Annotated in this window: 108 protein-coding genes and 2 tRNA genes (1 of these 110 cut by a window edge); 48 read left to right on the top strand and 62 right to left on the bottom strand. The window is 66.1% G+C overall.

The window, feature by feature from the left end:
- Positions 1 to 462: 462 nt before the first annotated feature.
- The 3 genes from KYX69_RS07580 (at position 463) to KYX69_RS07590 (ending at position 2,286) form a co-directional block, all read left to right on the top strand.
- On the top strand, positions 463 to 636 hold the full coding sequence (locus KYX69_RS07580) for a hypothetical protein (protein WP_300495691.1): 174 nt from the start codon (positions 463 to 465) through the stop codon (positions 634 to 636).
- Positions 637 to 727: 91 nt separating this feature from the next.
- Positions 728 to 1,561: a diacylglycerol kinase family protein gene (locus KYX69_RS07585; protein ID WP_300495692.1), complete on the top strand. Its 834-nt coding sequence runs from the start codon at positions 728 to 730 to the stop codon at positions 1,559 to 1,561.
- Positions 1,558 to 2,286, top strand: coding sequence for a metallophosphoesterase (locus KYX69_RS07590; RefSeq protein WP_300495694.1), 729 nt, complete (start codon positions 1,558 to 1,560; stop codon positions 2,284 to 2,286). The genes KYX69_RS07585 and KYX69_RS07590 overlap by 4 nt, the downstream gene beginning before the upstream one ends.
- A gap of 55 nt (positions 2,287 to 2,341) precedes the next feature.
- Here the strand turns inward: KYX69_RS07590 and KYX69_RS07595 are convergent, their stop codons facing one another.
- The 8 genes from KYX69_RS07595 to KYX69_RS07630 all read right to left on the bottom strand — a co-directional run bounded on the left by KYX69_RS07595 (position 2,342) and on the right by KYX69_RS07630 (position 10,355).
- Positions 2,342 to 5,869 (bottom strand): autotransporter domain-containing protein, encoded by a 3,528-nt coding sequence (locus KYX69_RS07595; protein ID WP_300495696.1) that lies wholly within the window; start codon positions 5,867 to 5,869, stop codon positions 2,342 to 2,344.
- Between the two features lie 208 nt (positions 5,870 to 6,077).
- The gene (gene rpsI / locus KYX69_RS07600) at positions 6,078 to 6,599 is read right to left on the bottom strand and encodes a 30S ribosomal protein S9 (protein WP_300495698.1); all 522 of its coding nucleotides are present in this window, start codon (positions 6,597 to 6,599) and stop codon (positions 6,078 to 6,080) included.
- The gene (gene rplM / locus KYX69_RS07605; RefSeq protein WP_294014576.1) at positions 6,599 to 7,078 is read right to left on the bottom strand and encodes a 50S ribosomal protein L13; all 480 of its coding nucleotides are present in this window, start codon (positions 7,076 to 7,078) and stop codon (positions 6,599 to 6,601) included. Before rplM ends, rpsI begins: the two co-directional genes overlap by 1 nt.
- A 140-nt stretch (positions 7,079 to 7,218) precedes the next feature.
- Entirely contained in the window at positions 7,219 to 8,160 is a 942-nt protein-coding gene (locus KYX69_RS07610; protein WP_300495702.1) for a hypothetical protein, read from the bottom strand.
- A 10-nt stretch (positions 8,161 to 8,170) separates the two neighbouring features.
- Entirely contained in the window at positions 8,171 to 8,710 is a 540-nt protein-coding gene (locus KYX69_RS07615; RefSeq protein ID WP_300495704.1) for a hypothetical protein, read from the bottom strand.
- A gap of 18 nt (positions 8,711 to 8,728) precedes the next feature.
- Positions 8,729 to 9,007 (bottom strand): hypothetical protein, encoded by a 279-nt coding sequence (locus tag KYX69_RS07620; RefSeq protein ID WP_300495707.1) that lies wholly within the window; start codon positions 9,005 to 9,007, stop codon positions 8,729 to 8,731.
- Positions 9,004 to 9,318 carry a divalent-cation tolerance protein CutA gene (cutA, locus tag KYX69_RS07625; protein WP_300495710.1) on the bottom strand — a complete coding sequence of 105 codons (315 nt, stop codon included), beginning with the start codon at positions 9,316 to 9,318 and terminating at the stop codon, positions 9,004 to 9,006. Before cutA ends, KYX69_RS07620 begins: the two co-directional genes overlap by 4 nt.
- Positions 9,315 to 10,355 carry a COX15/CtaA family protein gene (locus tag KYX69_RS07630; RefSeq protein ID WP_300495712.1) on the bottom strand — a complete coding sequence of 347 codons (1,041 nt, stop codon included), beginning with the start codon at positions 10,353 to 10,355 and terminating at the stop codon, positions 9,315 to 9,317. Before KYX69_RS07630 ends, cutA begins: the two co-directional genes overlap by 4 nt.
- Positions 10,356 to 10,446: 91 nt before the next feature.
- Here KYX69_RS07630 and KYX69_RS07635 point away from each other — a divergent pair, with 91 nt between their 5' ends.
- The 9 genes from KYX69_RS07635 (at position 10,447) to KYX69_RS07675 (ending at position 22,236) form a co-directional block, all read left to right on the top strand.
- Positions 10,447 to 10,830, top strand: a complete 384-nt coding sequence (locus KYX69_RS07635) for a MerC domain-containing protein (protein WP_300495714.1) — start codon at positions 10,447 to 10,449, stop codon at positions 10,828 to 10,830.
- A 43-nt stretch (positions 10,831 to 10,873) separates the two neighbouring features.
- On the top strand, positions 10,874 to 11,347 hold the full coding sequence (locus KYX69_RS07640; protein ID WP_300495715.1) for a Fur family transcriptional regulator: 474 nt from the start codon (positions 10,874 to 10,876) through the stop codon (positions 11,345 to 11,347).
- Between the two features lie 10 nt (positions 11,348 to 11,357).
- Complete coding sequence (gene pnuC, locus KYX69_RS07645; RefSeq protein ID WP_300495716.1) at positions 11,358 to 11,921, top strand: nicotinamide riboside transporter PnuC; 564 nt, start codon at positions 11,358 to 11,360, stop codon at positions 11,919 to 11,921.
- Positions 11,891 to 12,901 carry an AAA family ATPase gene (locus tag KYX69_RS07650; protein ID WP_300495718.1) on the top strand — a complete coding sequence of 337 codons (1,011 nt, stop codon included), beginning with the start codon at positions 11,891 to 11,893 and terminating at the stop codon, positions 12,899 to 12,901. Before pnuC ends, KYX69_RS07650 begins: the two co-directional genes overlap by 31 nt.
- A gap of 111 nt (positions 12,902 to 13,012) precedes the next feature.
- A complete protein-coding gene (gene dxs, locus KYX69_RS07655) occupies positions 13,013 to 14,932 on the top strand; it encodes a 1-deoxy-D-xylulose-5-phosphate synthase (RefSeq protein WP_300495720.1) in 1,920 nt (639 codons plus the stop codon).
- Between the two features lie 303 nt (positions 14,933 to 15,235).
- A complete protein-coding gene (locus tag KYX69_RS07660; protein WP_300495722.1) occupies positions 15,236 to 17,731 on the top strand; it encodes a TonB-dependent receptor in 2,496 nt (831 codons plus the stop codon).
- Between the two features lie 73 nt (positions 17,732 to 17,804).
- Positions 17,805 to 19,601: a methyl-accepting chemotaxis protein gene (locus KYX69_RS07665; RefSeq protein ID WP_300495724.1), complete on the top strand. Its 1,797-nt coding sequence runs from the start codon at positions 17,805 to 17,807 to the stop codon at positions 19,599 to 19,601.
- Positions 19,602 to 19,668: 67 nt separating this feature from the next.
- Positions 19,669 to 20,709 (top strand): DUF2332 family protein, encoded by a 1,041-nt coding sequence (locus KYX69_RS07670; protein ID WP_300495725.1) that lies wholly within the window; start codon positions 19,669 to 19,671, stop codon positions 20,707 to 20,709.
- An 81-nt stretch (positions 20,710 to 20,790) separates the two neighbouring features.
- Positions 20,791 to 22,236: a sugar porter family MFS transporter gene (locus KYX69_RS07675; RefSeq protein WP_300495728.1), complete on the top strand. Its 1,446-nt coding sequence runs from the start codon at positions 20,791 to 20,793 to the stop codon at positions 22,234 to 22,236.
- A gap of 174 nt (positions 22,237 to 22,410) precedes the next feature.
- Here the strand turns inward: KYX69_RS07675 and KYX69_RS07680 are convergent, their stop codons facing one another.
- Positions 22,411 to 23,916, bottom strand: a complete 1,506-nt coding sequence (locus tag KYX69_RS07680; RefSeq protein ID WP_300495729.1) for a tryptophan halogenase family protein — start codon at positions 23,914 to 23,916, stop codon at positions 22,411 to 22,413.
- A gap of 183 nt (positions 23,917 to 24,099) precedes the next feature.
- On the opposite strand from KYX69_RS07680, the gene KYX69_RS07685 reads away from it, so the two are divergent.
- Positions 24,100 to 27,441: a TonB-dependent receptor gene (locus KYX69_RS07685; RefSeq protein WP_300495732.1), complete on the top strand. Its 3,342-nt coding sequence runs from the start codon at positions 24,100 to 24,102 to the stop codon at positions 27,439 to 27,441.
- Positions 27,442 to 27,588: 147 nt separating this feature from the next.
- Here KYX69_RS07685 and KYX69_RS07690 read toward each other — a convergent pair whose 3' ends face one another.
- The 3 genes from KYX69_RS07690 to KYX69_RS07700 are packed head-to-tail and all read right to left on the bottom strand — an operon-like array spanning position 27,589 to position 33,568.
- Positions 27,589 to 28,734 (bottom strand): endo-1,4-beta-xylanase, encoded by a 1,146-nt coding sequence (locus tag KYX69_RS07690; protein WP_300495735.1) that lies wholly within the window; start codon positions 28,732 to 28,734, stop codon positions 27,589 to 27,591.
- Positions 28,735 to 28,787: 53 nt separating this feature from the next.
- The gene (locus tag KYX69_RS07695; RefSeq protein WP_300495738.1) at positions 28,788 to 31,169 is read right to left on the bottom strand and encodes a glycoside hydrolase family 3 N-terminal domain-containing protein; all 2,382 of its coding nucleotides are present in this window, start codon (positions 31,167 to 31,169) and stop codon (positions 28,788 to 28,790) included.
- A complete protein-coding gene (locus tag KYX69_RS07700) occupies positions 31,166 to 33,568 on the bottom strand; it encodes a glycoside hydrolase family 3 N-terminal domain-containing protein (protein ID WP_300495740.1) in 2,403 nt (800 codons plus the stop codon). Before KYX69_RS07700 ends, KYX69_RS07695 begins: the two co-directional genes overlap by 4 nt.
- A gap of 174 nt (positions 33,569 to 33,742) precedes the next feature.
- Here KYX69_RS07700 and KYX69_RS07705 point away from each other — a divergent pair, with 174 nt between their 5' ends.
- The 3 genes from KYX69_RS07705 (at position 33,743) to KYX69_RS07715 (ending at position 38,643) form a co-directional block, all read left to right on the top strand.
- Entirely contained in the window at positions 33,743 to 35,701 is a 1,959-nt protein-coding gene (locus KYX69_RS07705) for an alpha-glucuronidase (protein ID WP_300496029.1), read from the top strand.
- A gap of 61 nt (positions 35,702 to 35,762) precedes the next feature.
- A complete protein-coding gene (locus tag KYX69_RS07710; RefSeq protein ID WP_300495742.1) occupies positions 35,763 to 36,872 on the top strand; it encodes a LacI family DNA-binding transcriptional regulator in 1,110 nt (369 codons plus the stop codon).
- Positions 36,865 to 38,643: an IlvD/Edd family dehydratase gene (locus KYX69_RS07715; protein ID WP_300495743.1), complete on the top strand. Its 1,779-nt coding sequence runs from the start codon at positions 36,865 to 36,867 to the stop codon at positions 38,641 to 38,643. Before KYX69_RS07710 ends, KYX69_RS07715 begins: the two co-directional genes overlap by 8 nt.
- 140 nt (positions 38,644 to 38,783) lie before the next feature.
- Here the strand turns inward: KYX69_RS07715 and KYX69_RS07720 are convergent, their stop codons facing one another.
- Genes KYX69_RS07720 through KYX69_RS07740 form a run of 5 tightly spaced genes read right to left on the bottom strand, consistent with a single transcriptional unit; the run spans position 38,784 to position 44,924 of the window.
- Complete coding sequence (locus KYX69_RS07720) at positions 38,784 to 40,667, bottom strand: sialate O-acetylesterase (RefSeq protein WP_300495745.1); 1,884 nt, start codon at positions 40,665 to 40,667, stop codon at positions 38,784 to 38,786.
- Positions 40,664 to 41,542 (bottom strand): SMP-30/gluconolactonase/LRE family protein, encoded by an 879-nt coding sequence (locus KYX69_RS07725; protein WP_300495747.1) that lies wholly within the window; start codon positions 41,540 to 41,542, stop codon positions 40,664 to 40,666. The genes KYX69_RS07720 and KYX69_RS07725 overlap by 4 nt, the downstream gene beginning before the upstream one ends.
- Positions 41,533 to 42,291 carry an SDR family NAD(P)-dependent oxidoreductase gene (locus KYX69_RS07730; protein ID WP_300495748.1) on the bottom strand — a complete coding sequence of 253 codons (759 nt, stop codon included), beginning with the start codon at positions 42,289 to 42,291 and terminating at the stop codon, positions 41,533 to 41,535. Before KYX69_RS07730 ends, KYX69_RS07725 begins: the two co-directional genes overlap by 10 nt.
- A gap of 33 nt (positions 42,292 to 42,324) precedes the next feature.
- On the bottom strand, positions 42,325 to 43,758 hold the full coding sequence (locus KYX69_RS07735; protein WP_300495750.1) for an aldehyde dehydrogenase family protein: 1,434 nt from the start codon (positions 43,756 to 43,758) through the stop codon (positions 42,325 to 42,327).
- A gap of 26 nt (positions 43,759 to 43,784) precedes the next feature.
- On the bottom strand, positions 43,785 to 44,924 hold the full coding sequence (locus tag KYX69_RS07740; protein WP_300495752.1) for a fumarylacetoacetate hydrolase family protein: 1,140 nt from the start codon (positions 44,922 to 44,924) through the stop codon (positions 43,785 to 43,787).
- 135 nt (positions 44,925 to 45,059) lie between these two features.
- On the opposite strand from KYX69_RS07740, the gene KYX69_RS07745 reads away from it, so the two are divergent.
- From KYX69_RS07745 to KYX69_RS07760, 4 genes are read left to right on the top strand one after another with little or no spacing between them, the layout of a single operon-like run.
- The gene (locus KYX69_RS07745; protein ID WP_300495755.1) at positions 45,060 to 46,694 is read left to right on the top strand and encodes a glycoside hydrolase family 43 protein; all 1,635 of its coding nucleotides are present in this window, start codon (positions 45,060 to 45,062) and stop codon (positions 46,692 to 46,694) included.
- Complete coding sequence (locus KYX69_RS07750) at positions 46,691 to 48,196, top strand: tryptophan halogenase family protein (protein ID WP_300495758.1); 1,506 nt, start codon at positions 46,691 to 46,693, stop codon at positions 48,194 to 48,196. The genes KYX69_RS07745 and KYX69_RS07750 overlap by 4 nt, the downstream gene beginning before the upstream one ends.
- The gene (locus KYX69_RS07755) at positions 48,193 to 49,293 is read left to right on the top strand and encodes a tryptophan 7-halogenase (protein WP_300495759.1); all 1,101 of its coding nucleotides are present in this window, start codon (positions 48,193 to 48,195) and stop codon (positions 49,291 to 49,293) included. Before KYX69_RS07750 ends, KYX69_RS07755 begins: the two co-directional genes overlap by 4 nt.
- Entirely contained in the window at positions 49,290 to 51,749 is a 2,460-nt protein-coding gene (locus KYX69_RS07760; protein ID WP_300495763.1) for a glycoside hydrolase family 3 protein, read from the top strand. Before KYX69_RS07755 ends, KYX69_RS07760 begins: the two co-directional genes overlap by 4 nt.
- A gap of 1 nt (position 51,750) precedes the next feature.
- On the opposite strand, the gene KYX69_RS07765 is transcribed toward KYX69_RS07760, so the two are convergent.
- The 6 genes from KYX69_RS07765 to KYX69_RS07790 form a co-directional block, all read right to left on the bottom strand.
- The gene (locus tag KYX69_RS07765) at positions 51,751 to 53,238 is read right to left on the bottom strand and encodes a tryptophan halogenase family protein (protein ID WP_300495766.1); all 1,488 of its coding nucleotides are present in this window, start codon (positions 53,236 to 53,238) and stop codon (positions 51,751 to 51,753) included.
- Entirely contained in the window at positions 53,235 to 54,065 is an 831-nt protein-coding gene (locus tag KYX69_RS07770) for an aldose 1-epimerase (protein WP_300495768.1), read from the bottom strand. The genes KYX69_RS07765 and KYX69_RS07770 overlap by 4 nt, the downstream gene beginning before the upstream one ends.
- Complete coding sequence (locus tag KYX69_RS07775; protein ID WP_300495770.1) at positions 54,062 to 55,189, bottom strand: hypothetical protein; 1,128 nt, start codon at positions 55,187 to 55,189, stop codon at positions 54,062 to 54,064. Before KYX69_RS07775 ends, KYX69_RS07770 begins: the two co-directional genes overlap by 4 nt.
- A complete protein-coding gene (locus KYX69_RS07780) occupies positions 55,186 to 56,175 on the bottom strand; it encodes a glycoside hydrolase family 5 protein (protein ID WP_300495772.1) in 990 nt (329 codons plus the stop codon). Before KYX69_RS07780 ends, KYX69_RS07775 begins: the two co-directional genes overlap by 4 nt.
- A 108-nt stretch (positions 56,176 to 56,283) precedes the next feature.
- Positions 56,284 to 57,447, bottom strand: a complete 1,164-nt coding sequence (locus tag KYX69_RS07785; protein WP_300495775.1) for an alpha-hydroxy-acid oxidizing protein — start codon at positions 57,445 to 57,447, stop codon at positions 56,284 to 56,286.
- Positions 57,448 to 57,486: 39 nt separating this feature from the next.
- A tRNA-Arg gene (locus tag KYX69_RS07790) sits at positions 57,487 to 57,563 on the bottom strand.
- 78 nt (positions 57,564 to 57,641) lie between these two features.
- Between KYX69_RS07790 and KYX69_RS07795 the strand changes: the two genes are divergently transcribed.
- Genes KYX69_RS07795 through KYX69_RS07805 form a run of 3 tightly spaced genes read left to right on the top strand, consistent with a single transcriptional unit; the run spans position 57,642 to position 59,175 of the window.
- On the top strand, positions 57,642 to 58,364 hold the full coding sequence (locus tag KYX69_RS07795) for a queuosine precursor transporter (protein WP_300495778.1): 723 nt from the start codon (positions 57,642 to 57,644) through the stop codon (positions 58,362 to 58,364).
- A gap of 4 nt (positions 58,365 to 58,368) precedes the next feature.
- The gene (locus tag KYX69_RS07800; protein WP_300495781.1) at positions 58,369 to 58,734 is read left to right on the top strand and encodes a hypothetical protein; all 366 of its coding nucleotides are present in this window, start codon (positions 58,369 to 58,371) and stop codon (positions 58,732 to 58,734) included.
- A gap of 36 nt (positions 58,735 to 58,770) precedes the next feature.
- Entirely contained in the window at positions 58,771 to 59,175 is a 405-nt protein-coding gene (locus KYX69_RS07805) for a hypothetical protein (protein WP_300495783.1), read from the top strand.
- A 57-nt stretch (positions 59,176 to 59,232) separates the two neighbouring features.
- Here KYX69_RS07805 and KYX69_RS07810 read toward each other — a convergent pair whose 3' ends face one another.
- The 3 genes from KYX69_RS07810 to purS are packed head-to-tail and all read right to left on the bottom strand — an operon-like array spanning position 59,233 to position 60,831.
- Positions 59,233 to 59,994 (bottom strand): Crp/Fnr family transcriptional regulator, encoded by a 762-nt coding sequence (locus tag KYX69_RS07810; RefSeq protein WP_300495785.1) that lies wholly within the window; start codon positions 59,992 to 59,994, stop codon positions 59,233 to 59,235.
- Entirely contained in the window at positions 59,939 to 60,604 is a 666-nt protein-coding gene (gene purQ / locus KYX69_RS07815) for a phosphoribosylformylglycinamidine synthase subunit PurQ (RefSeq protein ID WP_300495788.1), read from the bottom strand. The genes KYX69_RS07810 and purQ overlap by 56 nt, the downstream gene beginning before the upstream one ends.
- Complete coding sequence (gene purS, locus KYX69_RS07820) at positions 60,601 to 60,831, bottom strand: phosphoribosylformylglycinamidine synthase subunit PurS (RefSeq protein ID WP_066662225.1); 231 nt, start codon at positions 60,829 to 60,831, stop codon at positions 60,601 to 60,603. Before purS ends, purQ begins: the two co-directional genes overlap by 4 nt.
- Before the next feature lie 145 nt (positions 60,832 to 60,976).
- Between purS and KYX69_RS07825 the strand changes: the two genes are divergently transcribed.
- The gene (locus KYX69_RS07825; protein ID WP_300495791.1) at positions 60,977 to 61,126 is read left to right on the top strand and encodes a hypothetical protein; all 150 of its coding nucleotides are present in this window, start codon (positions 60,977 to 60,979) and stop codon (positions 61,124 to 61,126) included.
- Between the two features lie 138 nt (positions 61,127 to 61,264).
- On the opposite strand, the gene purC is transcribed toward KYX69_RS07825, so the two are convergent.
- The 3 genes from purC to KYX69_RS07840 all read right to left on the bottom strand — a co-directional run bounded on the left by purC (position 61,265) and on the right by KYX69_RS07840 (position 64,004).
- On the bottom strand, positions 61,265 to 62,047 hold the full coding sequence (gene purC / locus KYX69_RS07830; protein WP_257843451.1) for a phosphoribosylaminoimidazolesuccinocarboxamide synthase: 783 nt from the start codon (positions 62,045 to 62,047) through the stop codon (positions 61,265 to 61,267).
- A 96-nt stretch (positions 62,048 to 62,143) separates the two neighbouring features.
- Positions 62,144 to 63,025 carry a DUF4349 domain-containing protein gene (locus tag KYX69_RS07835; RefSeq protein WP_300495794.1) on the bottom strand — a complete coding sequence of 294 codons (882 nt, stop codon included), beginning with the start codon at positions 63,023 to 63,025 and terminating at the stop codon, positions 62,144 to 62,146.
- 106 nt (positions 63,026 to 63,131) lie between these two features.
- Positions 63,132 to 64,004 (bottom strand): hypothetical protein, encoded by an 873-nt coding sequence (locus tag KYX69_RS07840; RefSeq protein ID WP_300495796.1) that lies wholly within the window; start codon positions 64,002 to 64,004, stop codon positions 63,132 to 63,134.
- 150 nt (positions 64,005 to 64,154) lie between these two features.
- On the opposite strand from KYX69_RS07840, the gene parC reads away from it, so the two are divergent.
- Together parC and KYX69_RS07850 are read left to right on the top strand one after the other, a co-directional pair.
- Entirely contained in the window at positions 64,155 to 66,401 is a 2,247-nt protein-coding gene (gene parC / locus KYX69_RS07845; RefSeq protein ID WP_300495797.1) for a DNA topoisomerase IV subunit A, read from the top strand.
- A 136-nt stretch (positions 66,402 to 66,537) separates the two neighbouring features.
- The gene (locus KYX69_RS07850) at positions 66,538 to 68,202 is read left to right on the top strand and encodes an EAL domain-containing protein (RefSeq protein WP_300495799.1); all 1,665 of its coding nucleotides are present in this window, start codon (positions 66,538 to 66,540) and stop codon (positions 68,200 to 68,202) included.
- Here the strand turns inward: KYX69_RS07850 and KYX69_RS07855 are convergent.
- The 3 genes from KYX69_RS07855 to KYX69_RS07865 are packed head-to-tail and all read right to left on the bottom strand — an operon-like array spanning position 68,172 to position 70,527.
- Positions 68,172 to 69,329 (bottom strand): CCA tRNA nucleotidyltransferase, encoded by a 1,158-nt coding sequence (locus tag KYX69_RS07855; protein ID WP_300496032.1) that lies wholly within the window; start codon positions 69,327 to 69,329, stop codon positions 68,172 to 68,174. The two genes, KYX69_RS07850 and KYX69_RS07855, sit on opposite strands and share 31 nt — an antisense overlap.
- 35 nt (positions 69,330 to 69,364) lie before the next feature.
- Positions 69,365 to 69,967, bottom strand: a complete 603-nt coding sequence (locus tag KYX69_RS07860; RefSeq protein ID WP_300495801.1) for a CoA pyrophosphatase — start codon at positions 69,965 to 69,967, stop codon at positions 69,365 to 69,367.
- The gene (locus KYX69_RS07865; RefSeq protein ID WP_300495804.1) at positions 69,964 to 70,527 is read right to left on the bottom strand and encodes a DUF1285 domain-containing protein; all 564 of its coding nucleotides are present in this window, start codon (positions 70,525 to 70,527) and stop codon (positions 69,964 to 69,966) included. The genes KYX69_RS07860 and KYX69_RS07865 overlap by 4 nt, the downstream gene beginning before the upstream one ends.
- Positions 70,528 to 70,717: 190 nt before the next feature.
- Between KYX69_RS07865 and KYX69_RS07870 the strand changes: the two genes are divergently transcribed.
- A complete protein-coding gene (locus KYX69_RS07870; protein ID WP_300495806.1) occupies positions 70,718 to 71,278 on the top strand; it encodes a T6SS immunity protein Tdi1 domain-containing protein in 561 nt (186 codons plus the stop codon).
- A gap of 250 nt (positions 71,279 to 71,528) precedes the next feature.
- On the opposite strand, the gene KYX69_RS07875 is transcribed toward KYX69_RS07870, so the two are convergent.
- Entirely contained in the window at positions 71,529 to 72,011 is a 483-nt protein-coding gene (locus tag KYX69_RS07875) for a GNAT family N-acetyltransferase (protein WP_300496035.1), read from the bottom strand.
- Between the two features lie 94 nt (positions 72,012 to 72,105).
- Between KYX69_RS07875 and KYX69_RS07880 the strand changes: the two genes are divergently transcribed.
- The gene (locus tag KYX69_RS07880) at positions 72,106 to 72,738 is read left to right on the top strand and encodes a glutathione S-transferase N-terminal domain-containing protein (RefSeq protein WP_300495808.1); all 633 of its coding nucleotides are present in this window, start codon (positions 72,106 to 72,108) and stop codon (positions 72,736 to 72,738) included.
- A 67-nt stretch (positions 72,739 to 72,805) separates the two neighbouring features.
- Positions 72,806 to 73,177, top strand: coding sequence for a dihydroneopterin aldolase (locus KYX69_RS07885; RefSeq protein ID WP_066659688.1), 372 nt, complete (start codon positions 72,806 to 72,808; stop codon positions 73,175 to 73,177).
- A gap of 165 nt (positions 73,178 to 73,342) precedes the next feature.
- Here KYX69_RS07885 and KYX69_RS07890 read toward each other — a convergent pair whose 3' ends face one another.
- Positions 73,343 to 74,182 (bottom strand): hypothetical protein, encoded by an 840-nt coding sequence (locus KYX69_RS07890; protein WP_300495811.1) that lies wholly within the window; start codon positions 74,180 to 74,182, stop codon positions 73,343 to 73,345.
- 226 nt (positions 74,183 to 74,408) lie between these two features.
- Here KYX69_RS07890 and KYX69_RS07895 point away from each other — a divergent pair, with 226 nt between their 5' ends.
- The 5 genes from KYX69_RS07895 (at position 74,409) to KYX69_RS07915 (ending at position 77,491) form a co-directional block, all read left to right on the top strand.
- A complete protein-coding gene (locus KYX69_RS07895) occupies positions 74,409 to 75,089 on the top strand; it encodes an energy transducer TonB (RefSeq protein WP_300495813.1) in 681 nt (226 codons plus the stop codon).
- A gap of 74 nt (positions 75,090 to 75,163) precedes the next feature.
- Entirely contained in the window at positions 75,164 to 75,928 is a 765-nt protein-coding gene (locus tag KYX69_RS07900; RefSeq protein ID WP_300495815.1) for a MotA/TolQ/ExbB proton channel family protein, read from the top strand.
- 103 nt (positions 75,929 to 76,031) lie between these two features.
- The gene (locus KYX69_RS07905; RefSeq protein WP_300495817.1) at positions 76,032 to 76,505 is read left to right on the top strand and encodes a biopolymer transporter ExbD; all 474 of its coding nucleotides are present in this window, start codon (positions 76,032 to 76,034) and stop codon (positions 76,503 to 76,505) included.
- A gap of 24 nt (positions 76,506 to 76,529) precedes the next feature.
- A complete protein-coding gene (locus KYX69_RS07910) occupies positions 76,530 to 76,958 on the top strand; it encodes a biopolymer transporter ExbD (protein ID WP_300495818.1) in 429 nt (142 codons plus the stop codon).
- A 170-nt stretch (positions 76,959 to 77,128) separates the two neighbouring features.
- Positions 77,129 to 77,491, top strand: coding sequence for a tetratricopeptide repeat protein (locus KYX69_RS07915; RefSeq protein WP_300495820.1), 363 nt, complete (start codon positions 77,129 to 77,131; stop codon positions 77,489 to 77,491).
- A 187-nt stretch (positions 77,492 to 77,678) separates the two neighbouring features.
- Here KYX69_RS07915 and dcd read toward each other — a convergent pair whose 3' ends face one another.
- Positions 77,679 to 78,233: a dCTP deaminase gene (gene dcd / locus KYX69_RS07920; protein ID WP_260480770.1), complete on the bottom strand. Its 555-nt coding sequence runs from the start codon at positions 78,231 to 78,233 to the stop codon at positions 77,679 to 77,681.
- A 122-nt stretch (positions 78,234 to 78,355) separates the two neighbouring features.
- Between dcd and KYX69_RS07925 the strand changes: the two genes are divergently transcribed.
- Positions 78,356 to 78,808 carry a hypothetical protein gene (locus KYX69_RS07925; RefSeq protein WP_300495824.1) on the top strand — a complete coding sequence of 151 codons (453 nt, stop codon included), beginning with the start codon at positions 78,356 to 78,358 and terminating at the stop codon, positions 78,806 to 78,808.
- On the opposite strand, the gene KYX69_RS07930 is transcribed toward KYX69_RS07925, so the two are convergent.
- Genes KYX69_RS07930 through KYX69_RS07940 form a run of 3 tightly spaced genes read right to left on the bottom strand, consistent with a single transcriptional unit; the run spans position 78,805 to position 80,404 of the window.
- Positions 78,805 to 79,254 carry a cytidine deaminase gene (locus tag KYX69_RS07930; RefSeq protein WP_300495826.1) on the bottom strand — a complete coding sequence of 150 codons (450 nt, stop codon included), beginning with the start codon at positions 79,252 to 79,254 and terminating at the stop codon, positions 78,805 to 78,807. The genes KYX69_RS07925 and KYX69_RS07930 overlap by 4 nt on opposite strands.
- Positions 79,251 to 79,925: a GH25 family lysozyme gene (locus tag KYX69_RS07935; protein WP_300495828.1), complete on the bottom strand. Its 675-nt coding sequence runs from the start codon at positions 79,923 to 79,925 to the stop codon at positions 79,251 to 79,253. The genes KYX69_RS07930 and KYX69_RS07935 overlap by 4 nt, the downstream gene beginning before the upstream one ends.
- Entirely contained in the window at positions 79,922 to 80,404 is a 483-nt protein-coding gene (locus tag KYX69_RS07940) for a UPF0262 family protein (RefSeq protein ID WP_300495830.1), read from the bottom strand. Before KYX69_RS07940 ends, KYX69_RS07935 begins: the two co-directional genes overlap by 4 nt.
- Positions 80,405 to 80,497: 93 nt before the next feature.
- On the opposite strand from KYX69_RS07940, the gene KYX69_RS07945 reads away from it, so the two are divergent.
- Positions 80,498 to 82,012, top strand: coding sequence for a replicative DNA helicase (locus KYX69_RS07945; protein ID WP_300495832.1), 1,515 nt, complete (start codon positions 80,498 to 80,500; stop codon positions 82,010 to 82,012).
- 18 nt (positions 82,013 to 82,030) lie between these two features.
- On the opposite strand, the gene KYX69_RS07950 is transcribed toward KYX69_RS07945, so the two are convergent.
- On the bottom strand, positions 82,031 to 82,882 hold the full coding sequence (locus tag KYX69_RS07950) for a hypothetical protein (RefSeq protein ID WP_300495834.1): 852 nt from the start codon (positions 82,880 to 82,882) through the stop codon (positions 82,031 to 82,033).
- A gap of 109 nt (positions 82,883 to 82,991) precedes the next feature.
- Here KYX69_RS07950 and KYX69_RS07955 point away from each other — a divergent pair, with 109 nt between their 5' ends.
- Positions 82,992 to 83,663 carry a hypothetical protein gene (locus KYX69_RS07955; protein ID WP_300495835.1) on the top strand — a complete coding sequence of 224 codons (672 nt, stop codon included), beginning with the start codon at positions 82,992 to 82,994 and terminating at the stop codon, positions 83,661 to 83,663.
- A 4-nt stretch (positions 83,664 to 83,667) separates the two neighbouring features.
- Here KYX69_RS07955 and KYX69_RS07960 read toward each other — a convergent pair whose 3' ends face one another.
- From KYX69_RS07960 to KYX69_RS07995, 8 genes are all read right to left on the bottom strand, one after another.
- Positions 83,668 to 84,438: a phosphoadenylyl-sulfate reductase gene (locus KYX69_RS07960; protein WP_300495837.1), complete on the bottom strand. Its 771-nt coding sequence runs from the start codon at positions 84,436 to 84,438 to the stop codon at positions 83,668 to 83,670.
- Complete coding sequence (locus KYX69_RS07965; protein ID WP_300495839.1) at positions 84,431 to 84,856, bottom strand: DUF934 domain-containing protein; 426 nt, start codon at positions 84,854 to 84,856, stop codon at positions 84,431 to 84,433. Before KYX69_RS07965 ends, KYX69_RS07960 begins: the two co-directional genes overlap by 8 nt.
- A 99-nt stretch (positions 84,857 to 84,955) precedes the next feature.
- Positions 84,956 to 86,587, bottom strand: a complete 1,632-nt coding sequence (locus KYX69_RS07970) for a nitrite/sulfite reductase (RefSeq protein ID WP_300495841.1) — start codon at positions 86,585 to 86,587, stop codon at positions 84,956 to 84,958.
- Between the two features lie 93 nt (positions 86,588 to 86,680).
- Entirely contained in the window at positions 86,681 to 86,977 is a 297-nt protein-coding gene (locus KYX69_RS07975; protein WP_300495843.1) for a DUF2849 domain-containing protein, read from the bottom strand.
- A complete protein-coding gene (gene cobA / locus KYX69_RS07980; protein WP_300496038.1) occupies positions 86,974 to 87,759 on the bottom strand; it encodes a uroporphyrinogen-III C-methyltransferase in 786 nt (261 codons plus the stop codon). Before cobA ends, KYX69_RS07975 begins: the two co-directional genes overlap by 4 nt.
- Positions 87,760 to 87,825: 66 nt before the next feature.
- Positions 87,826 to 87,999 carry a hypothetical protein gene (locus KYX69_RS07985; protein WP_300495845.1) on the bottom strand — a complete coding sequence of 58 codons (174 nt, stop codon included), beginning with the start codon at positions 87,997 to 87,999 and terminating at the stop codon, positions 87,826 to 87,828.
- A gap of 90 nt (positions 88,000 to 88,089) precedes the next feature.
- Positions 88,090 to 89,505 carry a succinylglutamate-semialdehyde dehydrogenase gene (astD, locus tag KYX69_RS07990; RefSeq protein ID WP_300495846.1) on the bottom strand — a complete coding sequence of 472 codons (1,416 nt, stop codon included), beginning with the start codon at positions 89,503 to 89,505 and terminating at the stop codon, positions 88,090 to 88,092.
- Between the two features lie 70 nt (positions 89,506 to 89,575).
- Positions 89,576 to 90,985, bottom strand: a complete 1,410-nt coding sequence (locus KYX69_RS07995; RefSeq protein WP_300495847.1) for a protein adenylyltransferase SelO family protein — start codon at positions 90,983 to 90,985, stop codon at positions 89,576 to 89,578.
- Between the two features lie 36 nt (positions 90,986 to 91,021).
- On the opposite strand from KYX69_RS07995, the gene KYX69_RS08000 reads away from it, so the two are divergent.
- Together KYX69_RS08000 and KYX69_RS08005 are read left to right on the top strand one after the other, a co-directional pair.
- A complete protein-coding gene (locus KYX69_RS08000; RefSeq protein ID WP_300496041.1) occupies positions 91,022 to 91,879 on the top strand; it encodes an alpha/beta hydrolase in 858 nt (285 codons plus the stop codon).
- 115 nt (positions 91,880 to 91,994) lie between these two features.
- On the top strand, positions 91,995 to 92,360 hold the full coding sequence (locus KYX69_RS08005; protein ID WP_300495849.1) for an endonuclease domain-containing protein: 366 nt from the start codon (positions 91,995 to 91,997) through the stop codon (positions 92,358 to 92,360).
- 82 nt (positions 92,361 to 92,442) lie between these two features.
- On the opposite strand, the gene KYX69_RS08010 is transcribed toward KYX69_RS08005, so the two are convergent.
- Positions 92,443 to 92,643, bottom strand: coding sequence for a hypothetical protein (locus tag KYX69_RS08010; protein WP_300495850.1), 201 nt, complete (start codon positions 92,641 to 92,643; stop codon positions 92,443 to 92,445).
- A gap of 476 nt (positions 92,644 to 93,119) precedes the next feature.
- Here KYX69_RS08010 and KYX69_RS08015 point away from each other — a divergent pair, with 476 nt between their 5' ends.
- The 4 genes from KYX69_RS08015 to KYX69_RS08030 all read left to right on the top strand — a co-directional run bounded on the left by KYX69_RS08015 (position 93,120) and on the right by KYX69_RS08030 (position 96,838).
- On the top strand, positions 93,120 to 94,250 hold the full coding sequence (locus tag KYX69_RS08015; protein WP_300495851.1) for a glycosyltransferase family 4 protein: 1,131 nt from the start codon (positions 93,120 to 93,122) through the stop codon (positions 94,248 to 94,250).
- A gap of 62 nt (positions 94,251 to 94,312) precedes the next feature.
- Positions 94,313 to 95,716 (top strand): nitronate monooxygenase, encoded by a 1,404-nt coding sequence (locus tag KYX69_RS08020; RefSeq protein WP_300495852.1) that lies wholly within the window; start codon positions 94,313 to 94,315, stop codon positions 95,714 to 95,716.
- A gap of 3 nt (positions 95,717 to 95,719) precedes the next feature.
- A complete protein-coding gene (locus KYX69_RS08025; protein ID WP_300495854.1) occupies positions 95,720 to 96,082 on the top strand; it encodes a hypothetical protein in 363 nt (120 codons plus the stop codon).
- A gap of 60 nt (positions 96,083 to 96,142) precedes the next feature.
- Positions 96,143 to 96,838, top strand: a complete 696-nt coding sequence (locus KYX69_RS08030) for a glutamine amidotransferase (RefSeq protein ID WP_300496043.1) — start codon at positions 96,143 to 96,145, stop codon at positions 96,836 to 96,838.
- Here KYX69_RS08030 and KYX69_RS08035 read toward each other — a convergent pair.
- The 3 genes from KYX69_RS08035 to KYX69_RS08045 are packed head-to-tail and all read right to left on the bottom strand — an operon-like array spanning position 96,835 to position 99,252.
- Positions 96,835 to 98,241, bottom strand: a complete 1,407-nt coding sequence (locus KYX69_RS08035) for a coniferyl aldehyde dehydrogenase (RefSeq protein ID WP_300495856.1) — start codon at positions 98,239 to 98,241, stop codon at positions 96,835 to 96,837. The two genes, KYX69_RS08030 and KYX69_RS08035, sit on opposite strands and share 4 nt — an antisense overlap.
- Before the next feature lie 2 nt (positions 98,242 to 98,243).
- Positions 98,244 to 98,987, bottom strand: a complete 744-nt coding sequence (locus tag KYX69_RS08040; RefSeq protein WP_300495858.1) for an A24 family peptidase — start codon at positions 98,985 to 98,987, stop codon at positions 98,244 to 98,246.
- Positions 98,980 to 99,252: a hypothetical protein gene (locus tag KYX69_RS08045; RefSeq protein ID WP_300495859.1), complete on the bottom strand. Its 273-nt coding sequence runs from the start codon at positions 99,250 to 99,252 to the stop codon at positions 98,980 to 98,982. Before KYX69_RS08045 ends, KYX69_RS08040 begins: the two co-directional genes overlap by 8 nt.
- Positions 99,253 to 99,306: 54 nt before the next feature.
- Between KYX69_RS08045 and KYX69_RS08050 the strand changes: the two genes are divergently transcribed.
- The gene (locus tag KYX69_RS08050) at positions 99,307 to 100,494 is read left to right on the top strand and encodes an acetyl-CoA C-acyltransferase (RefSeq protein WP_300495860.1); all 1,188 of its coding nucleotides are present in this window, start codon (positions 99,307 to 99,309) and stop codon (positions 100,492 to 100,494) included.
- Positions 100,495 to 100,520: 26 nt separating this feature from the next.
- Here the strand turns inward: KYX69_RS08050 and KYX69_RS08055 are convergent, their stop codons facing one another.
- Positions 100,521 to 102,473 (bottom strand): EAL domain-containing protein, encoded by a 1,953-nt coding sequence (locus tag KYX69_RS08055; protein WP_300495861.1) that lies wholly within the window; start codon positions 102,471 to 102,473, stop codon positions 100,521 to 100,523.
- 253 nt (positions 102,474 to 102,726) lie between these two features.
- Positions 102,727 to 102,800: transfer RNA gene (locus KYX69_RS08060), tRNA-Gln, on the bottom strand.
- A 191-nt stretch (positions 102,801 to 102,991) separates the two neighbouring features.
- Between KYX69_RS08060 and KYX69_RS08065 the strand changes: the two genes are divergently transcribed.
- Both KYX69_RS08065 and KYX69_RS08070 read left to right on the top strand, forming a co-directional pair.
- Complete coding sequence (locus KYX69_RS08065; RefSeq protein WP_300495863.1) at positions 102,992 to 104,029, top strand: Ppx/GppA phosphatase family protein; 1,038 nt, start codon at positions 102,992 to 102,994, stop codon at positions 104,027 to 104,029.
- The gene (locus KYX69_RS08070; protein WP_300495866.1) at positions 104,026 to 104,712 is read left to right on the top strand and encodes an RlmE family RNA methyltransferase; all 687 of its coding nucleotides are present in this window, start codon (positions 104,026 to 104,028) and stop codon (positions 104,710 to 104,712) included. The genes KYX69_RS08065 and KYX69_RS08070 overlap by 4 nt, the downstream gene beginning before the upstream one ends.
- Here KYX69_RS08070 and KYX69_RS08075 read toward each other — a convergent pair.
- On the bottom strand, positions 104,709 to 105,197 hold the full coding sequence (locus KYX69_RS08075) for an SH3 domain-containing protein (RefSeq protein ID WP_300495868.1): 489 nt from the start codon (positions 105,195 to 105,197) through the stop codon (positions 104,709 to 104,711). The two genes, KYX69_RS08070 and KYX69_RS08075, sit on opposite strands and share 4 nt — an antisense overlap.
- A gap of 98 nt (positions 105,198 to 105,295) precedes the next feature.
- Here KYX69_RS08075 and KYX69_RS08080 point away from each other — a divergent pair, with 98 nt between their 5' ends.
- Both KYX69_RS08080 and KYX69_RS08085 read left to right on the top strand, forming a co-directional pair.
- Positions 105,296 to 106,291, top strand: coding sequence for a D-glycerate dehydrogenase (locus KYX69_RS08080; RefSeq protein ID WP_300495871.1), 996 nt, complete (start codon positions 105,296 to 105,298; stop codon positions 106,289 to 106,291).
- The gene (locus tag KYX69_RS08085; RefSeq protein WP_300495874.1) at positions 106,291 to 106,710 is read left to right on the top strand and encodes a VOC family protein; all 420 of its coding nucleotides are present in this window, start codon (positions 106,291 to 106,293) and stop codon (positions 106,708 to 106,710) included. Before KYX69_RS08080 ends, KYX69_RS08085 begins: the two co-directional genes overlap by 1 nt.
- A gap of 73 nt (positions 106,711 to 106,783) precedes the next feature.
- Here the strand turns inward: KYX69_RS08085 and KYX69_RS08090 are convergent, their stop codons facing one another.
- The 8 genes in view from KYX69_RS08090 to sufB are tightly spaced (at most 51 nt apart) and all read right to left on the bottom strand, a layout consistent with a single transcriptional unit that may run on beyond the window.
- On the bottom strand, positions 106,784 to 106,984 hold the full coding sequence (locus KYX69_RS08090) for a hypothetical protein (protein WP_300496050.1): 201 nt from the start codon (positions 106,982 to 106,984) through the stop codon (positions 106,784 to 106,786).
- The gene (locus KYX69_RS08095) at positions 106,941 to 107,297 is read right to left on the bottom strand and encodes an iron-sulfur cluster assembly accessory protein (RefSeq protein ID WP_300495877.1); all 357 of its coding nucleotides are present in this window, start codon (positions 107,295 to 107,297) and stop codon (positions 106,941 to 106,943) included. Before KYX69_RS08095 ends, KYX69_RS08090 begins: the two co-directional genes overlap by 44 nt.
- Positions 107,297 to 107,761 carry an SUF system Fe-S cluster assembly protein gene (locus KYX69_RS08100; protein ID WP_300495879.1) on the bottom strand — a complete coding sequence of 155 codons (465 nt, stop codon included), beginning with the start codon at positions 107,759 to 107,761 and terminating at the stop codon, positions 107,297 to 107,299. The genes KYX69_RS08095 and KYX69_RS08100 overlap by 1 nt, the downstream gene beginning before the upstream one ends.
- Positions 107,758 to 109,011: an aminotransferase class V-fold PLP-dependent enzyme gene (locus tag KYX69_RS08105; RefSeq protein ID WP_300495882.1), complete on the bottom strand. Its 1,254-nt coding sequence runs from the start codon at positions 109,009 to 109,011 to the stop codon at positions 107,758 to 107,760. Before KYX69_RS08105 ends, KYX69_RS08100 begins: the two co-directional genes overlap by 4 nt.
- Entirely contained in the window at positions 109,008 to 110,153 is a 1,146-nt protein-coding gene (locus tag KYX69_RS08110) for a SufD family Fe-S cluster assembly protein (RefSeq protein ID WP_300495885.1), read from the bottom strand. Before KYX69_RS08110 ends, KYX69_RS08105 begins: the two co-directional genes overlap by 4 nt.
- A complete protein-coding gene (gene sufC, locus KYX69_RS08115) occupies positions 110,150 to 110,893 on the bottom strand; it encodes a Fe-S cluster assembly ATPase SufC (protein WP_300495886.1) in 744 nt (247 codons plus the stop codon). The genes KYX69_RS08110 and sufC overlap by 4 nt, the downstream gene beginning before the upstream one ends.
- A gap of 51 nt (positions 110,894 to 110,944) precedes the next feature.
- The gene (locus tag KYX69_RS08120) at positions 110,945 to 111,433 is read right to left on the bottom strand and encodes a hypothetical protein (protein ID WP_300495888.1); all 489 of its coding nucleotides are present in this window, start codon (positions 111,431 to 111,433) and stop codon (positions 110,945 to 110,947) included.
- On the bottom strand, positions 111,430 to 112,408 hold the 3' portion of the coding sequence (sufB, locus tag KYX69_RS08125) for a Fe-S cluster assembly protein SufB (RefSeq protein WP_300495890.1). Its footprint extends 485 nt past the window's final position; the window shows 979 of its 1,464 coding nt (coding positions 486-1,464); its start codon lies off the right edge, out of view — the gene reads right to left on this strand; it ends in the stop codon at positions 111,430 to 111,432. The genes KYX69_RS08120 and sufB overlap by 4 nt, the downstream gene beginning before the upstream one ends.

Consider the following 112,408-nt stretch of genomic DNA (forward strand, 5'->3'; position numbering starts at 1 on the left):
GCCTTGGCGGGCGATTTTACATTGGAGGATCTGGGCTTCATCTTCGTTCCTTCGTCACTACGACGAAGCCCAGATCCTCCTTAAATCACAACCTCAAATCTGTGCCATTGGTGCTGACGGCGGACACGTTGCTGATGCGGACGTGCGGCGAGAGTCTCCGGTGTAACTCCGGTGAAAGTGATGTCTTTTCGTCGTTTGATTCCGATCTGTTCCGCCTTGTGGAGTTATGCAAACGGCGGCTTTTCGCCGTTTTCACCTATATCGCCTGTGTTGACATCGCAGGGGTCGCAAGTTCAATCCTTGCCACGCCCACCATGATCAGGCCCGCCAGCGTACCGCGCTGGCGGGCCTTTTCTCGTTTGGGCGCAGCGATTTGCCACGGCCGATGCGACGAGCGGAGGAGCGTTTTGCGAGCTTCGATGGTTGAGCTTTCACGGGTGGGAACACACCAGGAGAGCAGCCATGAACGAGCGTGACCAGAACCAGACCCCGGGCGGCCAGCAGAACCAGCAGGGCAACCAGAATGTCGATCGCCAGCAGAATCAGCAGCCGCGCGAGCAGCAGGATCCGCAGGGCGGTCGCGGCCCGGACGAACTGACCGATCAGGACGAAGGCGATGCCGATCAGCAGCGCTGACGGACATCTGCCACGACAGGAAGGGGCCGCTGATGCGGCCCCTTTTTTGTCTCTGCTGCGAAACAATTCCCATGTCATGCGTTGGCCCGGCATGAAAAATCTGTGGTTCATCACCAACCCGCAATCCGGTTCGGCGACGCAGGAGAAATGCGCGGCGCTGGAGGCGGTGTTCGAAGAGCGCGGCCTTTCGCTTGCGGGGCGCACCGGCTTTCCGGCGGATGCGATCCCGGACCCTGCGACGCTCGATGCCGCCGGGGTGGATACCGTTGTCTTGTTTGCTGGGGACGGGACGATCAACGCCGCGCTCTGCGCACTGGCGGACTGGTCCGGCGCGTTTCTGATCCTGCCCGGCGGCACGATGAACATGCTTGCCAAGATACTGCACGGGGATGCCGATCCGGCCGCTATCGTCCATTCGGCACATGGCTCGGCGCGCCGTGTCGCGCTGCCATTCGCCGCCGCCGGGCCGCACCGTGCCTTTGTCGGGCTGATCATCGGGCCGGCCGCACATTGGGGCCGTGCGCGCGAAGCGGCGCGGACGGGCCGGGTTGCACGGCTGGCAGGCGCGCTACGTAACGCCTGGCGGCGCACCTTCGGCCGTGGCATTCGCCTGCGCGGCATTGCCGAACTGGACCGGCGCTATCAGGCGATCTTCGTCGCTCCGACCAAAAGCGCGCTGCAGGTCAACGCCATTGACGCGCGCGATTGGGGTGCGATTGCGGAGCTGGGCTGGACGTGGTTGACCGGCGATTGGGTTGCCGCCCGCGCCGTGACCCAGCGCAATGCGGAGCAGATCGAGCCCTATAGCAGCCGCCCGGTGCTGGCCCTGTTCGATGGCGAGCCGGTGACGCTGGCACCGGGAACGGTGGTGCGCGCGGGCATGACCGAGCCGCGCTTTCTCGCCACAGTGCAGGGGGCGGCATGACCCGGCTGTTCCATGTCAGCGACATTCATTTTGGCGCCGAGGACCGCGCCGCGCTCGACTGGTTCGCCAATCGTGTGGCCGCCGAACAGCCGGATGCGGTGATCGTCACCGGCGACCTGACGATGCGCGCGCGGCGGGAAGAATTTGCGGCGGCGCAGGCGTGGCTGGAGGCGCTGCAGCGGCCGATCACGGTCGAGGTCGGCAATCACGACCTCCCTTACTTCAACCCCTGGGCGCGCTTCGTGACTCCCTATCGCCGCTTCAAGGCGCTGGAGCGGATGATCGAGCGCCCGCTGGCGCTGCGCGGGGTTTCGATCGTGCCGCTCAAGACGACCGCGCGTGCGCAACTGCGGCTCAACTGGTCGAAGGGCTATGTCAGCAGCCGGGCGATCGCGCGGACGCTGGCGCATCTGGCCGAAACGCCGGACGACCATGTCGTGCTGGTCGCCTGTCACCATCCGCTGGTCGAGGCGGGGACGCGCAGTACGTCGCATACGCGCGGCGGGCGCGCGGCGTTGGAAGCCTTGGCGCAGGCCGGCGCGCATGGCGTGCTGACTGGCCATGTCCATGATCCCTTCGACATCACCCACGGTACCGCCGCCGGACCGGTGCGGCTGATCGGCGCGGGCACACTATCCGAGCGCGTGCGCGATACGCGACCCTCGTTCAACGAACTCCATGTCGAGGGGGGCAGGCTCGCCACCCAGGTGCGCGAAATGCGCTGACCAAAGAAAAGGCCGCCCCCGAGGGGACGGCCTTTCCATGTGCGATTGCGATAGATCAGAAGCGGAAGGTGACCGATCCGCGATAGGTCTGTGCCGACAGGTCCGAACGCAGGAAGGTCGAGTCGGCCGAGACCGACAGGTCGACCGCGCCGGTGCGGAAGGTCAGACCGCCCGACACTTCGCCCCAATCCTTGTCCTGACCATTGAGCGCGAAGGCGACGTTCGCACCGGTGCCGCCGACCAGATTGGCACCGACCGTGGCCGGGCGATCGCCGAACTCATGGACATAGGTCGCGGTGACGAACGGACGCAGACCGTCCGACTTACCGGCCACCGTCAGGCCGGCGCGACCCTGATAGCTTTCATAGTCGTTGCGATCGATGTCGAGCGCCATCGGTCCGCCCGATTCCTGCGCGCTGCCGAAATCGATCCAGGTGGTGCGCCCGGCGATCCGCGGCGCGATCTCGATCGCGTCGTTGCCGAGGTCGAAGCCAAGGCCGATTTCGGTCCCGACGATCATCGCGCTGTCGCTGGCGCGCAGCGTGTAGTTGGTGCCGAGGAAGCCCGCCGTCCGCTGGGTCTTGACGCCGATGGCACCGGCCGTGACCTGACCGTCGAGCGTGACGCTGCCAAAGCTCTTCTTGGCATAGAGCGTCCCCTGGACCGCCTCGCCCTTCGCGCTCTGGCCGGCGAACGATGCGGTGCCGTCGGTGTCGGTATAGGTGAAGGCGAAGCCGATCAGGCTGGTGTCGCCGAGCGAGGCTTCGAGGCCCGCACCGACATACCAGCCATTGTAGCTGTCACGCCCGCCCATGCCGGACATCGCCGCGCCATCGCCGTTCAGATAACCGCCCGAGATGAAGCCGCTCATCGTTTCGGGCAGCGCGCCCTCCTGAACCACCGGCGTGGCAGCGTCGCTGCGCACCGGGGCTGCGCCCATGGCGGGCATCAGGTTGAGCGCGGCGACCTGCACCGGACGGCCATAATGCGCCAGCGAACCGCCAAGATTGGCGGGATCGAGGCCATTGAGGCGGTTGCGGATGAAGGTCGAGTTGGCGTCGGTGGTGGCGATGCCGAGCGTCTGCGCGGTCGTTTCCGACGCCGGTGCCCAGCTGCCGAGCGTGCTGATGATCGTCGCCGCGTTCTGCAGATCGAGCGGACCGTAAAGGCCGTCGAACTTGGCCTGCTGGCTGCGGTTCTGATCGAGCAGGCGCGCCCAGGTCGAACCGATGACGTTCGATGCCGGAACGACGCTGCTGTACGTGCCCGCAGCGATGTTCAGCACGACCGAATTGGTCGAATAGGTCAGCGTCGGGCGCAGGATCGCGCTGATCGCCGCCGGCGTGTTGAACGTGCCGACGACCCCGCCTGCAGCGGTCAGGATGGTGTAGCTGTTGCCGGCGCGGAGCGTTGCGGCCGAGTAGCTGATCTGGAGATTGCCGCCGAGATTGGCCTGATTGGTCGCGCCGTTGACGACGATGCGGTCGGAAACGCCGGTCGCGCCGAGATCGACGAGGTACCCCGAACCCGACGAGAAGACGAGCCCGCCGTTGAAGGTCAGCGTGCCGGTCGTGCCGATCGTGCCCGGGGCAAAGCTGCCCAGCACGCTGGTCGTGAAGGGCGCATTGACCGTGCCCGACCCGGTGAGCAGGCCCGACAGCAGCAGATAGTCGCCGGACGATGCCAGCGTGCCGTTGTTGAGGATCGTGCCGGTGTTCTGGCGGATCTCCATCAGGCTGGTAAGCGATGCGCCGCTGGCGATGGTCAGCTGCGAGGTCGCACCCATGATGCTGAAGCGATCGACGGTGACAGTCGAATTGAGCGTGATCACGCCGGTGTTGCGCAGCGTCACGTCATAATAGCGACCGATCGCGCCGGTGGCGCGGACGCCATCGACATTGTTCGGCACAAAGCCGGTTGCACCGGGCAGGCCGTTGGCCAGCGTCGGGGCCGGTGCAACGGTGTCGGAATAGCCGGGAATCGCCTGTGGCGTGCCGGGATCCGCCGCCGCGCCGGGCGTGCCGCCGACATTGGCGACTTCCGGCGTGCTGCTCTCAGTGGCGCTTGGCGATGCGTTCGGGACGTTGTTGCGGAAGGTGCCGGTGGCGAGATCGTAGCACTCATTGGTCGTCGGGTTGTTCGACGTGCTCGGCGACTGGAAGCACAGCTCGCCAAACTCCGGACCATTGCCCGAATTCCCGCCGCCCAGATTGGTTGGCAGCCCGTTGATCAACTGGCCCCCGGCAATCACGCGATAGGCCGGATCGAGTTCGGTCACCCAGGCCGCGCCGTCTTCCCAGTTACGGTTGCCCGCCACTGCGGTGACGTAGCGATAGGGATTGTTGGCGATGATCCAGTCCCAGTACAGGAACAGCGGCTGATAGAAGCTCTGCGTCCCGTAGCTGCCGCCGGGCTGACCGCCGAAAAAGGTCGAACCGCCCGACAGCACGCCGATCACGACCGGGGTCGAGAAGGCGCGGTCGAGGATCAGCGGGCCACCCGAATCGCCGGGACCGGTCAGACCTTCACGCGTCAGTGCGTTGTCGCGGAAACCGTTAAAGTCGCGCGGATTGGCGGTCGCCGTCCCGCGTGCGGGGTCGTCGAAATCGAGGAAATAGAGCTGCTGCGGCCGCGACGGCGATCCAGCCGTGCCGAACAGGAATTCGTTGCGGGTGTTCAGCGACACCAGTGCGCCGAGCATGTTCTCCGCGGCACGGCGACGGAAATTGCCGCCGCTCGCTGCGCCGGTCGTGCCGGTGCCGAAGCTGCCATAACCGCCGATATTGACGTGATAGCCGGTGCCGTTGGCCGGATCGATCGAACCAGGGGTCGGGAGCGGCGAGAACAGCAGCGCCCAGGTCGGGACGCCGGCGGCCGGCGTGTCGAGCACGGCGGTCGCGACATCCGCTTCAAGGAAGCAGGACGTGGCAGTGGTGCACGACGATGCCGCCAGCGATGCCGGATTATAGAAGACCTGATTGATATTGTAGAAATGCTGCGCGGTGTTGCTCTGGAAGCGACCGGCACCGCCCGTTCCACCGAGCAGCCAGCGCACGAGCTCATCGGTCTGGCCCGCAGCATTGGCGCGCGTGTTGGTTTCAAAGCCGACGCCGATCCCCACGCCACCCGAGTTCGCGCCATAGGCTGTCGCCGCGCGGGTGTTCACGCAGTGCGCGGCGAAAATGACCGTGCGCGGATTGATCAGCGTGCCAGTGCAAGTCCCGATGAACCCGCCGCCCGCATCGGTAATCATCTGACCGATGCCGGTGATGTTGACCGGATCATAGGCCTGCACCGGGGTGTAGCCGTTGTTGATGGTGATATCCGGGGTCTCGACAACATCGTCGGGCGAGACAAAGCCGTTGCCGGTCGGGGTGACCACGACCTCAATCGGATCGGTGTGCGGCGTTTCGATCGAGCCGGTCGGTGCGCCGGTATGCGGCGTCAGCGTGCTGGCGGTCAGGTCGAGCAACCCGCGCGTGACCGGTTCGTCATTCGCCAGCGCCGGCGTCGCGATCGTGCACAGGCTGAAACCCGCAGCCGACAACAGCAGCGAGGCGCGCGTAATGCGTGCAAAGTTCATGATATCCCCCAATAAATCGCGTGCTGCGGTATCGCGCACGGTGATGGGGACAGAGGCTATTGCAGTTTTGTGGCGCGTCAAGGCCCGTGCGTCGGCAGCGGCGCGTTGCGGGATCTACGATGCGCCGGAGCAACACTTGTCCGAAACGAAAAAGGGCGGCCCGTGCGGACCGCCCTTTCGCATTCCAAAGATCGTGCCCGAAGGTCGATCAGCGCTTCGAGAACTGGAAGCTGCGGCGGGCCTTCGCCTTGCCGTACTTCTTGCGCTCGACGGCGCGCGGGTCGCGGGTCAGGAACCCGGCGGCCTTGACCGGGGCGCGGAGCACCGGCTCATACTTGGTCAGCGCCTGAGCGATGCCGTGCTTGACCGCGCCGGCCTGGCCCGACAGGCCGCCGCCCTTGACGGTGCAGACGACGTCATACTGGCCATCACGCTCGGCAACGCCGAACGGCTGGTTGATGACGAGACGCAGCGTCGGACGTGCGAAATAGATTTCCTGATCGCGGCCGTTGATCGTGATCTTGCCCGAACCCGGCTTCAGCCACACGCGAGCAACGGCGTCCTTACGACGGCCGGTTGCATAAGCGCGGCCGAGCTTGTCGATTTCCTGCTGACGCAGCGGCATGGTCGAGACCGCGGGGGTCGCGACACCCGCTTCGGCGGCTTCGGAAACAGGTGCGCCGTCGGCGATCGCACCCAGATCGGAAAGGGACTGGCGATTGTCGGACATTATGCGCCCACCTTGTTCTTGCGGCTCATGCCGGCGATGTCGAGGACCTGCGGGTTCTGCGCTTCGTGCGGATGCTCGGCGCCCTTGTAGATGCGCAGGTTGCGCATCTGCTGACGGCCCAGCGGGCCGCGCGGGATCATGCGCTCGACCGCCTTTTCCAGAACGCGCTCGGGGAAACGCCCCTCGAGCACCTTCTGCGCGGTGATTTCCTTGATGCCGCCGGCATAGCCGGTGTGCTTGTAGTACACCTTGTCCGCCAGCTTCTTGCCGGTGAAACGGACCTTGTCCGCGTTGATCACGATGACATTGTCACCGCAATCGACGTGCGGGGTGAAGCTCGTCTTGTGCTTGCCGCGCAGGACGTTGGCGATGACGACTGCAGCGCGACCGACGACCAGATTCTCGGCATCGACGATATGCCACTTCTTTTCCACCTCGGCCGGCTTTACCGACTTGGTGGTCTTCATGAGCGCCTTCATGGGGCCAGACCTCTTGGGTTTAAATGAATGACGCCGCCTAAGCCGGAATGGCGCAGGACGGCGCGAACGGCGGCCAATTGACGAAATGGGAGTCGAAAGTCAAGCAAATGGCGGGATTGCTGACGGGTATCTGGATACCGTCAGCGCTTGAGCCATTCGACGATGGTGCGGTCGCGCGGCTTGCCGTCGACCGAAACCACCACTTCGACCCGCTGCGGCAGACCGGTCGCGAGGTCGAGCATGACGTCGGTCGCCTGCACCGCGCGCATCTGTTCGGCCTGCGCCAGCGTTTGGGCGAAGCGCGCCTTGGCGGCGGCATCGCCATTGGCACCCATCGCGCCCAGCTTTTCGAGCGTGCTCCGCATCGCGGCCCCATCGAATTCGGAGCGGAGCGTGATGCGGGCGCGTCCCGGCTCCAGCGCGGTCAGCGTGATCGTCGAATAGCGCTCGATACTGGTGCCGAGCAGGGCGACCGGAACCGTCTCGCTGCCGCTGACCGGCTGACCCAGCGTCAGCGCGTAGCCGCCCCAGCCAAAGATCGGGGCGATGTTCTTGAGGATGATGTCGGCACCGCTTTGCGCGTCGAGCCGGGCGAACATCGCGCGCGTCGATCCCAGCAGAGCGTCGATCTGCTTCTTGTCCGCGCCGCTCGCCGCGACGACCAGCGGCCGGCTTGCATCGATCGACTTCAGCATGGCCGACTGATGGGTCGGCCAGTCGCGCGTGCGCACGACCGTGCTGTCGGCATCGAGGTCGAAGGCGACCGGTGTCCCGGTAAAAGGCTGGATCATCGGGAGCAGTAGCGGGTGGCGCATCGCCGCCGGGATCGACGACGCGTCCATCCGCCAATGAGCGACAAAGGCGTCGCCGGCCCGTTCGAACCGCACTTCCTCAACCCAGCTATGCGTTTCGCCGCGCTTGGTCACGGTCAATCGGAATCGCTGGACCGAGCTCAAGGGCGGGGCGAAGCGCGTTTCGGTAGATTGCGCGGGGGCGGCCTGCGCGCGTCCCGGCGCGACTGGCTGCGTCGCCGCCGCAGCGGTCATGCCGGCCGCAGCCAGGATCAATAGCCCCCAACGCATCGTCAGTCCCTTATCGTTCGGTGCCGCCCGCCGGCTGCAGGTGTGTCGCCGTAAGTCTTTCGGATTGCAAGGCTCCGTCGGGCGTCAGCGTTTCGACCCGCTCGCGGCTCTCGACCACCAAGCCCGTTTGCGGGTCGATCCGGCGGAGCGTTTCCAGCGTGATCCTCGCGCTGGCGGTGCCTTCGGGTGTGGTGACGGCAATCGGCCCGGTGGCGCTGACCGAGACCTCGATTCCGTCCGGACGGGATCGCACCGCGCGCAAGCCATCGAGCTCAGTCTGGCCATAGATCGAGCCGGCGGGCACGCGGACGGCGCGGGGCGGGGCGGGCGTTGCCGCTTCGGCGACCAATTCGGGCGCGATCAGCGGAGTAACGAGCGAGGCGATCATCCGGCGCTGCGCAGCTTCGGGCTGCGCCGCAAGCGTGGCGACGATCGCGCGGACCCGCGCGGCGTGCGCCTGTGTCGCCGGATCGGTGCCGACGGGTGCCATCGCGCCCATGCCCTGGACGATTGCACGCCAGATTGCGGGCAGGTCATCGACGCCGGTCACCGCGCCGGCGCGATCGAGCTACAACACCACCGTGCGCCCGGCCAGCCCGGCAAAACCGGCGCGCAGCAGACCCGCCGGATCGCTGTCGGCCTCCCCGGGAGTCGCTGCATCCAGCGTGATTGTCACGCGATAGCCGTCCGGTGCGGCGCTGAACCGGACCGTGCGGCGCGCAACGAAGCGGCGCGTCGTCGGCCCCGCGCTACGCACGGTTTCTGTGGTCATTGTCAGCGATCGGTCGAGCGGTGGCGCAAACGCCGGTGCCGCCTGTGCCGCCATCAGCAGGATCGCCCCGATCACCGGGTCTCGGCCCGCACCCAGTCGATCACCGCGTCGCCCGCTGCGACCGGCCAGATTTCGATCACCGGCAGGTCATAGCTGTGCTGGGCCGCGATGGCATCGGCGAGCTCGCGCGCGAGTTCCGGCGTGGTTTTGAACAACGCACGATGCTCTTCGCCGTGCTCGATCGCGCCCTGCCAGCGATAGATTGAGGTGCAGGGGCCGAGCAGATTGACGCATGCTGCGAGCTGCGCCGCGACCATCGCTTCCCCGATCCGCTCGGCCTCCGCCGCATCGGCAAAGGTCGCATGGACCAGCGCGATGTCGCTCATCCGCGATAGGCCCGCACACGCCGCCCGGTGACATGGATGCCCCAGGCGGTGGCAATCACCAGCAACGCGCCGACAAACTGGTGCAGTACGCCCAGCGTGATGTCGACGCCGGTCATCACCGTGGCGATCCCGAGCAGGATCTGCACGCCGAACGCGCTATGGATCGCGACCGATGCCGAACGGCTTCCGGCGGCACGGGTCCGGCGGGCGAGCAGCACCAGCGCCACCACCGCGACCCACGCCCACCAGCGGTGGATCCAGTGGATCATCGCCGGATCATTGACCGCCGCGTCGAGGACCGACCGCACCCCGAGCACCTCGGACGGAAAGAATTTGCCGTTCATCAGCGGCCATTCATTGGTGACCAGCCCCGCATTCAGCCCGGCGGTGAACGCGCCATAGAGCAGCTGAATGAACAGGATCACCGCCACGCCCAAGCCAAAGCCGTTGAGCTTTGCCGGACGGTAGCCGGGGTCGCGCGCCAGCTGACGCAGGTCGAGGATCGTCCAGGTCAGCGCGGCGAGGATGAACAGCGCGAGCAGCAGATGCGCGGCAAGGCGAAAATGGCTGACATCGGTCCGCTCGGCGAGGCCTGAGCTGACCATCCACCAGCCGATCACGCCCTGCAATCCGCCCAGTGCCAGCAGGCCGACCAGTCGCCAACCATAGCCCTGGGGAATCGCGCGCTTCCAGGCGAACCACAGCAGCGGTGCGGCAAACGCAAAGCCGATCACGCGCGCCAGCAGCCGATGAATATATTCCCAGAAATAGATGAACTTGAACGCCGCCAGGCTCATCCCCTGATTGATCTGCTGATATTCGGGAATCTGCTTATATTTCTCGAATTCCGACAGCCATGCTGCCTCGCTGAGCGGCGGCAGGATGCCCGAAACGACCTTCCATTCGGTGATCGACAGGCCCGATTCGGTCAGGCGCGTGATCCCGCCGACGACGACGATCAGGACGATGAGCAGGGCGACGACCGTCAGCCAATTGGCGATGGCGCGCGGGCGGATGGGATGGCGGAACTCGGACACGGCCGCAATCTATGCGCCGTTGACCATAAATGCCAGTCTCTGGCGCGGATGTGATGTTGTAACTTTTCCGATCCCGCTTTATATCGCGCCCATGCATCCGACACTCGCCCCCCGATTCTGGGAACAGATCGACCTGCGCTTCGATCGCGTCGCGATCGGGCTGTCGAGCCTGTGTCTGGCGCATTGCCTGGCGACGACGGTGCTGCTCGCGCTCGCCTCGGCGGCGGGGTCGATGATGCATCCGCTGGTCCATGAAGTCGGGCTGGTGCTCGCGATCCTGTTCGGGATCGTCGCGCTCGGGCGCGGCATTCTCAAGCATGGCTATATGATGCCGGCGGCGGTCGGGGCGTTCGGCCTTGGCATCATGGCCGGCGCGCTGACGCTCGAGCATGGTGGGCCGGAAATCGTGTGGACGGTGATCGGCGTGTCGATCCTCGCGCTCGGCCACGACCTCAATCGCCGCGCGACCTACTGATCCGGCGCTTGCCCGCTGCCCGGCGCGGGCCTACATTCACGTCATGCACGCGCACACGCCAGAAAACCATCGGCACCATGAGCATCACGGGTCCGACCTGACCGCCGCCGCACAGGCAACGCTGGAAAAGGCGGGCGAGCAATGGACGACGATGCGTGCATCAATCTTCGAGGTGCTGGCCGGGTTCGACAAGCCTGCGTCCGCCTATGACATTGCCGAAGCGGTGTCGAAGCGCGAAGGGCGGCGGGTCGCGGCGAACAGCGTCTATCGCATCCTCGACCTGTTCGTGTCGTCGAACCTGGCGCGGCGGGTCGAAAGCGCCAATGCCTATGTGGCCAATGCGCATCCCGACTGCCTGCATGACTGCATCTTCCTGGTGTGCGATTCGTGCGGGAACACCACGCATCTCGACGATGATTCGATCACCCGCACCGTCCGTTCGGCGGCCAAGGGCGCCGGCTTCTCGCCCGTGCGCCCGGTGATCGAGGTGCGCGGCAAGTGCGCCGACTGCGACTGAAGCCACCACGTTGAACCCGGTCGAGCTCGCCGCGGCGGCGCTGGGGCTGATCAATGTCGCGCTGGTGGCGCGGCGCAGCCTGTGGAACTACCCGTTCGGCATCGCGATGGTTGCGCTCTACTTCTTCGTGTTCGCCGATGCGAAGCTGTACAGCGATGCGCTGCTGCAAATCTTTTTCCTCGTCATCCAGCTCTATGGCTGGTGGAACTGGAGGCGCAGCGACCGGGTCGATGACGGGGTTGCCGTGCGCCGGCTGGACTATCCCGCGCGCGTAGTGTGGATCGTGGGCACGGCGCTCGCGTGCATCGTCTGGGGCGCGGCGATGGCGCGCTATACCGATGCCGCCGTACCCTATGCCGATGCCGCAGTGGCGGGGATGAGTGTCGCCGCGCAGATCCTGCAGTCGCAGCGCCGCGTCGAAAGCTGGCTGTTGTGGATCGCGGTCGATATCCTCGCGGTCGGCCTGTTCTGGAGCCGGGGGCTCTATCCAACGGCGATCCTGTACGCGATCTTCCTTGGCATGGCGGTGTGGGGCCTGTTCGCGTGGCGCGCAAAGCTCGGGGCGGCGCGGTGAAGCGCGGTTTCCTGCTCGGCAAGTTCATGCCGCCGCATGCCGGGCATCTGACGCTGGCGCGCGCGGCGCGGGCGATGGTCGACCGGCTGACGGTGTTGGTCTGCTGGCTGCCCGACGATCCGATCCCGGGCGAAATGCGGCTGGCCTGGATGCGCGAGCTGCTGCCCGATTGCGACGTGGTCGGTCATGGCGCGCCGGTGCCGCAGGCGCCCGAAGACAGCCCCGATTTCTGGCCGATCTGGCGCGGCATCGTTCGGGACGCGCACCCGGAGCCGATCGATCTGCTCTTTGCGGGAGAGGATTATGGCAAGCGCCTCGCCGAAGAGGTTGGCGGGCTGTTCGTGCCGCTCGGCGGGCGGATCATGGCGGCCGATTCCGACGGCATTGGCGGCCTGTCGGGCAGCGCGGTGCGCGCCGATCCCTGGGCGCATGCGGCCTTTCTCCCCGGCCCGGTGCGCGCGCACTACACCCGCACGATCGTGCTGCACGGGGTCGAAAGCACCGGCAAGTCCGTACTGGCCGAGCGGCTGGCGCGCCATTTCGGCACCGTCTGGGTGCCGGAATATGGCCGCGCCCAGGCCGAGGTGCATGGCGTCGAGATGGACGCCGCCGACCTGACCCTGATCGGCGACGCACAGACGGCGATGATCGCCGCGTGGAAGCGCTGGGCGACGCGCTATCTGTTTGTCGATACCGATGCGCTGATGACGGCGGCGTGGGCGCGGATGATGCTGGGCGACGCACCCGCTGGTTTGATGCAGCACCCGCGCGCCGATCTTTACCTGCTACTCGAACCCGATGTCGCGTGGATCGACGACGGCACGCGCATCTATGGCACCGATGCGAGTCGGGGGCGGTTCGCACGCCTGTGCCGCGATGTGCTCGACGAGGCCGGAGTGCGCTGGATCGCAATTCGTGGCGACTGGGACGCACGCTTCGATGCGGCGGTGGCTGCGGTCGAGGCGCTTGGCCGCGATTGACGCTGCGTCACCGCCATTTTTCACCCATCGCTCAGCTTTTGCTCATGACTGTTCATGGCCAGCGGTGTCAGGCGTTGGACAGGTTCAACGCGCTGGAGTAAATGCGGTCGAATGTCTGAACTTCCCACGACGCCGTTGCTCGATACGGTCGACACGCCCCACGACCTGCGCAAGCTTGCGCCGTCGCAGCTCCGCCAGCTTGCGGATGAATTGCGCGCGGAAACGATCAGCGCAGTCGGCACCACCGGCGGCCATCTCGGCTCGGGGCTTGGCGTAGTCGAACTGACCGTCGCGATTCACTACGTATTCAACACACCCGACGACCGGCTGGTGTGGGACGTCGGGCACCAATGCTACCCGCACAAGATCCTGACCGGGCGTCGCGACCGCATCCGCACGCTCCGCATGGGCGGGGGCCTGTCGGGCTTCACCAAGCGCGCCGAGAGCGAATATGACCCGTTCGGCGCGGCGCACAGCTCGACCTCGATCTCGGCCGCGCTTGGCTTTGCAATTGCGAACAAGCTGGCCGGCACCCCCGGCAAGGGCATCGCAGTGATCGGCGACGGCGCGATGAGCGCCGGCATGGCCTATGAGGCGATGAACAATGCCGAACAGGCGGGCAATCGCCTGATCGTCATTCTCAACGACAATGACATGTCGATCGCGCCACCGGTGGGCGGGCTGTCGGCCTATCTCGCCCGCGTCGTCTCCAGCTCCGAGTATCTCGGGCTGCGCAACCTCGCCAAGAAGATCACCGGAAGGATTTCGCGCCGCCTGACCAGCGCTGCGTCGAAGGCCGAGGAATATGCGCGCGGTATGGCGACCGGGGGTACGTTGTTCGAGGAACTGGGCTTTTACTATGTCGGTCCGATCGACGGCCATAATCTCGACCATCTGATCCCGGTGCTGGAGAATATCCGCGACGCCAAGGAGGGCCCGGTGCTGCTCCATGTCGTCACGCAAAAGGGCAAGGGCTATGCCCCGGCCGAAGCGGCGGCGGACAAATATCACGGCGTGCAGAAGTTCGACGTGATCACGGGCGCGCAGGCGAAGGCACCGCCCGGACCGCCGGCCTATCAGAATGTGTTCGGCGAAACGCTCGCCAAGCTCGCCGATACCGATCCGCGCATCTGTGCGATCACCGCGGCGATGCCCGGCGGCACCGGCGTCGACAAATTCGCCAAGGCGCACCCGGAGCGCAGCTTCGATGTCGGCATTGCGGAGCAGCACGCGGTGACCTTCGCCGCCGGCCTTGCGGCTCAGGGCATGCGCCCATTCTGCGCGATCTACTCGACCTTCCTGCAGCGCGCTTATGATCAGGTCGTCCATGACGTGGCGATTCAGAATCTGCCGGTGCGGTTCGCGATCGACCGCGCGGGGCTGGTCGGTGCCGATGGCTGCACCCATGCCGGAAGCTTCGACGTCACCTATCTCGCCTCGCTGCCCAATTTCGTGGTGATGGCCGCCGCCGATGAGGCGGAGCTGGCGCATATGACCAAGACTGCGGCGGAATATGATGCCGGGCCGATTGCGGTGCGCTACCCGCGCGGCAATGGCGTCGGCGTCGCGATGCCCGCCGAGCCGCAGGTGCTGGAAATCGGCAAGGGCCGCATCGTGCGCGAGGGCAAGACGATCGCGATCCTGTCGCTCGGCACCCGCCTCGCCGAAGCGCTGAAGGCCGCCGACATGCTGGAGGCCAAGGGGCTTTCGGCCACCGTCGCCGACCTGCGCTTTGCCAAGCCGCTCGACGAGGCGCTGATCCGTCGCTTGCTCACCACGCACGAAGTTGCGGTGACGATCGAGGAGAATGCCGTCGGCGGGCTTGGCGCGCACGTGCTGACCATGGCGAGCGACGAAGGGCTGATCGATGCGGGGCTGAAGCTGCGCACGATGCGCTTGCCCGATCGCTTCCAGGATCAAGACAAGCCCGAACTGCAATATGACGAGGCGGGGCTGAACGCGCCGCATATCGTCGAAACGGTGCTGAAGGCGCTGCGCTGGAACGAGGCCGAGGTCGGCGCCATCGCCTGACGTCCCGCGCGGGATCGCACCTTTGGCAGTTGCAAGGGGGCGGCGAAGCTGGTGCTTCGCCGCCCCCTTTTTTGCCCAATCCGTGAGCGTATCGTGCGCGGGTTCCCGCGGTGCCCTTTACCATGATCGACGGCGTTCGCCCGCGGGTTGCGTCTGAAAGATTCTTGTTCGGCGAAAACCGAAGCCCCGCCCCCTTCCTATCATAAGCCCGACGCCGTGACCGTATTTCTGCGGACTGGCGGGAACATGGGAACCGCCAGGGCAGAAGGCTCAGGCACCGAAATCAAGGGTGGGCACGCACGAATGACCAAGTATTTTCTCCTTCTGGCCGCCGCGCCGCTGGCACTGATCGCGCCGGCGCAGGCACGCGATGCCGATCCGGTCGAGCCGGCGGCACAGCAGGGCGCCGAGCCGAAACAGGAAGTCTTCTCGACCGGCGTCGCCAAGGGGCGCGACCGTCTGGATCAGGCGACCTCGACCAGCGCGCTGCGCGGCGAGGAAATCGAAAAGCTCGACGCGACCTCGGTCGCGCAGGTCGTGCGCAACATTCCCGGCATCCGGGTCGAGGCGTCGGCGGGCGTTGCCAACAACAGCTACACGATCCGCGGCCTCCCGCTTGCGTCGATCGGCTCGAAATATCTGCAGTTTCAGGAAGACGGTCTGCCGATTCTCGAATTCGGCGATTTCTCGTTTCTCGGCGCGGACATGTTCCTGCGTGTCGATGCCAACCTGAAGGCAGTCGAAGCGATCCGTGGCGGGTCGTCCTCGACCTTTGCGTCGAACGCGCCCGGCGGCGTCATCAACTTCATCACCAAGACCGGTGAAGAAGAGGGCGGCGCGATCTCGGCGACGACCGGTATCGGCGAAGAGCTTTATCGCATCGATTTCGACTATGGCGGCCGCCTCAGCGACACGCTGCGCTATCAGGTCGGCGGCTTCTACCGTGAGGGCGAAGGTGCCCGCGCGACCGGCTATTCGGGCCATCGCGGCGGCCAGTTCAAGGCCAACATCACCAAGGAACTGCCCAACGGCTATATCCGCCTGCACGGCAAGTATCTGGATGACCGCACCCCGGCCTATTATTTCGCGCCGCTGCGCGTGAGCGGGACCAACGACAAGCCGGTCTATGAGAATATCGCCAATTTCGACATCCGCCATGACACGATGCTGTCGGCCAACATCCCGACGCAGGTGACGCGCGACGGCACCAACCAGGTGCGCAGCTTCGACATGCGCGACGGCGTCAATCCGGTGGTCAAGGCGGTCGGCCTTGAATCGCAGATCGATGTCGCGGGCTGGACGATCACGGAGCGCTTCCGCTTCGCCGACATCTCGGGCCAGATGCTGCAGAACTTCCCGCTGACGATCGCACCGGCCGCTGGCCTGGCCCCGTCGCTGGGTGGTCCCGGCGCGACGCTCAGCTATGCCACCGGCCCCAATGCCGGCCAGGCGATCAACCCGCTGACCGTCAACGGCAATGGCCTGCTCGCGGCGTCGCTGCTGATGAACATCCAGGTCAACAGCCTCGACAACATGACCAACGACATCCGCGCCAGCCGCGTATGGGATGTCGCGGGCGGCAAGCTGACCTTCACCGCCGGCTTCTACAAGTCGCGTCAGTCGGTCAACACCGACTGGCTGTTCACCTCGGTGATCAGCGATGTGCATGGTGAGGGCGCAGCGTCGCTCGTCAACATCCGCACCGCAGGCGGGATTCCGCAGACCGACAATGGCGTGTTCGCCTATAGCGCCGCGCTCGTCACCACCGGCTATCGCCGCAAGTTCGATGTCGAGTTCGATACCAACGCGCCCTATGGTTCGGTCAACTTCCACATCGGCAAGGTCGCGATCGGCGGCAGCATCCGCTTCAACAGCGGCAAGGCGCAGGGGTCGATCTATGGCGGCGAGCTGGGCGGCGGGCGCACCCCGATCGTTCCGTTCGACGTCAATGGCGATGGCACCGTCACCCCGGCCGAAACACGTGCGGGTTTCCTCCCGCTGACCGCGCCGGCCCCGGTCGATTTCGAGTATGACTATGTCAGCTACACGGCGGGCGTGAACTATCGCGTGGCCGAGGAAATGGCCGTGTTCGCGCGCTACAGCCGTGGTGGCCGCGGTGCGGCAACGGGCCCGCTGTTCACCCCCGCCTATGACCCGATCAGCGGTGGGTTGTTCGATCAGGCTGATGGCTATGACCTGGTCAAGCAGGCCGAAGGTGGCGTGAAGTTCCGCAAGTCGAACCTGACCCTCAACCTCACCGGGTTCTGGGCCAGCACCGACGAGCGCAACATGCAGATCAACACCAGCGCTGCCGGTGTCACCCAGGTCGAGCGGATCTATCGCACTTATGAAGCCTATGGGCTCGAGTTCGAGGGTGGCTATCAATATGGCCCGTTCAGCATCACGGCTGGCGCGACCTGGACCAAGGCGGAAATCGCCAAGGACCAGTTCAACCCGGCGGCGGTCGGCAACACGCCGCGTCACCAGCCGGATCTGATCTATCAGACCACCGCGCAATATGAGGACAAGCGCTTCACCGTCGGTGCCAATATCGTCGGCACGACCGGCAGCTTCGCGCAGGACACCAACCAGCTGCGCCTGCCGGGCTACACGCTGGTCAACGGCTTTGCGCAGGTACGGTTGACCGAAAATGTCCAGCTGAGCGTGACCGCGAACAACCTGTTCGACACGCTGGCGCTGACCGACGTCAACCAGGCAGCGATCCCGGCGACTGGCATTGTCACCGCGCGCGCGCTCAACGGGCGCACGGTGGCAGGATCGGTCCGCTTCTCCTTCTGATCCAACAGCTGCCGGGGCGTGCGCGTCCCGGCAGCAACCCATTCTACAGTTTCATCGATCCGGAAGCACATTCATGCTGAAGTCCCTGAAGATCCCGCGCAAACTGGGCCTGTCGTTCCTGATCATCTGCGCGTCCGCTGCGGTGATGATGGCGGTGTTCTTCTCGAACATCTCGATGATCCGCTCGGTCACCGACGCCAACACGGCGGCGCAGAGCCGCTATGCCAAGGCGCTGGCGCTCGAAACCGCATTGCTGCGGCAGAACAGCCAGATGCGCGGCTATCTGGTCACCGGCGACAAGACCTACCTCAAATCCTATGAGGAAGGGCGCGTCGATTATGACAAGGCGTCGGCGGAACTTGAGGCGGAGCTGACCGATCCCAAGCTGATCGAAGCGGTGCAGGTCTCGCGCAAGGAAACGCTCGACTGGCGCGCCAAATGGGGCGACCGGCTGATCAAGCGCGTCGATGGCGGTGATCTGGCGGGCGCGCAAGCCGAAGTGCAGGCGGCGGGCAAGGCGGTGCTGGTCAGCGCCGCCGTACTGCCGTTGCGCGATGTGCGCGACGCCGAACTGGCGACGATCGAACAGGGCACGGCGACGCAGGAAGCGGCGATGGATACCGCGACGACGGTGTTGATCGTCGGCGGCATCGCGTTGATCGCCCTCGCCATCGGTCTCGCCTGGCTGCTTAGCCGCGCCATTGCCACGCCGATCTCGGCGCTCACCGGGACGATGAGCACGCTCGCCTCGGGTCGCAACGATGTCGATGTCGATGGCGCCGATCGTCGCGACGAACTCGGCGACATGGCGCGCGCCGTGCTCGTCTTCCGCGACGCCGCCATCGCCAAGCAGGCGACCGACGCGGCGGCGGCCAAGGCCGAAGCCGAGCAGAAGATGGTGGTCGAGATCGTCTCGTCCCAGCTGTCCGAACTCGCCGGCGGCAATCTCACCGCCCAGATCGACGCCGACTTCCCCGCCGATTATGCTGCGGTGAAGTCCAATTTCAATGCCGCGGTGACCAGCCTGCGCGGCTTGATCGCATCGGTGATGGAGGCGACCGCATCGATCCATTCCGGGTCGGGCCGGATCGCCGAAGCATCGGAAGATCTCGCCCGCCGGACCGAGGCCAATGCCGCGAGCCTCGAGGAAACTTCCGCCGCGATCGTCCAGATGGACCAGCGGCTCAAGACCACCGCCGCCGCCGCCGGTCAGACGGTCGAGCGCGCCAACGGGGCGATCGGAACCGTCGCCAATGGTCGCGCGGTCGCCGAAGGTGCGGTGGCAGCGATGGGCCGCGTCGCCGACAGCGCCAAGGGCATCGACAGCGTGATCGAGGGGCTGGACAAGATTGCGTTCCAGACCCGCGTCCTTGCGATGAACGCTGCGGTCGAAGCCGGGCGTGCCGGCGAAGCGGGACGCGGCTTTGCCGTCGTCGCCGACCTCGTCTCCGCGCTTGCCATGCGTGCCGAGGAAGAAGCGGGCCGCGCGCGCGATCAGCTAACCGCAACCCAGACCGACATCGTCGCTGCAGTCGAGATGGTGCAGAAGGTGGACAGCGCGCTGGTCGAGATTTCGACCGATGTCAGCGAGGTGCATTCGCTGCTCGACAGAATCGCGCAGGACAACCACGCCCAGTCGTTCGCGATTACCGAGGTCAGCTCGGCGATCGGGACGATGGACCAGACCACCCGCCAGACCAGCACGATGGTCGAGCAAAGCTCTGCCGCCGCGCGCGACCTGGTGAACGAAGTGACGCATCTTGCCGAACAGGCGGGGCAGTTCACAGTCGAAGGCGGACGCAGCCCGGTCCATATGATGCAGCACCGGGTCGCCCGGTCGATGTCGGCGGATATGTGGACGGCGGCGTGATCGAACAGGGCGAGCGCCCGGTGCCAGTGCAGCGTAACGCCGCGTCCGCGCGGGCGGGGGACTTCGCATGAACATGATGACGCGCGTCGGCTCCCAGGGGGAGCTGCGCCGCCAGTCACGGGTCATCCGTGCCCTTGGCTCCGAATTTGTGGCGGCCGTGCTGGAAGCCGGCGATCGCCAGCTCCACCGCGCGCCGCAGACTGCAGCCTTGATCGAAGGCTGGCCCGACGATCCGTCGGCGGCGGCGCTGGCGATGCGCTTCAATGCGGCGTTGCACGCGCTGGCGCGACGCGGCGACGTCGCGGATCTGAGCGCGCTCTATCAGCGCGAACATGATGATTTCGACCGCGCGATCGGTGCTGCGCTCACCACGCACGACCGGTTCATCGTCGGGTGGATGCATGCGCCGACCCAGACCAACGAAGTGGCGCGCGCCGCCGGCTTCGCTGCGGCGCTGATGGCGCTGCGTGTGCGCACCGACATGCCGGTCGAGCTGCTCGAAATCGGGTCGAGCTGCGGCCTCAATCTCAATCTGGCGCGCTATCGATACGTGCTGGGCGATGTCGTTGCGGGCGATCCCGACTCCTCGGTGCGGATCGCGCCGGAATGGCGCGGGATGAACCCGGTGGCGGCGCCGATCGAGGTCGTGCAGGCGCGTGGGGTCGATCTCAACCCGCTTTGTGCCGATGACCGGCGCGCGCGTGAGCGGCTCTTGTCGTTCGTGTGGGCAGACCAGCCGCGGCGTATCGAGCGGCTCAACGCCGCGCTGCGACTGGCGCGCGCGCATCCGCCAGCGCTGACGCGTGCCGACGCGACCCGGTGGCTGCCCGACCAGCTCGCCGAGCCGCAGGCCGACGGCGTGTGCCGCGTCGTGTTTCATTCGATGGTGCTGCAATATCTGGCGCCCACGGCGCGTGCGTCGGTGATCGACGCGATCCATGCTGCGGGCGCCCGCGCGACCGAAGCGCGACCGCTGGCCTGGCTCAGCCTTGAATGGACACCCGGACGTGAACGCGTCGAACTGGCGCTGACCTGCTGGCCCGATGGTGTGCGCCGGGTACTCGCCACCTGCCATCCCTATGGCGAATGGTTCGACTGGCACGGTTGAACCGCCCGCCGATTCCGCGCAGCATCTCCGCACTTGCGCACCATGCGGTTTCCCGCTTAGGTAGCGCTAACATGAGCGCGGATGGACCGTGCCAGGGGAGAGGAGAATCGGGTGACCCAGACATCGGGGGGGCAAGCCAATACCGGCCTGGTCTTTGCCATCGTTGCCGTGGCGACGATCGGCGGTTTGCTGTTCGGCTATGACAGCGGTGCCGTGAACGGCACGCAGGACGGACTGAAATCCGCATTCACGCTCAACGACACAACGTTGGGCTTCACCGTCGGCTCGCTGCTGATCGGCTGCTTCATTGGTGCCTTCTTTGCCGGCACGCTGGCGGACAAGATGGGCCGCCGCAACGTGATGCGCCTGGCCGCGATCCTCTTCTTGGTCGGCGCGCTGGTGCAGGGTTTCGCGCATGACCAGACGATCTTCGTGATCGCCCGGATCGTCGGCGGCATGGCGGTCGGTGCAGCATCGGTACTGTCGCCCGCTTATATTTCCGAAGTCGCCCCCGCCAATATTCGCGGGCGGATGACGACGGTGCAGCAGGTGATGATCATCACCGGCCTCACCGCCGCATTTGTGGTGAACTATTATCTCGCCCAAGCGGCCGGTTCTTCGCTCGCGCTGTTCTGGGCGGGTATCGAGGCGTGGCGCTGGATGTACCTGATGCAGGCGCTGCCCGCTGCGGTGTTCCTGATCGCGCTGTTCTTCATCCCCGAAAGCCCGCGCTACCTTGTCGCCAAGGGCCGCGATACCGAGGCGCTGACCGTGCTGACCAACCTGTTCGGCTCGGAAGCCGGGACCGCCAAGCTGGGCGAGATCAAGGCGAGCTTCTCGACCGATCACAATCCGCGCCTCAGCGACATTCTGTCGAAGGGCAAGGGCGGCTTCCTCGGCATCCGCAGCATCGTGTGGGTCGGCATCATGCTGGCGGTGTTCCAGCAACTGGTCGGCATCAATGTGATCTTCTACTACGGCGCGACGCTGTGGCAGCTGGCTGGCTTCACCGAGCAGGATTCGCTGATGATCAACATCGTCTCGGGCGGTGTCTCGATCGCGGCGTGTTTCATCACCATCGCGGTGATCGACAAGATCGGGCGCAAGCCGCTGCTGCTGATCGGCTCGGCCGGCATGGCGGTGACGCTGTTCGTGATGGTCTATGCGTTCAGCCAGGGTTCGCTCGACGCCAACGGCAAGCTGGCGCTGTCGTCGCAGCTGGGGATGATCGCGGTGGTCGCCGCCAATCTCTATGTGATCTTCTTCAACGTCAGCTGGGGCCCGGTGATGTGGGTGATGCTGGGCGAGATGTTCCCGAACCAGATCCGCGGATCGGCGCTGGCAGTGGCGGGCTTCTTCCAGTGGTTCGCCAACTATCTGATCGCCCAGACCTTCCCGGCGATGGCGACGTGGAGCCTGGCGGGTGCCTATACCTTCTACGCGGTCTGCGCGGTGATCAGCTTCTTCCTGGTCCAGCGCTTCGTCAAGGAGACCAAGGGCCGCGAGCTTGAGGACATGGAAGGCTGATCGGGCCGACTATCAAAAGGGGGCAGGGGTGGGAGGCAACTCCCGCCCCTTCTTTTTTGCTGAGTTAAGCGGCACCGGCCCGCTCCCACACCCGGCCACCCAAGCAGAGTATCCTAGATGGGCGGCCGGGTGGGGGAGCGGGCCGGTGCCGTGCTCAGCGAAGCTGAGCCAAGCCTATGCCGCCGCGCAATTCTGCCGGATATACTCGGCATGGTCGGGCATATAATCGACCGACTTGGCGACCGCGCCGGCGATATGCGCCAGCCGGTCGCGCGTCTCGGCGAGCGACAGCAGTTCCGCGACCGGATCGTGGCGGCCCCAGCGCAGCCCCTGACCGACCATCACCGCGAACCAGCTGGTGTCGTTGAACAGCTCCTCATGCTCGCGGAAGCACCGGCCCGAGCTTTCGAACACGCGGATCTTCTCCGCCAGCCGCTCGGGGAGCGGCATCGTCCGGCAATAATCCCAAAAGGGTGAATCGGTGCGGTCGGTGACGCAATAATGCAGGATCAGGAAGTCGCGGATCAGCTCGCTCTCCTCGATCATCAGCCGGTTGTAGCGCGCGCGTTCCGCCTCCGCGAAGGTTGTGTCCGGGAAGTTGGACAGCAGGCGCGCGATGCCGGTCTGGATCATCCAGATGCTGGTCGATTCGAGCGGCTCCATGAACCCGGCCGACAGGCCGATCGATACGCAATTGCCTTCCCAGAAACGCGCACGATGGCCGGTGGTAAAGCGGATGAAGCGCGGATCGGCCAGCGCCTCCCCATCGAGATTGGCGAGCAATGTCGCCGCTGCCTCATCGTCGCTCATATAGTCGCTGCAATAGACCATGCCGTTGCCAGTGCGGTGCTGCAGCGGGATGCGCCATTGCCACCCGGCGCTGCGCGCAGTGGAGCGGGTGAAGGGAGTGAGGCCGCCCGGTGCCGAGGCGCACGGCACCGCGACCGCGCGGTTGCACGGCAGCTGTGCCGACCAGTCGATATAGGGGACGCCGAGGGTCTTGCCGATCAGCAGCCCGCCAAAGCCCGAGCAGTCGATGAACAGCTCGCCCGCGACGCGCTCACCGGACTCGAGCGCAACCGCGGCGATGTGACCGCTCTCGCCGTCGCGTTCGACATCGACGATCCGGCCCTCGATCCGCTTCACCCCCATCTTCTCGGCCAGCTCGCGCAGATACAGCGCATAGAGCCCGGCGTCGAAATGATAGGCATAGGCGATGCCCGACAGCGGCGAATTGCCGGCATCGATCGGTGGCATGAAGCGATTGGCGCGCGCGGCGCTCGCCATCAGCGAAAACGCATCCACATTGGCGAACTGCGGCTCCTGCGCCAGACGCTGCCAATAGGCGTGGAACGACACACCCTCCATGTCGATCCCATATTTGCCGAACGGGTGAAAATAGCGGCGCCCCAACCCGCCCCAGTCGACGAACTCGATGCCCAACTTGAAGCTGCCCTTGGTCCGGCGGACAAAGTCGTTCTCGTCAATGCCGAGCAGGCGGTTGAACGTGCCGATCTGGGGGATAGTGGCTTCGCCGACCCCGACCGTGCCGATCGCGTCCGACTCCGCCAATGTGATGGTCGCATAATCAGGTCCCAGGATGCGGGCCATCGCCGCCGCCGTCATCCACCCGGCAGTGCCGCCGCCCACGATCACGATCGACCGGATCCGTTCCGCCACGCATTTCCTCCCCAAAATCGCTGTGCAGCATCGCTGCAACATGCGCGTCATTTTCTTTCTGGTAGCGCACAACATGTCTTGCCGAAAGCTGCGCATTGGCTTAAGCAAAAGAAATGTTAGCGCTACCTTGTTGGCGCAACAGGGCAGAAGGGCCGCCAAGGCTCTCGAACGAGGAGGGGATGGATGTCGAATTGGCGGAAGCGTGCGCGCACCGAAGGTCGCGCTGCATGGGGTCTAGGAGTTTCCACCGCCGCGCTGATGACAGCGTTGGCCATGCCGACCGCAGCATGGGCGCAAGAAACGCCGGCTGCCGAGGAAGCCACTGATCCGGATACCGTGGTCGTCACGGGGTTCCGTGAATCGCTGCAAAGCGCACAGCAGCGCAAGCGCACGTCGGACACGATCGTCGACTCGGTGACCGCCGAGGATATCGGCGCGCTGCCCGATCGCTCAGTCACCGAAACGCTGCAGCGCATCCCCGGCATTTCGATCAACCGCTTCGCGGCGGGCGTCGATCCGGATCACTTCTCGGTCGAAGGGTCGGGCGTGGTTGTGCGCGGCCTCACCTATGTCCGCTCCGAATTCAACGGGCGTGAGGCATTCACCGCCAATAACGGCCGTGCGCTGAGCTTCGCCGATGTGCCGTCCGAACTGCTCGGCGGCGTAGACGTGTTCAAGAGCCCGTCGGCCGACCGCATCGAGGGCGGCATCGCCGGCGTCGTCAACCTGCGCACGCGCCTGCCGTTCGACAAGAAGGGCTTCGTGCTCGCCGGCTCGCTCGAGCTGAATTACTCGGACTTCATCGAAAAGGCCTCGCCGACTGCCGCATTGGTGGTCAGCAACACCTGGGACACCGGGATCGGTGAGATCGGCCTGCTCGGCAGTGTCTCTTATTCGCAGCTGTTCTCGCGCGCGGATCGCTTCCAGGTGTCGAGCTTCCGCGTCCGCCCGATCTATTCGGACGGCACGCGCACCGATGTGGTGCCGTTCGGCACCGCGACGCAGCGCGGCAGTGGTCTGTTCCCGCGCGGCGCGGTGATCGGCAACCAGGAATTCGACCGCCGTCGTCTCGGTTTTGCTGCAGCCGCCCAGTGGCGCAGCAATGACCGTCGCGCCGAAGCCACCTTCCAGTTCCTGCGCTCCGACGCGCGTCAGGCCTGGACCGAGCACACGATGGAGATCGCGACCGACAACGTCGCGTCGAACGGCGACTCGCGTGCCCGCGACGGCACGTCGATCGTGTTCGACTCCTCGGGTCTGTTTGAGAGCGGCGTCATCACCGGCCCGACCGGCTGGCGCGCCGATCAGAATACGGCAGGCGACATCCGCACCCCGGCGCTGGGCCTGCAGTCGAACAATATCCGCCGCGATCATGACGAACGCGCTGTGACCGACGATTACGGGTTCAACTTCCGCTATCAGGCGACCGACAATCTCAGCCTGAGCTTCGACTACCAGCATGTCGATTCGTTCGTCGACGTGATGGACAACGGCCTGTGGCTATCCTCCTATCAGGACGCCGCAATCCAGTTGAACGGCAGCGACTTCCCGACGGTCGAATTCCGCCCGCCGCAGAACTGCCCGACTTTGCCATGCACCGGCGCGCCGGGCAGCTCGGCCAACTACCCGTCTTATTATACGGGCACGCACCAGAGCTTCTCGGACCCGTATAACAGCTTCTACCGCTCGGCGATGGACCATATCGAGGCGAGCACCGGCAACTCGGACTCCTTCCGCCTCGATGCCGAATTGTCGTTCCCGGACGACGGCTTCTTCAAGTCGGTACGTGTCGGCGGCCGTTATGCCGACCGCGATCAGGTCGCGCGCTTCTCGACCTATAACTGGGGTCGCCTGAGCGAGCAGTGGGGCAATGGCGGTCCGATCTGGCTCGACGATCCGGTCGACAATGTCACCGGCGGGACCGGCGGCGCGCCGCTGCAGGGCTATGAAGCCTTCTGCTTCCAGGACTTCTTCCGCAATTCGGTGGGCAGTCCGCTGGGTGGCCAGTGCCGACTGTTCTCGAACATCAACAGCGCGACCTACTACCAGGCCTATATCGACTACGCCAACCGCATCAACCGCGAGTGGGAACCCACCGTGGCGGGCGCCGGCGGGCGTCAGATCAATGGCGGCTGGCGCTCGCTGGCGGACCGTCCCAATGCGATTGCGGGGACGCCGTTCACGCCAGGCGAAGTGAACCCGCAGCAGGAGATCAACAAGGCTGCCTATGTCATGCTGCGCTTCGGCAACGAGTTCGGCAATGGCATGAAGCTGAGCGGCAATGTCGGCGTGCGCTACACGACGACCAACCGCAAGTCGGAAGGGTTCATCGAATTCCCGTTCGCGACCAACCTGCCGACCACGGACACCTGCCGGGATTCCATCAACAACGCGCTGACCGGCGCGGGCGGATCGGTGAACACGCTGTGCGCGCTGACGCCGACCCAGCTGACGCAGATCGGCGCGTATCTGAACGGCGCGATCGTCGCGAACAACTTCGACGTCGATTATGATTACTGGCTGCCCAGCCTCAATCTGAAGCTGGAAGTCGGTGGTGGGTTGCAGTTCCGTGCCGCCTATTCGAAGGGGGTGTCGCCGCCTTCGCTGGGTCTGGTGCGCAACTATTTCCCGGTTGGTGTCACGGCGGTTCCGCGCGTCGATGCCAATGGCAACCAGATCCCGGTGGTCGTCACGCCGACCGCACCCGGCACGGGCGCCTTCGGATCGGACGGCAATATCGCGCCGGGTCAGGTGCTGATCCAGGGTTCGTTCAACGCCGGCAACCCCGAACTGCTGCCGACCGAGGGCGACAATTTCGACGTCACCGCGGAATGGTATTTCTCGCGGGTGGGTCAGCTGACCGCGTCGCTGTTCTACAAGGAACTGCGTAACGTCCTGACCAACGACACGGTGCGCCGCAGCTTCACGAACAACGGCCAGACGTTCGAAGCGGTCGTAACGACGCCGGTCAATTCGACGGCGGTCGGCAAGATCAAGGGCTTCGAAATCGCCTATCAGCAGGTGTTCGACTTTCTGCCTGGGCCGCTCAAGGGGCTCGGCCTGCAAGCCAACTATACCTATGTCGACAGCGAGGGCGTGCCGCAGAGCACATTGTCGGAGACCGACCCGGACGTGGCCGCTGGCCGTCAGCCGACGATCACCGGCGACAATTTCCCGCTTCAGGGGCTGTCGAAGCACACGTTCAACATCACGCCCTTCATCGATATCGGGCCGGTGTCGGCGCGTGCATCCTATAGCTGGCGTTCGCAGTATCTGCTGACGCTGCGCGACGTGATCACGCCGTTCGACCCGATCTTCCAGGAAGCCTATGGTCAGCTCGACGCGTCGATCACCATCTCGATCAGCGACCGGCTGAAGCTCGGCATTCAGGGGGTGAACCTCACCAACTCGGTGACCAAGACCAGTGCGGCGGTGGCGGACCAGAATGGCGATGTCCGCATCATCCCGCGCGGCTGGTATATGAACGACCGCCGCGTCACCGGCATGATCCGCTTCAACTTCTAACGCTTTAAACTTCCCAACCTCCCCGCCGTCGCCCCTCCCCGGGCGGCGGCATTTTTTTGCCTGCGGCCAGCGCGGGGAAGGTCGCACAAAAAAATGCTGCGCAGCATGGGGCTGCGCAGCATTTGGTTATCCGTCGACGGATAGTGCTTAGGCGATCGCCTTGGCCTCCCCGAACAAGCGCGCCAGTTCGGTCCGCATCGGTTTCGCTCGAAAGCTGCTGTCATACGGGCAGCAACGCTGCGGCAGCCCGTCCTTGCGCGGCGCGAACCCCTGCAGCCAGCTATATTTGTCGACCATGCCCCAGGCGAGCACGTCGCGCAGCTGGGGGTAGGACAGCATCAGCTCCATATAGGCGCGCAGATAGGCAACGACGCCCGCGTCACGCTGCGCCGGGTCGCCGGGCAGGGCGTTATCCTTGACGTCGAGCTCGGTGATGACGAGGCGATAGCCCATCCCCACGGCTTCATCGATGAACTTGCGCCATTCGCGTTCCTGATACGGGCCAAGCCCGGTGGCGGGGTCGAGCTTGAACATTTCGATATGGCTCTGGATGCCCAGCGCATCGACCGGCACGTTGCGCTTGCGGAACCCCTCCAGAAGCTTGAGCACGCCGGCGCGATGCTTTTCGTTGCCCGGCTCCCAGCTCATATAGTCGTTATAGACCAGCTCCGCGTTCGGCATTTCCGCGCGCGCAGTGTGGAAGGCGAGGTCCAGAACCGGTTCGACACCCCCCATCGCTTTGGAAAGCGAGGTTTCGACCAGCCCCGACGTCTCGGGATCGACCGCCTCATTGACCACGTCCCAGCTGCGGATCGTGTCTTTGTACCGCCGCATTACGGTCTGGATATGATCGGTCAGGATCTTCTCAGCCGCCGCCTTGGGCGCCGACCCGAAGTCGTGATTGTTGAGCCAGTTCGGAAACCATTTCGGCCGCGCCCACAGCAAGGTGTGCCCGCGCACGTCGAGCCCCTTGCCGCGCGCCCAGGCGACCATCCCGTCGAACCGCTCGAAGCGATATTCGGTGGGTGAGGGGCGCAGCGCCTGCCACTTCATCTCATTTTCGGCGACGATCACGCCGCATTCGCGCTCGATGATGGCCGCATAGTCAGGGTTGTTGAACGACCCCGCATCCGCGCCCGGCGGCGCCCAGGCAACGGCACTACCGAACCGCCGCCCCTTGCGTCGCGCGATCGCATCGATGCCCGGCGGCGGAATAGTCGCCCCGGCCGAGGTGGCGGCGACGAGCGGAAGCGCGGCAATGCCAGCGAGCGTCTGGCGGCGGGTCGGGTTCATCGGGACTCCTTGGATTTACCAGTCATGCATCGTGCCGTCCGTGCCGGCATGGCTCAGACAATGGTCAGCAGCGCGGATTTGAGCGCGGCGGAGCTGTTGCCCACGCGAATATCGACCTCGCCCGCTTCGACGATCTCGCGCATATTCGCGTCCCAGATCGCGAAGGTCTCGGCGGGCAGGTCGAAGCGGACGGTGCGCGTTTCGCCAGGCTGGAGCGTCACACGCTCAAAGCCCTTGAGCTGGAGCACCGGCTGGGTCACCGATGCGGTGCGGCGGCTGATGTAAAGCTGCACCACCTCGTCGCCCGCGCGCATGCCGGTGTTGCGGACCTCGACCGATACGCTGACCTGGCCGTCGCGCTGCATCGTCGCAGCCGACAGCTTCGGCGCGCTGATCGCAAAGCTGGTGTAGCTCAGCCCATGGCCGAACGGAAACAAGGGCGCCTTGTCCGCGAACAGGTATCCGCGCCGCGCCGACGGCTTGTGGTTGTAGAAGAACGGGATCTGCCCTGCATCGCGGATCACCGTGACCGGCAGCTTCGCGCCCGGATTGATCCGGCCGAACAGCGCTTCGGCCATCGCGGTGCCGCCTTCCTGGCCCGGATACCAGCATTCGAGTACGGCGTTGGCCTTGCCGATCACGGCGGGCCAGCTCGGCGGACGGCCATTGATCGCGGTGATCACCAGCGGCTTGCCGAGCGCGGCCATCGCCGCGACCAGCTCATTCTGCTCACCGACGATATCGACGCTGGTCCGGTCGCCCAGGTGGTTCTTGGCAAAGCCCTCACGGCTGGTCTGTTCAGTGTCGCCGATCGCGAGCACGATCGCATCGGCGCCCTTCGCGACCGCGACAGCCTGCGCGATCAGGTCGCGGTTCTTGGCCGGTTCGGCTAGCAGCACCTCGTTCGCCGAGCGGTCCTCGCTCTGGGTGATGAACACGCCCTGCGCGGTCAGCAGCTCGACCTTGTCGCCGACCAGTGCGCGCAGCCCTTCGATCAGGCTGACGGTTTGCTTGGGGACGCTCGAATAACCGCCCAACCGCGCGATGGCGTGGTTGGGGCCGATCACCGCGAGCTTGCGGACCTTGCCCTCCGCGAACGGCAAAGTGCCATCATTGGTGAGCAAACACAGCGACTTGCGCGCCGCCTCCAGCGCCAGCGCGCGGGCTTCGGCGTTGCCGGTGATGCGCTCGGCCAGCGCGGCGTCGCCATAGGGGTTTTCGAACAGCCCCGCGCGGAATTTGAGCGTCAACATGCGCGCGACCGCGCGGTCGATCGCGCTCACCTCGACCTTGCCAGCGCGCACCTGATCGACCAGCGTGCGGAACGCCATGCCATCGGGCAGTTCGCTGTCCACCCCCGCAGCGAGCGCGAGCCGGGCGGTTTCGGCCAGATCGGCGGCGACGTGATGGATGCTCTCCAGCTCGTTGACCGCGCCATAATCGCTCGCGATCAGTCCGTCGAAGCCCCATTCGCCGCGCAGCACATCGCCGATCAGCCAGGTGTTTGCATGGCTCGGCACGCCGTCGATCTCGTTATAGCTCGGCATCACCGCGCCGATCGACGTGCGCTTCACGATCTCGCGGAACGGCGGAAAGAAATACTCGCGCAACTCACGTTCGGACAATTGCGCCGGGCCGACATTGACGCCGCTTTCGGGCTGGCCATGGCCGGTCATGTGCTTGAGCGTCGCATAGACCTTGCCATCGGCGAGCCGGTCGAACTTGCCCGGCCCCTGCAGTCCCTCGACCGCCGCGACGCCCAGTTCCGCCACGAGATAGGGGCATTCGCCGAACGTTTCCTCGATCCGCCCCCAGCGCGGGTCGCGCACGATGTCGACCACGGGCGAGAGGACATAGGGGACGCCGCGCGCCCGCGTTTCGCGCGCGATGACCGACTGGACGCGTCGCATCAGATCGCGGTCGAACGCTCCGGCAAGGCCGATCGCCTGCGGGAACATCGTCGCGTCGGTGGCCATATAGCCGTGCAGCGATTCCTCATGGAATAGCACCGGGATGCCGAGCCGCGTGTCGTTGAGCGCCCAGCGCTGCATCGCGTTGATGAAGTCGACCGTCTCGCGCGGGGTGCGCCAGCGCGCGGCGGTGCCGCCGGCCGCGCCGGTAATCCCCGGCACGCCGCGCTTGTCCGACGGGCGGGTGACATGGCCGACGCCATTGGGATAAGCCGCAGACGCCTTCTTCGCATTGAAGTCGAGGCCGTCCATGACCTCTTCCTTGCGCGCCCAGATGGCGATCATCTGGCCGACCTTTTCCTCCAGCGTCATCCGGCCGAGCAAGTCGGCGACGCGGGCAGGAATCGGCGCGCGCGCATCCTTGTAGAGCGGCGCGGCCAGCGCGTGCGCGGCGGGGGCCAGCGCGACTGCACCGGCTGCGACGGACGCACCGGCAAGCAGACGCAGCGCGGCGCGGCGCTTCACGGCGTCACCGCCAGCGTCACCGACTGAAGCGTGGCGGAATCGGCCCCGGTCATGATCTCGAACTCACCGGGTTCGATCACCCGCTTCATGTCGATATTCCACATCTGGAACGCGTCCGGGCCGAGCGTCAGCTTCACCGTCCGCGTCTCGCCGGGCTTGAGCGTCACGCGGCGGAAGGCCTTCAATTCCTTGATCGGGCGCGTCACCGATGCGACCTTGTCGCGGACATAGACCTGCACCACCTCATCGCCTTCGCGCGCGCCGGTATTGGTGACATCGACCAGCACATCGACGCTGCTCCCCGCCTTGACCGAGGTCGCCGACAGGCGTGGCGTGGACAGAGTGAAGTGCGTGTAGCTGAGGCCGTAGCCGAACGGATACAGCGGCTTGGTGGTGTCGAACAGGTAACCGCGCTGCGCGCTCGGCTTGACGTTATAGACCATCGGCAGCTGGCCGACATGGCGCGCGACCGTCACCGGCAGCTTGCCGCCCGGATTGACCCGCCCGAACAGCGTGTCGGCGATCGCATGCCCCTGCTGTTCGCCGCCATACCAGGTTTCGAGGATCGCGTCGGCCTGCTCGGCGATCTTGGGGTAGGAGGGTGGGCGGCCGTTGACGAGGACGACGACCAGCTTCTTGCCCAGCTTCTTCATCGCGTCGAACAGTTCCTGCTGCTCGCCGACCAGATCGAGGCTGGCGCGATCGCCGAGATGCGCGTCGGCCCAGGCTTCGCGGCTGGTCTGCTCAGTGTCGCCGATGAACAGCAGAATCGTGTCCGCCGCGCGCGCGGTCTCGACCGCCTGAGCGATGCGCTTGCGGTTCTCGGCCGGGTCGGACAGCTTGACCTCATCCGCCCACCAATCGTCATTCTCGGTGATCTTGACGCCCTCGGCGTGCACGATCTTCGCCTTGTCGCCGACCAGCGCGCGAATGCCCTGCAGCGGAGTGACCGTCTCGGGCGGGATGCCATAATAACCGCCGAGCCGCGCGACATCGGCGTTCGGCCCGATCACCGCGATCGTCTGCGGCGCGTCGAGCGACAGCGGCAGCGCGGCGCCTTCATTTTTGAGCAGCACGAACGACTTCGCCGCCGCCTTGCGCGCGAGGGCGACCGATTCAGGGCTGTGGTTGATCTTGGTGTCGGCCAGCTTCGCGTAGGGATTTTCGAACAGCCCGGCGCGGAACTTGATGCTCAGCATCCGTGACGTGGCGGTGTCGATCGCGCTCTGGCTAACCTCGCCCTTGCGCACCGCGTCGATCAGGGTCGAATAGGCGGTGGCGTTGGGCAATTCGCTATCGACGCCCGCCGCGAGCGCGCGCTTGGCGGCATCGGCGTTGGACACGGCGATCCGGTGAATGCCGACCATCTGCTCGATCGCATAATAGTCGCTCACCACCGCGCCGGGGAATTTCCATTCACCGCGCAGCACGTCGCCCAGCAGCCATTTATTGGCATGGCTCGGCACGCCGTCGATCTCGTTATAGCTCGCCATCACCGCCTCGACCCCGGTGCGGGTGACGACCGCCTCGAACGGCGGGAAGAACACCTCGCGCAGCGTGCGTTCGGCAATCGGCGCGGGGCCGATATTGGTGCCGCTTTCGGGCTGGCCGTGGCCGGTCATATGCTTGAGCGTCGCGAACACCTTGCCCGGGCCGAGCACGCGGGCGCGGTTGGTGCCCTGCAACCCCTCGACCGCCGCGACGCCCATTTCGGAGACCAGATGCGGGTCCTCGCCGAACGTCTCCTCGATCCGCCCCCAGCGTGGGTCGCGCGCGACATCGACCACGGGGGACAGGACGAGATGGACCCCGCGCGCGCGTACTTCGCGGGCAATCGCGGCGTTGATGTCGCGGATCAGGTCCGGGTCCCAGGTGGAAGCCAGGCCGATCGACTGCGGGTAGCTGGTCGCGTCCTGTGCGGCGAGGCCGTGCAGTGCCTCTTCATGGAACAGCACCGGGATGCCGAGGCGCGTGCCCTCGACCGCCCATTTCTGGATCGCATTCACGTAAGCGATGCTGTCAGCAATGCTGCGCGGTGGCGTGACGCGCGGCGACACCGGACCCTTGCGGTCCGACGGGCGGGCGAGCTGGCCGATGCCGTGCGGATGCTTGGCTTTCGCCTTTGCCGGATCGAACCAGTCCTGCGCGTCCTGAATCTCGACCTTGGTGTCCCAGATCGAGGTGATCTGGGCAACTTTTTCCTCCAGCGTCATCCGTGCGAGCAGGTCCGCAACGCGCGTCTCCAGCGGCAGTTTGGCGTTGCGATAGGGGGCGTCGGCCGGGGGGCGCTGTGCCGTGGCTTGCGCGGGACTGGGAGCCGGGGTGGCAGGCGTGCCAGCTATCACAGCGGGCGTTGCCGATACGCTCGCCAGCAACAGGGCGACCCAAGCCTTTCGCATCTTCACTCTCCTGAATCGAACCGCAAAACGGTCTTTATTGTTAGCGCTACCATGGTATGAGGGGATCGAGCTTGTCAAGCAGCGACCGGCCAGGAATCGGATCGGCGCATGGCGAAGGGGATGAGGATGGTGACCGTGCGGCTCTGTGCCCTGTTGCTGCTCGTGACGGTGCTGATGACCGGCGGCGCGGCGCGTGCGGAGGACGGATATCGCTTGTGGCTGCGCCATGCGCCCGTCGCCGATGCTGCGCAGCATCGCCCCGCCACCGTCACCCTGATCGGCAGCGATTCGCCGACTGCCCGACTGGCGCGCGACGAGTTGCAGCGCGGCCTTGCCGAGCTGCGCTTCGTATCTGCGATCACCCTCCGCAAGGTGACGACTCCGGGCGAGCGCGCAGGCGCGTTCCGCATCAGCGGTGCCGAGATCACCGCCGCGAGCGATAGCGGGCTGCTCTACGGCGCCTTCGCCCTGCTGCGGGAGCTGGGGCAGGGCAAGGCGATCGGCGCGATCCACCTCGATGAAGCGCCCGCCTACACGTTGCGCATGCTCAACCATTGGGACAATCCCGACGGGCATGTCGAGCGCGGCTATGCCGGGCGGTCGATCTTCGACTGGTGGCATCTGCCCGGCCATGTCGATGCGCGAATGACCGATTATGCGCGCGCCAATGCCTCGGTCGGGATCAACGGCGTCGTCGTCAATAACGTCAACGCCCGCGCGATGATGCTGGAGCCGCGCTACATCGCCAAGATCAAGGCGCTGGCCGACACCTTCCGGCCCTGGGGCATTCGCGTCTATGTCTCGGCCCGCTTCTCCGCGCCGCGCGACATTGGCGGGCTCAAGACCGCCGACCCGCTCGATCCGGCAGTACGCGCCTGGTGGAAGGCGAAGGCGGACGAGATTTACGCCGCGATCCCCGATTTCGGCGGCTTCCTGGTCAAGGCCAATTCCGAAGGCCAGCCGGGGCCGCAGGATTATGGCCGCAGCCATGCCGATGGCGCGAACATGCTTGCCGAGGCGATCGGCGGCCGCGGCACCGTGATCTGGCGCGCCTTCGTCTATGCCGCCGAGAACAAGGAGGATCGCGCCAAGCAGGCGTTCACCGAGTTCCAGCCGCTCGACGGCAAGTTTGCGTCGAATGTGGTCGTGCAGGTCAAGAACGGACCGATCGACTTCCAGCCGCGCGAGCCGTTCCACCCGCTGTTCGGCGCGATGCCGAAGACGCGGCTGAGCCTCGAGCTGCAGATCACCAAGGAATATCTCGGCTTCGCCTCACACCTCGCCTTCCTCGCCCCCTTGTTCGAGGAGGCGCTCGACGCCGATACCGGGCGCAGCGGCAGCGTTTCGCGGACGGTCAGCGTCATCGCCGGGGTCGCGAATACCGGGAGCGACCGCAACTGGACGGGATCGCATTTCGATCAGGCCAACTGGTACGCCTTTGGGCGGTTAGCGTGGAACCCAAAGCTGGCGAGCGACCAGATCGCCCGCGAATGGGCCGCGCAGACCTTCAGTCGCGATCCCGCGTTCCTGAACGCCGTCGTGCCGATGATGCTGGGCAGCCGCGATGCGGTGGTCGACTATATGACCCCGCTCGGCCTCGCCCATGTCATGGGCACCGGCCATCATTACGGCCCCGCGCCGTGGGTGTCCGATCTGGCCCGGCCGGAATGGAACCCGGTCTATTACCACCGTGCTGACCGTGACGGCATCGGCTTCGACCGCACCCCGACCGGCAGCAACGCGCTCGCCCAATATGCACCGGACGTGGCGAAGCGCTTGCTGGCAGACGAGGAATTGCTGCTGTGGTTCCGCCGTGTGTCGTGGGATCATCGACTGAAGAACGGGAATACCCTGTGGGAGGAACTGCCGCGCCGCTATGACCGGGGCGTGGCCGCTGTCGAGCGGATGCGCGCGACCTGGGCAACGCTCGCGCCGCATGTCGATGCGCAGCGTCATCGCGCTGTCGCTGACTTCCTCAACATCCAACGCGACGAGGCACAATGGTGGCGCGACGCCAGCCTTGCTTATTGGTCGACCGTTTCCGGTCGTGCGCTCCCGACCGGTCATAGCGCGCCCCGGTATCCGCTGAGTTGGTATCAGGCGCAGAACTTCCCTGAGGCGCCCGGCGAATGATTGCGCTCCCAAATCAGGTGACGCTGCGCTTGCTGCGACGGGCAAACGGGGCGTATGTGCCATGATCATGGCCTCATCCGCACCTGCCAAGCCCCGTTCGTCCCGCCGCCGTGGTGGCGCTCCCACCATCGCCGATGTCGCGGCGGAGGCGCACTGCTCGCCGATGACGGTCAGCCGCGTGATCAATGGCGAGGGCAATGTGCGCGAGAATACGCGCGAACAGGTGCTGGCGGCGATTGCCAAGCTTAACTTCGCGCCCAACCGCGCGGCGCGCAGCCTGGCGGGTGGCGAGCAATTGCGGATCGCGCTGATGTTCGACAACCCGTCGGCATCCTATCTTAGCGAGTTTCTGATGGGCGCCCTGGAAGAGGCGAGCCGCGCCGACATCCACCTCGTCGTCCAGAATTGCGAGAATGTTGCCGAGGCCAAGTCGCTGGTCCACCACCTGATCGATGGCGGGATCAAGGGCTTCATCCTCCCCCCGCCCTTGTGCGACGACCAGAGCGTGCTCGACCTGATCACCGACGCCGGGGCCGTCGCCATCGCGGTCGGTCCCGGCAAGGCGAGCGGGTCGCACGCTGCGGTGCTGATCGACGATTTCCAGGCCGCGTACGACATGACGCGGCACATCATCGATCTTGGCCATACGCGCATCGGGTTCATCATCGGCAACCCCGAACAGGTATCCAGCGGCCGCCGCCTCAACGGTTACAAGGCTGCGCTCGAAGCCGCGGGCATCCCGGTGCGCGAAGAGCTGATCGCGCAGGGCCGCTTCACCTATCGCTCGGGGATGCAGGCGTCGGAGCGGCTGATCTCGGTCGATCCGCGTCCGACCGCGATCTTCGCGTCGAACGACGATATGGCCGCCGCGACCGTCGCGGTCGCGCATCGGCTGCACCTTGATGTGCCCAACGACATCACCGTGTGCGGCTTCGACGATACCGCGATGGCGAGCACGATCTGGCCCGAGCTGACCACGATCCGCCAGCCGATCCGCGGCATGACCGCCTGGGCGGTGTCGGCGGCGGTGCGCTTCCTCAAGGCCAAGCGCAATGGCGAGCCGCTGGAGGTCGAGCAGAAAACCTTGCCCTACACGCTGGTGCGCCGCGATTCGGATTCCGCTCCGACGCTGGCCCGCCGCGCCTCTCCCAAACGGAGCCCCGATGCCTGATGATACACCCGTGCGGCTGCGGTCGCGCGACTGGTTCGACAATCCCGAACGCTGGGACATGACCGCGCTCTATCTGGAGCGGTTCATGAACTATGGCGTCACGCCCGAAGAGCTTCAGTCGGGCAAGCCGATCATCGGCATCGCCCAGTCGGGCAGCGACCTTTCCCCCTGCAACCGCATCCATCTCGACCTCGCCAAGCGCGTGCGCGACGGCATTCGCGATGCGGGCGGCATCCCGATTGAGTTCCCGGTTCATCCGATCTTCGAAAATTGCCGTCGCCCGACCGCCGCGCTCGACCGCAACCTTGCCTATCTCGGCTTGGTCGAACTGCTCAACGGCTACCCAATCGACGGCGTGGTGCTGACCACCGGCTGCGACAAGACCACGCCGAGTCAGGTGATGGCGGCGACCACGGTCGATATCCCGGCGATCGTCCTGTCGGGCGGGCCGATGCTCGATGGCTGGCATGAGGGCGAGCTGGTCGGTTCCGGCACCGTGATCTGGCGCAGCCGCCGTGCGCTGGCCGCGGGCGAGATCGATGAGGCTGAGTTCCTGCGCCGCGCAACCAGCAGCGCGCCGTCGGCCGGGCATTGCAATTCGATGGGCACGGCATCGACGATGAACGCGGTCGCCGAAGCACTCGGCCTGTCGCTCACCGGCTGCGCGGCGATCCCGGCACCCTATCGCGAGCGCGGACAGATCGCCTATCGCACCGGCCAGCGGATCGTGGAGATGGTGCGCGAAGACCTGCGCCCGTCGAGGATCCTGACGCGCGAAGCGTTCCTCAACGCCATTGCCACCGTCACCGTGTGCGGCGGATCGTCCAATGCCCAGCCGCACATCGTCGCGATGGCGCGCCATGCCGGCCTCGAGCTAGAGCCGGAGGTCTGGTACGATCACGGCTACCATTTGCCGCTGCTGGTCAACATGCAGCCGGCGGGGAAGTATCTGGGCGAGCGGTTCCATCGTGCGGGCGGCGTCCCTGCGGCGATGTGGGAATTGCTTCAGGCGGGGAAGCTGCACGGCGACTGCCTGACCGTCACTGGCCGGACGATCGCGGAGAATCTCGCCGGTACCGAAAGCAACGACCGTGAGGTGATCCGGCCGTTCGCCGATCCGCTTCAGGACAACGCCGGGTTCCTCGTGCTGAGCGGCAATCTGTTCGATTTCGCGATCATGAAAACCTCGGTGATCTCGTCCGAGTTTCGCAAACGCTATCTGTCGCGCCCCGGCGCGGAAAATGTGTTTGAGGCGCGCGCGATCGTGTTCGATGGCTCGGACGATTATCACCACCGCATCAACGACCCCGATCTGAACATCGACGCCGATTGCATCCTGGTGATGCGCTCAGCGGGCGTGCTTGGCTGGCCGGGGTCGGCGGAAGTGGTCAACATGCAGCCGCCCGATGCGCTGATCCGCGCCGGCGTGAACTGGCTGCCAACGCTTGGCGACGGGCGTCAGTCGGGCACGTCGGACAGCCCGTCGATCCTCAACGCCTCGCCCGAAAGCGCGGCGGGCGGCGGGCTGGCGTGGCTGCGCACCGGCGATACGATCCGCATCGACCTCAACACCCGCCGATGCGACATGCTGGTCGAGGCGGAGGAGATCGAGCGGCGCAAGGGCGATGGGCTGCCAGAGGTTCCGGCGAGCAATACGCCGTGGGAACAGCTCGCGCGTGAAAAGACCGGACAGCTCGGCGAGGGCGCGGTGCTGGAATTCGCGCTGGAGTACCGTCAGACGTCAAAGACGCTGCCGCGGCATAATCATTGAGTCCGTTCAATTCCTCCCCGGAACGGGGAGGGGGACCATGCGTAGCATGGTGGAGGGGGCCCGAGGCAAGGGAGTCCGGTGCCTCGGGCCCCCTCCGTCGCCTTCGGCGCCACCTCCCCGTCCCGGGGAGGATTGATTGATCACTCCACCACCAGCTCGAACGAGGTCGGCGTCATGTTTGCCGCGTCGTACAGGTTCACCACCGGCGTATCGGCCCAGGCATAGCGCACCCGCGTGACCGGCTGGCCATCGCCCAGAACCCGGACGCTGCCGCCCTCGACCCGCGCCGCGGCAAAGCGGCAGCTCTGGGCGCAAAGCTCGAACCCGACCGGCGCGCCGCTCCAGCTCGTCAGCGCCCCCTCGACCCCGCTGAACGAAACGACCACATCGCTACCGTCACGCCGCGCCGACACCGCCTGCGGCCCCGGCTTGCCCAGCGCGGCACGCGCAAGACGCTTGCCCAGCTCATTCTTGTCGCCCGGATGGATGTCGGTGCGCGATCCCAGGTCGATCGCGGAGACCAGCGCCGTTCCCGGCGTCGCCGCCACCGCGCGGCGCTGCTCATCGCGCAGCATCGCCCAGCCGCTCTCGCCCGGCGTTGCCCCAGGCGCGCCGTAACCTGCGAGGCCGACCACCAGCACCGGCAGCGCCGGATCGCCCGACTGGCGGCGATAGCCGTCGATCAGGCCACGCAATCGCACGTCATAGCCGGTCTGGCCGGAGTCGCTCTCGCCCTGATACCAGGCGACCCCGCGCAGCCCGATCCCGCCCAATGGCGCGACCATCGCATTGCCGATCAGGCCGAGCCCGGCGATATTGTCCCATGGCGGACGCGGCGGCGCGCCCTTGGCCGCCGAGATCCAGTAGCGCCACTGGTCGCCCAGCGGAATGTTCGACCCATCGGACAGGGTGAGCTTCAGCCGCTCCGCCGGTCCCATGAAGCCGCCGGTGCCATAGCTGTTCCACACCGCAACGACGACCTCGTTCGCTCCGGCCTTCCAATAGCTTCCCGGCACCTTGTAATCGCGCGCGTTCGACCAGCCGAAGCTGTTGCCGACCGGCTTGCCATTGACGAACGCCTGATCGCCATCGTCGATGATGCCCAGCGAAACGGTCGCGCCGCCGCGCGCCTGCCCCGCCGTCAGCGTCACGGTGCGGCGGAACCACACCCAGCCGGTAAAGCCGCGCAGCGCTGGCTCGTTCAAGCTGTCCCATGACCCGACACCATTAATCGGTGACCACGTCACTGCATCGGGCGTGCGCCACGGTTCGACCTTGTCCTGCGTCCGCCACCAATCGATCCAGCGCGGGGCGAATTGCGTGTTCGCGGCGAGCGGGTCGCGATCATACACCGTCAGCAATGCCACTTCGTCCGCGCCATAGATCGCGCGGGTCGCGGCGGGATCAAGCCAGACACGGACCGCGGTGCCGCCCCAAGTCGCGTCGATCAGCCCGATCGCCACCCCCGGCTCGGCCTTGCGCAGCTCCCGCGCCATATACCAGCAGGCGGCGGAGAATTCGGGTGCAGTCTCGCGCGTCGATGCCTGCCAGCTGGCCGGCTCGGCGAACTTGCGTAGCGGCCGTGTCGAGGTTGCCTTGGGCACGGTCAGCAGCCGCAGCATCGGATCGGTGGCGCTGTTCATCTGATTGTCGAAATCGAGTGCGCGGCGAACCGGAAATTCCATGTTGGACTGGCCCGAACACAGCCAGACATCGCCGATCATCACCCCCTTTGCCTCAACGGCAGCGTCCAGCGTCGCGGCACGGAGCAGATAGGGGCCGCCCGCCTTCATCGCCGGAAACGTCGCGCGCCACTGGCCGTCCCTATTGGCCTTGGCCTGCGCGATCGTGTCGCCGAGCGTGACGGTCAGCGACATGCCGGGTGCAGCTTCGCCCTCGACGATAATCGGCTTGTCGCGTTGGAGCACGCCATGGTCGCCGATGGCAGGGGCGAAGCTGAGCTGCGCCGTTGCGGGGAGGGGGGCGAGCGCGGTCGCGCTGAGCAGGACCGCCGCGATCCTCATGCAATATGCGCCCGGGCAAGGGCGTGGCCTGGAACGCGCGCCTCAAAGGCGAACAGGTCGCCGGCATGCGGCTGGGCCGCGCGTTCGGCCTCGCTCAGTCCCTTGGCGGCGGTCGTCGCATAGAGCGTCGTCAGCCCTGCGCCGCCGAACGCCAGCTTGGTGACATTGGCGACGGGCAGGCGGACGAACTCGATCTCGCGCCCGGTTGGATCGAAGCGGCGTGCACCATGGCCGGCGAAGAAGCCCACCCAGACATTGCCTTCCGCATCGGTGATCGACCCGTCGGGATAGCCTTGATCGCCGGTGAAGGTCAGAAAGGGCTGAACCGCGCCGAGCGATCCGTCGTCATGCAGCGGCGCGACCCAGATGCGCCGCCCGATCGTGTCGGTGAAATAGATGCGGTCCCCGGCCGGGGACACCGCCGGGCCGTTGGTGATGCTCACCGGCCCCGGCCCAACCCGGTCGAGCTGCCCGGCATCGAGCCGGTAGAAATGGCCGGTTTCAGCACTCTCGGCATTGTCCATCGACCCGAACCACACGCGGCCCTGCGCGTCGGTGCAGGCGTCGTTGAGACGGTTGCCGGGCAAATCCGGCTCGACCACGCGCCAGAAGGTGAAGGCGCGCGTGTCGGGGTCGAACCAGTGCAGCCCGCTCTGCAACCCGCACAGCAATCGGCCATTGTCGGCGGGCAGCGCCCAGCCGATCTCGCCCGGCGCATCGGCGCTGGTCAGTGCACCGGTTGTGGGGTCGAAGCGGTGCAGCGTCTTCCCCTTGATATCGACGAACCACAGGCAGCCGCGCTGCGTATCCCAGACCGGACCTTCGCCCAGCGTCGCGCCAAGGCGCGCGGCGACCCGCACTTCGCTTACCGCCATCCAGCGTCCACCCAATAATTGTGCGCCGTGCACATGCGTGCGTCGTCGGAGGCGAGGAAGGTCGCCATCGCAGCAATGTCCGACGGCTGGATTCGCCCTTTCAGCGCTTGCGCCGCGACGATCTCAGCCTCACCCTCGGGCGTGTACCATTTCTCTTGCCGCGGCGTCTGGACGTTGCCGGGCACGATGGTGCAGGCGCGGATGCCGAACGGCCCCAATTCGCGGGCAAGGCTGCGGGTCAGCCCCTCGATCGCGGCCTTGGCGGTCTGGTAGAGCGTCAGGTCGGGCAGGCCGAGATGCCAGCTGATCGATCCGAAGTTGATGATGACGCCGTGCCCAGCCTCCTTCATCCCCGGCACCACCGCCTGCGCGGCGAAGAACAGATGGCGCAGATTGACCGCCATCCGATCGTCCCAATAGGCCGGCGTCACCTCCTCGATCCCGTGGCGGTCGTCGCTCGCGGCATTGTTAAGCAGGATGTCGACCGCGCCCCGCTCCGCCAGGATCGCCGTTAGGCACGACTGCAGCGCGGCAACATCGGTCAGGTCGCAATGGGCGAACTGCGGTGCATGGATTGCGCCCGGTGTCAGCCGCGCGCTCAACGCTTCGCCGGCCGCCGTCTGGACATCGACGAACGTCACGCGCGCGCCCTGCGCCACGAACGCTTCGACCAGCCCTTCGCCGATCCCCGACGCGCCGCCGGTGATCAGCACATGTTTGTCACGCAGGCTGGGATAGGTGGCGCGCATCGTGGCCGCTCCGCTGGACTTCTGCAGCAACCCTCAATCCCCCGAATAGACCGTTTTGACGGTCGTATAGAATTCAACCGCGGCAAAGCCCTGCTCCCGCGCGCCGTAACTGGACTTGCGCGTGCCGCCGAACGGCACATGATAATCGACGCCCGCAGTGGGCAGATTGACCATCACCATGCCGGCGCGGATGCGCTTGCGGAAATCGCGCGCATATTTGTGGCTGGTGGTGACGATGCCCGACGACAGGCCGAACTCGCCCTGATTGGCGATCTCCAGCGCGTGCTCATAGTCCTTGGCGCGGACGGTCGAGACGACGGGACCGAACACTTCCTCGCGGTTGATCGTCATGTCGGGATCGGTGTCGGCGATCAGCGTCGGCGCCATGAAATAGCCGGGCGTCTCGAGCTTCAACGGGTCCGGCCCGCCGCTGGCGACGCGGCCGCCTTCCTCGATCGCTTTGCGGACGTAGCGCAGATTCTGTTCGAACTGGCTCTCGCTCGACGCCGGGCCGACCTGCGTGTCGGCGGCAAGTGCGGGGCCGACCTTCAGCGCCTTGGCGCGCTCGGCCAGCGCGGCGACGAAGCGGTCGTGGATCGCGTCCTCGACAATCACCCGGCTCGATGCGGTGCAGCGCTGCCCGGTCTGGAAGAAACCGCCGTCGAGCGCGATTGCCACGGCCTTGTCGAGGTCGGCATCGGCCAGCACGACCAGCGGGTTCTTGCCGCCCATCTCGAGCTGGACCCGCGCTTGCCGCGTCATCGCGGCCATGCCGACCTTGGCGCCGACGCCCTGCGATCCGGTGAAGCTGACCGCGTCGACATAAGGATGATCGACGATCGCCTGCCCGACGCCGCCCTGGCCCAGCACCATGTTGAACACGCCGGGAGGCGCACCGCATTCCTGGATGATGTCGGCGAGCGCGCTGGCGACCGCCGGGGTGACATTCGCCGGCTTGATCACGACCGTGTTGCCAAAAGCGAGCGCGGGTGCCGCCTTCCATGCCGGAATCGCGATCGGGAAGTTCCACGGCGTGATCAGCCCGACCACGCCCACCGCCTCGCGATAGGTCGCAACATCAAGCCCCGGCCGGGTCGATTCGAGCGTCAGCCCGTGGCGGCGCAGCGCTTCACCGCCGAAGTAACGAAAGATACGCGCGGCGCGCATCACCTCGCCCATGCCCTCGGCGCGGGTCTTGCCCTCTTCGCGCGCGAGCAGTTCGCCGAGTTCGGCGGCGCGCGCCATGATCGTCGCGCCGACCTTGTCCAGCAGATCGGCGCGCACTTCCGGCGAGGCCGCAGCCCAGCCCGGCTGCGCGGCGCGGGCGGCCTGCACCGCTTGGTCGACCACCGCAGCATCGCCTGCAGCAAAGGTCGCGACCACCTCATCGGTGTTCGACGGGTTCCGGCTTTCCAGCGGAGTGTCGACCGCGACGCGCTCGCCGTTGATGAGGTGGGTCAGCTTCATGATGTGCATATCCTGCAAGTCAGAGTTCAGATCCGGTCGGCGAGTCCGCGGCGGGCAAGGTCGCGCACGAACGCACCGATGCCCACCTCCCACTTCGGGGCATCCTTCGACGTCGTCACCCTATTCGCGAGCTTGCCCAAGCGGGTGGACGAAATCGTCACGCGGTCGCCAACCTTGTGGGTGAAACCGCTACCGGGCACATCGCGATCTTGGGTCGGCGCAAACAGGGTGCCGAGGAGCAGCACGAAACCGTCCGGATAATGATGCTCGCTCATCGCCTGTGCCGCGATGTCGAGCGGGTCGCGGCTGATCTCGCTCATCCGGCTCGCGCCCTCCAGGCGAAAGCCGTCGGTGCCTTCGATCGTGAGCGCGACATCGGCGCTGCGCACATCGTCGATGGTAAAGCCGTTGTCGAACAGGCGGATGAACGGACCGAGCGCGCAGGACGCAGTATTGTCCTTGGCCTTCCCCAGCAGCAGTGCCGAGCGTCCTTCGAAGTCGCGCAGGTTGACGTCGTTGCCCAGCATCGCGCCCACCGCCTCGCCGCGGCGCGACATGGCCAGCACGATTTCGGGCTCGGGATTGTTCCAGCTCGAATCCGATCGCACGCCGATCGGCGCGTCATGGCCGACCGCCGACAGCACCGGCGACTTGGTGAAGATCTCCGCATCCGGGCCGATCGCGACCTCCAGATATTGCGACCACATGCCGTCCTCGATCAGCGCGGCCTTGAGCGCGGCCGCCTCGGTCGATCCGGGGATCACCGAACGAATACCACCGCCGATGCGCTCCTCCAGCCGCCCGCGAATCGCCGCCGCCTGGCTCGCATCGCCGCGCGCGCTTTCCTCGATCACGCGCTCGATCGCCGAAACCGCAAAGGTGACGCCCGCCGCCTTGATGCACTGCAGGTCGATCGGCGCGAGCAGCGCGGCGCCATCGGGCAGGCGCGGATCGGTCGCGTCGAGATCGGCAATCCGCCGCCCGAATTCGGGCGTGGTCAGGCCCCGGTCGATCGCTCCGGCGACGGTTGCGGCATGCGGCGTGAGGTCGAACAGCGCGTCATCGGCGATCAGCACCGGCACCGGACCATCTCCCAGATCGACCCGACCGAGAAAGCGACCGCTCCGCCAATCACTCGGCAATATGTCTGCAAGCGCGATGGCCATTATCTCTCACCCCTCCGCCATCATTGTTCTTGATAGCGCTAACATCATGCTCCTATGAAGGTGTCAAGCATCGCGCGGAAAAAACGTCGGTGCGGGCTCGGGAAAGCCGTGCGAAGAACTGAGGAGAGGAGCGGAATGAGGGGTTTTGCCGCCTTGCTGGCCATGTTGCTTGCTGCGCCTGCTGTTGCGCAGCAGAGCACGGCGCGATTCGATTTCGTCAGCTACACGGCGGAATCAGCGGCCCCGTCGCTACCCGCTGGCCATTATGCCAATCCGGTTTTGCCCGGCTTTCGTCCCGATCCGTCGATCGTGAAGGTGGGGCAGGATTTCTACCTCGTCACCTCGACCTTTGCCTGGTTCCCCGGCATCCCGGTCTATCATAGCCGCGACCTGGTGAACTGGCGTCAGATCGGCAATGCGATCGACCGGCCCGAGATGCTCGACTTCAGCGGTCTTGCGCTCGACCGCGGTGTCTTCGCGCCTACGATCGAATATCATGACGGCACCTACTACCTCCTCAACACCTGCGTCGGCTGCCGCGACAATTTTCTGCTCACCGCGAAGGATCCGGCGGGGCCGTGGAGCGGGCCGCACTGGCTGGAATTCGGCGGGATCGACCCGTCGATCTACTTCGAGGATGGCCGCGCCTGGATCGTCAACAATGACGCCCCGCCGGGGCCGCCCGAATATGACGGCCACCGCGCGCTGTGGATGCAGGAAATCGACCTCGCGACGTTCAAGATGAAGGGGCCGCGCCACCTGCTCGTCGACAAGGGCGTCGACCCCGCGACCAAGCCGATCTGGGCGGAAGGGCCGCATATCTACAAGGTCGATGGCTGGTATTATCTCTCGGCGGCGGAGGGCGGCACGGCGGATCAGCACGCGCAGACCATCTATCGCTCGCGCAACCTGACCGGCCCGTACACGCCAGGTGCGGTCAACCCGATCCTGACGCAGCGCGACCTGCCCGAAGATCGCCCGAACCCGGTGCAGGCCACCGGCCACGCCGATTTCGTCAAGCTCGACGATGGCAGCTGGTGGGCGGTGTTCCTCGCCACTCGCCCGTTTCGGGGGCAGGAGACGTTGCTCGGGCGTGAGACGTTTCTGCTGCCGGTGACATGGAAGAGTGGCTGGCCATCGATCCTGCCGCCGCGCACTCCGCTGCCCGCCAGCGTCGCGCGCCCGAACCTGCCCGCATCGCCCGGCGAAGCGCGCGACTGGCGCGAGGAGTTCGACGCGCCGAAGCTTGGCATTGACTGGATGATGCTGCGCACGCCCAAGGGTTCGCCATGGTGGCGGATCGCCGATGGTGCGCTGACGCTCGACGCGCGCCCGGTCGCGGCGGGCGCGCTCGCCCAGCCAAGCTATATCGGCAAGCGCATGCGCCATCCCCAGGCAAGCTGGACCACGCGCGTGTCTTTCGATCCCAAAAGCGCGTCGGACCGCGCCGGGCTGCTCGCGGTCGCCAACGAGCATCATCTGATGTTCGCGGGGCTCGAGGGCGACAATCTCGTGGTGCGGCGCCGCATCTCGAAGGATGAGCCAGAGAACGGCGTGGTGATCGCATCGGTCCCGCGCGGTGGTGCCACTCAGGTCGAGCTCAAGCTGAGCTTCGACAAGGGCGTGGCGCAGGCGCAATGGCGCCCGGTCGGCGACACCGCATGGCGCAGCATCGCGCGCGATGTCGACGTCTCGCGCCTCGCCACCATCCATGCCGGGCTGTTCATGGGCCTGGTGGTCGGGCCACACGCAGCTTCGGGAACGCCATGACCGATCCGGTGCGCGTCGTCATCGTCGGGGGTGGAACCGCGGGGTGGATGACCGCATCCGCCCTCGCGCGCTTCCTGCCCGGCGTGGCGGACGTGCGCCTGATCGAATCCGAGGAAATCGGGATCGTCGGGGTGGGGGAGGCGACCCTCCCGCACCTGCGCGCCTTTCTCCAGCGGCTCGGCATTCCCGAAGCCGAGATGATGCGCGCGACCAACGCGACCTATAAACTCGGCATCGATTTCCGCGATTTCGGTCGGATTGGCGATCGCTACATCCACCCGTTCGGTGCCTATGGCGTCGATCTCGCCGGGGTCGGGTTCCACCATTATTGGCTGCGCGCCAGCGCCGAGGGGAGCGCGCGTCCGATCGAGGACTATTCGCTCCCGATCGTCGCGGCGCGCGCCAATCGCTTTGCGCTGCCCCCGGCCGATGGCGACTTCCTGTCGACCAGCTATGGCTGGGCCTATCAGTTCGACGCCACCCGGCTTGCCCCGATGCTGCGCGGCTATTCCGAAGCGCGCGGCGTCACACGGACCGAGGGGCGCGTCACCGGCGTCGAGCGCGACGGTGAGAACGGGAACGTCACCGAACTTGTGCTGGAGAGCGGCGAGCGCGTTGCGGGCGACCTGTTCATCGACTGCTCGGGCTTTCGCGCCTTGCTGATCGGCGGGACGATGGATGCGGCGTGGGAGGACTGGTCGCACTGGCTGCCCTGCGACCGCGCTGCGGCACTGCCCGCGACCTCGCCCGCCGGGCCGATCGAGCCCTATACCCGCGCGACCGCGATGACGGCCGGCTGGCGCTGGCGCATCCCGCTCCAGCACCGCATCGGCAATGGCTATGTCTTTTCGAGCAGTTTCCTGTCGGAAGATGAAGCGTGCGAAGCGATCCTTGGCGCGGTCGAGGGGAATCCGCTCGCCGACCCGCGCATCCTGCGCTTTCGCGCCGGACGGCGGCGCGAAAGCTGGGTCGGCAATGTCGTCAGCATCGGGCTCGCCAGCGGCTTTCTCGAACCGCTCGAATCGACCAGCATCCACCTCGCGCAAATGGCGGTGATGCGGCTGATCGAGCTGTTTCCGGAGCGCCAGATCGACCCCGCCGACCGCGCCGCGTTCAACGCGACGGTCGATTATGAATATGACCGCGTCCGCGACTTCCTGATCCTGCATTATCATGCGACGACGCGCGACGATTCGGACTTCTGGAACCATGTCCGCACGATGGCGCTGCCCGACAGCCTGGCCGGCAAGCTGGAGTTGTGGCGCGAGGTCGGGCGAATCGAGAAATATGGCGAGGGCCTGTTTCTCGAACCCAGCTGGGTCGCGGTCTATCTGGGGCAGGGGATGGTGCCGCGGCGCTATGATCCGCGCGCCGACAATCCCTCACCCGCCGCGCTGACCCGTGCGCTCGACGACATTGCGCGCACGATCCGCGAACGGGTCGATGCGATGCCCGACCACGAAGCGGCACTGCGTGCCCAAGGCGCATGGGGGGCGGCATGAGCGGCCCGGCCAGCGTTGCGGTGCTGGGCAGCGGCGTGGTTGCGCTGTCCGCCGCCATCGCCTTTCGCCGCGCGCTTCCTGTGGCGCGGATCACTTTAGTCGAGCGACCGGCCGATCCCAGATCGCTGCTCGACCGCATCGGTGCGGCGACGCTGGCAATCGACGCCTTCCACCGCGCGATCGGGCTGGACCAGCAGCTGTTCATCCGCCGCACCGGGGCGGTTGCGATCCATCGTGTCACGCTGAACGGCGAACTGCTCGGCGCGCCCGGCGCGATCCCGCATGTCGAGGGTGTCGCGCTGCATCAACTCTGGCTGCGGCATCTGGCCGAGCGACCCGAGACCGCGCCCGGCTGGGCTGCGCTTACCGCGCCCGGGGCAGAGCCGTTCGGCGTGCGCTTCGACATGCCTGCCTACATCGCGCTGCTCGCCGAAATGGCGGCGGCGCTCGGCATCGTGCGGGGCGAAGCGGATGCTGCCGACCTGCTGCTCGACTGCACAGTGCCGGGCGCTGGCTGGCTCGACGCACCGCTGCCGAGCATCGTTGCAGAGTCGGTCGCGCCCGGCGCCACCGAAGGCGAGACGCTGAGCATTGCCGACGGCGCAGTGGAGTGGCAGGCACCGCCCTGGGGCTGGCGGCTTGTCCGCGGAGCCGGATTGCCGCCCGGGCGCCATCCGATGCCCCGCTCCGGGCGCAGCATTGCGCTCGGCGAAGCGGCGCTCGTCGCGGAAAGCTTCGACGGCCATGCGCTCTCCGCGGTCCATGCCGATATCCTGCGCGCGATCGAATTCATGCCGCATGCCGACCCCAGCGCGCGCGAGGCGGCGGAGTATAACCGCCGCACCGCCATCGCCCATCAGCGCCTGCTCGACTGGTCGAGCGAACGCTGGGGCGTTTCGGCGACCGAAGATCTCGCTGCCCTGCGCGCCGGATTTGCCGCGCGTGGGCGCATTCCCTATCGCGACGGCGATCCCGTTACTCCGGGCCAATGGGTCGGCTGGTGGTTCGCGAACGGGGTTCGCCCCGAGCGCGTCGACCCCACCGCCCGCGCTGTGCCCGAAGACCAACTGATCCGCATCATGGAGAGGAATAGATGAAGCGTTTGATGCTCCTGGCGCTCGGCGCCGCGCTGGCCGCACCGCTGGCCGCGCAGGAAAGCCCGGTGAACCCCGAGATCTGGCCGAGCCCAACCTGGCCGCAGCAGACGGACAACGCTGTCGAAGCGAAGATCAAGGCGCTGATCGCCAAGATGAGCGTCGAGGAAAAGGTCGGCCAGATCGTCCAGGCGGACATCGCCAGCGTCACCCCCGCGGACGTGCGCAACTATCATCTCGGCTCCGTTCTCAATGGCGGCAGCAGCGGTCCATACGGCGACGATTTCGCCGCAGCGCCCAAATGGCTGCAACTCGCCGATGAATTCTATGAGGCCTCGGTCGACAAGAGCGGCGGGCGGGTCGGCGTGCCGATCATCTGGGGCACGGACGCCGTCCATGGCCACAGCAACATTATCGGCGCGACGCTGTTCCCGCACAATATTGGCCTTGGTGCGATGCGCGACCCGGACCTGATCGAAAAGATTGCGCAGGCGACCGCGCTGGAGATCCGCGCGACGGGTCAGGAATGGACCTTCGCCCCGACCGTCACCGTCCCGCGCGATTTCCGCTGGGGCCGCGCCTATGAGGGTTATTCGTCCGACCCCAAGCTCGTCGCTTCCTATGTCGAGCGGATGGTGCGCGGGCTGCAGGGGCCGGGTGCCGGAACGAACCTGCTCTCCGGCCCCTATGTCATCGCCTCGACCAAGCATTTCCTCGCCGATGGCGGCACGCATGAGGGGCGCGATCAGGGCGATGCGCGGATCAGCGAGACCGAACTGCGCGACATTCACGGCGCCCCCTATGTCCCCGCGATCGAACAGGGCGTGGCGACGGTGATGGTCAGCTTCTCGAGCTGGAACGGCACCAAGATGACCGGGCACAAGGGGCTGCTGACCGATGTGCTCAAGGAGCGGATGAACTTCGGCGGCTTCCTCGTTTCCGACTGGAACGCGCACGGCCAGGTCGAGGGCTGCACCAATGCCTCCTGCCCGAAGGCGGTCAATGCCGGGCTCGACATGTATATGGCCCCCGACAGCTGGAAGCCGCTGTGGCATTCGCTGGTCGCGCAGGTGAAGTCGGGTGAAGTGCCGATGGCGCGGCTTGACGATGCGGTCGCGCGCATCCTGCGGGTCAAGATGCGGCTCGGCCTGTTCGAGGCGGGCAAGCCCTCGACGCGCAAATATTCGGGCGACTGGTCGCTGCTCGGCCATGCCGATCACCGTGCGGTGGCGCGCGACGCGGTGCGCAAGTCTTTGGTGCTGCTCAAGAACAATAGCTCGCTGCTGCCGGTGAAGGCGGGCGCGCATGTGCTGGTCGCGGGCGATGCCGCCGATGATATCGGCCGCCAGTCGGGCGGCTGGACGCTGACCTGGCAGGGCACGGGCGTGAAGAACGACCAGTTTCCCGGAGCGACCTCGATCTGGAAGGGGCTGCAGGACGCGGTGACATCGACCGGCGGCAGTGCCGAGCTGGTCGCGGACGGCAAGTTTGCCAAGAAGCCCGACGTCGCGATCGTGGTGTTCGGCGAGACGCCCTATGCCGAGTTTCAGGGCGACCTCAAGACGCTTCAGCTGCGCCCGGAATTGCGCAAGCCCTATGAGACGATGAAGGCGCTCAAGGCGCAGGGGATTCCCGTGGTCGCGGTGATGGTCACCGGCCGTCCGCTGTTCATGAACCCCGAACTCAACGCCGCCGACGCCTTCGTCGTCGCGTGGCTGCCGGGATCGGAAGGGGCGGGCATCGCCGACCTGCTGGTCCAGCGTAAGGATCGCCGCGCGCCCTATGACTTCACCGGCAAACTGCCCGTCGCCTGGCCCGCCACCGCGCGCGCCGATGGCCCGACGCTGTTTCCCCTCGGCTATGGCTTGACGCTTGCCGGCGGCCCGGTGGCATGGAAGCCGCTGTCGGAGGACAGCGAAGTCCCCGACGAGGATGCTGGCAATGTCTATTTCGCGGGCGGCGTTCCGCCAGCGTCCTGGTCATTGCTGGTCTATGGCGACCCGGCGGATTCGACGCGCATCACCACGGTGCCGGCGGTCGCGGCGAGCGGGCGGGTGCGCGTCACGGCCGTCGACCATGTCGTGCAGGAAGGCGCGCGCCGCTTTGCCATCGCCTCGGGCTCCGCCGATGTCGCGGTCGCAACCCAGGCGCCGCTCGACCTCACGCGCGAAACCAATGGCGACGTCATGCTGGTCGCGACGATGCGCGTCGATGCCAAGCCAGCGGGTGCGCTGCATTTCCGCATCGGCAATGCCTCCGTGCGCGCGACCGCAGTCGAGGGCGCGAAGATCGGCGACTGGGTCAGCTATGGCGTCCCGCTCAAATGTTTCGCCAAGGGCGGCGCCAATCTCGGCCGGGTCGAGGCACCGTTCGTGCTGCGCAGCGAAGGGGCGGTCACCTACAGCCTGTCGCGCGTCGCGCTGGGCACGGCGGCCGACCGCGTGATCGCCTGCCCGTAACCTAACGCACCATCGCCGCGATCTGATCGGCATGGCCGGGGAGCTTCCCCGCCACATCGGCATAGGTCGCGGCGATCTGGCGCATCGCTGCAGTCACCCGCGCATCGTCCATCGAATCCACCAGCGGGTCATAGCCCTGGGGCATGATCCCCTGGCCGATCAGCAACGCGACCCAGCTCGGCACGCCGAACAGGTCATGGTCGTAGCGGCGGATACGCCCGCGCTCGCGCCACAATTCCAGCTTTCCGGCGAGGCTGTCGGGCACCGTCATCTCGCCCACATGGCGCCACAGGGCGGTGTCGCGCCGCTGGGTCGCCTTGTAATGCAACACGATGAAATCGCGCACATATTCGTACGCCTCGTGCATCAACCGGTTATATTCGTTGCGCCCCGCCGCGCCCATACCGCTGTCGGGAAACAGCCACATCAGTTTCGATATGCCGGTCTGGATCAGGTGGATGCTGGTCGATTCGAGCGGCTCGACAAAGCCGGCCGACAGGCCCAGCGCGACCACATTGCCGACCCATTGCTGCTCCCGCACCCCGGCGGTGAACGACAGGCCGCGCGGTTCCGCCGTCGCCGGTGCATCCAGATTGGCGAGCAAGGTCTCTCGCGCGCGCTCCTCGCTCGCGAACGCGCTCGCATAGACGATGCCGTTGCCGGTGCGATGCTGCAGCGGGATGCGCCACTGCCACCCGAATTCATGCGCGGTGGAGCGCGTCAGTGGGGTCAATGGGTCGGCGCGTTCGCACGGCACTGCGATTGCCCGATCGCACGGCAACCAGTGCGACCAGTCGCGATAGCCAACCCCCAATGCGTCGCCCAGCAACAGGCTGCGAAAGCCCGAACAGTCGATGAAGAAATCGCCCGGAACGCGCCGGCCGTCGTCGAGCAGCACGGCGGCGACATGGCCGGTTGCCGGATCGCGCTCGACCGACGCGATCTTGCCCTCGACCCGCGCCACGCCCCCGGCTTCGGCCCGGCGGCGCAGGAACGCGGCGTAAAGCCCAGCATCGAAATGATAGGCATAAGCCATCCCGCCCAGCGGCGTGCGCGGATCGGCGACGGGATGCGCGAAGCGGTCACGTCGCGCCGCCTGCGCCGCAATCCAATACTCCTCGAGCGCGCCGATCCGGTGCTTGAGCCAATATTGGTGGAACGCGACGCCCTGGAAATCATGTCCCAGTTCGCCGAACGGGTGCAGATACCGGTCGCCGACCTGCCCCCAATTAACGAACTCGATGCCCAGCTTGATCGTCGCACCGGTCTCGCGGACAAAGTCGCGTTCGTCGATGCCCAGCCGGTGGTTGAACTCGCGGATCGGCGGGATCGTCGCCTCGCCGACGCCCACCGTGCCGATCGCATCGGATTCGACCAATGTGATCGTGCGGCGTCCATCGTTCAGGAAGCGCGCAGCGGCGGCAGCGGCCATCCATCCGGCGGTGCCGCCGCCGATGATGACGATGCTGGCGACGGGCGGAGCGGTCATGCGCGCACGCGAGCAGGTTGGGCGATCAGGCGCATCGTCGCGCGATGGCTCGCACCGGGCGCAACCGTGACGCCAAGCGTGTTTGGGAGGTGCGCGACCGGCTCGAAGCAGAAATGCGGCGCGCCTGCTGGGGTATAGACTACTGCATGATCGACCTCAGACTCGATCCGCAGCGCAGCGTCCGCCCAGGCGATCGTGGCGACGCCATCCCACCCCGAAAAGGCGCAGTCGAGCGCGCGTTCGGCCACTGCGAAATCGACCTGCCGGTCGGCAATTTCGACCGGATCGCCCGGCAGCATCCGCGCATCGGGTGGCCAGCGCCGCTCCGCCGCAAAGCGCAGCCGCGCGCCCGCTGCCGGAAAATAGGGGTGATGCCCGCACGCCAGCGGCGCGTCGAACGCCTCCAGATTGCGCGCCGTCAGCGTGACGGTCAGCGCGTCGGGGGTCAGCTCGACACGCTGCTCGACCGTAAAGGCAAACGGCCAGCGCGCATCGCCCGGGTGGTCCAGCGTCAGGATGACGCAATCGACACGGGCCTTGTGCACGGCCCAACGCGACGTCCAGCCGATGCCGTGGATCGCATGCGGCTCGGGTGCAAAATTCGGCGCAATCGCATGGGTCTCCCCCGCCCAGTCGAACCGCGCATCGGCGATCCGGTTGGAAAAGGGCACCAGCGGAAAGCTGGCCATGCCCAGCGGATCGTGCGCCGCCAGTGCCTCCGCCGATGCGGTGCGCAGCATCGGCCGGCCGTCGATGGTCCAGCTGGTCAGCGCGCCGCCCAGCGCCGGGGCAACCGCCGCGCGCGCTGCCCCGGCGGTCAGGATCAATTGCTCGACGATGTCAGCACCGCCTCTTCGCGAATGACATAGACCGGGCCGATCTCGATCTCCTGCCGGGCAGCCCCGGTGTGCAGCGCCAGCTGGCCCGTTCCCTTGGCGATGTCCATCGGGGCTTGGGTGCGGAACTGATAGAGCCGCCAGTTCGGCCCGACCTGCACCGGCTTGTCGAGGAATCCGTCATAGGGCGCGGCGTTCTTCTGGATGCGCACCGACAGCATCCCCTGGCCATCCGGCGTCGCCGCCGACAAGGTGCGCGCGAGCACCGCGACCAGCAGAACATCGCCCTCCTTGATCTCCTCGTTCAGCGTTACGCTCGCGCCCGAGGCGTAGGGTGCGGCCCCGGCATTGGCGACGCTGAACAGCGTGCCGACGCGGCCATAGACATTGGTCACGGTCGCCTTGGTCGTCTGCCCCGCGCCGTGAAAGCCCCAGTCGCGATTGGCGGGGTCGTTGAGCATCCGGCCCTTGTCCTTCAGCTGCGGCGGCAGCTCGGGATCAGGGGCGGCGGTGGTTTCGACCCGCTTTGTCGTGCGGATGCTCGTCGCGCCTTCGACCACGATCACCTGGCCGATCTCGATGGTCTGCTTGGCCCCGGCGAGCTGAAGCCCGACCACCGCCTGCCCGGTCGGCAGCGCCTTGTCCGATCGCGCGGTGACTTCGTACAGCGCCCATTCGCTGCCGATATCGAGCACCGTGTCGCCAAAGCCGGCATAGGGCGCGGCGTTCTGCTGAAAGCGCACGCCGATCTTGCCCTTGCCGCCGGGCGCGTCGGACTTCACGGTCCGCGCGTAAAAGGCGACCGTCACGTCGCGTCCGACCGCGATGCCGCGCCGAATCGGCACGTTCGCGCCGCTGTCATAGATATTCGCGCCGGCGCGCGGCACCTCGACCCGCACGGCGGCACCGCCGCCGGGGATCGCCGGATCCTGAACATTCTTCGTCTTCTGCTCGGCGCCGTAAAAGGCCCAGTCCATCCGCGAGGGATCGTTGATCAGCGTCCCGGGCAGCGCATCGTCGAGCGCCTGAAGCTCGGCGGTCGGCTGGTCTTGTGCCACCACGGCAGCGGGAGTCAGCGCGGTCAGCGCCATCGCCGCGATCAAACCGCGCTTCATTCCGGCAGCCCCATCGCGCCGCGCAGACCCGGAAGCCATTGCTTCTTCTCCTTGTCGTAAAATGGGAAGGTGTTGCTGTACGCCCATGTGCACATGCCGATGTCCATCGGGCCGAACGCGGCGGTGACCGCACGGTGATAGGCGACGCGCTGGTCAAGGCTGGTCGTCGTGTGTGCGCCGGTTTCGCCCATGAACGGCGTCTTGCCGGTGCGCGCGATATAGGCGCGGATCTTCTCGACATCGCGCTTCAGGCGCAGCACATCCTCTGCGGTGCCATAGGTTCGGCCGAGCGGCGGGGCGGGATTGACCCAGCTCGCACCCTGATGGGTGAAGTCGAACGGCTCGTAGTAATGGAAGGTCGGAACGACATGGGGATCGTCGGGCAGCGGCAGCGTCGCCAGGCTGTCGATCCCGCTCCAGAATTCGCCGCCGATGATCACCGGGCGATCGGGGTTGGTCGCGCGGATTGCTTTCAGCGCCGGGGTAATCACCGCGATCAGATTCTTGTTGTCGAATTTCTCGTGCGGCTCATTCTCGATCTCGAACCACACATGGTCGCGCGGCATGTCGGCAAAGCGTGCGGCGATCTGCCGCCACATCGCCGCCAGCTGCGGCGCGCTGCCCAGCGGGTCCTTGTGGATTGCCTCGAAATGATGGCTGTTGAGGATGACGTTCAGCCCTGCCGCGCGCGCTTGTTCAACCGCAGTGCGGATGCGCTTCATATAGGCTTCGTCGATCTTGAAGTCCGGCCCAGGCCCGGCATGCGTGTCCCAGCGTACGGGAAGGCGCACGGTCTTGAACCCGGCCTTGGCGATGATCGCCATATCGTCATCGGCGAGCGGCTTGCCGCCCCAGGCGGACTCGGCGGGCGGTTCGAACGTGTTGCCGATGTTGATGCAGATGCCGACCGGCAATTTGTCAGTGCGCGCGGGCACCGCTTGCGGGCTCGCGGTCAACAGGGCGGCAAGCGCCAACGGGCCGATCATGCGCATCTCTCCTCGTTTGTCCGGCCACTGACGCGCCGTGTACGACTCGATTGGTAGCGCTATCAGACAACGCTGGTCAATCGCGGTTTTGAGGGATGTTTGCAGGCGTCAGGTTAGCCGCTTCGCCCCAGCTTCACGCAACGCCGCGATGGTGGGAAACCCATCGACCGCCATCAGCAAATCCGCTTCGGCCAGGATCGATCGCAGCACATGCGCCGCCCCCTCCGCGCCGCCGAGCGCAAGGCCGTAGCAATAGGGGCGACCCACGCCGACCGCAGTCGCGCCCAGCGCCAGCGCCTTGGCGACATCGCTGCCCGACCGGATGCCCGAGTCAAACAGCACCGGCACATCGCCCGCCGCCGCGACCACATCGGGCAACAGGTCGATCGCGGCGATCCCGCCATTGGCCTGTCGCCCGCCATGGTTGGAGCAATAAATGCCGTCGGCCCCTTCATCGATCGCGCGGCGCGCATCGTCGGGGTGGCAGATGCCCTTGAGCACGATCGGCAGCGTGGTCAGCGAGCGCAGCCACTTCATGTCGTCCCAGGTCAGCACCCGGCCAAAGGTGGCGGCCCAGGTCATCACCGCCGCGCGCGGGTCCTCCGCCGCGGGCTTGGCCAGCATCGTCTGAAAGCGCGGATCGGACCAATAGTTGGACAGGACGTGACCGCGCAGCTGCGGGAAGTTCGCGGTGTTGAGGTCGCGCGGTCGCCAGCCGGTAACCCAGGTGTCGAGCGTCACCACGATCGCCTTGTATCCCGCCGCCTCGGCCCGGCTGACCAGGCTCGCGGCGAGTTCGGGGTCCTTGGGCGTATAGAGTTGGAACATCCCCGCCGTGTCGCCCATCGCCGCGGCGACCTCCTCCAGCGGATCGTTGGTCAACGTCGAGACGGTAAGCGGCACTCCGGTCATCGCGGCGGCGCGCGCGGCGGCGATGTCGCCATGCCCGTCCTGCGTGCACATCCCCGCAACCCCGACCGGCGCCATGAACAGCGGGGAGGGGAGCTTCATCCCGAATAGCTCGACCGACAGATCGCGGACCGAACAGTCGACCATCATGCGCGGCACGATGCCCCAATGACGGAAGGCGTCGGCGTTGGCCCGCTGCGTCTGCTCGTCTCCGCACCCGCCCTGGACATAGGACAGCAGCGACGGTGCCATCGCCGCCTCGGCCCGCTTTTCAAGGCTCGCGAAATCGACCGGAATCGTCGGCAGCACGCCCTGCAGCCCCGCGCCATAGATCGCATGCTGATAGTCGCCATAATGCGGCATCGCGTCCCCTCCCGATCCTTCCGCTTTGCGCGGAATGGCTGGCGCGCCCGGCAGGACTCGAACCTGCAACTCCAAGCTTAGAAGGCTCGTGCTCTATCCAGTTGAACTACGGGCGCGCGTGATCGCCCCGTTAGCGCGGATTGCGCGGGCCGCAAACCGCGATCATAGTTTGCGCGAGCGATCAGGGGGCTGAAATGAGCGACGGGACGACGCCGGTGCGGATCAATGCGGGTCAGGTCGCGGGGGGACAGTTCCGGTACTTCGACTATGTGATGGCGGCATTCTGCGTCATCCTCGTGCTGTCCAACGTGGTGGGCGCGGCGAAGGTCGCGACGCTCGGCGGCCTCACCTTTGGCGCGGGCATCCTGTTTTTCCCGCTCTCCTATGTGCTCGGCGACGTACTGACCGAAATCTATGGCTATGCGCGTGCGCGGCGCGTGATCTGGGCCGGGTTCGCTGCAACGATCTTTGCGGCAGTCATGTGCTGGATCATCGTCATCATGCCGCCCGCCGCAGGCTGGGAAGGGCAGGAGGTCTATGAGGCGGCGTTCGGTCAAGTGTGGCGGATCGTCGGCGCGTCGGTCGTCGCCTTCTGGGCGGGTGAATTCGTCAACTCCTACGTCCTCGCGCGGATGAAGCTGTGGACCCGCGGCAAATATTTATGGAGCCGCACGATCGGATCGACTGTGTTCGGTCAGGGCGTCGACAGCCTGATCTTCTACCCGCTCGCATTTCTCGGCGTGTGGACGACCGAACAGGTGCTGACGGTGATGGTCACGAACTGGGGGCTGAAAGTGCTGTGGGAGGTCGTGCTGACTCCAGTCACCTATGCCGTGGTCGGTTTCCTGAAGCGGCGCGAAGGGGTGGACGTGTTCGACGAAGGCACCGACTTCACCCCGTTCCGCACGCGCGTCTGACCGCGTGTTCGACGTGTTTCAGGACAGCAAGCAATGGCTGGTCGACTGGACCGGTCTCGCCCGTGACGGGCTGCACGTCCATGTTGGCCTGATCGTCTTCTTCGCTGCCGCGCTCATCCGTCGCTGGCCGCTGCGCAGCTGGAAACCATGGGCGGTGGCGCTGGCGATCACGCTGGCGGGTGAAGCCTGGGACATTCGCGACACGCTTGCGGCCGGGCGGCGCGTGCGCCTCGACTATAACTGGCAGGATCTCTGGAACACGATGCTGTGGCCGACCGCGATCCTGATCCTCGCACGTACCACGCGCCTGTTCGGCCCGGAATCACCGCGGCGAAGTCCTTTGACAAATCGCAAAGCGGGCGGTTGCTGACCGCTGCATCGTTGCTCCCGACAAAGGAGACCGACGATGAACATGCCGCTGCACCAGACCGCATTCGCCGACGCGACCGCGCTGCCCCGCACCCGCGGCGCGCATGTGTTCGATTTGCATCCGGCGATGCATATCGGCGTGTTTGCGGGCTTTTTCGCCTATCTCGGGATCATGTGGGCGGCGTTCGGGGAGAAGGGGCTGGTGATCCCCTTCGCAATCTTCGGCGTGTTCCTGGCTGGGGCCTTCATCGTGCCCGGCTGGTGGGCGCGGGTTGCGCCGGGCGAGGGGCGCGCGCCCAGCTTCGCAGATTTCGTCGAGCATGGACTGCCGACCGGATCGGGCCATCTCGGCGCGGGCGGCGCGACCGTCCAGGTGATGATCATGCCGGTCATGCTGATGATCTGGGGCCTGATCGTCGCCGTGATCCGCTTCTCGGTCTGAATACGAACCCTCACCTCACAGCGGGCGAGCCCTCGGGTTCGCTCGCGCTTTTTGTGTTCAGCTCTCGGCGAGGTCGTCTAGCGCGGTACGGTCCAGGATCGCGATGCCGTGGCTGCCCTGCCGCACAATGACCCCCGCATCCTCCAGCGCGGTCAGCGTGCGACTTACCGTCTCGATCGTGATGCCCAGCAACTGCGCCATCTCCCCGCGCGTCAGCGGCAGGTCGAAGCTTTCGGCATCGTGGCACGGCGCGGGACTCGCCGCCCGCGCAAAGGCGAGGATCAACGCCGCGACGCGCCCCTTGGCCTGTCGCTTCGAAATCAGGTCGATCAGCGCGCGGCTTTCGTCCAGCTCGCGGCTGACTTCGGCGAGCAGCCGCCGGGCGAGGGCGGGGCGGGTGTCGCTCAGCGCGGCGACATGCGACGCCGGAAACAGGCATGCCTCGCTGTCGGTCAGCGCGGTGACGTGAAGCGTCGCAGTCGGCGCGAACAGCTGGCCGAGCATGCCCGCCGGGTGAACCAGCGCGACGATCCGCTCGGTCCCGTCGCGGTCGATGGTCGACATCTTCGCCGCACCGCGGGTGAGCGTCGCGCAGACCGTGGCCGAGTCTCCCGCCGCGACGATTGTCTCACCTCGGGCATAGCGGCGATGGTGCCCGATCCGAGCGAGCTCACCGCGATCGTCTGGCGACAAAGCCGAGCAAACGGCGCGATCGGCGACCGGACAGGTATCGCAAACGATCGGAGCCGGGCTGCTCATCGCCTCACGCCACCGCTTCGAGCAGCCCTTCGAACAGGCGGCGGCCGTCGCTGCCGCCATGCGCGGCTTCGATCTTGCGTTCGGGGTGCGGCATCATGCCCAGCACATTGCCGCCGGCATTGACGATCCCCGCGATGCGCCGCGCGCTGCCATTGACGTCGCTGGCATAGCGGAACGCGATGCGGCCCTCACCCTCGAGCTGGTCGAGCGTCGCGGCGTCGGCGAAGTAATTGCCATCATGATGCGCGACCGGGATCGAGATCGTCTCGCCCGCATCGTAACGGCTGGTGAAGATCGACTGGCTGTTCTCGACCGTCAGCGCGACATCGCGGCACACGAAGTTGAGGCCCGAATTGCGCATCAGCGCGCCGGGCAGCAGGCCGGTTTCGGTCAGCACCTGGAACCCGTTGCAGATGCCGATCACCGGCACGCCGCGATTCGCCGCATCGACCACCGCGCGCACCACCGGCGACCGCGCCGCAATCGCCCCGCAGCGCAGATAGTCGCCATAGGAAAAGCCGCCGGGCAGCGCGATCAAGCCAAGGCCGTCGGGCAACTCGCTCTCGCCATGCCAGACCATCGCCGGCTTGGTCCCGGTCACGCTCTCGATCGACACCGCCAGGTCGCGGTCGCAATTCGATCCGGGAAAGACGATGACGGCGGTTTTCACTGCTTTTCCACCCGATAGTTTTCGATCACCGTATTCGCGAGCAGCTTCTGGCACATCGCGTCGATGTCCGCGTCGCTGGTGTCGTCGGCAACGTCGAGTTCGATCAGCTTGCCGACGCGCGCTTCGCCGACGCCCGCAAAGCCGAGCGAGCCCAGCGCGTGTTCGATCGCCTTGCCCTGCGGGTCCAGCACGCCGTTCTTGAGGGTGACGACGATGCGCAGCTTCATGGGGTTTCCTCCGGGGATGTGCCGCGCCCTATGGGCCGATGCGCGCTCGGGTTCAAGATTTCATCGCCCGTTTACCGTCATGCGCGACACTCGGCGTTGCCGAGTCGCCATCGTGAAGGCTGGCCCGGCATGGAGTAAACGCGTCATGGCATTTCTGGCGATCGCCCTGTTCGTCGCGCTGGCGGCGTTCGGCAGGGAGTATTTCGGGTGGAGTGACCCGAGCGGGCAGGTTCAGATCGCGCTGATCTGCTCCTTCATCTTCGGCATCATCGCGGGGTTGAAGGCGAAGGGGTAGGGTTGCCGCGATTGTCAGCCGTCATCCCCGCGAAAGCGGGGACCCATCTCGTGCGCTGGCCATCCAATACGACCGTTGTGCGTATGGAAAATCCGGGAGATGGGTCCCCGCTTTCGCGGGGATGACGAACTTGAGAGCTTACTTCCCGCGCTTCTTGCGGTGCGTCTCCAGGTCCAGCACCGCCGAGTCTGCGCCCTCGGGCAACAGGCCCAGTCGGCGTGCGACTTCCTGATAGGCTTCGACTTCGCCGCCCAGGTCGCGGCGGAAGCGGTCCTTGTCGAGCTTTTCGCCGCTGGCCATGTCCCACAGGCGGCAGCCATCGGGGCTGATCTCGTCGGCCAGGATGATGCGCGCATAGCCGTTTTCGTCGAAGATCCGCCCGAATTCGAGCTTGAAGTCGACCAGGCGGATGCCGATCCCGGCGAACAGGCCCGACATGAAATCGTTCACGCGGATCGCCATGTCGGCCATGTCGTGCAGCTCTTCCTGCGCGGCCCAGCCAAAGCACAGGATATGCTCGTCGGTGACCAGCGGGTCGCCCAGCGCGTCGTCCTTGAAATAATATTCGATGATCGTGCGCGGCAGCGGCGTGCCCTCCTCGATCCCCAGCTTCTTGGCCAGCGATCCGGCGACGACGTTGCGCACCACCACCTCGATCGGAACGATCTCGACCTGGCGGATCAGCTGCTCGCGCATGTTCAGGCGGCGGATGAAGTGGGTCGGGATGCCGATATTGCCGAGCAGCGTGAAGATATGCTCGGAAATCCGGTTGTTGAGCACGCCCTTGCCGTTGATCGTGCCCTTTTTCTGGGCGTTGAACGCGGTCGCATCGTCCTTGAAATACTGGATCAGCGTACCGGGTTCGGGGCCTTCGTAGAGGATCTTGGCCTTGCCCTCATAGATCTGGCGGCGGCGTGCCATAGGGGGTCCTTCAGAAACGCGGTGCCCCGGCGGCACGGTCGCGCGACGCCGGGGCTGTAAGGGCGGGCCTATATCGAAAGCCGACCCGGGGCGCAATCAATCGCTGGCCTCGGTCGCGGCGGCCCGGCGCCGTCGCCGCCAGCGCAACGTCAGCCAGATCAAGGGGCCGAACAGCAGGCCCCATGGCGCCAGAACGATCAGCACGGTGAGCAGCCCGCGTAGCCCGATCAGGAACAGGTTGCCCGAATCGGCGAAGGTGTCGCCCAGCTGCGCGCCAAAGCCGCCTGCTTCGGGAGCCTGCGCATTATAGCCGACCTCGATCGTCGAAAAGGCGACCCGTCCCTTGAGTTCGGCGAGCCACGCCTTGCCCTGATCCAGCTCTTCCTGTGCCTCGGCGACGGCACGTTCGGCGGCGACCAGATCGGCGACGCTGCCCTGACGCGTGCGCAGGATTTCGGTCAGGCGGCTGACCAGTAGCTCGCGCTGGCGGATGCGGACCTCGGCATCGACCATCTGCTTGGATACGTCCTCGGCCTCGATTGCCGTTTCGACGGGCCGACCGCCCTTGTCCGATGCTGCTTTATTGAGCGAATCGAGAAACGCGCGCGCGCTCTTGCTCTCGACGCGGAGCTTGAGCGTGCCATTGCCATATTCGGCCTCGCCGCCCGAGCGGTTCAAGCCGCCGAGTTGGCAACGCGCGGGCCCCATCTGGTCGCATAGCGCGACATGCGCCTGTTGCAGCGCAGGGATCGCGTCGCCCGGCAGGCGATAGCCGACGCGGTAGATATAGGCGATACGGGGCAGCGTCACCGCAATCGGCGCCGCCGTGGGTTCCGCTGCGGGCTTGGCTCCAGCAGGCTCGGCCGCGTCGAGCGCGACCATTTGCTCTTCGGCAACGCCCGACTGGCTTGGCTGTCCACAGGCTGCGAGCATGGCCAACGCCAGCATCACCGGTGATCGCGACACGGTTCGGCGCATCAATATCCCTCCCGTCAATCAGCGCATCATTTGCGCTGATGATATCCAATCACATTGGAGGGCATTAAACAATGCCGCATTTCCGCCACAATCTGAGGTGGCTGGTTCAGCCCGGATTATCGTCCCGGTTGAACCAGCGCTGGATCGCGTTGCGCCGTTCGGGTTCGCCCGGCTCGCGATAGGCGTCGTCTTCGTCCTGACCGGTGGCCGGCGCGGGCGCGCCGCCCGTGCCGTGGATCAACAGCCGCAGCACCAGCACCGCGACGACCATCAGCAACAGCCACGGGCCGACCGAAGCCAGCACCTGCGCGATTCCCGCAGCCGATGTCACCAGCTTGTTTCCCGCGTCGCGGAAGCTCGCATCAGCCGATCCGTTCAGACCCGGTGCGGGCGTGCCGGAGGCATAGGTGATCAGCACCGGCGCGGTCGCCATCGTCTCGCCGCTATCGGCCTCCGATTCGGCGATCACGTCGAGCGCGGTCTGCAACCGGCGGGCGCGATCCTGCTGGATCGGATCGTTGCTCGCCTTGGCATTGGCGAGCTGTTCGCGCAGCCGTCCAACCAGCGCGTTCGATCGCGCGCCAGCGGTGGCATCCGCACCGGCAATCTCGGTCTCGACCAGCGCCCCGCCGCCGCCGACCACGACCTTGGTTGCGGCTTCGCCGAAATTGCGCGCAACGGAAGGATCAATGCGGAAGGTTAGCGTCGCCGCGATCCGGTTCGCCTCATCGACACGATAGCGCAGCGACAGGATGCGGCACCGCGCCGGGCCCAGCTTGTCGCAGCCCGCGGCATGCGATTCCACCACTGCCTTCACATGATTGCCCGGCACCTTGTACGCATAGCGATAGTCGAACGCCCCGCCGGTCGCGGTGAGCGCTGCAACGGCCTCGGTGCTGATCTTGTCCTGATCCTTTTTGGGCGCGGCTTCGCACCCGGCCAGCGCCACGATTGCCAGCAATGCCGCTACGATTCGCATTCGAGTCCCCCTGCGGTCCGTGCGCGGAACGATAGGCGAGATGGTTAACCGCCGGAAGGGCGAGTCTGCGCCGCTGTGCCGAATCGGGAAGCGCACCCGCGCCGCGTTTCTGATTTGTCCCGGCGGGGCAGCGTTGCTATCGCCATCGGGATGGCCACCGACCTTACCGACCCCTTCAACGCGATCGTCGACGCCCCCTTCGATAGCGCCCTGTCCGAACGCTACCTTGTGTATGCGATGTCGACCATCACCGCGCGCTCGCTCCCCGATGTGCGCGACGGGTTGAAGCCGGTGCATCGCCGCCTGCTGTGGGCGATGCGCGGCCTCAGGCTCAACCCGAACGAAGCGTACAAGAAATGTGCACGCGTCGTCGGCGACGTGATCGGCAAATACCACCCGCATGGCGACCAGTCGGTCTATGACGCGATGGTCCGCCTCGCGCAGACCTTTGCGCTGCGCTACCCGCTGGTCGACGGGCAGGGCAATTTCGGCAATATCGACGGCGATAACGCCGCCGCCTATCGCTATACCGAAGCGCGGCTGACTCAGGTCGCGATCGACCTGATGGACGGGCTGGACGAGGATGCGGTCGAGTTCCGCCCGACCTATAATGGTGAGGATCATGAGCCCGAGCTGTTCCCCGGCCTCTTCCCCAACCTGCTCGCCAATGGCGCCAGCGGGATCGCGGTCGGCATGGCGACCAGCATCCCGCCGCACAACGCCGCCGAGCTGATCGACGCCGCAATCCTGTTGATCGACCAGCCGAACGCCAGCGACGCGCAGGTGCTGGAACATGTCCGCGGCCCCGATTTCCCGACCGGCGGCATCGTCGTCGACAGCCCGTCAGCGATCGCCGACTCCTATGCCACCGGGCGCGGATCTTTCCGCGTCCGCGCAAAATGGGCGCTGGAGGATCAGGGGCGCGGCACGTGGCAGATCGTCGTCACCGAAATCCCGTACGGCGTGCAGAAGGGCAAGCTGATCGAACAGATCGCAGCGCTGATCAACGACAAGAAGCTGCCGATCCTCGCCGACGTCCGCGACGAATCCGATGCCGAAATCCGCATCGTGCTCGAACCGCGCGCGCGCACCGTCGATCCCGACACGCTGATCGAAAGCCTGTTCCGCCTGTCGGACCTTGAGGTGCGCGTGTCGCTCAACCTCAACGTGCTCGACCACACGCGCACCCCGCGCGTGATGAGCCTCAAACAGGCAATCGCCGCCTGGGTCGACCACCAGTTCATCGTCCTGCGCCGCCGCAGCGAACACCGGCTCCAGAAGATCGCGGACCGGATGGAGCTGCTCGACGGCTATATCATCGCCTTCCTCAACCTCGATCGGGTGATCGCGATCATCCGCACCGAGGATGAGCCCAAGCCGGTGATGATGGCCGAGTTCGAGCTGACCGACCGCCAGGCCGAGGCGATCCTCAACATGCGGCTGCGCGCGCTGCGCAAGCTTGAGGAAATGGAACTGCGCAAGGAGCGCGAGGCGCTGGCCAAGGAACAGGCTGAGCTTCAGGCACTGTTGTCGAGCGAGGCGCGGCAGCGCACCCGGATGAAGCGCGACCTGACCAAGGTGCGCGACCGCTACGGCCCCGAAACCGCGCTCGGCGCGCGCCGGACCGTCGTGGCCGAGGCCGCTCCAGCGCGTGAAATCCCGCTTGAGGCGATGATCGAGCGCGAGCCGATCACCGTCATCCTGTCGCAACGCGGCTGGATCCGCGCGCTGAAGGGTCATGCCGAACTGGCGAGCGCGGAGACGGCGAAGTTCAAGGAAGGCGACGGCCCGTTCATCGCCTTCCACGCGCAGACGACCGACAAGCTGCTGCTCGCCGCCGAAAATGGCCGCTTCTACACGCTCGCCGCCGACAAGCTGCCCGGCGGGCGCGGCTTTGGCGAGCCGGTGCGGCTGATGATCGACCTGGACGGCGGGACCGGCATCGTCGGCCTGTTCCCGGCGAGCGCGGCGCCGAAGCTGCTCGTCGCTGCCACCGACGGCCGCGGTTTCCTGGTCAAGGCGGAGGATGTGCTTGCCGAAACGCGCAAGGGGAAGCAGGTCGTCACCCCGCGCACTGGCGCCACGCTAAAGCTGGTGCGCCCGGTCGGAGCGGAGGATGACTATGTCGCGGTGATCGGCGACAACCGCAAATTGCTCGTCTTCCCGATGACCGAACTGGCCGAACTGGCGCGCGGGCAGGGGGTGCAGCTCCAGCGCTACCGCGATGGCGGCCTGTCCGACGCGGTCACCTTCCGCTTCGCCGATGGCCTCAGCTGGCGGATGGGGGGCGAACAGGGGCGGACGCGGACCGAGGCTGACCTGGCCCCGTGGCGCGCGGCGCGCGGTGCGGCGGGGCGGATGCCGCCGGTCGGCTTTCCGCGCGATAACCGCTTTTAATCAGGGCAAGTCGTTTCCGGCAGCGGGCGTCACAGGGACGCGTCTTCAGCACCGCTTAACCAAATGACCCTAACCCGCTTTGGTGATGTTGTTATCGCGCCGCCGGAAGGACAAGCCAGTCCCCGTGCCCGTCCCAGTGACGGGGCCGGATCCGCGTGTCCTCGGCCCGTCCAGCACCGCGCAAACGCTCAATTTGCTCCCGATTCCTGCCGCAGTTGTGGAACGCGGGGCGCACGGGCTGGTCTTCGAATCGGTCAACCGCCCCTTCCGCCTCGCCGGCCTTGGCACCACCGCCGATCTCTCGCCGGTGATTCGCCAGCTCGGCGCGCGGATCGGCAGTTTCCTCGATTCGGATACCAATGATTGCGAATTCGACTGGGAGTTGGGCGATGCGGTCGATGCGCGCTTCTTCCGCGTCCGTTTCGCCCGCCGCAGCACCGAACGCGACAATGGCCGCTGCCTCGTCACGCTGATCGACCATACCTCCGAACTGCGCACCCAGCGCAGTCTGCGCCGCGAAATGCTGACCGACAGCCTCACGGGCCTGCCCAACCGTGCAGGCTTCGGTGAGGATCTGGAGGCAGAGATCGAGCAGGGCGGGATCGAGCGATTCGCGATCCTGGTCATCAATCTCGACCGGTTCAGCCGCATCAACGCGTGCATGGGTGGCCTAGCCGGCGACGAGCTGCTGATCTCGGTCGCGCGTCGGGTGAAGGGCGCGCTGCGCGGCCATGACGTGCTCGCGCGCACCGGTGGCGACGAATTCGCGATCCGCCTCGAACTCGATGAGGGGCTGCAGGACGCGCTGCATGTCGCCAAGCGCATCCAGAATGCACTGACCAGCCCGTTCCGCCTGTCCGATTTCGAGATCCGCGTCGATTGCGCGATCGGCATCGCGATCGGCGAGGGGGAGCGCGGCGACGCCGAAGAACTGATCCGCCACGCACAATTTGCGATGAAGCGCGCCAAGAAATCGGGCCGCACCGAAGTCTATCAGACCCGCGCATTCGACGTGGTGCGGCAGGAGTTCAGCATCGAGACCGAGCTGCGCCGTGCGATCGATAATGGCGCGCTGGCACTCAATTTCCAGCCGATCTGCGACCTGGCCTCGGGCAAGATCGTGTCGTTCGAGGCGCTGGCGCGCTGGACCACCGAAAGCGGCATCGCACTGTCCCCGGTCGAGTTCATCCCGGTCGCCGAGGAGTCGGGGCTGATCGTCCCGCTCGGTCGCTGGGCAATGCACGAAGCGGCGCGGGCGATGGCGGTATGGGACGCGCGCGCGGGCGGCGATTGCGGGGTCAAGGTCGCGGTCAATTTGTCAGCGATCCAGTTGCAGCGCGACCAGATCGCCCCGATGGTTCAGGCCGCGCTAGAGGCCAATGGCGTCGATGGCCGCAAGATCACGCTGGAACTCACCGAAAGCGCACTGGTCACCGATCCCGACCGCATCGCCCAGACGATGCAGGCGCTCAAGGACCTCGGCACCACGCTGGCGATGGACGATTTCGGCACCGGCTATTCGAACCTCGCCTATCTTCAGAAACTGCCGATCGACGTGCTCAAGATCGATCGCAGCTTCGTCTCCGGCATGCTCGCCGACCGCGACAAGGTGGCGATCGTCCGCGCGATCCTCAGCCTCGCTCAGGCACTGGGCATGCAGACCACGGCCGAGGGGATCGAGACCAATGAACTCGCCCAGACGCTCGCGGCTTTGGGCTGCAATTACGGGCAGGGCTTCCTCTATTCGCGCCCGCTCTGCATCGATCAGGCTTATTCGCTGCTGCTCGAACGCAACGCCTGATCCGCCACCGCGTCGGCAATCTGCGCGACACGGTCGTCACCGGGGAAATCCTCGGCTACCCACTGATTTTCCACCGCTCGCAGCGCGCGGGCGACATCCGGACCCTTGGATAGACCACGCTGGATCAACGCGCCGCCGCTGATCGGCAGTCGCGGAATGTCCCACCCGGTCAGGTCGCGCGCATCCGCCACGGCGGTCGGGCAATCGAACAGGAACAACCGGTCGATCGCTTCGTCTCGCCCCAGCCGATAGGCGGCGGCGCGGGGGGCGCCGAACAGGTCGGCGTCCGTGGCCGCGATCAGCCGCTTGCGCTGGACGTTGGAGAGCTTGAGCCGTGCGCCGACCGATTCGGCGACGGCGGCATCGGCGGGCAGCAGGGCGGCGAGGCGGCGGATCGGGTCCGGCTCCAGCCCTGCTTCCGCCTCCAGCGCCGCGACCCGCGCAAGTCGTTCGACCGCAACGATTTCCGGGATGACGGGGCGAAAAATTCCGCGCTCCAGCATCAGTGCGATCACGCGCACCGCGTCCTTCGCGACGACCAGCTTGAGCAGTTCGTCCGCGATCCGCTCACGCGACAGCGCCATCAGGTCGTTGGCGCGCGCGGTGCAGGCGTCGAGCGATGCCGGATCGGGGCTGTCGCCGAACCGGGCGAGGAAGCGGAAGAAGCGCAGGATGCGCAGATGGTCTTCGGCAATGCGGCGCAGCGGATCGCCGATAAAGCGCACATGCCGCGCCTCCAGATCGGCAAGCCCGTCGAAATAGTCGAACACGGCACCTGTTGCCGGATCGGCGTAGAGCGCGTTGATCGTGAAATCGCGCCGCGCGGCGTCTTCCTTCCAGTCATCGGTAAAAGCGACGGTGGCGTGGCGGCCATCGGTTTCGAGGTCGCGGCGCAGCGTCGTCACCTCGACCACCGTCCCGCTGCTCACCGCGGTCACCGTGCCATGGGCCAGCCCGGTCGGAATGACCTTGATCCCGGCGCGCTCCAGCCGCCGGATCACCTCCTGCGGGTCGAGCGGCGTCGCGATATCGACGTCGGACACCGGGATGCCGAGCAGCGTATCGCGCACCGCGCCACCGACCACGCGGGCATTGCCCGGCCCCAGCGCAGCGGTCAGCCGGTCCAGCCCCGGCCAGTGCCGCCACGGCGCATCGGGGAGCTTCACGCTGTCCACTTCAGCCGCCGCGACAGATTGACCAGCATCGCCGCCGTCGCGCCCCAGATCCGAAATTCCTGCCACATGATCTCGTAATAATGCCGATCGCGACCCTGCCACTCGACGCTGGATTGCAGCTGGTTGGCGGGGTCGAGCACATAGTCGAGCGGCGCTTCAAAGATCGCCGCGACCTCGCCCGGTTGCGGTGTCAGAACCAGATCGGGCGGGATCACCGCGACGACCGGCTGCACTTCGAACCCGGTGACGGTGCGGTAGCGGTCGGCAAGGCCAACCACCTGCGCGGCATCCGGCTCCAGCCCGATTTCCTCGCACGCTTCGCGCAACGCGGCGGCGGTCGCGTCGGCGTCGCCCGCGTCGATCCGCCCGCCCGGAAAGGCGACCTGCCCGGCATGGCGGCGCAGCGTGTCGGTGCGCTGGGTCAGGATCAGGCCGGGGCGGGGGCGGTCGGTCACCGCGACCAGCACGGCGGCGGGCATCGGCACGCCATCCGCCGCGATCGCCTCGTCCAGCACATCGCCGACGATCAGCTCGGGCGCATCGTCATGCTCGGCATCGAGCGCGGCGCGCAGCCGCTCCGCCAGCGTCATGCCGGGGTCATCGCGAAAAACGCGCCGTTGCTCCACACCCCCGGCGGGTTCGAGCCATTCTCCAGCGCCAGCGCCGCCAGCTCATAATAAACCGGCCGCGCCACCAGCGCCTCCAGCCCGCGTCGCACGTGCAGATAGGGGTGAGGGCCGTCGTCATGCTCCTCGAAGCGCAGCGCGTGCTCAGGCCCGGCCGGGATCAGGTCGCCGGTGTTCAGCCGGAACGCAATCCGCGCCGCGTCGCCCGCACCCTCGACCTTCATCTCGACCGCGACGAACGGCGCGTCCTCGACCTCGATGTCGAGTTTTTCGACGGGGGTGACCAGGACATGGCGGCCATCGGGTTCGCGCCGCAGGATCGACGCGAATAGCCGCACCATCGCCGGGCGCCCGATCGGCGACCCCTGATGAAACCACGTCCCGTCGCGCGCGATGCGCATGTCGCTATGCCCGCAATGCTCGGGATTCCAGCTGTCGACCGGGGGCAGTTTCTGCTCGTCCGCCAGCCGCGCAATCTCGGCGAGCGACAGGCTGGCGAGGTCGGGGGGCGGGGTCATCGGCATTGGAGTGGCGTTAGGCGCTTTTGGGCGTCGGGGTAAAGGGTCGGGGTCAGCGATCTTCGCCCCGGGGGCATTGGCGGCGTTGACTGAACGTCGGGCTAAACAGGTCGTAGAATCAAATAACCGGCAGATCGGCTAACGACCCCGTTGCGGACATTAGCGCGAGCGGCCAAGCTTGGCCCGTGGAGGCGCTATGGGTCTGACGGATTGGTTCAGCGGTAAGCGTAAGGATGCGGGGGACATCGACCTTCCGGTCGAGTTGATTTCAATCGGCGGGCCACCGGAGCTTGCCCACCTCTTCATCGACATACCAGCCGTCGATATATTGCGCGGTCTCGACGGTTGGCGCTGGGTGGGGCTGTCCGGCCTCACGGCCATTGCTGTCTCCGCGTTCGGGGAAGTGTTCTTCCGGGACGACGTTGGTGCAATCCACCAGATCGACACGATAGAGGGGAAGCTTTCAAAGGTAGCCGCTTCTCTCCCGGACCTTACGGCTACGCTGCAGGATGCGGACGCTAGGGACAGTCTGTTGTTAGGGGGCTTAGTCATTGGGGCGCGGAACCGGGGACTCTTGCTCGAACCCGGCGAGTGTTACGATTTCAAGCTCGCTCCCATCATCGGTGGAAAGATGGACGTCAGTGATATGGAGAAGCTCTCTTTCGTCGTGAAGCTTCACATAGCGGGGCAGCTCCACGAACAAGTAAAGGATCTGCCGCCGGGAACTCCAATCGGCAAGGTGACTATCTTACCCTAATGGCAGCTTTCCACCCACTTTCCGCCGTTGCCGCGATGACACTGCCTGCCCGAGAGCGGAAGCAGCCGTCCTTCTACTCCGTCATCCTGAACTTGTTTCAGGGTCCACGTCCCCGCAGGCGACGCAGCAGCGGATGGAAGGGTGGATGCTGAAACAAGTTCAGCATGACGGGGGTAGGGTATGCCCGCTTCCCGCGCGACCGCAGCCATTCGACCGCCATCCTGATAGCCGCCATTGATGACTTTACGCCCTACCGCCGCGGCCCCACCACTCCAGGCATGTCTGGCGCAGGACCGCGCGCCAGCAGCCGCTCCCGCTCGAACGGCCCCGGAAGCCGCCACGCACCCGTCCGCGCGGCATCGAACCCGAATTGCGCATAATAGTCATGGTCGCCGATCAGCATCAGCACGGCGTCGCCCGCGCCCGCGATCGCCTTCCACATCAGCGCGCGGCCGATTCCGACATTCTGCCGCTCGGGCGAGACCGCGACCGGGCCGACCAGCACCATCGGCGTCACGCTGCCATCGTCGCGCGCCAGTTCGACCGGCCAGCACTGGATCGATCCGACCAATGTCCCGGCCTCGACCGCGGCAAAGCTCAGCGCCGGAACTGCCGCCACGCCGTCGCGCAGGCGATAGGCGGTGCGGCCATGGCGATCGTCCCCGAACACCCGGTCGAGCAGATGTTCGACCGCGTCCCGATAAACGTCCGACAGGGGCACCAGCTCGAACAGTGGCAATCTCCAGCAGCCCGGGGGATGGACGCCGGGGGCGCGCGCCTTTAGCCCCGAACGCACGTCAGGCATAGCGGAATAAGGGGACACATCGGTGAAGCTGTATGACGCACCCTGGGCACCCAGCCCGCGCCGGGTCCGCATCTTCCTGTCCGAAAAGGGGGTAGAGGTGCCGCGCGAGGCGGTCGATCTGCGCTCGGGCGAGCATCTTGCCGACGCCTATCTGCGCATCAACCCGCGCGGCGCGGTGCCCGCGCTGAAGTTCGACGATGGCGAGGTGCTGTGCGAATCGGCGGCGATCTGCCGCTATTTCGAGGCGCTGCATCCGGAGCCGCCGCTGTTCGGGCGCACGCCGATCGAGATTGGCCGGATCGAAAGCTGGACCCGGCGGATCGAGGGGGATGGCTATGCCGCCGTCGTCTATGTGCTGCGCAACACCACCAGCGCGTTCAAGGATCATGCGATCCCCAATGCCGGGCTCAGCGTCGCGCAGATCCCCGAACTCGCCGCGCGCGGCGCGATCATGTGGGATGGCTTTGTCGAGGCGCTCGACGCGCGGCTGGCCGACCGGCCGTGGATCGCGGGTGAGGCTTATAGCTTTGCCGACATCACCGCGCTTGTGACCGTGGATTTCGCGCGTGCTGCGAAGCTCGCGGTGCCGGAGCATCTGGGCAACCTGCGCCGCTGGCATGGCGACGCAAGCGCCCGGCCCAGCGCGTCGGCCTGAACGGCCATTGCCGTTTGCGGGGGCCGGGCCTATGGGCGCGCGATCAGTTTCCCCGAGGGGTTTTTCGTTGCACGACCTTCTTCAGCTTCAGGTTCGCGATCTCGAGGTTCAGGTTCTCACCGGCGTCTATTCCGAAGAGACGCATTTGCCTCAGCCGCTGCGCATCTCGATCACCGTCGACATGGCGCCGGGCGACCCGTTCCGGCCGGACACGCCGCTCGACGCATCGAAATCCTATCTCGACCTCAAGCACGCCGCGACCGGCGCGCTGCCGCAGGGCGTGCATTTCACCCTGATCGAGGGGGTGGCGGATCATATCGTCGAAACGCTGATGACCGGCGACGCACGCATCCAGCGGGTCGAGGTCGAGATCGTCAAGCTCGCCATTGCCGAGGCGGACGAGCGGATCGGCATCACGCTGGTGCGGTATCGGAAGTAAGGGGCGATCCATCTATAAATCCTCCCCGGAACGGGGAGGGGGACCGCGACGCGAAGCGGCGTGGTGGAGGGGGCCCGAGGCACCGGAGTCCCTTGCCTCGGGCCCCCTCCACCAGCTTCGCTGGTCCCCCTCCCCGTGCCGGGGAGGATTGAGAAGTCGCCTAACTTACCGCCGGCACGGCCCCAGCTGCTCCAGGACGAACCGGTAATCCTCCCGCGCCGCCGCGATATTCGCCGGATCTTCGTCCGCCAGGCTGCTCGTGGGCAGCGCGCGCGGCAGGCCGCAGGCGAGGCGATACCAGAGCAATGTGTCGCGCGCCGGCGCGGCGGCGGCATCGTCGACGATTTCGCCCAGCGCCACTGCCCAGCGCTTCTGCTCGCCCGGCCGGCGCAGGATCGACAGCGAGATCGGCGCGCCATTGGCGGTCTGTACGAAAATCTGGGTCTCGCCTTCGCCCGGCAGCGATCCCGGCACATGAAACGCATTGCCCAGGCCGGTGATCGCCGGCGGCGCATCCGGGGCGACCACTTCGCGCGCGATCCGCCGGATCAGCGCGTCGAGCTCGGCGCTCCAGTCGCGCTGTCCGTCGAGCGTGGTGAGCTGAATCATCGTCGGCTGACCCGCGACCGGGCGCGCGAACAGCAGCACGCGGCGCTTGTTGAGCTTGGGTGCTCGCCCGCGCGTATCGAGCGGGACATCGACGACATAGCCAACCCGCGTCGGCAGCGGCGCATCGGCGCGAATCAGCGCCAGCACATCCGCCTCGACATAGAATCGCTGGTGCCCTGCGGCGACGTTGGCGGCCTCCGGCCCCTTGATTCGCGTCGCACTGCGAATCCGCACGTCGAGGATCGCCGGCGCACCGACCACCCGATCCGCAATTTGTGCATAGGGTGGCAGCACCACCCCGGATTCGGCGACGAGCTGCGCCGCGGCGGGCGGCAACAGCGCCGGGGAAGCCGCGAAAAATGCGGCACAAAGCGATACGATACGGGGACGAAACATGCCATTCATTCTAAGGCAATGTCCCAGCAGCATACAGAAATATTTCTGCCACGTGCGGATTATACGTTTATTACGTCCGACAAAGCGTTTGCGTCGCGCAAACCGCCGCGATAGGACTCGCGCCGCCGCCGGTCGGTCTTACGATTGCCCGACCGGGAGAGCCACGCCGACAATGATGCCAGGGTGCCGGGCAACGGCGCGGCGAATGAAGGAGTTTAGTTGCTGAATGGCCTACGCAGATCGTGATGTAGGAGGCAGTCGGATCGTGGCGATCGTGGTCGTCTCGGTCATCCTCGCCATTCTCGGGTACGTGTTCGTGACCGGGCTCGCCTACAAATATATCAAGGAAAAGGCCGAGGAGATGGAAGTCTTCGAGGTCCAGGAGCCGCCACCTCCGCCTGAGGAAGTGCCTCCGCCGCCGCCGCCGCCGGATTCTCCGGTCCCGCCGCCACCGCCGACGACCGTGGTTGCGCCGCCGCCGCTCGTGCAGACGCCGACTCAGGCGCCGCCGATGCAGACGTCGCCGACCCCGCCGCCATTCCAGCCGACGACGCCACCTGCGCCGCCGGCACCTCCGGCGCCGCCCGCACCGCCGCCGCCGCCTGCGATCAGCAAGGCCGCTGCCGCGCGTGGCAATCCGGGGTCGTGGGTCACGCCGGACGACTATCCGCCCGCCGCACGTCGTGCCGGCGACGAGGGTTCGGTCGGCATCACCTTTTCGATCAACGCCCAGGGGCGCATCGAAAATTGCCGGGTGACCGACTCGTCGGGTTCGTCCGCGCTGGATTCCGCGACCTGCAGCCTGGTGACCCGTCGTGGTCGCTACTCGCCCGCGCTCGACGCGGCGGGGAACCCGGTCGCAGGTGGATCCAAGTCGCTCCGTTTCCGCTGGCAGCTCGAAGACTGATGGGCGGGCGTGCTCCGCACGCCTGACCCGGACACCGACATCACAATCGTTATTTGATAGGGAAAGAACCGCACATGTTCACCACCATCCTCGCCGGAGCCGCTGCCGCACCGGCCCCCGCCACGAACTTCGACATCCTGCACGCCATGAACGAAGGCGGCGTGATCGCCTGGGGCACCGCCGCCATCCTGACCGTCATGCTGTTCTTCTCGCTCTTCATCCTGTTCACCAAGGTGTTCGAGCAGCAGAAGGTGCTGAACCAGTATCAGCGCGTCCGGGCGACCTTCTGGCAGTCGGGCAGTCTGCGTGAAGGCGCGGCGAAGCTCGAAAAGAACTCGGCCTATCGCCAGATCGTCGACGATGCGCTGCTCGCGCAGGACCAGTATAAGGAACTGACCGATCCGATCGAAGCGCATGACTGGCTGCACGGCTCGCTCAAGCGTTCGGAAGACGCGATCAACTCGCAGCTGAGCGGCGGTCTCGCCTTCCTCGCGACCGTGGGTTCGACCGCTCCGTTCATCGGTCTGTTCGGTACCGTCGTCGGCATTTTCCGCGCGCTGATCAAGATCGGTGCGGCGGGCGATGCGTCGATCGGCACCGTCGCCGGCCCGGTCGGTGAAGCGCTCATCATGACCGCACTCGGCCTCGTCGTCGCGGTCCCGGCCGTGCTTGCCTATAACTGGCTGCAGGCCCGCAACAAGCGGATCGCCGAACAGCTGGGTTCGTTCTCGAACGACGTGCTTGGCCACCTGGCGTCGGACGGTCGCGTCCGTCCGGCCGTGAAGGGTGCGAAGGCTGCGCCGAAGGCGCCGCCGGTCGCGACCACTGCCAAGGCCTGAAGCTTCGACTGATTGACCGTGCGGTGGCGGGCAGCCGCGCCGCACGGTCACCCGCCGGACCATCTGGGTCCGGGGACAGGATGCGAAAGATAGGATTGCGCCAATGGCGATGAGTGTAGGCGGCGATGGCGCCGAAGAAAAACCGATGTCGGACATCAACACGACGCCCCTGGTGGACGTCATGTTGGTTCTCCTCATCATCTTCCTGATCGCGATTCCCGTCGCGATTCAGTCGGTCGAGCTGGAACTGCCCAAGGTGGCGTTCGAACCGACCGAAACCAAGCCGGAGAACGTCCTGCTTGCGGTGCGCGGCGATGCGAGCGGCAATTGCCAGGTGTTCTGGCAGATGACCCCGATCACCAGCGCGGAACTGCTGAAGCGTGCAAGCGACAATCTGCAGGCGGTGGTCGACCGGGTCGGCAAGGCCAATCTCAAGCCGGACGATATCCCCGAAGTGCACATCCGCGGCGACGCCAACGCGCCGTACAAGTGCATCGGCGGCGTCGTTTATACCATGCAGAGCGCGGGCTTCGTCAAAGTCGGCTTCATCTCGCAGCCGCAACTGGGCGCCCAGTAAGCCCGAAGTTCAGGAGTACACACCATGGGAATGAGCGCCGGTAAGAGTGATGGCGAGCCGATGATGGAGATGAACACGACGCCGTTGATCGACGTCATGCTCGTCCTCCTCATCATGCTGATCGTCACCATCCCGCCCCAGTCGCACGCGGTGAAGGTCGATCTTCCTCAGCCTTCGCCGGATCGACCGATGGACCCAGTCCAACCGCAGAAGAACAAGGTCACGATCGAACCCGATGGTCGCGTCTATTGGAACGGCAGCGAGATCGATCTGGTGACGCTGCGGCAGTATCTCGACCAGAGTATTCAGATCAGCCCGGAGCCGGAGCTGCACTTCCAGCCGAACCCCGAGGCGCGCTATGAGCGCGTTGACGAGGTGCTGGCGGTGATCAAGCGGTCGGCCGTGACGAAGCTCGGCTTTGTCGGGAATGAGCAGTACCGGACAGCGTTCTGATCGCTGCGGCGAACCGAACGGACATCAAAGGGCGGCCCTCGGGCCGCCCTTTTTTATTGTGCTGCCAAGAGCTTGCGGCTGACCGTGACGATTGCAATCAACGCATTTGCGCCCCTGAAACATTAATGACACCAATGTGTCATTGAACTGTAATATTAGGAGAGCGTGCAGTGCATAAGATCCTCGCATCGATTGTCCTGGCTGCACCGCTGGCGATGACCCCGGCGGTGCAGGCCCAATCTGCCGAACAACCCAATGCCCATCTCGCGATCGCGGCGGGCGACTATGATCTCGCCGAGCGCAAGCTGCTCGCCGAACAGCGCATCTTCCCCGCGCGTCCGGAAGTGATGCTCAATCTTGCTGCCGTCTATGCGCGCACCGGGCGGGTGGCCGAAGCGCGCGCGCTCTATCATCGCGTGCTCGCACTCAAGCCGGTGGCGATGGACGTGGCGGATGGTCAGGTCACCGCCTCGCACGCCGTCGCCCAACGCGGCATCCGCTTGCTCGACGCCGGCCAGATGGCGCGCCGGTAAGGGTATCGGGCTTCCGCTCCTCAATCCTCCCCCGCAAGGGGGAGGTGGCATGCGCAGCATGACGGAGGGGGAGGAAGCCAACACGCGGAGATGGGGGCAAGAGGGATAGGACGAAGCCGTCCTCCCCCTCCGTCGCCTACGGCGACACCTCCCCCTTGCGGGGAAGGATTATGGGGTTCGAATTCCCCTACAACCGCGGCAACGTCACGCCGCGCTGGCCCATATATTTGCCCGCCCGGTCGGCATAGCTCGTCTCGCACGGCTCGTTCCCCTTGAGGAACAGGAACTGGCACGCGCCCTCATTGGCATAGATTTTAGCGGGCAATGGCGTAGTGTTGGAAAACTCCAGCGTGACATGCCCCTCCCATTCGGGCTCCAACGGCGTCACGTTGACGATGATCCCGCACCGCGCATAGGTCGATTTGCCAAGGCAGATGACCAACACGTCGCGCGGCACCCGGAAATACTCGACCGTCCGTGCCAGCGCGAAACTGTTGGGCGGAATGATGCACACATCGGTCTGGCGATCGACGAAACTGGTCGACGAAAAATCCTTCGGGTCCACCACCGCGCTGTCGATATTGGTGAAGATCTTGAACTCGTCCGCCACCCGCGCGTCATAGCCGTACGACGACAGGCCGTAAGAGATACACCCCTCCCGCCGCTGCGCCTCCACAAACGGCTCGATCATGCCGTGCTGCGTGGCCTGTTCGCGAATCCAGATGTCGGAAAGAATGCTCATCAATAGTCCCTACCCAGCAGCGACCACCTTTCGCGTGCCGTTCTTTAAAGAGCAAGCGTCACCGCTGTAGCGGCGCCTTAACCCCGTGTTGAATTTTGGCGAACCATGCTGCTGCAATGGAGATGCGGCCCATCTACCCCGGGACCGACGCCAGTGCCGAGCAAGTGCTCGCGCTGGCGGAAGAGTATCGCGCAGCCGCGCACCACCTCCTGCAGCGCGGCCAGCGTGGTAATCCTGCGACCTGGGCGCCCGCACGGCTTCTTGCGCTTCAGGCGATCGAACTGCAGCTGAACGGCCTGCTGCTATATCGCGGCCTTGAACCTGCTGCGATTCGCGCCCTTCAACACGACCTCGCGCGCCGGTGCGCGCTCGCATTCGCCTTCGGCATCGTGCTTCGCAAACGGACTGCGGATCACTTGCGCGCGCTCCATGACGGGCGTGAGTATCTCACGACACGCTATGCGCCGGAATGCGCCGCGTCCTGGTCGCGGATCAACCGCTTGATGGCAACGCTGGATGAGGTCTCGTGCAAGGTGGCGAAAGCGACCGGATTGCCCGTCAACAACCCCGCTTAGCCAATCCCCAAATCCCCCGGCCCGAAGGCATGCGGCAACAGATCGCTCAACCGGTGCGTCTCATACGCGTCGCCCTCAGCCCCAGCGCAGAACACCGCAAGATCGCGCCCGCCCAGCTGCGCCGCCTCGTTCAGCACCTGACGACACCGCCCGCACGGACGGATCGGGTCGCTGCCCTGCGCCACGCCGTCGGTCATCATGCCGCCGATGATCCCAACCGCGACCACCTCGCGCAGCCGTCCTTCGGCATTCGCCTTCGCCGTCGCAACCGTCTCGGCGCACAGCGACAGGCCGTAGCTCGCATTCTCGAAATTGCAGCCCGTCACGATGCTGCCATCGGTCATCAACAGCGCCGCACCGACCGCGAAGTTGGAATAGGGCGCATGCGCATTGCGCGCGGCGTCGCGTGCGGCGGCGATCAGGCGGGGGGCTTCGGTGTCGGTCATGGGGCGATAACGTTCCAGTTTACGGGGCGCTCGGCCCCTTCGATGCGGCGGATGGTGCTGGCCTGCCACAGCCGCCACGGGCGGGCGGAATAGGCCGGCGGAAAGAACATGCCGGTGCTCCACAGCGGCCGATCGATCGCGCCGCTCACCTGATAATGCGCTTCGAAATCCGGGCTGATGCGCAGGATCACCGGCTTGCCGCTATGCGTCTCGATCGTCGCGGCGAGCTGGCGCAGCTCGACCAGCACCACGTCGCGCTCGGGCCGGGCGGGGCAATCGTCGCGGAACGCCAGATCGATCGCCACCGGCAGCGCATCGGCATCGCGCGGCACGGTCGCGGTGAAGTTCCCTGCCTGATCGCTCGCCAGCTGGCACAAGGAGAATGCGTGCAGCGCTCCGCGCCGGATCCCCGCCTCGTAAATCCCCGCCCAGTTTTCCGCGAACAGCGCGTCGCGCACATCGGCGCCCACGGTCGCGCGGGCATAGGCGAAATCGAGATTGCTGCTGCGCGCGGTGAACCAGTCGATCTTCCCCGCTTCGTCCGACACGTCGATGCCCTGCTGCGCATAGTCGCTGCGCGCCGGGGCCCAGGCAATCGCCCACATCCACGCGCACACGCCGACCAGCGCCAGCGCCAGGATGACCCCGCCCCAGATGCGCAATGCCTTCATGCCTTGATATGGAGCACGCAGATCAGCGTGAACAAGCGCCGCGCGGTCGCGTGATCGACCGCGATCTTGCCGTCGAGCCGCTCCATCAACAGCCGCGCGGCATCGTCGTGAATGCCGCGCCGCGCCATGTCGATCGTCTCGATCTGTGTCGGCGTCGCGCTGCGGATCGCCTGGAAATAGCTGTCGCAGATCGCGAAATAATCGCAAATCGGGCGGCGGAATGCGGCGAGGCTCAGGATCAGCCTCTCCAGCGCGCTGTCATCCTCCCGCTTGATGTCCAGCTGCAACCGCCCCTCCGGCACCGACAGCGCGATGCGGTACGGCCCGGCATAGCCATCGGGATAGGCGCGTTGCGGCGCGAAGCTGTTCTCCTCGATCAGGTCGAAGATCGCGATCCGCCGCTCCTGTTCGATATCCGCCGAGCGCCACAGGATCGTGCGCTCGTCCAGCGTGACGTCGATGATCCGGGGGTCGGCCATGCTGTGCCACTACCGGGCGCGCGGGTGTCTCGTCCACAGGATAAACAGGCTGTGGCGGGTTGAGCCGCGGCGGCGGGAGTGGGAAAGGGGGATATGGCCACGCTTGCTTCGATTCCCCCCGCCCCGGCGGATGCCGCCCCGCGCCTGCCCCAGAATGTGGAGGCGGAGGCGGCGCTGCTCGGCGCGATGATGATCGACAACCGGCTTGCCGACGACATCGTCGAAGTGCTGCAGGACCAGCATTTCTTCGAGCCGGTCCACGGTCGCATCTTCAAAGCGATCAAGACGCTGCGCAAGCAGGACATGCTGGCGACGCCGGTGACGCTCAAGCCCTTGTTCGAAAAGGACGAGGGGATGGCGAGCCTGGGCGGTCCCGGGTACCTCGCCCAGTTGACCGGATCGGGCGCGGGCCTGATCGGCGCGCGGCAATTCGCGCGGCAGATCTACGACCTTGCCCTGCTGCGCGAGCTGGTGACGGTCGGCCGCAACATGGTGGAGAAGGCGCTCGACACCAGCGAGGACGTCAACCCGCGCGAACAAATCGACCGCGCCGAAGAGGCATTGTTCAAGGTCGCGGCCGATGGCGGCACCGCCAACACCGTCAAATCCTTCAACGAAGCGACCAAGATCGCGCTCGAAAACGCCAAGCGCGCGCAGAGCGCGGGCGGCGGCGTCGCGGGCGTCACCACCGGCTTCGATTCGGTCAACGGCCGCATCGGCGGCCTGCACCACAGCGATCTCATCATCCTTGCCGGCCGTCCCGGCATGGGCAAGACCTCGCTCGCCACCAACATCGCCTACAACGCCGCGCGGCGGATGATGGACGATATCCGCCTCGGCATCAGCCCCAAGGAATCGATCGGCGCCAAGGTCGCCTTCTTCAGCCTCGAAATGTCGGCGGATCAGCTGGCGCTGCGTATCCTGTCCGAAAGCTCGCGCATCGCATCGGAAGCGCTGCGCATGGGCAATATCAGCAAGGCCGAGTTCGCCCAGCTGGCGCAGGCGGCGGCCGATCTCGAACAGCTGCCGCTCTATATCGACGATACCGCGGGTCTTACGATCAGCGCGCTGCACAGCCGCGTGCGCCGCCTCCAGTCCAAGCATGACGGCGAACTCGGCCTCGTCATCGTCGATTATCTTCAGCTGCTTCAGGGCAGCGGTAACAACCGCGACGGCAACCGCGTTCAGGAAATCTCGGAAATCAGCCGCGGCCTTAAGACGCTGGCGAAAGACATCAACGTGCCCGTCATCGCGCTGTCGCAGCTGAGCCGCGCGGTCGAAAGCCGTGAGGACAAGCGCCCGATGCTGTCGGATCTACGCGAATCGGGCTCGATCGAGCAGGACGCCGACATGGTGTGGTTCGTGTTCCGCGAGGATTATTACGTTGCCGCCCGCGAGCCCAAGCGCCCGCGCGAAGGCGACGATCCCAAGACGTTCGAGGATCACGCCAAATGGGCGCTCGAAATGGAGCGTGTCTTCGGCCTTGCCGAACTGATCATCGCCAAACAGCGCCACGGCGCGACCGGCAAGGTGCTGCTGAGCTTCGAATCGAGCTTCACGCGGTTCAGCGACTATGCCGGCAACATGGTGGCCGAGCCGTACGAATAAGGCCCGGCCCCCGGTCGTTCAGAACCGCTGGTGCCGCGCTCCGTCGATCGTGTCGCAATCGCCGCGGAAGCGATAGCTGGACAGGCCCTGGATGTTGATCCGCCCGCTGCGGCGATCGATCGTCAGGCGCGGCTTGTTCATCCCATTCAGGCGATAGGTCGCGCGGATCTGGCCGCGGTCGGTGTAGACGTCGTTCAGATCCCACCATCCGTCGCGGTTGGTGCCGCCCGAATGGATCGGCGGAATCAGCGATCGCGGCAGGCGAATGCGTCCGCCGCCATCCCACAGCTGGATCATCACTGACGCATCGAATTGTTGGCGGGTCAGTTCGGTGCGGTTGCCGAAATCATAGCGTCCGCTGTCCCAGTTCCACTGCCAGCCATAGCGGGTCGCCACTGCGGGCTTTTGTCCCTCTCCAAAGCATACGAGGCCGAGTGAGATCGGGCGTCCGCCGGGCCAGCCGCCGGGGCCACCGGGGTCGCCTGCACCCGGACGATCCGGACGACCGGGGCGGTCGTCATCCCAGCCGGGTCGGCCCGGCCGGTCAGGCCGGTCGGGTCGCCCGCCGTCCGCCTGCTGGCGGCAATCGGGTGCAGGCGCAGTGACAATCGAGTCATACCGCCCGTCTACCGTGGCGATCGAGACGCAAAGGCGGCGATCGGCATTCCACCAATAGGCCCATTTGCGGTCGTCGCCGGTCTGGCTTCGGACGAAGCTATAGCCGCGCCGCTGCAACTCGCCCTCCGCCTGTCCGGCGCGCGCACCGACCATGTCGCGCAGGTCATAGGGGGTGTTCTGGGCATGAGCCGCGCTGCCCAGGGCAAGCGTTGCGACCAATGCCGCGGCGGTTATGGGGGTGGTCCTTCGCATCGAAAGTCTCCTCAATGAACGGGGACGAATGCTTCAACCTTGTCGAGTCGCGCCGATCGGGCGCATGGTCAGGCTAGGAGCATATCGGGCTCCCCGAAAGGTGCCGTCGATGCATTTCATGAGCCTGCTCAAATCCTTGGACGATCTCCTTTACGAAGTGATGTCGTGGCTGGTGTTCTATCCGCTAACCCTGTGGCGGGTGCTGCGCCGTCCGCTGGTGATGATGGACTATTCCGATCGCGAACTGAACCAGAACGCCGCGGAGCAATATACCGATACGCTGACTCCGCCCCTGTTTCTGCTCGTCTCGCTGCTGCTGTCGCACGCGATCGAGCTCGCTTTCGTCGGCGACAATATTCTGGTGCGCAGCAACCACGGTCTGGCCGCGCTGGTGAAGGACGATACCAGCCTGGTCATCCTGCGCCTCGTGGTGTTCAGCGTCTTTCCGCTGATGTTCGCGGTGCGACTGGTGCGCGCCCAGCGCAAGCGTCTGACGCGGGAGTCGCTGCGTCCGGCCTTTTATGCGCAATGCTATGCCGCCGCGCCGTTCGCGCTGCTGATCGGGATCGGCACGTTGCTGACGACCGTGCATCGGGTCGACTGGGCAATGCCGCTGGGTCTGGGGATCACCGCGGCAACGTTATTCATTTACCTCATGGTGCAGGCGCGCTGGTTCGCCGAACATCTTCAGCGCTCGTTGATCGCTGGTCTGGGTCAGGCGGCGATCGCCATGAGCGCGAGCATGCTGATGATCCTGCTGGTCGCTCCGCTGTTCGCCTGAGCGATCAAAACACCGGCAGATCCGGGTCCCCATCCGCCACCGGCGTATGGATGCCACACTCGGTCTTGTCCCAGCCGACCCAGCGGCCCGATCGCGGGTCTTCGCCCGGCTTCACCTTGCTGGTGCAGGGCGCGCAGCCGATCGACAGATAGCCTTGCGACTCCAGCGGGTGGCGGGGCAGGTCGTGCGCGGCGAAATAGACTTCGATATCCGCCTTGGTCCAGTCGGCGAGCGGGTTGACCTTGAGCTTGCCCGCCGCGTCGACCTCGAACCGGGGAAGGGCGTTGCGGGTGCTCGCCTGAAACGCCTTGCGCCCGGTGATGCTCGCGTCGAACCCCGCCATCGCGGCGTCGAGCGGGATCACCTTGCGGATCTCGCAGCAGCCATCGGGGTCATAGGACCAGCGCAGGCCGCTGCCGTCCTTCTTCGCCAGCAATTCCGGGTCGGGCGTCAGTACACGCAACCCGGTCAGCCCCAGCCGCTCGACCAGCGTGTCGCGATAGGCCAGCGTCTCGGGAAAATGCTTGCCGGTGTCGAGGAACAGCACCGGCACCGCCGGATCGATCGACGCCACCAGATGCAACAGCGCCGCGCTCTCCGCGCCGAACGACGACACCAGCGCGACATCGCCGACCATCGCTTCGGTCAGCACGGTGCGCAGCATCTCCTCCGTCGGCACGCCACGGAACAGATTGTTCAGCCGGATCGCGTCGCGCTCGCCGAAACGCGGCGTCAGGTCGATCCGGTCGATCTTGCGGGCAGCCACGTTAGCCATGCCGCCGTTTCCAGACCGGCACCTGGCCGTCCGCCGCGATCTGATAGACATGATCGTAGCGCGCCAGCGCCGCGGCCAGCACCGCCTCGTCGACCGGGGCTTCGGGCGCGAAACTGTCGAAGCCGCAGCGGCGCATCAACGGGATCTGGTCGACCAGCACATCGCCCTGCGCGCGCAATTCGCCGGTATAGCCCGCCTCGCGCAGGATGCGGCCCGCCGAATAACCGCGCCCGTCGCGGAACTTGGGGAAGCTCACCTCGACCAGCGACAGCCGGTCGAGATGCGGGATCAGCGCGCGCGCATCCTCGCTGGATTCAAGGCGTACGGCGGTCGCATTGGACTGACCGAGGAATGCGTCGAGCGTCACCGCCGGTTCGTCATGCGGTTCGTCGGTGCGGAAGCGGAGTGATACGGTCATACCCAAATCTCCGTCGCCCCGGCGCAGGCCGGGGCCGCCACAAGGCGGGCGATCGCGTCGAACTGGGCGGCCCCGGCCTGCGCCGGGGCGACGGGATTGTTACCCATAGATCGCCTCCTTGAACGGGGCCATGCCGATGCGGCGATAGGTGTCGAGGAAGCGTTCGCCCTCCGCGCGTTCGCGCAGATAGACGTCGGTCGCGCGTTCGACTGCGTCGACCACGCCATCCTCGCTGAAGCCGGGACCGGTAATCTGGCCGAGCGACACGTCCTCCGCGCCCGATCCACCGAACGACAGCTGGTAGTTTTCGACGCCCTTCTTATCGACGCCCAAAATGCCAATATGCCCGGCATGATGGTGGCCGCACGCGTTGATGCAGCCGCTGATCTTAAGCTTCAATTCGCCCAGCTCACGCTGCCGCCCGAGATCGGCGAAGCGTGTCGCGATCTTCTGTGCCACGGGGATTGAGCGTGCGTTCGCCAGCGAGCAATAATCGAGGCCGGGGCAGGCGATGATGTCGCTGATCAGGTCGAGATTGGCGTCGGCCAGCTCGACTTCGACCAGTTTCTGCCACACCGCATAGAGGTCCGCCTTGCGCACATGCGGCAGCACGATGTTCTGCGCATGGGTGACACGCAGCTCGTCGAAGCTGTAGCGCTCGGCCAGCTCCGCCATCGCGTCGATCTGGGCCGAGGATGCATCGCCCGGGATGCCGCCGACCGGCTTCAGGCTAATATTGACGATGGCATAGCCCGGTTGCTTGTGCGCGACGACCTGCTGGTCCAGCCACACCGCAAAGTCGGGATCGCTGCGGTCGAGATCATCGCTCAGGCCGGTTTCGAACGCCGGATCGGCGAAATGCGCCGCGATCCGGTCGAACTCCGCGCGCGGCGGGTCGATGCCCAGCTTCTTGACCTCGATGAACTCGGCCGCGACCTCTTGCGCGTATTTGTCCGCGCCGATCTCATGGACCAGGATCTTGATCCGCGCCTTGTACATATTGTCGCGGCGGCCATAGCGATTGTACACGCGCAGGCACGCTTCCATGTAGGACAGGAAGTCCTCGAACGGCACGAATTCGTTGATCAGCGGCGCGATCATCGGGGTACGCCCCATGCCCCCGCCGACATAGACGGCCACGCCATGGCGCCCGTCGCGCTCGACGATCTGCAGCCCGATATCGTGCAGCCGCATCGCCGCGCGATCCTCGTCTGCCGCGATCACCGCGATCTTGAACTTGCGCGGCAGATAGCTGAATTCGGGGTGGAAGGTGCTCCACTGGCGCAGCAATTCGGCCCAGGGGCGCGGATCGGTCAACTCGTCCGCCGCCGCGCCCGCATATTGGTCGCTGCTGATGTTGCGGATGCAATTGCCGCTGGTCTGGATCGCATGCATCTCGACCGTCGCCAGCTCGGCGAGGATGTCGGGCGCGTCCTCCAGCTTGATCCAGTTATACTGGATGTTCTGGCGGGTGGTGAAATGCCCGTAATCGCGGTCGTACTTGCGCGCGATATGCGCCAGCATCCGCATCTGGCGGCTGTCGAGCGTGCCATAGGGCACCGCGACGCGCAGCATGTAAGCGTGCAGCTGCAGATACAGGCCGTTCATCAACCTGAGCGGCTTGAACTGGTCCTCGGTGATCTGCCCCGCCAGGCGGCGGTTCACCTGATCGCGAAACTCCTCGACGCGCGCCGCGACGATGGAGTGGTCGTATTCGTCATATTTGTACATCGGACTACTCCGTCGCCCCGGCGAAGGCCGGGGCCGCTCCGTGGAGCCGCGAAACATGGCGGCCCCGGCCTGCGCCGGGGCGACGATGGAAACTCATATCACCCAGCTCCCCGCATTCGGGTCCGCCGGCTTCAGCGTCAGGTCCGGGCGCACGGTGGGCCCAAGCGCGCGAATGCGGTCCTTGATATGCGCGGGGCGCGGCCCCTCGGGCGTCGCGGTCGCGTCGATCACATAGGGGCCGTTGACCCGACGCGCGCCTTCCTCGGCCTGCGCGATCGCCTCGCCGCTCTCGCCGACATCCACCGCATCCTCGATGTGGCGCGACCAGCCGCTGCCGGTCCACCAGGTCACGTCGCCGGTGGCGAGATCGTTTCCGGTCAGCAATTTCATGCCAGTGCCTCCGCCGCTTTCGCCCAGCTGGCGAGCTTGTCCTGCGCATCCGACAGCGCGACGACTTCGCCGACGACGATGATCGCCGGGCTCTGCACCTTCTCGCGCTCGACCATCGGGCCAAGGTCGGCGAGCAACGTGCGGATCGCGCGGCTGCCCGGCAATGTCGCGCGCTCCAGCACCGCGACCGGCATGTCCGGCGCCACGCCATCGCCCATCAATTTCTCGGCAATGTCGGGGCAGGTCGCGACGCCCATATAGATGACCAGCGTGCGACCCTTGCCCGCCAGCCCCGACCAGTCCTGATCCTTCAATCCCTTGCACTGGCCCGCGACAAAGCTGACCGCGCTCGACCAGTCGCGATGGGTCAGCGGCAGCATCGCTTCGGCCGCCGCGCCCAAAGCCGCGCTGACGCCTGGAATGACTTCGACCGGCAGGCCAGCCGCGCGCACCGCCTCGACCTCCTCGCCGCCCCGGCCAAAGATGAACGGGTCGCCGCCCTTCAGCCGCACGACGATCGCGCCGGTCTTCACATGCGCGATGATCAGCGCGTTGATGCCGTCCTGCGGCACCGTATGCTTCGACCGCTTCTTGGCGACGCAAATGCGGTGCGCGTGCGGGGCGAGGTCAAGCACGCGCGGATCGACCAGCCCGTCATGGACCAGCACATCGGCGGACTTGAGCGCCTCGACCGCGCGGACGGTCAGCAGGCCGGGATCGCCGGGTCCGGCGCCAACCAGAATGACGCGCCCACGCGCCTGGGGATCGAGCAGGGAAACCATGCCACCCAGATGGCTGTCGGGCGGTCCAGCCACAACCGAGGGTTGCTTGGGGACCGACTAGCGAATCTATGCCTTGGACAGTTCGCGGGCGCGCTGGGCCAGTTTCACCGCCTCATCGATCAGTTCGGCGGTGAACGCGACATCGCCATGCCCGACCGCGATGGTCAGGCAGTTGCGGGCTTCCTGAGCCAGGCGCTGGGCACGGGGCGGGGCGGGCGAATCAAGAACGGTCGGTTTCACGGCGCGCTCAATCCACAGGCGCTGCGCCCGTTCCGCAACTCGTCGCATCTACCTGAATAAATTCGCGATTCCCGCTCACGCCGGCTGGCGTTAGCCCTCGCGCAGCCCGATTCCGATCGACACCCGTGCCTGCTCCGCTTCCGACGATACCACCGGATAAGCGCAATAATCGGCGGCGTAGAAGGCGCTGGGGCGATGATTGCCCGACCAGCCAATGCCCCCGAACGGCGCCGACGAACTCGCGCCATTGGTCGGCCGGTTCCAGTTGACGATGCCTGCGCGGATATTGGCCCAGAACTGGTCGTACAGCTTGGGGTTCTGGCTCACCAGGCTCGCCGACAGGCCGTAGCGGGTGTTGTTCGCCTCGGCGATCGCCTCCTCGAACGTCTTGGCGCGGATCACCTGCAGGATCGGGCCGAACAGCTCGACATCGGGCTTTTCCGCCACATCGGTCATGTCGATCATCGCCGGGGTAACGAACGGCCGCCCCGGTATCGGCCGCTCCATATGGCGCAGCGGCTTGCCGCCCATGAAGGTCAGCTCAAGGAAGCTCTCGGTCAACAGGTCGGCGGTGTCGTTGTCGATCACCGGCCCCATGAACGGTGCCGGGTCGGCATGCGGCTCGCCGATGATCAGGCGGCCGATCAGCTTGTTGACCTCACCCACCAGCGGCTCGAACAATTTCTCGTCGACGATCAGGCGGCGCGCGGCGGTGCAGCGCTGCCCCGCGCTGGTGAATGCCGACTGCACCACCAGCACCGCGGCGGAATAGAGATCGGGGGTGTCCCACACCAGAATCGGGTTGTTGCCGCCCATCTCCAGCGCCAGAATCTTCTCGGGCTTCGACGCGAACGCGCGGTTCAAAGCAATGCCGGTGCGCGCGGAGCCGGTGAACAGCAGCCCGTCGATCCCGTCATGGCCCGCCAGCGCCTTGCCCTCGTCCGGCCCGCCGATCAGCAACCGGATGCACCCTTCGGGCACGCCAGCGGCATGGAAGCACTCGACCAGAAACGCCCCGGTCGCCGGGGTCTTTTCCGATGGCTTGAACACCACCGCATTGCCTGCGAGCAGCGCGGGGACGATATGGCCATTGGGCAGATGCGCCGGGAAATTATACGGGCCCAGCACCGCCAGCACGCCATGCGGCTTGTGCCGCAGCGCAAGGCGCGTGTTCATCGCCGCGTCGATCCGCCGCTGTCCGGTGCGTTCCGAAAAGGCGCTGATCGAGATGTCGACCTTGGCGATCACCGTCTCGACCTCGGTCCGCGCTTCCCATAACGGCTTGCCGGTCTCGCGCGCGATCAGGTCGGTAAAGGCGTCGCTCTTCTGCCGCACGACATTGGCAAAGCGGCGCAGCGCCTCGATCCGATAGGCGAGCGGGCGCGCGGCCCATTCGGCCCAGTTCGCGCGGGCCTTGGTAACCTCTCCGTCGACATCGCCGCTTGCGCGCCGCCACAGCACGGCGCCGGTCGCAGGTTCGGTCGAAATGATTTCCGTGCCGGGCATTCGGTCTTTCTATGCGCTTGTGGCCCTGAGGATGTGCCTGTCTCTAGCAGCAATTCGCGGCGTTGCCACCTCACCAGTCATGCCCGCCAGCGTCGAGCGCCGCGCCCATCGCGCGGATCGCTGCGACCTTGGAATCGAACGGTCCCCAATCGTCGCCGCGATCGATCGCCGCCCAGATCGCCTCGACCTCTTCGATCAGCATCGAACAGGGTTCGCCCGCCTGGAAATAGGGGTGCGCGCGCGCCTCAGGAACGGGGTCATATTCGGCCAGCGCGGCACGCACCGGATCCCATTCGGCGCCATAGCTGTCGGGCAGCGCGCCGCCATAGGCATCGAAGAAGAACCGGTCGATCGACACCCCGGTCGCCATCAACGCGACCTCGATCGCCTCCTTCAACGCCCAGCCATGATCGGGGTCGGTCGCCCCCGGCGGCATCCGGATGCCCAGCCGCCGCCGCAGCGGGTGGCCGTAGAACATTTTGAAATAGCTTTCGAACTTCTCCAGCCGCTCGATCAACGGCGGTGCCTCGCTGATGATGCGCAGCGACACCGCCAGCTGCGCGACATTCCACAATATCGCATCGGGCTGGCGACCAAAGGCGTACAGCCCGGCATGGTCGAAATAGGCGGCGGTAAAGCCGGGGTCGAACGTCGGCGCGAACCGCCACGGGCCATAGTCGAAACTCTCGCCGGTCACGTTGATGTTGTCGGTGTTGAGCACGCCATGGACGAAGCCCGCGACCATATATTCGCCGGCCAGCGCCGCCGTGCGCGCCACCACCAGCTCAAAGAATTGCGCGACCGGATCCTCGACCGGCGTCACCCCGAACAGTTCGGCCAGGCACCAATCGACCAGCCGCCGCATATTCTCGGCATCGCCATGATAGGCGAGCCGCTGGAACGTCCCGATGCGGATCTGCCCATGGCTCATCCGCACCAGCACGGCGGAGCGGGTGGGGGAGGGCTCGTCATTGCGCTCCAGCGCCTCGCCCGTCTCGATCAGCGAGAAAGTGCGGGAGGTGTTCACCCCCAGCGCCTGCAGCATCTCGGTCGCCAGCACCTCGCGCACACCGCCTTTCAGCGTCAGCCGCCCGTCGCCGAACCGGCTCCACGGCGTCTGGCCCGAACCCTTGGTGCCCAGCTCCATCAGCGTGCCGTCCGCCCCACGCCGCATCTGCGCAAAGGTGAACCCGCGCCCGTCGCCCAGCTCGGGATTGTACACCCGGAACTGATGGCCATGGTAGCGCATCGCCAGCGGCCGGGGCAGATTGCCGGGCAGGGCCTCGAACCGCCCGAAATGGCGCAACCACTGGTCGTCGCTCAGCACGTCCAAACCCACCTCCGCCGCCGCACGATCGTTGCGGAAGCGCAATATGGTCCGCGGAAAGTCGGCGGCATCGACCGCGTCGTAGAAGGCGTCCCCCAATTTCAGGACGGCAGGATCGGGGGTGTATTCGGGCGCTTGCGGGAAATCGGCCATGCGGCGATATGGGGGGCGATGGCGACCGCGCGCAACCTGCCCAGTTATACCGATGGCTATTGGTGGTCCGGCGACGGACTGCGGCTGCACTATCGCGACTATCCGGGCCGGTCGGATCGCCCGCCGCTGATCTGCATCCCCGGCCTGACCCGCAACGCGCGCGACTATGAAAAGCTCGCCGAGCGCCTGTCCGGCGAGTGGCGCGTGATCGCGGTCGAACTGCGCGGGCGCGGCGAAAGCGCGTACGCCAAGGATCCGATGACCTATGTGCCGCTCACCTATCTCCAGGATCTGGAGGCGCTGGTCGCGGCGCTGAAGCTCGACCGCTTCGTCGCGGTCGGCACGTCATTGGGCGGCATCCTCACGATGCTGATGGCCTCGACCCATCCCGAACGCATCGCTGGCGCGGTGCTCAACGATGTCGGGCCAGAGCTTGATCCCGCAGGGCTGGGGCGGATCCGTGGCTATGTCGGCAAATCGACCTGGCACCCCACCTGGATGCACGCCGCCCGCGCGGTCGCGGAGGCCAACGCGCATGTGTACCCCAATTGGGGCATCACCGAATGGCTCGACATGGCCAAGCGCACGCACCGCCTGACCAGCGCGGGGCGGATCGTGCTCGACTATGACATGAAGATCGCCGAACCCTTCCGTGTCCCCGGCAACGAAGCCGGCCCCGACATGTGGCGCGCCTTCGACGCGCTGGCCGACAAACCGTTGCTGATCGTCCGCGGCGGCACATCGGACATCCTCCCCGCAGCGGTGGCGGACCGCATGCATGCGCAAGTCCCGGGCAGCGAACTTGTGACGATCCCCGACACTGGCCACACCCCGACGCTAATCGAACCCGAAGCCGAGGCGGCAATCGACCGCCTGCTGGCGCGAGTCACCTAAGACCGAAGCCCACTGCATCTTCTTCTTAGCCCTCTCCCGCTTGCGGGAGAGGGTTGGCTGAGGGTCTTCTTCTTCTACCCTTTCTTCTTCTGTTCTTCTTTTCTACCCTCCCCAAATGCCGCCCGTCCGCCGCACCATAAGCCCCCATGCGGCCCCGCTCCGCCGCGCCCGGACCGAAGCCGAAAACCACTTCTGGCAAGCCGCCCGCAACCGCCAGATCGCCGGATACAAATTCCGCTTCCAGCACTCGATCGGCCCCTACATCGCCGACTTCGCCTGTCTTGAGGCGATGCTGATCGTCGAGATCGACGGCAGCCAGCACAGCCCCGAGAGCGACGCGGCGCGAAAAGCCTATTTGGAGTCCGAGGGATTCCGCATCCTGCGCTTCTGGAACAACGCGGTTCTGGAGAGTCTGGACGGGGTGCTGACCGTGGTCAGCGCCGCGCTCGCGGGTTCAGCGGCTGGCGGCGACGCCCGGTAGAAGGAAAAAGAAGAAGACCCTCACCCAACCCTCTCCCGCAAGCGGGAGAGGGCTAAGAGCGTAATGCTGGCACGATTGGAAACTATTCGCGCGGTGAAGAAATGTTCGCCGATGATTGCCAGCCGAGGCATCTCACGCCGTATGCTTCCTCGATCTTTTGAACCGCATCGCGCAGCATGTCCGATGATTCATCATCATAGGGGGCAACAAAGGTCACGCTAGGCGGTGAGGTTGTGACGATAGGGCCAATCTGCTCCCACCATGTCATGTGCATGTCGTTCAAGAAGGGACCGTTGACGACGGCGTGCCCCTCAAATCTGACGGTTAGAACGGGAGCTCCCTCTGTGTCGCTATCCATAGCGCAGGTCTAACAGCGGTTGAGGTCCCATGCTACGCTATCAGAAACTTGTAAATCGTCATGGCGGTCAATCTCTCCAAAACCCTTCCAATGTTGGATTTATTCTGATCTACCCTTGGGGTGGACACGCTCCGAATCCCCCTGCCGCAAACCACCCCGCCTGACACTGTCGCGCACCCGTCGTGCGGCAGTCGCGCAGGTGTCGCGTCGCGGTCTCGCCAGGGTTGTCATCTTGTCGCGCGCCCGTCGCGCAACTGTCGCCCAGCTGTCGCGTCCCAGTCCAAAACCCGCCCCGTCGCAGTTGCCTCGCGGTCGCTTCCGCCCAAAACCCCCGCATTTACGTCTGCTTCGTCCGACACCCCGGTTGACTCCGCCCCGAAAATGACAACTGCAAGGGGCCGATGATGCTCAACATCCTGCACCTCCACTCCAGCTTCGACCTGGGCGGCAAGGAAGCCCGCGCCGTCCGCCTGATGAACGCATTCGGCGACCGGGCGAAGCATGTGATCGTCTCCGGGGTCGACGGCGCCTATGGCGCCCGCGACGCGATTGCGAAGGGCGTCCGCTACGAAATCGCGCAGAACCCGCCCCCGCTGACCGGCAAGCCCTCGGTCGCGCGCTATGAGGCGATTGCGAAGTTCATGGCGCGCTTCGACCTCGTCCTCACCTACAACTGGGGCGCGATCGACGGGGTGATGGCGCGGCGCGTGTTTTCGAAGAACATGCCGCCTGTGATCCACCACGAAGACGGCTTCAACTCCGACGAGGCGTTCCGCCTCAACCGCGTCCGCAACATGTACCGCCGCATCGCGCTGACCGCAGCGCATGGCCTGGTCGTGCCATCGCACAAGCTGGAGAGTATCGCCTACCAGGTGTGGAAGCAGCCCATGGCGCGCATCCACCGCATCTCCAACGGCATCGACGTCGCCGCCTATGGCCGCAAGCCCGATCCCAAAGCGATCCCCGGTTTCAAGCGCCTGCCCGGCCATGTCGTGGTCGGCACGCTGGCTGGGCTGCGGCCGGTCAAGGACATTCCGATGCTGGTCCGCGCCGTCGGCGGCATGAAGACCAAGGCGCAGCTGGTCATCGTCGGTGAAGGCCCGGACCGCGAAGCGATCGAGGATACGATCGCGAACATGGGCATGGAAAAACAGGTGCTGCTCGCGGGCTTCCTGCCCGATCCGCACAAATATATGGGCCTGTTCGACATTTTCGCGCTGTCGTCGAAGAGCGAGCAGCAACCGATCGCGGTGATGGAGGCGATGGCGGCCGGCCTTCCGATCGCGTCGACCCCGGTCGGCGACGTCGCCAAGATGGTGCACTCCGACAATGTCGTGACGATCAGCAAGGACTGGAACCCCGTCCATCTGCGCGACCGGATCGAACTGCTCGCGGCCCATCCGGACGTCCGGCGCGCCGCCGGCAAGGCGAATCAGGTCCGGGCGCGCGAACTGTTCGACGAGACCGCGATGATCGCCGCTTATGCCAGGCTCTATGCCGATGCGGCGGGCCGTCCCGGCGCGCTGGGGTAATTCCCCTCGCACAATTCAAGGATCGCGGCTAAACATGGCGCGAAATTTTTCGGAGGATGTCGTTGTTCAAGGGTTTGAAGCCGATCGTCTATAACGGCCAGGAAGTCTGGCCGCTGGTAGAGGGCGGCAAGGGTGTCGCGGCGACCAACCACGCCTCGGCAGGGGCCTGGGCCGCAGCAGGCGGTATCGGCACGGTCAGCGCGGTCAATGCCGACAGCTATGACGCCGAAGGCAAGATCATCCCCCAGATCTACAAGGCGCTGACCCGCCGCGAACGCCATGAAGAACTGATCGCCTATGCGATCGAAGGCGCGGTGCAGCAGGTCAAGCGCGCGTTCGAAATCTCGGGCGGCAAGGGCGCGATCAACATCAACGTGCTGTGGGAAATGGGCGGCGCCCAGCGCATCCTGCACGGCGTGCTGGAACGGACCCGCGGCATGGTCGCCGGCGTCACCTGTGGCGCGGGCATGCCGTACAAGCTGTCGGAGATCACCGCGTCCTACGGCGTCAACTATCTCCCGATCGTCAGCTCCGGCCGCGCCTTCCGCGCGCTGTGGAAGCGTGCCTATTCCAAGGCGAGCGAGTGGCTGGCGGCGGTGGTCTATGAGGATCCATGGCTCGCCGGCGGGCATAACGGCCTGTCCAACGCCGAAGACCCGCGCGCGCCGCAGGACCCCTATCCGCGCGTCAAGGAATTGCGCGACGTGATGCGCGAAGGCGGCATTTCGGACGATGTGCCGATCGTGATGGCCGGCGGCGTCTGGTATCTGCGCGACTGGTCCGACTGGATCGACAATCCCGAACTCGGCACCATTGCCTTTCAGTTCGGCACCCGCCCGCTGCTGACTCAGGAATCGCCGATTCCCGCCGAGTGGAAGGCGAAGCTGATGGAGATCGAGGAGGGCGACGTCCTCCTCCACCGCTTCTCGCCGACCGGCTTCTATTCCTCGGCGGTCAAGAACCCGTTCCTGCGCAATCTCGAAGCGCGCTCGGAACGCCAGATCCCCTATTCGACCGAGCAGGCCGGCGACCACACCTTCCAGCTCGACGCCGGGGTGAAGGGCAAGAATTTCTGGGTGACGCGCAACGACCTGCTGCGCGCGCGCGAATGGGTTGGCCTCGGCTTCACCAACGCGCTCAAGACCCCCGACAACACCCTCGTTTTCGTGACTCAGGAAGAACAGGGGATCATCCGCAAGGATCAGAAAGATTGCATGGGCTGTCTCAGCCAGTGCAGCTTCTCGAGCTGGGCGGACAGCGAGACCAACTCGACCGGCCGCCTCGCCGACCCGCGCAGCTTCTGCATCCAAAAGACGTTGCAGGACATCGCCCATGGCGGCCCGACCGACCAGAATCTGATGTTCGCCGGTCACGCCGCGTATAATTTCAAGCGCGACCCCTTCTACTCCAACGGCTTCGTGCCGACGGTGAAGCAGCTGGTCGACCGCATCCTGACGGGGGACTGAGCCATGCGGGCGCTCGCGACCGGCATCGCCCTGCTGGTTGCGGCGCCATTGATGGCGAGCGAGTTGCTCGCCCCCGCATTCATCGACTTCCCTGCCGGCTCGGCCGCGCTGACTGACCCGGCTCGGCTGCAGGTGCTGGGCGCAGTGAAGGCGACCGAGCGGCATCGCGGCGATATCAGCGCCTATCTCTGCGCCCTCGGTCCGCCCGAACCACCGCAGCTCCGGGCAAAGCGGGTTGATGCTGTCCGCCGGATGCTGCGTCGTTATCAGATCACCAAGATCCACGACGAGCCGAAGAAATGCGCTGCCATGCCGCAAGGCGACAAGCCGGGCGTCCTGATCACCTGGTGGCCGCAATGGCGCTGACTATTCCGACGTGAAGCATCGCTTGTTCGCAACTGCGACATGCGTTTCTATGTTGGCCGCATGAAGCGCGCCCTGATCGTCCGCCACGTGCCCTTCGAGGGAATTGCCGGGTTCCGAGAGCCGGTTGAGGCCGCGGGCTATGAGCTTGAGCGGATCGACGTCACCGATCCCGAATTTTCGCGGACCAACTTCAACACCCCCGACCTGCTGATCCTGATGGGCGGCCCGATGGGGGTGTATGAGCGCGAGGAACACCCCTGGATCGATTGCGAGATCGACCGCTTGGCCAGCCGCATCTCGCTAGGCTTGCCGACCTTGGGGGTGTGCCTCGGCGCCCAGATGATCGCCGCGGCCATGGGCGAGCAGGTCCATGCCGGGCCGATCAAGGAAGTCGGCTTCGCCCCGGTGGCGCTGCATGACACCGCCGCCCATTCGCCGCTGCGCCATGTCGCCGATGTGCCGGTGCTGCACTGGCATGGCGACACGTTTCCGCTGCCGGAGGGGGGCGAGCTGCTCGCTTCGACCGACGCCTATCGCCATCAGGCGTTTCGCCGCGGTCCGGAGATCCTCGCGCTGCAATTCCACGCCGAAATGGGCCAGGACCCGCGCTTCGAACAGTGGCTGGAGGGTTCGGACGATTATGTCGCCGAGGCTGGCCTGACCATCGCCGAGCTGCGCGCCCAGCACGACCGCCACGGTGCGGACGCCGTCGCTGCAGGCCGGGCAATGATCGCCGAGTGGCTGCGGGGGCTTTAACCGATCTGCCGCTTGATCGCCGTATCGGTCGCCTTGCCATAAGGCGGCTTCAGCCCGCCCAGCTTGGCGACATCGAGCTTCGATTGTTTGAATACCGACTTGGCGTGGCTGAAGGTACGGAAGCCCGGCTCGCCATGATAGGCGCCCATGCCCGACGGCCCGATCCCGCCGAACGGCAACTCCTCCATCGAGACATGGAAGATCGTGTCGTCCAGGCTGACCCCGCCCGAAATCGTTCGGTCGAGCACCCGGCGACGTTCGCCCTCATCGCTGCCGAAATAGTAAAGCGCCAGCGGTCGGTCGCGGCGGTTCACCTCGGCAATCGCACCGTCGATGCTGTCATATTTGCGGACGGGGAGGATCGGGCCGAAAATCTCCTCCTGCATCACGATCATGTCGTCGGTCGGGTTGCGGACGATGTGCAGCGGCAGCTTGCGGCTGTTCGACGCCGCGAAATCTTCGTTCGCCGGATTGATCGCGATGACCTCCGCCCCCTTGGCACGCGCATCGTCGAGCGCGGCAGTCAGGCGCTCGAAATGCCGGTCGTTGACGATCGCGGTATAGTCGGGGTTGGACAGCAACGTCGGATACATAGCGGATGCCGCCGCGACGATGCCGTCGACCGCCGCCGCCTCCTGCTCCGCCGCGACCATCAGATAGTCCGGCGCGATGCAGATCTGTCCCGCGTTCAGCATCTTGCCCATCGCCACCCGTTCGGTCGCCTGCGCCAGATTGGCCGAGCGGCCCAGGATCGCGGGCGACTTGCCGCCCAGCTCCAGCGTCACCGGCGTGAGATTATCCGCAGCGGCATGGAGGATGTGGCGACCGACCGCAGTCGCGCCGGTGAAGATCAGATGGTCGAACGGCAGGGACGCGAATGCCTTGCCGACATCCGGCCCGCCGCTGACGAACGCCAGTTCGGTCGGGTCGAAATATTTGGGAGCCAGTTCCTCGAACAAAGCGGCGGTGACGGGGGTGAATTCGCTTGTCTTCACCATCGCGCGGTTGCCGGCCGCGAAGACCCCGGCGAGAGGGCTCATCACCAGATTGACCGGGAAATTCCACGGCGAGATGATCCCGACGACGCCCTTGGGCTGATACTCCACCCACGCCTTCGCGCCGAGCAGCCCTAGCGGGAACATCACCGGCTTTTTCTCGCGCCGCGCCCAGCGGTCGAGCGATTTGCGCGCATGTTCGAGCGGAGAGACCGATGCCGCGATGTCGGTGATCATCGATTGCTGGCGGCTGCGATGGCCGAAATCCTCGCTCAGCGCGTCGCAGAAGCGCTCCGCATTGTCGCGGATCATCGCGGCGGCGCGCTTCAACCGATCCTTGCGCACGTCCAGCCCGACCGGCAGCTCCGCCATGAACGCCGCCCGCTGGGCCTCGAGAATCTCGCGCATCGTCACACTCCAACCGAATAGAGCCACGCCGGGAATGCGGCGATGGCAAGCAATGTGCCGAGTGGAAGCCGACTCGTCATCCCGATTTCGCGTCCCGACAGCTTCAGCCCCAACGCGACGGCAAGCCCGGTGACGCTCGCGCCCAGCAAAACGGGCGCGAGCATCGATGCGCCCAGCCACAGGCCGATTGCCCCGAACAGCTTGGGATCACCCCCGCCCAGCCCCTCGCGCTTGCGGATATGGCGATAGGTGAAGGCGACCAGATAGAGGAGGCCGAAGCCGATCAGCGCCCCGAGGATGCGGTCGATCCAGCCGGGCTCAAAAAAGATGCCGTCGATAATGCCCGTCACGGCAAGCCCTCCGGTCAGCACATTGGGCAGCCAGAAGGCGGCGAGGTCGAGGGCGGCCAGCGCCAGCAGCAGCCAGCCGAACACCGCGCCCGCGACGCCCTCCCATCCCGGCGCGACCAGCCCTGCGGCAACGCCAATCGCCAGCCCCGCAATTTCGGTGGCGGGGTGGGCGAGGTGGATGGCCTTGCCGCACGCCCGACAACGGCCGCGCTGGAGGACGAAGCTGAACAGCGGGATCAATTCATACGCCGCCAGCGCCTTGTCGCACCCGTCGCACGCCGAGCGCCCCTGCAACGCGCTGCGCCCCTGCGGCCAGCGGATCGCAACGGTGGCGATGAAGCTGCCGAACACCGCGCCAAGGATGCCGAGCAGGATCGGCCAGTAAAGGTCAGCCATCGACCGGCTTCTTGCGGATCAGGTAGCGATAAACCCCAAAAATGTTGATCCCGAACAGCACGAGGTTCTGTGAAAGCAGCGCGGATTCGCCATCGATCAGCGCCCCGCTGATCCACGCGATGCTCGACGCGACGAACAGCGCAAAGCCCCATCCGGTCACGCGGCGGCCATTGTCGAGGCTGACCATGAACGCGGCGATGATCCCGCTGATCGAGGCGAACCATTTGAGGATATCGAGCAGTTCCATCGTCGCTCCCTTTTGCATTTGTGGGGGCGCAAGCCTAGATCGCCCGCAATGCAAACTCCCGGAGAGGCCAACATGTCCACCGATCCCGTCGTCATCGTCTCTTATGCCCGCACCCCTATGGGCAGCATGCAGGGCGCGCTGGCCGATGTGACCGCAACCGAGCTGGGCGCGACGGCAGTCGGCGCCGCTGTCGAGCGTGCCGGGCTGAAGGGTGAGGCGATAGAGCGCATCTATATGGGCTGCGTGCTGCCCGCGGGCCTCGGCCAGGCCCCCGCGCGGCAGGCCGCGATCCGCGCCGGCCTGCCGCAGCATATCGAGGCGACGACGGTCAACAAGATGTGCGGATCGGGGATGCAGGCCGCGATCATGGCGTCGGACGCACTGGCGGCGGGATCGGCCGACCTGATCATCGCGGGCGGGCTGGAGAGCATGACCAACGCGCCCTATCTGTCGCTCAAGCACCGCAACGGCGCGCGCATCGGGCATGACCGGCTGTACGACCATATGTTCCTCGATGGCCTCGAGGACGCGTATGAACCCGGCCGTGCGATGGGCACCTATGCCGAAGAGATCGCGACCGAATATCAGTTCACGCGTGAGGCGCAGGACGATTATGCCATCGCCAGCCTGACCCGCGCACAAAAGGCGCAGCGCTCTGGCGGGTTTGACCGCGAGATCGTGCCGGTCGAGGTGAAGACGCGCAAGGGCGTGGTCACCGTCGCGATCGACGAACAGCCCGCCAAGGGCGACCCCGCCAAGATCCCGACGCTCAAGCCCGCCTTCGCCAAGGATGGCACGGTGACCGCGGCCAATGCCTCGTCGATCTCCGACGGCGCGGCGGCTTTGGTGATGACCCGCGCGTCGGTGGCGGAGCGGCTGGGCCTCACCCCGGTCGCGCGGCTGGTGGCGCATGCGGGGCACGCTCATGCGCCCGCGCGCTTCACCACCGCCCCGGTCTTCGCGATGCAGAAGGCGTTGGCCAAGGCGGGCTGGGGCGTCGGCGATGTCGAGCTGTTCGAGGTGAATGAGGCGTTCGCGGTGGTCGCGATGATCGCGATGCGCGACCTTTCGATCCCGCACGACATCCTCAACATCAATGGCGGCGCGTGCGCGATGGGCCACCCCATCGGAGCGAGCGGCGCGCGGATCATGGCGACGCTGATCGCCGCGCTCCAGAATAACGGGCAGAAGCGCGGGATGGCATCGTTGTGCATCGGCGGGGGCGAGGCCACGGCGGTGGCGCTGGAACTGATCGACTGATCGCTTTCGCGACGGCGCGTGGGTCGTCAAACGGCGCGGCGTTCCTGTTCCTCGGCAAGCCCGCGCGAGCGGTCGAGCAGGGCCAGCGCCCCCGCTTGGCTGACCGCGCGGCCGAAGAAATAGCCCTGGCCCTCGGCACATCCGATTTCCTTGAGAATGGAAAGGACGCCGGCACTCTCGACGCCCTCAGCCACCACCGACAGGCCGAGGTTGAAGGCGAGGTGGATGATCGACACCGCCATGCGATGCGCTTCGGGATCCTGCTCGATCCCGGTGATGAACGACCGGTCGATCTTCACATTATCGAACGGCAGGATGCGCAGGTGCTGGATCGACGAATAGCCGGTGCCGAAATCGTCCAGCGCGAGCAGCACGCCCTGGTTCTTGAGACTCTCGACAACCGACTTGGCGTGCGCGGGCTCGGCGATCAGGGCATTCTCGGTAATTTCCAGCTTCAACCGTCGCGCCGGTAGTCCGGCCTGGGTCAGCACCCGCAGGATTTTTTCGCTGAGCCACCTGTCTTTGAGCTGGGTCGGCGACACGTTGATCGACAGGGTCAGGCCCGGCCCCCACGCCGTCGCGTCGACACAAGCCTGTTCGAGCAGGTTGAGCATCAGCTCGCCGACCAGACCGCATTCCTCGGCGATGGGGATGAACTCGCACGGCCCGACATCGCTGCCATCGTCCCGCTCCCACCGCGCGAGCATTTCGAACCCGGTAACGTCGCCGGACTCCAGATGGACGATCGGCTGGTAATAGGGGCGGAAGGCACCCTGAGTGAGATCGCGGCGAAATTCCTGCTCAAGCACCGAACGGCGGACGATCTGCGCATCCATGGCGCGTTCGAACATGCGATATTGCGATCGGCCGGACGCCTTGGCCTGATACAGGGCAATGTCGGCGCGACGCATCAGCGTTTCACTGTCGGTCGCGTCGCTCGGATAGAGCGATATGCCGATGCTGCCCCCGATATGATGGACGAGGCCATCGATCCAGAAGGGCGTGGCAAGCCTGCTGACGATGCGCTGTGCCGTGACCTCGACCAGATCGGACTGCGCGCGATCAAGGTCCAGCGTGATCGCGAACTCGTCCCCGCCAAGCCGATAGGCAGTGCCGGTCCCGTCGACGATCTCGGTCAGGCACTCCGCCACGCGTTGCAGCAATTCGTCGCCGGCATGGTGGCCATGGACGTCATTCACCGCCTTGAAATGGTCGAGATCGAGCACCAGCAGCGCAACGGCACGTTCCGGGGCGAGGAAGCGCAAGCCAGCGAGATTCTCGCTGAGCGCGCGGCGGTTGGGAAGCTCGGTCAGCACGTCCTGATAGGCCAGCTGCTGTGCCCGACGCTCTGCCGACTGCGCGCGTGCCTGCTCGGCCAGCATTTCAGAGCGCGAACTGAGCATGTCGATATAGCCGTCGTGATAGCTCGACAGCATCTTGGCGATCAGCGCCGCGACCAGAATGAAGTTCACCCCGATCCCGAACAGATACCAGTCGTGCGACAGCAGGAGGCGGGCCGTGACCGGCGCAGCGCCGAGCAGGAGGACGAGGCGCGCAGCCGCCGGCAGCGCCTGGAGGCAGTAGCAGCATCCGATCGCGCCGACGAAGATGTAGAGTGCGATCGAAAAGACTTGGGCGGGGGTCGCGAAGTTCATGAGCACGAAACCCCAGCCGCCGAACGCAGCGCTGAGGATCGCTGCGACCACAACGGTCCCGCGTAGATACCGGCGGATGCTGGCAGTCTCTGGAGTGGTATCCGGTCGCCGCATCCACATCAGCGCCCGAATGCTCGCCATCCCGGTCAGGATCATCGGCGCGCCGATGCTGAGCGCGAGCGGAACGTCGTGGAAGGTCGCGGCTGCAAGAAATGCGGCATCGACGATCATCAGCGCATACATCAGCGGAACCTGGCTGCGCAGCGCGCGATATTGGGCCGTAACGAGCTCGGCGGAACTCCCGATCGCCCACAATCCGTTCATGATGCGCAACAAACTCATCCGGTGGCCCGCTTTGCCTCACTCATCAAACTGGGCCGCGACGCGACCGGATGGAACGCCCAGCCGATCACAGATGGCTGGAACTTCTCATTCTAGCGGAAAGCCAATGAAAGCGGGTGGTGCGGGCCGTGAATTTGGCGTGACGTCGCCTTGCGCGACACATGGAGCGGCCGCGTAGCCCGTTGCAGCCATGCTGACAGGATGCCCGCGATCGGGACTGGCGCTATCGGAAAATTGGATGCCCCGTGTGGATTCGAACCACAATTAACGGAGTCAGAGTCCGTGGTCTTACCATTAGACGACAGGGCATCGCGCTTGGAGCGCGCGCATCTATGCGGGGTTGGCGTCCGGGTCAATAGGGTAACGATGCGGATGCGCTCGGCCCGCCGCTTGCTTGCCCCAAGTCCTTGCGCTAGCTTGGCTACCAAGCACCGGCGGCCCGGTTCGGCCGTGACGGAAGAACATAAGTGAGTAGTTGCATGGGGGATGGCTCCGCCAGGATGCCGCGCCCGCCGGCGAAGAAACCGGCCCGCCCGGCCCCTGAAATTGTCCCGAATGCGGGGCGTGCGCGCTGGCCCGAGGCGCGCCATTATGCCGCGCTGGATCTTGGCACCAATAATTGTCGTTTGCTGATCGCCCGCCCGACCGGCGGCGGCTTCACCGTCGTTGACGCGTTTTCGCGGATCGTGCGGCTGGGCGAGGGGCTGGCATCGAGCGGGCGGCTGTCCGACGCGGCGATCGAGCGGACGATCGCGGCGCTGCGCATCTGCGCTGACAAGCTGCGTCGCCGCAATGTAGCACTGTCGCGCTCGGTCGCGACCGAGGCGTGCCGTCAGGCGGCGAACGGGCCGGAGTTCATCCAGCGCGTCTATCGCGAAACGGGAATCGTGCTCGACATCATCACCGCGGAAGAAGAGGCGCGGTTGGCGGTGCTCGGCTGCCACGCGCTGCTGGAGCCGGGCGATGGTCCGGCGTTGGTGTTCGACATTGGCGGGGGATCGACCGAACTGGTGCTGGTCGATTCCGCCGGGGTGCATCCACGCATCCTCGACTGGCACAGCGCCCCATGGGGTGTGGTTTCGCTGACCGAGGCACGCGGGATTACGGGCGACCATGACGCGGAGACGCGTGCCGCGTCCTACGCCCGCATGCGCGCAGCGGTGGAGGAGGCGTTCGCCCCCTTTGTCGCCCGGCTGCCGACGGTGCGCGGGACGCCCCGGCTGCTCGGCACCAGTGGCACGGTGACCACGCTGGCCAGCGTGCATCTTGGCCTGCCATCCTATGATCGCAACGCGGTGGATGGCCTGATCGTGCCGGCCACCTCGATGCGTGCGGTGAGCCGGCGCATCGCCGAACTTGACCTTGCGGGTCGGTCGGCAATCCCGTGTATCGGTGCGGAGCGCGCCGATCTGGTAGTCGCGGGCTGCGCGATATTGGAGACAATCATGGACATCTGGCCCGCCGAACGGCTCGGCATCGCCGATCGCGGCATTCGCGAAGGCATCCTGCGCCGCCTGATCGACGGACGCACATTGTGAGCCGGGGCGGTACGCGCGGCCACACCCGTGTGCGCACGGGGCGCGGGCGCACCAGCCAGTCGATCCGCTGGCTGGAACGCCAGCTCAACGACCCCTATGTCAAGCGCGCCAAGGCGGAGGGCTATCGCAGCCGCGCCGCGTACAAGCTGATCGAGCTCGACGAGAAGTTCGACATGCTGAAAGGGGCCAAGCGCGTCGTCGATCTCGGCATCGCGCCGGGTGGGTGGGCCCAAGTGATCCGCCGCAAGCTGCCCAAGGCTGCGGTCGTCGGCATCGACCTGTTGCCCGTCGATCCGATCGAGGGGGTCACAATCTTTCAGATGGATTTCACCGACGATGCGGCGCCGGACCGGCTGGTCGAAGCGCTCGGCGGCGCGCCCGATCTGGTGCTGTCGGACATGGCGGCGAATACCGTCGGCCATGCCCAGACCGATGCGCTGCGGACGATGGGGCTGGTCGAAACCGCGCTCGACTTCGCGATCCAGAATCTAGCGCCGGGCGGCGTCTTCGTGTCAAAGGTGTTTGCGGGCGGTGCCGATAGCGCGCTGGTCGCGGAAATGAAGCGCAACTTCGCCAGCGTCAAACACGCCAAGCCGCCGTCGAGCCGCAAGGGATCGGTCGAATGGTTCGTGGTGGCGCAGGGGTTCAAGGGGCGGGCGGAAAGCCCGGCGGAAGACGTCTAGGGCACTTCCTCGCCCGGTTCGGTGCCCCAGATGCGGTTCTGTTCGACATAGCCGCCGCGTCCGCGCACATCGAGCCAGCACCACCCGCGGCGGCATTTGCTGATCTTGCCAACGACGCCGGGAGCCGCGCGCCAGTTGACCCGCGCGCCGAAGCGCGGTTCGTCGCGCATTTCCAGCACCGATCCGACGACGATCGCGGTGCGCTGGCTCGAGAGCAGCGACACCAGCATCCACCCCTGCGTGCCATCCGGGTCCTCGACCTTGCGCCAGTCGTTATAGACCTCGATCACCTTGATCGGCAGGTCGGCGCGGACATAGAGCCAGCTGGAGGGGTAGTTGCGGCCCGGCCCGGTGCGCATGCGCGCCTTGCTCGCGGCGATCGACGCAAAATAGGGCGGCTTGCGCTGCTGCGCCCAAGCGTCGCCGATGGCGCAGATGCCCAGCGCGATCGTCACCAGCGCGGCAAGAACCACCCGCAATTGCATTATTTCCCCCGCGAACACGTGTCGTGATCACCTTAGGGGCGGTGGGGTGTCCGCATCAACCGTTGACTGGCGCACGCGGCGAGGCCAAGCGAACCGGCATGGCACAGCCGCGCGTATCCCGGCCCCGCGTGATCGTCACCCGCAAGCTCCCCGACGCGGTCGAGCAGCGGATGGTGGAGCTGTTCGACACGGTGCTGAACCCGGTCGAGGAGGGGATCGACCGCGCCGCACTGGTCGCGGCGGTGCAGGAGTGCGACGTGCTGGTCCCCAGCGTCACCGACACGATCGACGCGGAGCTGATCGCGGCGGCGGGTGAGCGGTTGAAGCTGATCGCCAATTTCGGCGCCGGAGTGAACCATATCGACCTGCGCGCGGCGCGCGCGCGGGGCATCGTTGTGACCAACACCCCCGGCGTGCTGACCGAGGACACCGCCGACATGACCATGGCGCTGATCCTCGCCGTGCCGCGCCGGCTGGCGGAGGGCGAGAAGCTGGTCCGGTCAGGGCAGTGGAAGGGCTGGTCGCCCGGCGGGATGCTGGGCCATCGCATCGGCGGCAAGACGCTGGGCATTGTCGGCATGGGCCGGATCGGCCAGGCGGTGGCGCGGCGGGCGCGGGCGTTCGGCCTGTCGATCCATTACCATAACCGCCATCGCCTGCCTGAAGCGGTCGAGGCTGAGCTCGGCGCGACGTTCCATCCCGATCTCGATACGATGCTGGGTCAGATCGACATTTTGACCATCCATACCCCGCTCAACGATACGAGCCGCGATCTGATCGATGCGCGGCGGATCGGGCTGCTCGGGCCGCACGTCTACCTCATCAACGCCTCGCGTGGCGGGATCGTCGATGAAGCGGCGCTGGTGGACGCGCTGGAGGGCGGACGGCTCGCCGGGGCCGGGCTGGACGTGTGGCGGTTCGAGCCGCAGATCGATCCGCGCCTGCTCGCGCTGCCCAATGTCGTGATGACCCCGCATATGGGCTCCGCGACGTTTGAGGGGCGGCAGGCGACCGGCGAAAAGGTGATCGCCAATATCCGCTTCTGGGCCGACGGCCATCGTCCGCCCGATCAAGTGCTGGAAGGATGGATCTGATGACGATGCCGCGTTTTCATCTGGCGATCCCGGTCGACGATCTGGAGGCGGGGCGTGCGTTTTACGGCGACCTGCTCGGCTGTCCGCAGGGGCGCGAGGATCCCGATCACTGGATCGATTTCGACCTGCGCGGGCATCAGTTGGTGTTGCACAAGGGTGAGGGCGCGGGCGTGCGGCTGCGCAACGCGGTCGATGGCGACGCGGTGCCGGTGCCGCATTTCGGGCTCGTGCTCGACTGGGACGAATGGCACGCGCTGGCCGATCGGGTGAAGGCTGCTGGGACCGAGTTCGTGATCGAACCGCATATCCGCTTTGCTGGTTTGCCTGGCGAGCAGGCGACGATGTTCTTCTTCGACCCCGCCGGAAATGCGCTGGAATTCAAGGCGTTCAAGGATATCGGGCAGCTGTTCGCGGTCTAATCCGCCATCCGTTTGCCCTGAGCTTGTCGAAGGGCCGCAAGCCACCGCTGTCGAATATCGCCCTTCGACAAGCTCAGGGCAAACGGGGTGAGTCCTGATCCGCTTTCGCCGCGCGCCGCTTCTTGAGCGCACGGGCGATCAGGATGCTGCCGAGGATAAACCCACCCGGTGCGAGCAGCACCGTCGCTGCGATCGCGGCGTTGCGGGCGGCGTTCGACTTTTCGGGGGCGTCAGACAGTGAAGCTCTCGCCGCAGCCGCAGGCGCCCTTGGCATTCGGATTGTTGAAAACGAAGCCGGCGGTGAAATCGTCCTCGACCCAGTCCATCGTCGATCCGATCAGGTAGAGCACCGACCCGCCATCGACGAACAACGTGCCGCCCGGGGTCTCGATCCGCTCGTCCATCGGGTTGGCGGCGGTGACGTAATCGACCGAATAGGCAAGGCCCGAGCAGCCGCGACGCGGGGTGGAGAGCTTGACGCCGATCGCCCCCTCCGGCGCCTTCGCCATCAACTCGGCGATGCGCGCTTCGGACGCGGGGGTCAGCAGGATCGCGGCGGGGCGGGCGCGGGATTTGACTTCGCTCATCACAGCATCCCCAGTTCGAGCCGTGCTTCGTCGCTCATCTTCGCGGGGTCCCAGGGCGGATCCCAGACGAGGTTCACCTCGGCATGGCCGACCCCGGGCACCGCGCCGACGCGCAGTTCGACTTCGCCGGGCATCGATTCGGCGACCGGGCAGTGCGGCGTGGTGAGGGTCATCGTCACCACCGCGTGGCCGGCATCGGTCACCTCGACGTTATAGATCAGGCCGAGGTCGTAGATGTTCACCGGAATCTCGGGATCGAAAATGTCCTTCAGGGCGTCGATGATCGCGTCATAGGTCGCGCCGCCGGGCTGCCCGGCGGGCAGGTCGGCGGGCTTTTGCGACAGAAAGCCTTCGAGATAGTCGCGCTTGCGTTCGAATGTCTCGCGCGCATCTTCCACACGGGCGCGCGGCGGCGGAGCGACCGCGTCCACTTCTTCGACTTCGATCCTGCGTTCTTCGTTCATCCGAAGATCCTCGTCACTCGTTCGATTCCCTTGACCAGCGCGGCGATGTCGCTCGCGCTATTATAGACGCCGAAACTGGCGCGTGCGGTGGCTGGCAGCCCGAGGCTGTCCATCAGCGGCTGGGCGCAGTGGTGCCCGGCGCGGATCGCGACATTGCCTTCGTCCAAGATGGTGGCGACGTCGTGCGGATGCACCCCCTCCACGACGAAACTGACGATTCCGGCGCTGTCGTCGGGGCCGAGCAGCCGGACGCTGTTGAGCCCGGACAAGGCATCGCGCGCCTGGCGGACCAGCGCGCCTTCATGCGCATGGATGCGGTCGAGACCGATGGCGTCGACATAGTCGATTGCGGCGTGGAGGCCGGTGACGCCGATGATGTGCGGCGTCCCCGCCTCGAACCGGCCCGGCGCGGGGGCGTAGGTCGTCCGCTCGAACGTCACCCGGTCGATCATCGACCCGCCACCCTGCCAGGGGGGCATTGCGTCGAGCAGGTCGTGGCGGCCCCACAGCACACCGATGCCGGTCGGGCCGTAGAGCTTGTGGCCCGAAAAGACATAGAAGTCGCAGCCAAGTTCGGCGACATTCACGGCCAGGCGCGGGACCGCCTGACAGCCGTCGATCAGGATCTTCGCGCCGACGCTATGTGCGAGGTCGGTGGCGCGCTTCACGTCGAGGATCGAGCCGAGGACGTTGGAGACATGGGCGAGCGCGACCAGCTTGTGTCGGTCGGTCAACATCGCTGCCATCGCGTCGAGGTCGATGCGATGGTCGTGCGTCAGCGGCACCACGTCGATCACCGCGCCGGTGCGGTCCGCCGCCAGCTGCCACGGCACGATATTGCTGTGATGTTCAAGCTGGCTGAGCAGGATGCGGTCGCCGGGCTTCAGGTTCGGGATCGCCCAGCTCTGCGCGACGAGATTGATTCCCTCGGTCGCGCCGCGCACGAAGACCACCTCATCCTCGCGCCCGCCGATGAAGGTCGCGACGCGGCGGCGCGCGGCTTCATAAGCCAACGTCATGTCGGCCGAGCGCTGGTACACCCCGCGATGGACAGTGGCGTAGTCCCGCGCATAGCCGCGCGTGATGGCATCGATCACCGGGAGCGGCTTTTGCGAGGTCGCGGCGGTGTCGAGATAGGCCCAGCCCGCCGGAATCGCCGGGAAATCTGCGAGCAGGTCGAGGGGAAGCGTCTCCCCTCCCGCTTGCGGGAGGGGTCGGGTGAGGGCCTGTTCGATCGGGTGGGTGGTCATGCGGACATGCCCTCCCCTAACCCCTCCCGCAAGCGGGAGGGGGACTGAAGCGCCGCCTCCAGCCATGCATCCGCATCCGCAGCGAACGCCGCGCGCACCGCTTCGTCGCCGATCCGGTCGAGCGCGTCGGCGACGAAGGCACGGGTCAGCAGCGCCTTGGCCTGCGCCTCCGGAATACCGCGCGACTGCATGTAGAACAGCGCCTTTGCGTCGAGCTCGCCCACCGTCGCGCCATGCGCGCACTTCACGTCGTCGGCGAAGATCTCCAGCTCGGGCTTCAGATTGACCGTCGCGGTGCGCTTGAGCAACAGGCCGCGCAGCGATTGCTCGCCATCGGTCTTCTGCGCATCGCGCCGCACCGCGGCGCGTGAAGCGATGCTGGCGGTCGAAGTGTCGGCGGCAACCGCGCGCAAGATCTGACGGCTGGTCCCTTCGGGCGCGGCGTGATCGGCGACGGTGGCGGAATCGGCCTTCTCGCCGCCACGGGTGAGCAGCGCACCGCCCGCTTCGCCGAATGCGCCTTCGCCGGTCAGCGTCAGCCGCGCCTCAACCCGCGCGGTGCGGCATCCGGTGACGAGCGCGGTGCTCACGAAGCTGGCCGCCTTGCCCACGGTCGCATCGGCATAGTCGGTATGTGCGCCGTCATCCTTGAGCACGCGGACCGCGCGCATCAGGCGCGCGCCCTCGCCGAGCTCGACCCACAGATTGGCGTTGCTCCAGCCGGGGCCGATATGGGTCTCGACCAGCGACGCGACGGCGTCGGCCTGCATCACGATCTTGTTCGACAGATGCGCGACGCCGCCGGTGGTGGCGTGGATCACCTGGATCGGGCCGTCGAGCGCCGCTTCAGGCTTGAGGACAAGGACATAGCCCGCCTGAGCCTTGGCACAGGCGGCCTCCGAATAGGGATTGGCGGGGGTGCGGATCGGCGCAGCGGAAATCTCGACCGGGCCGGGCGTGCTGGCATCGGCGACAAATGCGCCATCGACGAACAGCAAGCGCGGGCCCGGCAGATCGATCCACAGATGCGCGACATCCGGCGCACCACCGCGCGGCGTTGCTGCCAGCGCATCGAGCGGCGCGGCGTCGAACCAGCGCCAATCCTCCGCAACCGGGGCGTCGAGAACGAGTCCCTGGGTCAAGCCGCCACCTGCGCATAGCCCTCACGCTCCAGTTCGAGCGCGAGGTCGGGGCCGCCGGTCTTCACGATGCGGCCATCGGCGAGGATGTGGACGAAGTCCGGCTTCACATAATCGAGCAGGCGCTGATAGTGCGTGATCAGCAGTACCGCCTTGTCGGGCGCGCGCATGATGCGGTTGATGCCTTCGCCGACGATGCGCAGCGCGTCGATGTCGAGGCCGGAATCGGTTTCGTCGAGGATCGCGAGGCTTGGGTTCAGGATGCCCATCTGCACCATCTCGTTGCGCTTCTTCTCACCGCCCGAAAAGCCGACATTGACCGGACGCTTGAGCATCTCCGCGTCCATCTCCAGCGCGGCGGCCTGGGCGCGGGCGAGCTTCAGGAATTCGCCACCCGACAGCGGGGCCTCGTCGCGCGCGCGGCGCTGGCTGTTGAGGCTTTCGCGCAGGAACTGGACGTTCGATACGCCGGGGATTTCGACCGGATACTGAAAGCCGAGGAACAGCCCGGCGGCGGCGCGCTCATGCGGTTCGAGTTCGAGCAGGTCGGTGCCGTTGAAGGTCACGCTGCCCTCGGTCACCTCGTAACCGGGGCGGCCGCCAAGGACATAGCCGAGCGTCGATTTGCCCGCGCCGTTCGGACCCATGATCGCATGCACCTCACCCGCGTTGAGGCTGAGGGTCAGGCCCTTGAGGATCGGCTTGCCGTCGATTTCGGCGTGGAGGTTATTGATCTGGAGCATGTTATCCTGCGTGCGAAATCTGAAAATCGTCAGCATGACGGTGGGTTGGGCTCACCGCGGCTCTTCCTGCTGCTTCATCGTGCCCAGCGTGATCGCGGGGGTACCGCTTTCGTCCTTGGGCGGGGGCGGGAGTTTGCCGAGGCGGTTGGGGTCTTCGTCCTTGGTTCCGCCGACCACCGGGCCGACGGCGGGCACTTTCGGTGCTTCGGGCTTGAGCGAGACCCCGAGGCCGAGCTTGGGCTCCGCGGTCAGTATTTTCGGTGCGGTCGCGGTCAGGCCCGCGCCGGTCCCGCCGCAATATTCCTGGCCCTTGGTCGAGGTGACGCAATCGGGCAGCGCGGTGCAGGCGGCATCGTCGATCCGCTTTGTGCCGGACGATTTGAACACGCGGCAGTTGATCAGGCGGCCATCGGGCGCGCGGTCGAACACGAGCGCGACGCGGCCGACCTTGGCGGTGATGACCACTTCCTCATATTCGGGCTCGGGCGCGGCGACCGCGTCCTGCGGTGCCGCCACCAGAAGGGCGAGCGCGGCGATCATCCCACGCTGCCTTCCAGCGAAATCCCCAGCAGCTTCTGTGCCTCGACCGCAAACTCCATCGGGAGCTGCTGCAGCACCTCTTTCGCGAAACCGTTGACGATCAGGGCGACCGCCGCTTCCTGATCCAACCCACGTTGCATGGCGTAGAACATCTGGTCCTCGCTGATCTTGCTCGTGGTGGCTTCGTGCTCGATCTGGGCTGAAGGATTCCTGACTTCGATGTACGGCACGGTGTGTGCGCCGCATTCGGAGCCGAGCAGCAGGCTGTCGCACTGGGTGAAGTTGCGCACGCCCTCCGCGCCCGGCGCGACGCGGACCAGGCCGCGATAGGTGTTGTTGCTGCGGCCCGCGCTGATCCCCTTGGAGATGATCGTCGAGCGCGATCCCTTGCCATTGTGGATCATCTTGGTGCCGGTATCGGCCTGTTGGCGGTTGTTAGTGACCGCGACCGAGTAGAATTCGCCGACGCTGTTTTCGCCGTTGAGCACGCAGCTGGGGTATTTCCAGGTGATCGCGCTGCCGGTTTCGACCTGGGTCCAGCTGACCTTGGAATTGCGGCCCTGACACAGCGCGCGCTTGGTCACGAAATTATAGATGCCGCCCTTGCCGTTCTCGTCGCCGGGATACCAGTTCTGGACGGTCGAATATTTGATCTCGGCATCGTCGAGCGCGACCAGTTCGACCACGGCGGCGTGGAGCTGGTTTTCGTCGCGCATCGGGGCGGTGCAGCCTTCGAGATAGCTGACATAGGCGCCCTTGTCGGCGACGATCAGCGTGCGCTCAAACTGGCCGGTATTTTCCGCGTTGATGCGGAAATAGGTCGACAGCTCCATTGGGCAGCGCACGCCCTCAGGAATGTAGACGAAGGTGCCGTCGCTGAAGACCGCGCAGTTCAATGCGGCGAAGTAATTGTCGTGCATCGGCACGACCTTCCCCAGCCACTTCTTCACCAGCTCGGGATATTCGCGGATCGCT

Origin of the sequence: Sphingomonas sp., from assembly GCF_030145815.1 — a bacterium.
Taxonomy (GTDB): Bacteria; Pseudomonadota; Alphaproteobacteria; order Sphingomonadales; family Sphingomonadaceae; genus Sphingomonas.

Excerpts from the sequence above, each read along its gene's own strand:
- KYX69_RS07580 (WP_300495691.1), top strand. The coding sequence starts at position 463 with ATGAACGAGCGTGACCAGAACCAGACCCCGGGCGGCCAGCAGAACCAG.
- KYX69_RS07585 (WP_300495692.1), top strand. The coding sequence starts at position 728 with ATGAAAAATCTGTGGTTCATCACCAACCCGCAATCCGGTTCGGCGACG.
- KYX69_RS07590 (WP_300495694.1), top strand. The coding sequence starts at position 1,558 with ATGACCCGGCTGTTCCATGTCAGCGACATTCATTTTGGCGCCGAGGAC.
- KYX69_RS07595 (WP_300495696.1), bottom strand. The coding sequence starts at position 5,869 with ATGAACTTTGCACGCATTACGCGCGCCTCGCTGCTGTTGTCGGCTGCG.
- rpsI (WP_300495698.1), bottom strand. The coding sequence starts at position 6,599 with ATGTCCGACAATCGCCAGTCCCTTTCCGATCTGGGTGCGATCGCCGAC.
- rplM (WP_294014576.1), bottom strand. The coding sequence starts at position 7,078 with ATGAAGGCGCTCATGAAGACCACCAAGTCGGTAAAGCCGGCCGAGGTG.
- KYX69_RS07610 (WP_300495702.1), bottom strand. The coding sequence starts at position 8,160 with ATGCGTTGGGGGCTATTGATCCTGGCTGCGGCCGGCATGACCGCTGCG.
- cutA (WP_300495710.1), bottom strand. The coding sequence starts at position 9,318 with ATGAGCGACATCGCGCTGGTCCATGCGACCTTTGCCGATGCGGCGGAG.
- KYX69_RS07635 (WP_300495714.1), top strand. The coding sequence starts at position 10,447 with ATGCATCCGACACTCGCCCCCCGATTCTGGGAACAGATCGACCTGCGC.
- KYX69_RS07640 (WP_300495715.1), top strand. The coding sequence starts at position 10,874 with ATGCACGCGCACACGCCAGAAAACCATCGGCACCATGAGCATCACGGG.
- dxs (WP_300495720.1), top strand. The coding sequence starts at position 13,013 with ATGTCTGAACTTCCCACGACGCCGTTGCTCGATACGGTCGACACGCCC.
- KYX69_RS07660 (WP_300495722.1), top strand. The coding sequence starts at position 15,236 with ATGACCAAGTATTTTCTCCTTCTGGCCGCCGCGCCGCTGGCACTGATC.
- KYX69_RS07665 (WP_300495724.1), top strand. The coding sequence starts at position 17,805 with ATGCTGAAGTCCCTGAAGATCCCGCGCAAACTGGGCCTGTCGTTCCTG.
- KYX69_RS07670 (WP_300495725.1), top strand. The coding sequence starts at position 19,669 with ATGAACATGATGACGCGCGTCGGCTCCCAGGGGGAGCTGCGCCGCCAG.
- KYX69_RS07675 (WP_300495728.1), top strand. The coding sequence starts at position 20,791 with ATGGACCGTGCCAGGGGAGAGGAGAATCGGGTGACCCAGACATCGGGG.
- KYX69_RS07685 (WP_300495732.1), top strand. The coding sequence starts at position 24,100 with ATGTCGAATTGGCGGAAGCGTGCGCGCACCGAAGGTCGCGCTGCATGG.
- KYX69_RS07690 (WP_300495735.1), bottom strand. The coding sequence starts at position 28,734 with ATGAACCCGACCCGCCGCCAGACGCTCGCTGGCATTGCCGCGCTTCCG.
- KYX69_RS07700 (WP_300495740.1), bottom strand. The coding sequence starts at position 33,568 with ATGCGAAAGGCTTGGGTCGCCCTGTTGCTGGCGAGCGTATCGGCAACG.
- KYX69_RS07705 (WP_300496029.1), top strand. The coding sequence starts at position 33,743 with ATGACCGGCGGCGCGGCGCGTGCGGAGGACGGATATCGCTTGTGGCTG.
- KYX69_RS07710 (WP_300495742.1), top strand. The coding sequence starts at position 35,763 with ATGATCATGGCCTCATCCGCACCTGCCAAGCCCCGTTCGTCCCGCCGC.
- KYX69_RS07715 (WP_300495743.1), top strand. The coding sequence starts at position 36,865 with ATGCCTGATGATACACCCGTGCGGCTGCGGTCGCGCGACTGGTTCGAC.
- KYX69_RS07720 (WP_300495745.1), bottom strand. The coding sequence starts at position 40,667 with ATGAGGATCGCGGCGGTCCTGCTCAGCGCGACCGCGCTCGCCCCCCTC.
- KYX69_RS07725 (WP_300495747.1), bottom strand. The coding sequence starts at position 41,542 with ATGGCGGTAAGCGAAGTGCGGGTCGCCGCGCGCCTTGGCGCGACGCTG.
- KYX69_RS07730 (WP_300495748.1), bottom strand. The coding sequence starts at position 42,291 with ATGCGCGCCACCTATCCCAGCCTGCGTGACAAACATGTGCTGATCACC.
- KYX69_RS07735 (WP_300495750.1), bottom strand. The coding sequence starts at position 43,758 with ATGAAGCTGACCCACCTCATCAACGGCGAGCGCGTCGCGGTCGACACT.
- KYX69_RS07740 (WP_300495752.1), bottom strand. The coding sequence starts at position 44,924 with ATGGCCATCGCGCTTGCAGACATATTGCCGAGTGATTGGCGGAGCGGT.
- KYX69_RS07745 (WP_300495755.1), top strand. The coding sequence starts at position 45,060 with ATGAGGGGTTTTGCCGCCTTGCTGGCCATGTTGCTTGCTGCGCCTGCT.
- KYX69_RS07750 (WP_300495758.1), top strand. The coding sequence starts at position 46,691 with ATGACCGATCCGGTGCGCGTCGTCATCGTCGGGGGTGGAACCGCGGGG.
- KYX69_RS07755 (WP_300495759.1), top strand. The coding sequence starts at position 48,193 with ATGAGCGGCCCGGCCAGCGTTGCGGTGCTGGGCAGCGGCGTGGTTGCG.
- KYX69_RS07760 (WP_300495763.1), top strand. The coding sequence starts at position 49,290 with ATGAAGCGTTTGATGCTCCTGGCGCTCGGCGCCGCGCTGGCCGCACCG.
- KYX69_RS07765 (WP_300495766.1), bottom strand. The coding sequence starts at position 53,238 with ATGACCGCTCCGCCCGTCGCCAGCATCGTCATCATCGGCGGCGGCACC.
- KYX69_RS07775 (WP_300495770.1), bottom strand. The coding sequence starts at position 55,189 with ATGAAGCGCGGTTTGATCGCGGCGATGGCGCTGACCGCGCTGACTCCC.
- KYX69_RS07780 (WP_300495772.1), bottom strand. The coding sequence starts at position 56,175 with ATGATCGGCCCGTTGGCGCTTGCCGCCCTGTTGACCGCGAGCCCGCAA.
- KYX69_RS07785 (WP_300495775.1), bottom strand. The coding sequence starts at position 57,447 with ATGCCGCATTATGGCGACTATCAGCATGCGATCTATGGCGCGGGGCTG.
- KYX69_RS07795 (WP_300495778.1), top strand. The coding sequence starts at position 57,642 with ATGAGCGACGGGACGACGCCGGTGCGGATCAATGCGGGTCAGGTCGCG.
- KYX69_RS07805 (WP_300495783.1), top strand. The coding sequence starts at position 58,771 with ATGAACATGCCGCTGCACCAGACCGCATTCGCCGACGCGACCGCGCTG.
- KYX69_RS07810 (WP_300495785.1), bottom strand. The coding sequence starts at position 59,994 with ATGGCGGCAGCGACGGCCGCCGCCTGTTCGAAGGGCTGCTCGAAGCGG.
- purS (WP_066662225.1), bottom strand. The coding sequence starts at position 60,831 with ATGAAGCTGCGCATCGTCGTCACCCTCAAGAACGGCGTGCTGGACCCG.
- KYX69_RS07825 (WP_300495791.1), top strand. The coding sequence starts at position 60,977 with ATGGCATTTCTGGCGATCGCCCTGTTCGTCGCGCTGGCGGCGTTCGGC.
- purC (WP_257843451.1), bottom strand. The coding sequence starts at position 62,047 with ATGGCACGCCGCCGCCAGATCTATGAGGGCAAGGCCAAGATCCTCTAC.
- KYX69_RS07835 (WP_300495794.1), bottom strand. The coding sequence starts at position 63,025 with ATGCGCCGAACCGTGTCGCGATCACCGGTGATGCTGGCGTTGGCCATG.
- KYX69_RS07840 (WP_300495796.1), bottom strand. The coding sequence starts at position 64,004 with ATGCGAATCGTAGCGGCATTGCTGGCAATCGTGGCGCTGGCCGGGTGC.
- parC (WP_300495797.1), top strand. The coding sequence starts at position 64,155 with ATGGCCACCGACCTTACCGACCCCTTCAACGCGATCGTCGACGCCCCC.
- KYX69_RS07860 (WP_300495801.1), bottom strand. The coding sequence starts at position 69,967 with ATGACGCTGGCGGAGCGGCTGCGCGCCGCGCTCGATGCCGAGCATGAC.
- KYX69_RS07865 (WP_300495804.1), bottom strand. The coding sequence starts at position 70,527 with ATGCCGATGACCCCGCCCCCCGACCTCGCCAGCCTGTCGCTCGCCGAG.
- KYX69_RS07870 (WP_300495806.1), top strand. The coding sequence starts at position 70,718 with ATGGGTCTGACGGATTGGTTCAGCGGTAAGCGTAAGGATGCGGGGGAC.
- KYX69_RS07890 (WP_300495811.1), bottom strand. The coding sequence starts at position 74,182 with ATGTTTCGTCCCCGTATCGTATCGCTTTGTGCCGCATTTTTCGCGGCT.
- KYX69_RS07895 (WP_300495813.1), top strand. The coding sequence starts at position 74,409 with ATGGCCTACGCAGATCGTGATGTAGGAGGCAGTCGGATCGTGGCGATC.
- KYX69_RS07900 (WP_300495815.1), top strand. The coding sequence starts at position 75,164 with ATGTTCACCACCATCCTCGCCGGAGCCGCTGCCGCACCGGCCCCCGCC.
- KYX69_RS07905 (WP_300495817.1), top strand. The coding sequence starts at position 76,032 with ATGGCGATGAGTGTAGGCGGCGATGGCGCCGAAGAAAAACCGATGTCG.
- KYX69_RS07910 (WP_300495818.1), top strand. The coding sequence starts at position 76,530 with ATGGGAATGAGCGCCGGTAAGAGTGATGGCGAGCCGATGATGGAGATG.
- dcd (WP_260480770.1), bottom strand. The coding sequence starts at position 78,233 with ATGAGCATTCTTTCCGACATCTGGATTCGCGAACAGGCCACGCAGCAC.
- KYX69_RS07925 (WP_300495824.1), top strand. The coding sequence starts at position 78,356 with ATGCGGCCCATCTACCCCGGGACCGACGCCAGTGCCGAGCAAGTGCTC.
- KYX69_RS07930 (WP_300495826.1), bottom strand. The coding sequence starts at position 79,254 with ATGACCGACACCGAAGCCCCCCGCCTGATCGCCGCCGCACGCGACGCC.
- KYX69_RS07935 (WP_300495828.1), bottom strand. The coding sequence starts at position 79,925 with ATGAAGGCATTGCGCATCTGGGGCGGGGTCATCCTGGCGCTGGCGCTG.
- KYX69_RS07940 (WP_300495830.1), bottom strand. The coding sequence starts at position 80,404 with ATGGCCGACCCCCGGATCATCGACGTCACGCTGGACGAGCGCACGATC.
- KYX69_RS07945 (WP_300495832.1), top strand. The coding sequence starts at position 80,498 with ATGGCCACGCTTGCTTCGATTCCCCCCGCCCCGGCGGATGCCGCCCCG.
- KYX69_RS07950 (WP_300495834.1), bottom strand. The coding sequence starts at position 82,882 with ATGCGAAGGACCACCCCCATAACCGCCGCGGCATTGGTCGCAACGCTT.
- KYX69_RS07955 (WP_300495835.1), top strand. The coding sequence starts at position 82,992 with ATGCATTTCATGAGCCTGCTCAAATCCTTGGACGATCTCCTTTACGAA.
- KYX69_RS07960 (WP_300495837.1), bottom strand. The coding sequence starts at position 84,438 with ATGGCTAACGTGGCTGCCCGCAAGATCGACCGGATCGACCTGACGCCG.
- KYX69_RS07965 (WP_300495839.1), bottom strand. The coding sequence starts at position 84,856 with ATGACCGTATCACTCCGCTTCCGCACCGACGAACCGCATGACGAACCG.
- KYX69_RS07970 (WP_300495841.1), bottom strand. The coding sequence starts at position 86,587 with ATGTACAAATATGACGAATACGACCACTCCATCGTCGCGGCGCGCGTC.
- KYX69_RS07975 (WP_300495843.1), bottom strand. The coding sequence starts at position 86,977 with ATGAAATTGCTGACCGGAAACGATCTCGCCACCGGCGACGTGACCTGG.
- cobA (WP_300496038.1), bottom strand. The coding sequence starts at position 87,759 with ATGGTTTCCCTGCTCGATCCCCAGGCGCGTGGGCGCGTCATTCTGGTT.
- astD (WP_300495846.1), bottom strand. The coding sequence starts at position 89,505 with ATGCCCGGCACGGAAATCATTTCGACCGAACCTGCGACCGGCGCCGTG.
- KYX69_RS07995 (WP_300495847.1), bottom strand. The coding sequence starts at position 90,985 with ATGGCCGATTTCCCGCAAGCGCCCGAATACACCCCCGATCCTGCCGTC.
- KYX69_RS08005 (WP_300495849.1), top strand. The coding sequence starts at position 91,995 with ATGCCGCCCGTCCGCCGCACCATAAGCCCCCATGCGGCCCCGCTCCGC.
- KYX69_RS08015 (WP_300495851.1), top strand. The coding sequence starts at position 93,120 with ATGATGCTCAACATCCTGCACCTCCACTCCAGCTTCGACCTGGGCGGC.
- KYX69_RS08025 (WP_300495854.1), top strand. The coding sequence starts at position 95,720 with ATGCGGGCGCTCGCGACCGGCATCGCCCTGCTGGTTGCGGCGCCATTG.
- KYX69_RS08030 (WP_300496043.1), top strand. The coding sequence starts at position 96,143 with ATGAAGCGCGCCCTGATCGTCCGCCACGTGCCCTTCGAGGGAATTGCC.
- KYX69_RS08035 (WP_300495856.1), bottom strand. The coding sequence starts at position 98,241 with ATGCGCGAGATTCTCGAGGCCCAGCGGGCGGCGTTCATGGCGGAGCTG.
- KYX69_RS08040 (WP_300495858.1), bottom strand. The coding sequence starts at position 98,987 with ATGGCTGACCTTTACTGGCCGATCCTGCTCGGCATCCTTGGCGCGGTG.
- KYX69_RS08045 (WP_300495859.1), bottom strand. The coding sequence starts at position 99,252 with ATGCAAAAGGGAGCGACGATGGAACTGCTCGATATCCTCAAATGGTTC.
- KYX69_RS08050 (WP_300495860.1), top strand. The coding sequence starts at position 99,307 with ATGTCCACCGATCCCGTCGTCATCGTCTCTTATGCCCGCACCCCTATG.
- KYX69_RS08055 (WP_300495861.1), bottom strand. The coding sequence starts at position 102,473 with ATGAACGGATTGTGGGCGATCGGGAGTTCCGCCGAGCTCGTTACGGCC.
- KYX69_RS08065 (WP_300495863.1), top strand. The coding sequence starts at position 102,992 with ATGCCGCGCCCGCCGGCGAAGAAACCGGCCCGCCCGGCCCCTGAAATT.
- KYX69_RS08075 (WP_300495868.1), bottom strand. The coding sequence starts at position 105,197 with ATGCAATTGCGGGTGGTTCTTGCCGCGCTGGTGACGATCGCGCTGGGC.
- KYX69_RS08080 (WP_300495871.1), top strand. The coding sequence starts at position 105,296 with ATGGCACAGCCGCGCGTATCCCGGCCCCGCGTGATCGTCACCCGCAAG.
- KYX69_RS08085 (WP_300495874.1), top strand. The coding sequence starts at position 106,291 with ATGACGATGCCGCGTTTTCATCTGGCGATCCCGGTCGACGATCTGGAG.
- KYX69_RS08090 (WP_300496050.1), bottom strand. The coding sequence starts at position 106,984 with ATGCCAAGGGCGCCTGCGGCTGCGGCGAGAGCTTCACTGTCTGACGCC.
- KYX69_RS08095 (WP_300495877.1), bottom strand. The coding sequence starts at position 107,297 with ATGAGCGAAGTCAAATCCCGCGCCCGCCCCGCCGCGATCCTGCTGACC.
- KYX69_RS08100 (WP_300495879.1), bottom strand. The coding sequence starts at position 107,761 with ATGAACGAAGAACGCAGGATCGAAGTCGAAGAAGTGGACGCGGTCGCT.
- KYX69_RS08105 (WP_300495882.1), bottom strand. The coding sequence starts at position 109,011 with ATGACCACCCACCCGATCGAACAGGCCCTCACCCGACCCCTCCCGCAA.
- sufC (WP_300495886.1), bottom strand. The coding sequence starts at position 110,893 with ATGCTCCAGATCAATAACCTCCACGCCGAAATCGACGGCAAGCCGATC.
- KYX69_RS08120 (WP_300495888.1), bottom strand. The coding sequence starts at position 111,433 with ATGATCGCCGCGCTCGCCCTTCTGGTGGCGGCACCGCAGGACGCGGTC.